General features: G+C 48.7%; 80 protein-coding genes, 1 tRNA gene and 12 pseudogenes (1 of these 93 cut by a window edge). 32 read left to right on the top strand and 61 right to left on the bottom strand.

Annotation, left to right across the window (positions count from 1 at the left end; translation table 11 throughout):
• The 5 genes in view from fliJ to fliF are tightly spaced (at most 14 nt apart) and all read right to left on the bottom strand, a layout consistent with a single transcriptional unit that may run on beyond the window.
• Positions 1 to 71: the 5' portion of a flagellar export protein FliJ gene (gene fliJ / locus ACVKSX_RS14130; RefSeq protein ID WP_132499834.1), read on the bottom strand. 379 nt of this gene lie to the left of the window's left edge; the window shows 71 of its 450 coding nt (coding positions 1-71); its start codon is at positions 69 to 71; its stop codon lies beyond the left edge, outside the window.
• Between the two features lie 14 nt (positions 72 to 85).
• Positions 86 to 1,450 carry a flagellar protein export ATPase FliI gene (gene fliI, locus ACVKSX_RS14125; protein WP_163762631.1) on the bottom strand — a complete coding sequence of 455 codons (1,365 nt, stop codon included), beginning with the start codon at positions 1,448 to 1,450 and terminating at the stop codon, positions 86 to 88.
• Entirely contained in the window at positions 1,447 to 2,160 is a 714-nt protein-coding gene (locus ACVKSX_RS14120) for a flagellar assembly protein FliH (RefSeq protein WP_242459357.1), read from the bottom strand. Before ACVKSX_RS14120 ends, fliI begins: the two co-directional genes overlap by 4 nt.
• Positions 2,144 to 3,130, bottom strand: a complete 987-nt coding sequence (gene fliG / locus ACVKSX_RS14115) for a flagellar motor switch protein FliG (protein ID WP_132499832.1) — start codon at positions 3,128 to 3,130, stop codon at positions 2,144 to 2,146. Before fliG ends, ACVKSX_RS14120 begins: the two co-directional genes overlap by 17 nt.
• Positions 3,127 to 4,833 (bottom strand): flagellar basal-body MS-ring/collar protein FliF, encoded by a 1,707-nt coding sequence (gene fliF, locus ACVKSX_RS14110; protein WP_132499831.1) that lies wholly within the window; start codon positions 4,831 to 4,833, stop codon positions 3,127 to 3,129. The genes fliG and fliF overlap by 4 nt, the downstream gene beginning before the upstream one ends.
• Positions 4,834 to 5,088: 255 nt before the next feature.
• On the opposite strand from fliF, the gene fliE reads away from it, so the two are divergent.
• From fliE to ACVKSX_RS14050, 12 genes and pseudogenes are all read left to right on the top strand, one after another.
• Positions 5,089 to 5,412, top strand: coding sequence for a flagellar hook-basal body complex protein FliE (gene fliE / locus ACVKSX_RS14105; RefSeq protein ID WP_132499830.1), 324 nt, complete (start codon positions 5,089 to 5,091; stop codon positions 5,410 to 5,412).
• A 15-nt stretch (positions 5,413 to 5,427) separates the two neighbouring features.
• On the top strand, positions 5,428 to 6,282 hold the full coding sequence (locus ACVKSX_RS14100; protein WP_163762629.1) for a CheR family methyltransferase: 855 nt from the start codon (positions 5,428 to 5,430) through the stop codon (positions 6,280 to 6,282).
• On the top strand, positions 6,279 to 7,340 hold the full coding sequence (locus ACVKSX_RS14095) for a protein-glutamate methylesterase/protein-glutamine glutaminase (protein ID WP_163762628.1): 1,062 nt from the start codon (positions 6,279 to 6,281) through the stop codon (positions 7,338 to 7,340). Before ACVKSX_RS14100 ends, ACVKSX_RS14095 begins: the two co-directional genes overlap by 4 nt.
• Before the next feature lie 5 nt (positions 7,341 to 7,345).
• Positions 7,346 to 7,741, top strand: coding sequence for a chemotaxis response regulator CheY (cheY, locus tag ACVKSX_RS14090; RefSeq protein WP_132499827.1), 396 nt, complete (start codon positions 7,346 to 7,348; stop codon positions 7,739 to 7,741).
• Positions 7,738 to 8,373 (top strand): protein phosphatase CheZ, encoded by a 636-nt coding sequence (cheZ, locus tag ACVKSX_RS14085; RefSeq protein WP_132499826.1) that lies wholly within the window; start codon positions 7,738 to 7,740, stop codon positions 8,371 to 8,373. Before cheY ends, cheZ begins: the two co-directional genes overlap by 4 nt.
• A gap of 17 nt (positions 8,374 to 8,390) precedes the next feature.
• The gene (gene flhB, locus ACVKSX_RS14080) at positions 8,391 to 9,536 is read left to right on the top strand and encodes a flagellar biosynthesis protein FlhB (RefSeq protein WP_354439150.1); all 1,146 of its coding nucleotides are present in this window, start codon (positions 8,391 to 8,393) and stop codon (positions 9,534 to 9,536) included.
• Positions 9,536 to 11,638 (top strand): flagellar biosynthesis protein FlhA, encoded by a 2,103-nt coding sequence (gene flhA / locus ACVKSX_RS14075; RefSeq protein WP_163762627.1) that lies wholly within the window; start codon positions 9,536 to 9,538, stop codon positions 11,636 to 11,638. Before flhB ends, flhA begins: the two co-directional genes overlap by 1 nt.
• Positions 11,635 to 12,045, top strand: a complete 411-nt coding sequence (locus ACVKSX_RS14070; RefSeq protein WP_132499823.1) for a flagellar protein FlhE — start codon at positions 11,635 to 11,637, stop codon at positions 12,043 to 12,045. Before flhA ends, ACVKSX_RS14070 begins: the two co-directional genes overlap by 4 nt.
• Before the next feature lie 229 nt (positions 12,046 to 12,274).
• On the top strand, positions 12,275 to 13,918 hold the full coding sequence (locus ACVKSX_RS14065) for a methyl-accepting chemotaxis protein (protein WP_163762626.1): 1,644 nt from the start codon (positions 12,275 to 12,277) through the stop codon (positions 13,916 to 13,918).
• Positions 13,919 to 14,109: 191 nt separating this feature from the next.
• Positions 14,110 to 14,984: pseudogene (gene tnpC / locus ACVKSX_RS14060) on the top strand (IS66 family transposase); the annotation flags it as partial.
• 713 nt (positions 14,985 to 15,697) lie between these two features.
• Positions 15,698 to 17,416 carry an ABC transporter permease gene (locus ACVKSX_RS14055; RefSeq protein WP_307378508.1) on the top strand — a complete coding sequence of 573 codons (1,719 nt, stop codon included), beginning with the start codon at positions 15,698 to 15,700 and terminating at the stop codon, positions 17,414 to 17,416.
• A 33-nt stretch (positions 17,417 to 17,449) separates the two neighbouring features.
• A complete protein-coding gene (locus tag ACVKSX_RS14050; RefSeq protein WP_307378511.1) occupies positions 17,450 to 18,232 on the top strand; it encodes an ABC transporter ATP-binding protein in 783 nt (260 codons plus the stop codon).
• 34 nt (positions 18,233 to 18,266) lie between these two features.
• Here ACVKSX_RS14050 and ACVKSX_RS14045 read toward each other — a convergent pair.
• The 3 genes and pseudogenes from ACVKSX_RS14045 to ACVKSX_RS14035 all read right to left on the bottom strand — a co-directional run bounded on the left by ACVKSX_RS14045 (position 18,267) and on the right by ACVKSX_RS14035 (position 20,323).
• Positions 18,267 to 18,762, bottom strand: a pseudogene (locus ACVKSX_RS14045) (recombinase family protein).
• Positions 18,763 to 18,788: 26 nt separating this feature from the next.
• Positions 18,789 to 19,307: pseudogene (locus tag ACVKSX_RS14040) on the bottom strand (transposase); the annotation flags it as partial.
• Positions 19,308 to 19,378: 71 nt separating this feature from the next.
• Positions 19,379 to 20,323: a pectate lyase family protein gene (locus ACVKSX_RS14035; protein ID WP_163762623.1), complete on the bottom strand. Its 945-nt coding sequence runs from the start codon at positions 20,321 to 20,323 to the stop codon at positions 19,379 to 19,381.
• Between the two features lie 76 nt (positions 20,324 to 20,399).
• Between ACVKSX_RS14035 and ACVKSX_RS14030 the strand changes: the two genes are divergently transcribed.
• Positions 20,400 to 20,780 carry a hypothetical protein gene (locus ACVKSX_RS14030; protein WP_163762622.1) on the top strand — a complete coding sequence of 127 codons (381 nt, stop codon included), beginning with the start codon at positions 20,400 to 20,402 and terminating at the stop codon, positions 20,778 to 20,780.
• Between the two features lie 803 nt (positions 20,781 to 21,583).
• On the opposite strand, the gene ACVKSX_RS14025 is transcribed toward ACVKSX_RS14030, so the two are convergent.
• The 5 genes from ACVKSX_RS14025 to ACVKSX_RS14005 form a co-directional block, all read right to left on the bottom strand.
• Complete coding sequence (locus ACVKSX_RS14025) at positions 21,584 to 22,624, bottom strand: CAP-Gly protein (RefSeq protein WP_163762621.1); 1,041 nt, start codon at positions 22,622 to 22,624, stop codon at positions 21,584 to 21,586.
• Positions 22,625 to 23,103: 479 nt separating this feature from the next.
• The gene (locus tag ACVKSX_RS14020; RefSeq protein ID WP_307378516.1) at positions 23,104 to 23,445 is read right to left on the bottom strand and encodes a helix-turn-helix domain-containing protein; all 342 of its coding nucleotides are present in this window, start codon (positions 23,443 to 23,445) and stop codon (positions 23,104 to 23,106) included.
• 1,734 nt (positions 23,446 to 25,179) lie between these two features.
• Positions 25,180 to 25,254, bottom strand: a tRNA-Gln gene (locus tag ACVKSX_RS14015).
• 2,461 nt (positions 25,255 to 27,715) lie between these two features.
• Positions 27,716 to 27,919, bottom strand: a complete 204-nt coding sequence (locus tag ACVKSX_RS14010; protein WP_132499809.1) for an Hha/YmoA family nucleoid-associated regulatory protein — start codon at positions 27,917 to 27,919, stop codon at positions 27,716 to 27,718.
• Between the two features lie 3,614 nt (positions 27,920 to 31,533).
• Positions 31,534 to 32,340 (bottom strand): hypothetical protein, encoded by an 807-nt coding sequence (locus ACVKSX_RS14005; RefSeq protein WP_163762620.1) that lies wholly within the window; start codon positions 32,338 to 32,340, stop codon positions 31,534 to 31,536.
• An 812-nt stretch (positions 32,341 to 33,152) separates the two neighbouring features.
• Here ACVKSX_RS14005 and ACVKSX_RS14000 point away from each other — a divergent pair.
• Positions 33,153 to 33,791, top strand: a complete 639-nt coding sequence (locus ACVKSX_RS14000; RefSeq protein ID WP_307378521.1) for a winged helix-turn-helix domain-containing protein — start codon at positions 33,153 to 33,155, stop codon at positions 33,789 to 33,791.
• A 1,548-nt stretch (positions 33,792 to 35,339) separates the two neighbouring features.
• Here ACVKSX_RS14000 and ACVKSX_RS13995 read toward each other — a convergent pair.
• The 11 genes from ACVKSX_RS13995 to trbB form a co-directional block, all read right to left on the bottom strand.
• Positions 35,340 to 35,981 (bottom strand): HAD family hydrolase, encoded by a 642-nt coding sequence (locus ACVKSX_RS13995; protein ID WP_307378525.1) that lies wholly within the window; start codon positions 35,979 to 35,981, stop codon positions 35,340 to 35,342.
• On the bottom strand, positions 35,978 to 37,054 hold the full coding sequence (locus ACVKSX_RS13990) for a zinc-dependent alcohol dehydrogenase (protein ID WP_307378528.1): 1,077 nt from the start codon (positions 37,052 to 37,054) through the stop codon (positions 35,978 to 35,980). The genes ACVKSX_RS13995 and ACVKSX_RS13990 overlap by 4 nt, the downstream gene beginning before the upstream one ends.
• On the bottom strand, positions 37,051 to 38,313 hold the full coding sequence (locus tag ACVKSX_RS13985) for a class-III pyridoxal-phosphate-dependent aminotransferase (RefSeq protein WP_307378530.1): 1,263 nt from the start codon (positions 38,311 to 38,313) through the stop codon (positions 37,051 to 37,053). The genes ACVKSX_RS13990 and ACVKSX_RS13985 overlap by 4 nt, the downstream gene beginning before the upstream one ends.
• Positions 38,314 to 40,607: 2,294 nt before the next feature.
• Complete coding sequence (gene traI / locus ACVKSX_RS13980) at positions 40,608 to 45,830, bottom strand: conjugative transfer relaxase/helicase TraI (protein WP_354439143.1); 5,223 nt, start codon at positions 45,828 to 45,830, stop codon at positions 40,608 to 40,610.
• Complete coding sequence (gene traD, locus ACVKSX_RS13975; RefSeq protein ID WP_163762615.1) at positions 45,830 to 47,968, bottom strand: type IV conjugative transfer system coupling protein TraD; 2,139 nt, start codon at positions 47,966 to 47,968, stop codon at positions 45,830 to 45,832. Before traD ends, traI begins: the two co-directional genes overlap by 1 nt.
• Positions 47,969 to 47,990: 22 nt before the next feature.
• A complete protein-coding gene (locus ACVKSX_RS13970; protein ID WP_163762614.1) occupies positions 47,991 to 48,458 on the bottom strand; it encodes a lytic transglycosylase domain-containing protein in 468 nt (155 codons plus the stop codon).
• 128 nt (positions 48,459 to 48,586) lie between these two features.
• Positions 48,587 to 49,273, bottom strand: a complete 687-nt coding sequence (locus ACVKSX_RS13965; RefSeq protein WP_163762613.1) for a tetratricopeptide repeat protein — start codon at positions 49,271 to 49,273, stop codon at positions 48,587 to 48,589.
• Positions 49,274 to 49,411: 138 nt separating this feature from the next.
• The gene (locus ACVKSX_RS13960) at positions 49,412 to 49,936 is read right to left on the bottom strand and encodes a hypothetical protein (RefSeq protein WP_163762612.1); all 525 of its coding nucleotides are present in this window, start codon (positions 49,934 to 49,936) and stop codon (positions 49,412 to 49,414) included.
• Positions 49,937 to 50,120: 184 nt separating this feature from the next.
• The gene (gene traG / locus ACVKSX_RS13955; protein WP_163762611.1) at positions 50,121 to 52,961 is read right to left on the bottom strand and encodes a conjugal transfer mating-pair stabilization protein TraG; all 2,841 of its coding nucleotides are present in this window, start codon (positions 52,959 to 52,961) and stop codon (positions 50,121 to 50,123) included.
• Between the two features lie 2 nt (positions 52,962 to 52,963).
• On the bottom strand, positions 52,964 to 54,328 hold the full coding sequence (gene traH / locus ACVKSX_RS13950; protein WP_163762610.1) for a conjugal transfer pilus assembly protein TraH: 1,365 nt from the start codon (positions 54,326 to 54,328) through the stop codon (positions 52,964 to 52,966).
• A complete protein-coding gene (gene trbB / locus ACVKSX_RS13945) occupies positions 54,325 to 54,861 on the bottom strand; it encodes a type-F conjugative transfer system pilin assembly thiol-disulfide isomerase TrbB (protein WP_163762609.1) in 537 nt (178 codons plus the stop codon). The genes traH and trbB overlap by 4 nt, the downstream gene beginning before the upstream one ends.
• A 274-nt stretch (positions 54,862 to 55,135) precedes the next feature.
• Between trbB and ACVKSX_RS13940 the strand changes: the two genes are divergently transcribed.
• Both ACVKSX_RS13940 and ACVKSX_RS13935 read left to right on the top strand, forming a co-directional pair.
• Positions 55,136 to 55,387, top strand: a complete 252-nt coding sequence (locus ACVKSX_RS13940) for a type II toxin-antitoxin system Phd/YefM family antitoxin (protein ID WP_163762608.1) — start codon at positions 55,136 to 55,138, stop codon at positions 55,385 to 55,387.
• The gene (locus ACVKSX_RS13935) at positions 55,377 to 55,658 is read left to right on the top strand and encodes a type II toxin-antitoxin system RelE family toxin (protein WP_163762607.1); all 282 of its coding nucleotides are present in this window, start codon (positions 55,377 to 55,379) and stop codon (positions 55,656 to 55,658) included. The genes ACVKSX_RS13940 and ACVKSX_RS13935 overlap by 11 nt, the downstream gene beginning before the upstream one ends.
• Before the next feature lie 5 nt (positions 55,659 to 55,663).
• Here ACVKSX_RS13935 and traF read toward each other — a convergent pair whose 3' ends face one another.
• The 15 genes from traF to ACVKSX_RS13860 form a co-directional block, all read right to left on the bottom strand.
• Positions 55,664 to 56,449, bottom strand: coding sequence for a type-F conjugative transfer system pilin assembly protein TraF (gene traF / locus ACVKSX_RS13930; protein ID WP_163762606.1), 786 nt, complete (start codon positions 56,447 to 56,449; stop codon positions 55,664 to 55,666).
• A gap of 6 nt (positions 56,450 to 56,455) precedes the next feature.
• Entirely contained in the window at positions 56,456 to 58,285 is a 1,830-nt protein-coding gene (traN, locus tag ACVKSX_RS13925) for a type-F conjugative transfer system mating-pair stabilization protein TraN (protein WP_163762605.1), read from the bottom strand.
• Complete coding sequence (trbC, locus tag ACVKSX_RS13920) at positions 58,282 to 58,890, bottom strand: type-F conjugative transfer system pilin assembly protein TrbC (RefSeq protein ID WP_163762604.1); 609 nt, start codon at positions 58,888 to 58,890, stop codon at positions 58,282 to 58,284. The genes traN and trbC overlap by 4 nt, the downstream gene beginning before the upstream one ends.
• Positions 58,891 to 58,905: 15 nt before the next feature.
• Positions 58,906 to 59,871, bottom strand: a complete 966-nt coding sequence (gene traU, locus ACVKSX_RS13915) for a conjugal transfer pilus assembly protein TraU (protein WP_163762675.1) — start codon at positions 59,869 to 59,871, stop codon at positions 58,906 to 58,908.
• A 17-nt stretch (positions 59,872 to 59,888) separates the two neighbouring features.
• Complete coding sequence (traW, locus tag ACVKSX_RS13910) at positions 59,889 to 60,518, bottom strand: type-F conjugative transfer system protein TraW (RefSeq protein ID WP_435530757.1); 630 nt, start codon at positions 60,516 to 60,518, stop codon at positions 59,889 to 59,891.
• Positions 60,518 to 60,919 (bottom strand): type-F conjugative transfer system protein TrbI, encoded by a 402-nt coding sequence (gene trbI, locus ACVKSX_RS13905; RefSeq protein ID WP_163762602.1) that lies wholly within the window; start codon positions 60,917 to 60,919, stop codon positions 60,518 to 60,520. The genes traW and trbI overlap by 1 nt, the downstream gene beginning before the upstream one ends.
• Positions 60,907 to 63,510 (bottom strand): type IV secretion system protein TraC, encoded by a 2,604-nt coding sequence (gene traC / locus ACVKSX_RS13900; RefSeq protein WP_163762601.1) that lies wholly within the window; start codon positions 63,508 to 63,510, stop codon positions 60,907 to 60,909. Before traC ends, trbI begins: the two co-directional genes overlap by 13 nt.
• Complete coding sequence (locus ACVKSX_RS13895) at positions 63,498 to 63,878, bottom strand: TraV family lipoprotein (RefSeq protein ID WP_163762600.1); 381 nt, start codon at positions 63,876 to 63,878, stop codon at positions 63,498 to 63,500. Before ACVKSX_RS13895 ends, traC begins: the two co-directional genes overlap by 13 nt.
• A gap of 10 nt (positions 63,879 to 63,888) precedes the next feature.
• Positions 63,889 to 65,220 (bottom strand): TrbI/VirB10 family protein, encoded by a 1,332-nt coding sequence (locus ACVKSX_RS13890; protein ID WP_163762599.1) that lies wholly within the window; start codon positions 65,218 to 65,220, stop codon positions 63,889 to 63,891.
• Complete coding sequence (gene traK, locus ACVKSX_RS13885) at positions 65,217 to 65,948, bottom strand: type-F conjugative transfer system secretin TraK (RefSeq protein WP_307378544.1); 732 nt, start codon at positions 65,946 to 65,948, stop codon at positions 65,217 to 65,219. Before traK ends, ACVKSX_RS13890 begins: the two co-directional genes overlap by 4 nt.
• Complete coding sequence (gene traE, locus ACVKSX_RS13880; protein ID WP_163762597.1) at positions 65,932 to 66,501, bottom strand: type IV conjugative transfer system protein TraE; 570 nt, start codon at positions 66,499 to 66,501, stop codon at positions 65,932 to 65,934. The genes traK and traE overlap by 17 nt, the downstream gene beginning before the upstream one ends.
• 12 nt (positions 66,502 to 66,513) lie before the next feature.
• Positions 66,514 to 66,822 (bottom strand): type IV conjugative transfer system protein TraL, encoded by a 309-nt coding sequence (traL, locus tag ACVKSX_RS13875; protein ID WP_163762596.1) that lies wholly within the window; start codon positions 66,820 to 66,822, stop codon positions 66,514 to 66,516.
• A 9-nt stretch (positions 66,823 to 66,831) separates the two neighbouring features.
• Positions 66,832 to 67,167, bottom strand: a complete 336-nt coding sequence (gene traA, locus ACVKSX_RS13870) for a type IV conjugative transfer system pilin TraA (RefSeq protein ID WP_132499782.1) — start codon at positions 67,165 to 67,167, stop codon at positions 66,832 to 66,834.
• 215 nt (positions 67,168 to 67,382) lie between these two features.
• On the bottom strand, positions 67,383 to 67,850 hold the full coding sequence (locus ACVKSX_RS13865; protein WP_163762595.1) for a transcription termination/antitermination NusG family protein: 468 nt from the start codon (positions 67,848 to 67,850) through the stop codon (positions 67,383 to 67,385).
• A gap of 287 nt (positions 67,851 to 68,137) precedes the next feature.
• Positions 68,138 to 68,542, bottom strand: a complete 405-nt coding sequence (locus ACVKSX_RS13860) for a relaxosome protein TraM (RefSeq protein WP_163762594.1) — start codon at positions 68,540 to 68,542, stop codon at positions 68,138 to 68,140.
• Between the two features lie 1,347 nt (positions 68,543 to 69,889).
• Between ACVKSX_RS13860 and ACVKSX_RS13855 the strand changes: the two are divergent.
• Positions 69,890 to 71,059, top strand: a pseudogene (locus ACVKSX_RS13855) (IS3 family transposase); the annotation flags it as partial.
• A 145-nt stretch (positions 71,060 to 71,204) separates the two neighbouring features.
• On the opposite strand, the gene ACVKSX_RS13850 reads toward ACVKSX_RS13855, so the two are convergent.
• The 8 genes and pseudogenes from ACVKSX_RS13850 to ACVKSX_RS13815 form a co-directional block, all read right to left on the bottom strand.
• Positions 71,205 to 71,537 (bottom strand): helix-turn-helix domain-containing protein, encoded by a 333-nt coding sequence (locus tag ACVKSX_RS13850; RefSeq protein WP_163762674.1) that lies wholly within the window; start codon positions 71,535 to 71,537, stop codon positions 71,205 to 71,207.
• A gap of 311 nt (positions 71,538 to 71,848) precedes the next feature.
• A pseudogene (locus tag ACVKSX_RS13845) lies at positions 71,849 to 72,959 on the bottom strand (IS3 family transposase).
• A 715-nt stretch (positions 72,960 to 73,674) separates the two neighbouring features.
• On the bottom strand, positions 73,675 to 74,628 hold the full coding sequence (locus ACVKSX_RS13840; protein WP_163762593.1) for an Rpn family recombination-promoting nuclease/putative transposase: 954 nt from the start codon (positions 74,626 to 74,628) through the stop codon (positions 73,675 to 73,677).
• 321 nt (positions 74,629 to 74,949) lie between these two features.
• Positions 74,950 to 75,337 (bottom strand): annotated as a pseudogene (locus ACVKSX_RS13835) (recombinase family protein); the annotation flags it as partial.
• Positions 75,338 to 75,520: 183 nt separating this feature from the next.
• Positions 75,521 to 78,376, bottom strand: coding sequence for an RHS repeat domain-containing protein (locus ACVKSX_RS13830; protein WP_163762592.1), 2,856 nt, complete (start codon positions 78,374 to 78,376; stop codon positions 75,521 to 75,523).
• 723 nt (positions 78,377 to 79,099) lie between these two features.
• Positions 79,100 to 79,402, bottom strand: a complete 303-nt coding sequence (locus ACVKSX_RS13825) for a phage holin family protein (RefSeq protein ID WP_132499777.1) — start codon at positions 79,400 to 79,402, stop codon at positions 79,100 to 79,102.
• Complete coding sequence (locus ACVKSX_RS13820; RefSeq protein WP_132499776.1) at positions 79,399 to 79,797, bottom strand: putative holin; 399 nt, start codon at positions 79,795 to 79,797, stop codon at positions 79,399 to 79,401. The genes ACVKSX_RS13825 and ACVKSX_RS13820 overlap by 4 nt, the downstream gene beginning before the upstream one ends.
• Before the next feature lie 1,350 nt (positions 79,798 to 81,147).
• Positions 81,148 to 82,194, bottom strand: a pseudogene (locus ACVKSX_RS13815) (integrase core domain-containing protein).
• Positions 82,195 to 83,020: 826 nt separating this feature from the next.
• On the opposite strand from ACVKSX_RS13815, the gene ACVKSX_RS13810 reads away from it, so the two are divergent.
• Positions 83,021 to 84,046 carry a RepB family plasmid replication initiator protein gene (locus tag ACVKSX_RS13810; protein ID WP_132499775.1) on the top strand — a complete coding sequence of 342 codons (1,026 nt, stop codon included), beginning with the start codon at positions 83,021 to 83,023 and terminating at the stop codon, positions 84,044 to 84,046.
• A 1,515-nt stretch (positions 84,047 to 85,561) separates the two neighbouring features.
• On the opposite strand, the pseudogene ACVKSX_RS13805 reads toward ACVKSX_RS13810, so the two are convergent.
• Positions 85,562 to 85,642, bottom strand: a pseudogene (locus tag ACVKSX_RS13805) (integrase core domain-containing protein); the annotation flags it as partial.
• Between the two features lie 372 nt (positions 85,643 to 86,014).
• Positions 86,015 to 86,860, bottom strand: a pseudogene (istB, locus tag ACVKSX_RS13800) (IS21-like element helper ATPase IstB).
• Between the two features lie 223 nt (positions 86,861 to 87,083).
• Here istB and ACVKSX_RS13795 point away from each other — a divergent pair.
• The 6 genes and pseudogenes from ACVKSX_RS13795 to ACVKSX_RS13770 all read left to right on the top strand — a co-directional run bounded on the left by ACVKSX_RS13795 (position 87,084) and on the right by ACVKSX_RS13770 (position 91,641).
• The gene (locus tag ACVKSX_RS13795; RefSeq protein ID WP_163762591.1) at positions 87,084 to 87,596 is read left to right on the top strand and encodes a hypothetical protein; all 513 of its coding nucleotides are present in this window, start codon (positions 87,084 to 87,086) and stop codon (positions 87,594 to 87,596) included.
• A gap of 773 nt (positions 87,597 to 88,369) precedes the next feature.
• Positions 88,370 to 89,275: an autotransporter outer membrane beta-barrel domain-containing protein gene (locus ACVKSX_RS13790; protein WP_163762590.1), complete on the top strand. Its 906-nt coding sequence runs from the start codon at positions 88,370 to 88,372 to the stop codon at positions 89,273 to 89,275.
• 87 nt (positions 89,276 to 89,362) lie between these two features.
• Positions 89,363 to 90,001: an autotransporter outer membrane beta-barrel domain-containing protein gene (locus ACVKSX_RS13785; RefSeq protein ID WP_242459355.1), complete on the top strand. Its 639-nt coding sequence runs from the start codon at positions 89,363 to 89,365 to the stop codon at positions 89,999 to 90,001.
• A 134-nt stretch (positions 90,002 to 90,135) separates the two neighbouring features.
• Positions 90,136 to 90,315 (top strand): hypothetical protein, encoded by a 180-nt coding sequence (locus ACVKSX_RS13780; RefSeq protein ID WP_163762589.1) that lies wholly within the window; start codon positions 90,136 to 90,138, stop codon positions 90,313 to 90,315.
• Positions 90,242 to 90,391: pseudogene (locus ACVKSX_RS13775) on the top strand (replication initiation protein); the annotation flags it as partial. The gene ACVKSX_RS13780 and the pseudogene ACVKSX_RS13775, both read left to right, overlap by 74 nt.
• Before the next feature lie 75 nt (positions 90,392 to 90,466).
• Positions 90,467 to 91,641 (top strand): annotated as a pseudogene (locus ACVKSX_RS13770) (IS3 family transposase).
• Between the two features lie 463 nt (positions 91,642 to 92,104).
• Here ACVKSX_RS13770 and ACVKSX_RS13765 read toward each other — a convergent pair.
• From ACVKSX_RS13765 to ACVKSX_RS13755, 3 genes are all read right to left on the bottom strand, one after another.
• Complete coding sequence (locus ACVKSX_RS13765) at positions 92,105 to 97,177, bottom strand: RHS repeat domain-containing protein (RefSeq protein ID WP_354469015.1); 5,073 nt, start codon at positions 97,175 to 97,177, stop codon at positions 92,105 to 92,107.
• A 77-nt stretch (positions 97,178 to 97,254) separates the two neighbouring features.
• Complete coding sequence (locus ACVKSX_RS13760; protein WP_163762731.1) at positions 97,255 to 97,755, bottom strand: hypothetical protein; 501 nt, start codon at positions 97,753 to 97,755, stop codon at positions 97,255 to 97,257.
• Between the two features lie 114 nt (positions 97,756 to 97,869).
• Positions 97,870 to 98,085 (bottom strand): hypothetical protein, encoded by a 216-nt coding sequence (locus tag ACVKSX_RS13755; protein ID WP_163762732.1) that lies wholly within the window; start codon positions 98,083 to 98,085, stop codon positions 97,870 to 97,872.
• A gap of 1,851 nt (positions 98,086 to 99,936) precedes the next feature.
• Between ACVKSX_RS13755 and ACVKSX_RS13750 the strand changes: the two genes are divergently transcribed.
• Together ACVKSX_RS13750 and ACVKSX_RS13745 are read left to right on the top strand one after the other, a co-directional pair.
• A complete protein-coding gene (locus tag ACVKSX_RS13750; RefSeq protein ID WP_132500319.1) occupies positions 99,937 to 101,145 on the top strand; it encodes an AAA family ATPase in 1,209 nt (402 codons plus the stop codon).
• Positions 101,146 to 101,153: 8 nt separating this feature from the next.
• Positions 101,154 to 102,113, top strand: a complete 960-nt coding sequence (locus ACVKSX_RS13745) for a ParB/RepB/Spo0J family partition protein (protein ID WP_174819616.1) — start codon at positions 101,154 to 101,156, stop codon at positions 102,111 to 102,113.
• 222 nt (positions 102,114 to 102,335) lie between these two features.
• On the opposite strand, the gene ACVKSX_RS13740 is transcribed toward ACVKSX_RS13745, so the two are convergent.
• On the bottom strand, positions 102,336 to 102,479 hold the full coding sequence (locus tag ACVKSX_RS13740) for a hypothetical protein (protein ID WP_163762733.1): 144 nt from the start codon (positions 102,477 to 102,479) through the stop codon (positions 102,336 to 102,338).
• Between the two features lie 335 nt (positions 102,480 to 102,814).
• On the opposite strand from ACVKSX_RS13740, the gene ACVKSX_RS13735 reads away from it, so the two are divergent.
• Complete coding sequence (locus ACVKSX_RS13735) at positions 102,815 to 102,907, top strand: Hha/YmoA family nucleoid-associated regulatory protein (protein ID WP_242459393.1); 93 nt, start codon at positions 102,815 to 102,817, stop codon at positions 102,905 to 102,907.
• Positions 102,908 to 104,232: 1,325 nt separating this feature from the next.
• On the opposite strand, the gene ACVKSX_RS13730 is transcribed toward ACVKSX_RS13735, so the two are convergent.
• The 3 genes from ACVKSX_RS13730 to ACVKSX_RS13720 form a co-directional block, all read right to left on the bottom strand.
• Entirely contained in the window at positions 104,233 to 104,451 is a 219-nt protein-coding gene (locus ACVKSX_RS13730; protein ID WP_163762734.1) for a hypothetical protein, read from the bottom strand.
• 428 nt (positions 104,452 to 104,879) lie between these two features.
• The gene (locus tag ACVKSX_RS13725; protein ID WP_163762735.1) at positions 104,880 to 105,107 is read right to left on the bottom strand and encodes a con-10 family general stress protein; all 228 of its coding nucleotides are present in this window, start codon (positions 105,105 to 105,107) and stop codon (positions 104,880 to 104,882) included.
• Between the two features lie 355 nt (positions 105,108 to 105,462).
• Positions 105,463 to 106,413: an enoyl-CoA hydratase/isomerase family protein gene (locus ACVKSX_RS13720; protein WP_163762736.1), complete on the bottom strand. Its 951-nt coding sequence runs from the start codon at positions 106,411 to 106,413 to the stop codon at positions 105,463 to 105,465.
• A 399-nt stretch (positions 106,414 to 106,812) separates the two neighbouring features.
• Here ACVKSX_RS13720 and ACVKSX_RS13715 point away from each other — a divergent pair, with 399 nt between their 5' ends.
• Both ACVKSX_RS13715 and ACVKSX_RS13710 read left to right on the top strand, forming a co-directional pair.
• On the top strand, positions 106,813 to 106,965 hold the full coding sequence (locus ACVKSX_RS13715; protein WP_159227346.1) for a hypothetical protein: 153 nt from the start codon (positions 106,813 to 106,815) through the stop codon (positions 106,963 to 106,965).
• Positions 106,966 to 107,739: 774 nt separating this feature from the next.
• Positions 107,740 to 108,273, top strand: coding sequence for a hypothetical protein (locus ACVKSX_RS13710; RefSeq protein ID WP_159227347.1), 534 nt, complete (start codon positions 107,740 to 107,742; stop codon positions 108,271 to 108,273).
• A gap of 439 nt (positions 108,274 to 108,712) precedes the next feature.
• Here ACVKSX_RS13710 and ACVKSX_RS13705 read toward each other — a convergent pair whose 3' ends face one another.
• Together ACVKSX_RS13705 and ACVKSX_RS13700 are read right to left on the bottom strand one after the other, a co-directional pair.
• Positions 108,713 to 109,276 carry a hypothetical protein gene (locus ACVKSX_RS13705; protein WP_159227348.1) on the bottom strand — a complete coding sequence of 188 codons (564 nt, stop codon included), beginning with the start codon at positions 109,274 to 109,276 and terminating at the stop codon, positions 108,713 to 108,715.
• A 367-nt stretch (positions 109,277 to 109,643) separates the two neighbouring features.
• Positions 109,644 to 110,174, bottom strand: a complete 531-nt coding sequence (locus tag ACVKSX_RS13700) for a hypothetical protein (protein WP_163762737.1) — start codon at positions 110,172 to 110,174, stop codon at positions 109,644 to 109,646.
• Between the two features lie 205 nt (positions 110,175 to 110,379).
• Between ACVKSX_RS13700 and ACVKSX_RS13695 the strand changes: the two are divergent.
• Positions 110,380 to 110,516 (top strand): annotated as a pseudogene (locus ACVKSX_RS13695) (STM2901 family protein); the annotation flags it as partial.
• 151 nt (positions 110,517 to 110,667) lie between these two features.
• Here ACVKSX_RS13695 and ACVKSX_RS13690 read toward each other — a convergent pair.
• The 3 genes from ACVKSX_RS13690 to ACVKSX_RS13680 form a co-directional block, all read right to left on the bottom strand.
• On the bottom strand, positions 110,668 to 111,411 hold the full coding sequence (locus ACVKSX_RS13690; RefSeq protein ID WP_132500185.1) for a hypothetical protein: 744 nt from the start codon (positions 111,409 to 111,411) through the stop codon (positions 110,668 to 110,670).
• The gene (locus ACVKSX_RS13685; RefSeq protein ID WP_132500184.1) at positions 111,396 to 111,791 is read right to left on the bottom strand and encodes a hypothetical protein; all 396 of its coding nucleotides are present in this window, start codon (positions 111,789 to 111,791) and stop codon (positions 111,396 to 111,398) included. The genes ACVKSX_RS13690 and ACVKSX_RS13685 overlap by 16 nt, the downstream gene beginning before the upstream one ends.
• Positions 111,792 to 112,241: 450 nt before the next feature.
• Positions 112,242 to 112,382: a hypothetical protein gene (locus ACVKSX_RS13680; protein WP_163762738.1), complete on the bottom strand. Its 141-nt coding sequence runs from the start codon at positions 112,380 to 112,382 to the stop codon at positions 112,242 to 112,244.
• A 523-nt stretch (positions 112,383 to 112,905) separates the two neighbouring features.
• On the opposite strand from ACVKSX_RS13680, the gene ACVKSX_RS13675 reads away from it, so the two are divergent.
• Both ACVKSX_RS13675 and ACVKSX_RS13670 read left to right on the top strand, forming a co-directional pair.
• Positions 112,906 to 114,033, top strand: a complete 1,128-nt coding sequence (locus tag ACVKSX_RS13675; RefSeq protein WP_163762739.1) for a DNA cytosine methyltransferase — start codon at positions 112,906 to 112,908, stop codon at positions 114,031 to 114,033.
• 3 nt (positions 114,034 to 114,036) lie between these two features.
• Positions 114,037 to 115,032 (top strand): DUF4928 family protein, encoded by a 996-nt coding sequence (locus ACVKSX_RS13670; RefSeq protein WP_132500181.1) that lies wholly within the window; start codon positions 114,037 to 114,039, stop codon positions 115,030 to 115,032.
• Positions 115,033 to 115,343 lie beyond the last annotated feature (311 nt).

Below are 115,343 nucleotides of genomic sequence, written 5' to 3'. Positions count from 1 at the left end.
CGGCGCATAGTTTCTGACAGGGTTTCCTCTGCCCGGCGACGCAGCAACTGCATAGGATTGATTGATTTCATTGCTTTTTTCCGCGTCAGCGGCTCTCTGCGTCTATCAGACTGGTCAGGGCAGTAACTGCATCGTCATAACCGCAGCTTTCATGTACAGGCTGATGAAGAAAGGCTTCCAGCGCAGGGTACAGACGGATTGCCTGATCAAGTAACGGATCGCTGCCCGGAACGTATGCACCCACGCTGACCAGATCCCGGTTTCGCTGATAAGCTGACAGCATCTGTTTGAAGCGCTGTACGCGCCGGTATTGTTCGTGAGAAATAAGCTCTGTCATGGCGCGACTGATTGAAGCTTCTATATCAATAGCCGGATAGTGGCCGGCTTCCGCCAGCCGGCGCGACAATACGATGTGCCCGTCAAGAATTGCACGAGCCGAGTCCGCTACCGGATCCTGCTGGTCATCACCTTCAGTCAGCACCGTATAAAAAGCGGTAATTGAGCCACCACCTGGCAGGCCGTTTCCGGTGCGCTCAACCAGCGCAGGCAGGCGGGCAAAAACAGAAGGCGGATAGCCTTTTGTGGCAGGGGGCTCACCGATAGCCAGTGACACCTCACGCTGTGCCATAGCAAAGCGGGTTAATGAGTCCATTATCAGAAGGACATTGAGGCCCCGGTCCCGGAAATCCTCTGCGATACGGGTGGCATATACGGCCCCCTGCATACGCAGAACCGGGGAAACATCAGCTGGTGCGGCAACCACCACAGCGCGTTTGCCCCCATTCTCACCAAGAATATTCTCAATAAAATCTTTGACCTCTCGCCCGCGCTCACCAATCAGCCCTACAACAATCACATCTGCGCTGGTATAACGGGCCATCATGCCAAGCAGCACACTTTTACCAACGCCGGAACCAGCAAAAAGGCCCATACGCTGACCGCGACCTACCGTTAGCAGGCCATTGATGGCCCTAACGCCGACATCAAGTACGTTTCTGATAGGATCACGGTGCAGGGGATTAAGCACAGGCGTAAAAAGCCCTGTCTTTTCTGCCGGAGGCAGCGGAAAACCGTCCAGCGGTCGTCCCTGTGCGTCGAGCACGCGACCAAGCAACTGAGGTCCTACCGGAAGTGCTTTCTCTGCCCCATGGTCAGCACTGAAGGCGTAAATGCGCGCACCGGGCTGGATACCATCGACATGCTCAAGCGGCATAAGAAAAAGAGTTTGTCCCTGAAAGCCGACAACCTCGCTTTCAACCGGCACAATGCCCTGAGTGGTCTCACGCTCAATAATACAGAGTGCCCCGATCGGCAGTTTCAGGCCGACCGCTTCCATAACAAGACCTGTCGCACGGGTAAGCTTTCCGTACTGACGGAATGCGGGTAACTGCTGGATCTTGGAATCAACGATGTCGAGCTTTGACAGCCACTTTCTGAGTTGCACACTCATGAACCGAGCTCCTCCTGCGCGCACTGACACAGTGCCTTCCAGCGGGTTTCAAAGCTTGCATCATATTCTGCGTCATCGGAAATGACGCGGCATCCCCCGGGGGCCATATTTTCATCCGTATGCAGTATCCAGCCAGCTTTACTGAGTACATTTCCCAGTGCTTCACTGACGCTTTCGTGCATCAGGGGGCTGACAAAAAGTTTTACACTGCCGTGCAGGAGGCCGTCCTGCTTAATAAGCAGGCGTATCTGATCCATCAGGGCAGCATTGTCGGCAATATTCTGTGTGCCATAGAGCTGCTTCACTGCGCTCAGCGCAAGCTGAACCAGCCGAGAGGGGATCAGACTTTCAAGACTTTCCATACCGGACCTGAACTCCTGAATAACCTGTTCAGCCTGCTGCAGAACAGCGAGCTGAGCCTGATGTGCTTCGGCCTGGGCCTGCGCTCTTCCTGTCTCGCGTCCTTCGGCAAGTCCTGCTTCATACCCAAGGCTTCGTCCAGTCTCTTCACCCTTTGCGCGCCCTTCACTGAAACCTTTCTCTTCAGCCTGTTTTCGCAGGCGGGCAAGTTCCGCTCTGAACTGCTCATCAGAGTGCTCACTGATGGACGGCAGTGGCGTCTTAGTTTCGGCTGGCTCATCACTGAGCAGATTAACCGGCTGCCAGGGCTGCCACTGAGCTGCGTGGATATCATCAAATGTAGGCATCATCGCTGCTCCCGATCAGGATCTCACCCGTTTCTGCAAGCCTGCGCACAATGTTAAGAATGGTTTTCTGTTCAGCCTCAACCTGCGAAAGTCTTACCGGCCCGCGCGATGCAAGATCTTCTGCCATGAGCGCCGCCTGACGCCTTGACATGTTGAAGAAGAATTTTTCACGCAGCGCCTCGTTGGCACCCTTCAGAGCGATGAGAAGGGTTTCAGACTCCACTTCCTGAAGCAGGCGCTGGATACTGCGGTCTTCCACATCCACCAGATTTTCAAACAGGAACATTTCGTCGATGATTTTCTGAGCAAGCTCCTGATCAAACTCCCGAACGGTGTTAATGACCTGTTCTTCCTGATGGGACTTCATCAGGTTAAGGATTTCTGCCGCCGGCCGTACCCCGCCCATCTTGCTGCGCTTGAGATTCTGGCCATGCAGGAGGTTATTGAGTACTTCTGTCAGTTCCTGCAGCGCAGCAGGCTGTACACCGCCAAATGTAGCGATTCGAAGCATAATGTCATTGCGCTCACGGTCCTCAAATTTGCCCAGCACATCAGCCGCAAGATTACGCTTCAGGTGAACCAGTATCGTGGCAATGATCTGTGGATGTTCTTCACGTATCAGGTCAAACACTGACTGTGGATCCATGAAATTAAGCGTTTCGATACCGTTTGTGCCCTGATGGCTGTCCAGCAGGTCTTCAAGCAGTGAAGAAGCGCGATCTTCACCCAGCGCTTTAACCAGCACAGTACGCAGATAGTCATTTGTATTGAGGCTGAGTGCAGCGTATTCACTCGAATCTTTCTGAAAGTCCTGCAATACCACCGCCATCTGATCGTGTGTAAAGCCGGCTGTGTTTACCATGGCCGCACTTATCTGCTTGACCTCATGTGCATTGAGGTGCCTGAACACTTCAGCTGCGAGCTCATCCCCCAGCGTCAGCATGACAATTGCGCTTTTCTCAGAGGCATTCATGATTTGTGTTCCTTATTCATCCACTGACGGATAACCAGCGCAATGACGCGGGGCTCTTTTTCAGCAAGCTCGCGCAGCTGCTGACTGTTGATAGCAGTATCTTCGCGTTTCTGTGCACGGGCGCGATTTTCGGCGTCAGCGGCCCGCTTTTTGGCTGCCAGTTCTTCATCACGCGCCTCTTTTTCCATTTCCATTTTACGAAGGCTGGTTTCCTGATATCCGACCCATGCAGGCTGGACCAGCTTGCGCCACATTACCCATGTGATAATCGCGATAGCCAGATATCGGGCAAAGGACACCAGCAGGCTGAGGAAATTCTCGTTTTCCCACAGCGGGATTTCTGGTTCCTCAGTTACACCGTTAAAGGGCGAGTTCAGGACATTTACGCTGTCACCACGTGCAGCCTCAAAACCCACTGCTTCTTTAACAAGGTCCCTGATTTTTTCCAGCTCTGCATCTGCTATGGGCTCTGCCTTGGCTGCTCCTTCTTTTGGCAGGTGATTGATTACCACGGCCACTGACAGACGCTCGATACGACCTGCCGCCGCACGGGTGTGAGTCAGCGTTCTGTCGACCTCAAAGTTTGTAGTTTCATCGCTTCGATTGTTATAAGGCCGTACAGGCTGTGCACTGGTGATCGCGGCATCGTCCGCTGACGACTGTGCCGTGTCGCTTTTTGCACGCGTACCCCCTCCCGTCTTTGTTGCCGGCCGGACTACCTGGGTAGCTGATGGCTGAGGAGGCTGGTTGCTCAGCGCGCCGGGCACACCTGAGGCACGGGCACCATTACCCTGCTCGGTCATGCTCGCCTGCCGGCTGCGGATCGCCATTTTTTGTGGATCGGCATTGGGCTGATACTGCTCCAGCGTCTGTTCAAGCTGAGTAAAATCAAGCTTTGCGGTAACCTGTGCACGAATATTGCGCTCGCCCACAAGTGGAGCAAGAATGCGCTGGATACGTTCCTGATAATCCTGCTCGATTTCACTGGTGTACTTAAGCTGTGATGTCTGCAGGCCTGCCTGCCCCTGCTGTGTCAGGAGCGTCCCCCGCTGGTCCACAAGTGTGACATTCTCAGCTGACAATCCGGTTACTGCACTGGAGATGAGATGAGTAATGGCTGTCACCTGTGCATCCTCCAGCGAGCGCCCGTTAATCAGCGTAACGTTAACTGACGCTGTGGGTTCTTTCTGCTCACGTACAAACATGCTGGGTTTCGGGACTGCCAGATGCACGCGGGCCCGTCGTACAGGTCCCAGGTTTTCTATGGTGCGTGCAAGTTCACCTTCCAGCGCACGCTGATAGTTCACCTGTTCACCGAACTGGCTGATGCCGAATTTTTCCTGATCGAGTAGTTCAAAGCCGACTTCTCCTCCCTTTGGCAACCCCTGCTGTGCCAGTTTCATTCGTACTTCGTGCACCTGCGTCTGCGGTACCATGATGACCCCGCCCTGAGCATCAACACGGTAAGGCACGTTAAGCTGAGTCAGCTGTTCAACAATTGCTCCGCCATCCTCATCGGATATATTGCTGAAAAGTACGCGATAGTCCGGTTCTCTGGACCAAAATACTAATGCAATAACAACCGACAACGCGGCAGAGAAGCAGATAATCAGTAACAGTCCCGGGCTGGCACGTAACTGTGCCAGCAAGGATTTAATACGCTCTGATGGATGATTCTTTAATTCATTCAATGTGGCACTCATGCCGTGATCCTGTAAGAAATATCACGCACCACAGTGCGTGTCAGAAAGCGCATTTGCGCCAGCCGATATCGAGGAATTCGAATTCAATTGGGATTTTTCAGGGGCTTATTATTATCCGGCCTGGCGTATTTTTAAGGATAAATAAGCTCGAACTTGTGTCAGCTTATTGGATTTCTGAGGTATTTGAGCACGTGATAAGCTGTCGGTGTTTAAAAGATGGACAGGTATTTTTTTTATTCATTCAGGAAGTTGAACATGTCAGCAACTATTATGCGCGGTGTACTTGATCAGATGCAGAGTCAGGTACAGCAAGTATCGGGCTACACCCAGAAGAAAGAAACAAATCCCGTCCAGGGCATTTCATTTTCTGATTCTTTACTCAACAGTATCAGTGAGATAAACAAGCTGCAGGTCGATGCAAAAAATCTTAGCCAGCAATGGATGTCTGGTGAAAGCGACATTGGTCTCAATGATGTCATGCTTGCCATGCAGAAATCATCCGTATCTTTCAGCTTTGGCATGCAGGTAAGAAATAAGATGATTAGCGCTTATCAGGAAATTATGAATACGCCGGTTTAAGGTCGCCTTCTTTTTATGAATGAAATTAACGCCAAAGCTGCGCGCTTATCAAGACATAAACTTACGCTGAGTGATGCTGAGTTACAGCGATTTGCAAAACTCATTTATCAGCGGGCAGGCATTGTCATTAATGCCCAAAAACGCGAGATGATTTTTAATCGTCTCGCCCGGCGTGTTCAGGAGCTTTCTCTGAATTCGTTTGGAGAGTATGCCGCGCTACTGGAGTCTCAGCCTGAACAGCCGGAATGGCAGGTTTTCATAAATGCACTGACTACGAATCTGACGTCTTTTTTTCGCGAAGCGTATCATTTTCCCGTGCTTGCCGATCACGCCCGACAGCGCGCTTCGGGTTACCGGGTCTGGTGTACAGCGGCCTCGACCGGTGAAGAGCCGTGCTCTATTGCCATAACGCTTAACGAGGCAATCGGGTCTTCTGTGGCAGGTCCCCGGATCTGGGCTTCTGATATTGATACCAGCGTACTTACAAAGGCACAGCAGGGCATCTACCGGCTTGCCGATCTCAGGACATTAACGGATGAGCAAAAGCGCCGGTATTTTTTGCGTGGTTCCGGTGAAAACCGGGATTTCGCCAGGGCAAAACCTGAGTTGCTGAACAGCATTCATTATCAGCAGGTCAACCTGCTGGATGCAACCTGGTCTGTCCCGGATCCTTTTGACGCCATTTTCTGTCGTAACGTCATGATTTATTTTGACGCTGCTACCCAGCTGACATTGCTCAGGCGCTTTGCACGTCTGCTGAAGCCTGGCGGATTGCTGTTTGTGGGGCATTCGGAGCATTTTCTTCATCCTGATATTCCTTTCAGGTTGCTGGGGCAGTCAGTTTATAAAGTGGCGGAGAAAAAACGGTGAAAAGGATCCGCGTTATTTCAGTCGACGATTCCGCATTAATACGTAATCTGCTGAGCGCCATTGTAAACCGCCAGCCTGATATGGAGATGGTTGCAACCGCTTCCGATCCACTTATTGCACGGGAGCTCATCAAGAAATTTAATCCGGATGTTCTGACGCTGGATATTGATATGCCACGCATGGACGGCATTGAGTTCCTTGCACGTCTGATGCGTCTGCGGCCTATGCCGGTGGTAATGATTTCGTCTGTGACCACACAGGGGTCTGAGGCAACGCTGACGGCGCTTGAACGGGGTGCTGTGGATTTTCTGCCTAAACCCGATCTGCTTGCTTCGGGTGAGCTGGATGACTGGGCGCTGCAGGTCTCAGAGAAAATCCGCACGGCCTCAAAAGCCCGCCTTTCAGGGCAGCGTCCCCGGACATCAGCACGAACGGCCCGGTCACCTTTGTGCTCATCGCAGAGAAATATCATTGCTATTGGTGCTTCAACGGGGGGGACCGAAGCACTACGCGAAGTATTAATGCCGATGCCTGTAACCTGCCCCGGGATTGTGATCGCACAGCATATGCCGCCTGGCTTTACGCGCTCGTTTTCCCAGCGTCTGGATACGTTATGCCGTATTCATGTGAAAGAAGCAGAAGATGGTGAGGAAGTGATCCCCGGGCAGGCACTGATTGCGCCAGGTGACCGGCATCTGGAAGTTGAACGACACAGGAGCGGTTACATCGTCAGGCTCACAGACGCACCACACGTGAACCGGCATCGTCCTTCCGTGGACGTATTATTTGAGTCTGTTGCGCGCCATGCCGGTAAGCAGGCCAGCGCTGCCCTGCTTACCGGCATGGGCAGCGATGGTGCCCGTGGCTTGTTATCGCTTCGCCAGGCAGGAGCCTGGACGTTAGCCCAGAGTCAGGAGAGCTGCGTGGTGTTTGGCATGCCGCGGGAAGCCCTGGCGCTGGATGCCGCACAGGAGTCCGTACACCTGAGAAACATCTGTCAGCGTCTGCTTGACAGTTTCGATTTTCGTAAAGACCGATCACAGGACTTAAAAGAGTAAATATCATGGCAAATAAAAATCTGCGTTTTCTGGTGGTGGACGACTTTGCCACTATGCGACGCATTGTCCGTAACCTTTTGCAGGAAATTGGCTACTGTCATTTTGAAGAAGCCGAAGACGGGCTGGAGGCCCTGAATAAATTGCAGGCTGGTCAGTTTGATTTTGTCATTACCGACTGGAACATGCCTAATCTGGATGGCCTTGCTCTGCTTCAGACCATCCGCCGTGATCCCAATATGAAAGCGATGCCGGTGCTGATGGTCACTGCTGAAGCAAAACGTGAAAACATTATTGCCGCCGCTCAGGCCGGTGCAAGTGGTTATATCGTCAAGCCGTTTACTGCCGCCACGCTGGAGGAAAAACTCGGCAAAATTTTTGAGAAAATGGGAATCGAGCCATGAGTACACAGCAGAGCCCGGGCACCAACACTCGCGATCTGTTTCTGCGCATCGGCCAGCTAACACGGCTGCTGAGAAACAGCATGGCTAACCTTGGACTTGAGCAGGCCATCATGGAAGTGGCTGATGCGATCCCAAACACACGCGATCGCCTCAACTATGTGGTGGGCAAAACCTCACAGGCTGCTGACCGTGCACTGACCAGTGTTGAGGCGGCACGTCCCCTGCAGGAAAAGCTGAGTACTTCAGCCAAAGAATTGACGGTCAGATGGGACGCCTGGTTTGACTCACCTGTGGAGCTTAAAGAAGCCCGGGAACTGGTCAGGGATACTCGCAGTTACCTGCAGCATGTTCCTGATATAGCCCGTCAGACCAACGCGCAGCTTACAGAGATCATGATGGCTCAGGACTTTCAGGACCTCACCGGACAGGTTCTGCAGAACCTTATGCAGGTCATTGAGACAGTAGAAAGAGAGCTTATCAGTGTGCTGGTCGAAAGCATGGGAGAGACAGAGACTCATCAGGTGCCCGAGGACAATGGACTAAAAAATGGTCCGCAGATTGATGCTACCGCAGAAGGCATTGCCGCATCGCAGGAACAGGTTGACGATTTACTGGAGTCGCTGGGCTTCTGATGCCCTGAATAGCCGTTATGTCTCAGGAAAGCGATAACGAAAAAACAGAAGACCCCACCCCCCACCGAAAACAGAAAGCCCGGGAAGAAGGTCAGGTTCCCCGATCACGTGAGCTGACCACACTTATTATGCTGCTGGCAGGCTGGGGGTTAATCATGATTGCCGGAGGGCATCTGATGAGAGAGATGCTGGAAATACTGCGCAATGGCCTGGTTTTTGACCGCCTTCAGGTGCAGGACCCGCATTACATGTTGCGACAGGCGGCGTCTCTGGCGGGTAGCGCTTTTCTGGCGATAGTGCCCTTTGCAGGAGGACTTTTTATTACGGCCATTTTTGCCCCTACAGCTATCGGGGGGCTCAATCTCGCCACAAAGGCGATTAAACCCAATCTAAAAAAGCTCAACCCACTGAGCGGTCTGAAGCGCCTGTTCTCAGCCCAGGTTGTTTCTGAAATGGTAAAAGCCATATTCAAAGTCGTGCTGGCCTCAACAGGATGCATTCTCTTTTTACTGCATCACCGGACAGCGTTTACGGGGCTGATATTTGAGCCTCTTGGGGTGGCACTCGCAGATATGAGCGAACTGCTTACAGGCTGCATGATTGTTGTGATTTTGTCGCTGGTGCCGATGGTGGGGTATGACGTGTTCTATCAAATCTGGAGCAACCTGAAAAAGATGCGGATGAGTCTTCAGGAAGTAAAAAATGAGTTTAAAAATCAGGAAGGCGATCCGCAGCTCAAGGGACGTGTGCGTCAGATCCAGCGCCAGATGGCACAGCAACGCATGATGGCAGACGTACCCGATGCGGATGTGGTGGTAAATAACCCGACCCATTTTTCTGTGGCACTGAAGTACCGGGAAGGCAGTATGGGAGCCCCTGTGGTGGTGGCCAGCGGTAGCGGACATCTGGCCTTTCGCATTCGTGAGCTGGCCGGAGAACACCGGGTGCCAATGCTTGACGCCCCGCCGCTTGCGCGGGCTCTGTATCGCCACTGTAAACCAGGCGAACAGGTGCCGACCGAACTTTACAGTGCTGTTGCTGAGGTTCTTGCATGGGTCTATGGACTGCGCCGCTGGCGCAAAGGACTGGGTCAGCGTCCTCCTGTTCCCAAGAAGCTGCCTGTTCCGGCAGCGCTGGATTTTTTACATGAGAGTATAAAGTAATGACGAGTCTCGCTAAGAAACTGCGATTACCCGGCCTAAGGCAGACACAGTGGCAGGTCATGGCCGGGCCCGTTCTTATAATGACCATCCTTGCAATGATGATCCTGCCTCTGCCTGCGTTTGTGCTGGATCTGTTATTTACATTCAATATCGTGATGTCGATCATGATATTGCTTGTATCAATGTTTACTAAAAACACCCTTGAGTTTTCAGCCTTCCCGACAGTGTTACTGTTTTCGACCCTGCTGAGGCTGGCCCTGAACGTCGCTTCGACGCGCGTGATCCTTATGCATGGTCATACAGGAGCCGATGCAGCAGGTCATGTTGTTGAAGCTTTTGGCCATTTCCTTGTAGGCGGCAATTTTGCAATTGGTATTATTGTTTTCATCATTCTGATCATCATTAACTTCATGGTGATAACCAAAGGCGCCGGCCGTATTGCTGAGGTGGGCGCACGGTTTACGCTGGATGGTATGCCGGGCAAGCAGATGGCTATTGATGCCGATCTTAATGCTGGTCTGATTGGCGAAGATGAGGCCAAACGCCGCCGCAAAGAAGTAACACAGGAAGCTGACTTTTACGGTTCGATGGACGGCGCCAGTAAATTTGTCCGTGGCGATGCCATTGCCGGCCTGCTTATTATGGCTATAAACGTTATCGGCGGTCTGGTTATCGGTGTCGTGCAGCATGACATGTCTGCCGCTATGGCAGGAGAAACCTATACGCTTCTGACTATCGGTGACGGACTTGTTGCACAGATCCCGGGTCTTGTGATTTCAACCGCAGCGGGTGTGGTGGTGACGCGCGTGGTGAATGAGCAGAATGTGGGTGACCAGATGGTTGACCAGCTGTTCTCTTCCCCTCAGGTTCTGGTGCTTGCAGCCGGGGTGATTGGCCTGCTGGGGCTTATCCCTGGCATGCCTAACTTTGTTTTTCTGCTTTTTACAGCGCTGCTGCTTGGTCTGGCCTGGTGGCAACGCGGGCGCGATACGATGGGCAGAACGTCAGGCGCAACACGTCCGGGCGCACAGGATGAGAATGTGATGGACAACAGTATACCTGCCGCCAGTGATGCCACATGGTCTGATGTTCAGATTGAGGATGAGCTGGGTCTGGAGGTGGGATACCGTCTTATTCCGCTGGTTGATCAGGCACAGCAGGGGCAACTTCTGACTCGCGTCCGGGGTATTCGCAAAAAATTTGCACAGACAATGGGCTTTCTGCCGCCGGCAGTACATATCCGTGACAATCTGGATTTGCCACCCACACGCTACCGTATTCTGCTGAAAGGCGTTGAAATTGGTCAGGGTGATATTCAGCCAGATCGGCTTATGGCGATAGATCCCGGCTGTGCCGAGGGCGACCTGCCGGGTGTGGCCTGTACCGAACCTACATTCGGACTGCCGGCCCTCTGGATCGATGAAGTCCAGCGTGAAACAGCACAGAATCTGGGCTATACGGTGGTTGATCCGAGCTCAGTTGTTGCCACTCACCTTAACCATATGATTGCAACCCATACGGAAGAGCTTTTTGGCCGGCATGAAGCGCAACAGCTGCTGGATCAGCTTACAAAACATTCTCCTAAGCTTGTTGAAGATTTGATCCCTGAGATTATCAGTCTGACGCTTTTACACAAGGTGCTTCAGAACCTGCTTGCAGAGCGCGTGTCTATCCGTGATATGCGTACCATTATTGATACGCTGGCAGAATTTGCCTCATCCACCAGCGATCCGGATGAACTCACGAGCCGCGTCAGGATACGTCTGTCACGTGCGATTACTCAGCAGTGGTTTCCGGGTGAAGGCGACATTCAGGTTATCGGGCTTGACCTTGCGCTTGAGCAGCTTCTGGTACAGGCGACGCAGAGTGGCAGCGCCATTGAACCCGGCATTGCAGAAAACCTGATGAAACAGACAGAGCAGGCTCTTTTACATCAGGAATCGCTTGGTGCTCCGCCGGTGTTGCTGGTCAATCCTTCGCTCCGTCTGATGCTGTCGCGTTACCTGCGTCGCCAGTTCCCGCAGCTGGGTGTGATTTCCAGTCAGGAACTCAATACCCAGCGTAACGTTCGAATGACCTGGATCATTGGCAGCAAATCATGATGAGGGCCGGGCTGTTCCTTATACTGATGTATTCTGCTCTGGCGTCAGCGGGTAGTGGTTCGTGGAGTAGCGAAAGCGCTGGCGGCACGCTTACACTCGGAAAAATGGTGGTAACAGGTAAGCCAGTCAGTCCGGCTTCATCTATCCCTGCCCGGGCAAAACCGGCATGGATTTCATGGAAAGTCGTCACCAGCCGGCCTGCTCCGGTCGGGTTCATCGCCCGGATCTGCTGTAAAGGCCGGTGCTTATCTCTGCCATCCATGGCCGGACAGCGTCCGCTGCCGGCCGGTTTCAGTGCACACGGGCCCTATTTTTTCGAATATTACGTATCAACCCGCGGCGTTATTTATCCGCCACTTACCATACTGAGTAATCAACTTAGCCTGGGCTATGTGACCCCACCCTGAACACTGAAGAGCAGCCTGCTTTTACTCATGAAGCCGCCCGAATGCCCTGAGCAGCATTTCTGACGCCATCTATTAACCGTTAAAGGCTTGGGGCTCAGCCTCAAGACTGGGGCCGAAGTCTGGTACGGATCAGGAGGTACAGAGTTATGTAACGGATAAAAGCACACTCAGGTTGCAGATTTTAATCCTTTTATCCGATGAGATAAGAATGACCTCAAGGAGTTTAAACATGTTAAAAAATACCCGACTGTCCACGGTTCTGGTTGTATCGGGACTGTTTTTGTTTACTGTTTTCCTGGCCTCTTCCGTACTAAGTGCACGGTATCTTTACCAGAGTTCATTATCGTTAAAGCGGCTTAATTATCAGGTATCAGCAACACTTGGCGTGGCTGATACCACAAACTGGATGCGGTACGCCCGCACCTCTCTGCTTGCTGCGGTGCAGCATGCAGAAAATCAGGATCCTCAGGCTCTGAAAGCTGCCCTGAAGACTGCCCGCCAGAAATATGATAAAGCGCTGCATTTTATGGAGGAATACCTGGCTGCACCCAAGGCGGCCGATGAGCAGATACTGGCTTCAGAACTCAGACAGCGATACACCAGTTATTCGGGTAGCGTAGAGAGCATGTTCAGGGCACTTGAGCGAAACGATGTACGTACTTTCCTTGCGCTCGCAGGTAACGAGGTTATTAAGGCTGATGAGGCTTATAATGAGCCACTTGACCGTATTCTTGCCTATGACAAGGCGCAGTCTGATGCCATTACCTCGCAGGCACAACGAGATACGTACCTGGCCTATGGTATTGTTGCACTTTCTGCCCTGCTGTTTACAGTTTCGTGCCTGGCAGTGATGTTTGTACTTCGCCGCGTTCTCATCAATCCGCTTAAGCGGGCGGGGCAGATTACCGCAGCAATCGGCGCGGGTGATCTGACTTCAACTTTTCCTCCTGAACGAAATGATGAGGTGGGACGTGTGCTGCAGGATCTTGAACAGATGCAGCGCAACCTGATTGTTCTGGTCAGTGAAATAATGTCAGGCGTGAGCGAGGTTGAACGCGTCACGCTACAGATAAGTGACGGCAATCACAGCCTTTCAAGCCGAACCGAGCAGCAGGCTGCGGCGCTTGAACAGACTGCGGCCAGTATGGAGGAACTATCATCTACCGTGATGCTTAATGCTGAAAATGCTTCTGTCGCAAGTAATGCTGCCTCTGCCGCTTCACTGACTGCATCGGAATGCGGCACGGCGATGGAGGACGTGGTAAGAAACATGGCGGATATCCGCTCGAGTACATCGGCTATAAGTGAGATCACCTCGGTCATCAATGGCATTTCTTTTCAGACCAATATTCTGGCCCTGAATGCAGCCGTCGAAGCCGCCCGCGCAGGCGAACTGGGCCGGGGATTTGCCGTTGTCGCTGACGAGGTACGTACTCTTGCACAGCGGACAACACAGTCAGCCCGCGAGATTGAACGACTGATAGCGGAATCGGACGCCAATGTCAGGCTGGGGCAGGAGAAGGTGCAACAGGTTTCTCTGACAACCGGAAAAATTGTCAGTGATGTTGCAGGCGTCACCACCTTAATGGGGGAAATTGCTACAGCGTCTGCTGAACAGAGCAAAGGCATCAGCCAGATTGGTATGGCAGTAACAGAAATTGACAGCATGACACAGAAGAATGCCACGCTGGTTCAGGCTTCTCACTCTGCCACGACCGTGCTGGAAGAACAGGTACGCACTCTGGTTTCAACTGTAGCTAAGTTCAGAACGGGGGCTTGCGGGGTGGAAGCAGGAAAAAGCGCACCGGCTCTGCTTTCTGCAAACGCTGCACCTTCAGCCAGTAAACCTGTTGCAGACTGGAGCACATTCTGACAGATATCTAAATATACATGCCTGTTAACCCTGCAAAGCGGCTACCAGGCTGATTTACGACAAAGAACTTAAATGGCTCCATTCTGTCACTATTGTTGTCTGTTTTAAATAAACGTTCTCAGACGCAGCTCCTGGCCTGATATCAGGCCAGGAAACCAGACGCATTCCAGGTCTTTATGCTTATAACTCTCACGGTAAAGATGAAAAAGTCCTGCACCCGATGCGACTTTACGCCTGAAGCGTCTGCTCCATTACGCCCACCGATCGGGATATTGCCGGGCCGGGTCTGCTGGCCCGCGTGTTAACGGCTAAATCCTGCGAACGCCTGCCGCTATATCGCCAGTGCGAAATCTTTGCTCGTCAGGGCGTGGTTCTGAATGGGGCCAATAACCGGCAACCGGGTAGATGCCTGTTGCCGGTTAATGGCCCCGCTGGATGAGGTCCTTTATCACTACGTGATGGACTCCTGTAAAGTGCATACGGATGATACTCCGGTGCCGATACTGGCACCGGGCAGAAAAAGACGAAACCGCGCATATCTGGACATATGTCCGTGATGACAGAAGCGCCGATTTATCAGATCCGCCAGCGGCATGGTTCACCTTCTCGCCAGACTGGCAGTTAAAACCTCCTCATTAACATTTCCGGCACGATAATCGTGTTCTTCAGGCGGACCCCTTCGCGGGCTGCGATGGGTTGTTGAGCGCAGAACGTGAAGGAGGTCCGTTAACCGAAGCGGATTGCTGAGACCACGCGCGCAGAAAAAACACGATGTCAATATAAGTACTCAAACGGCCGCAGCAGCGTAAGTCCTGAAACGTGCAGGTGAGCTGTGCGCAATCGAAAAATCCATACGAGGCCCCCTGCTACTGAGCGGCTGGCAGCAAGTCAGTCCCGGAATAAGCCGCTACTGATATCCCTGCATGACTGGCTGGTGGAGTAAAGCGCCACTCTGTTAAAAGAATTCCGGTTAGGCGAGGCGTTCGCTTATGCCCTTAACCAGTGGGAAGCCCTGTTCTACTACTGCGATGACGGTATTGCAGAAGCGGATAACAATGCCGCAGAACACGTGCCTGGGAACTGACACCCGGAGGGATGAAAACTCACGTTAAGGAGCTTTCCTGTAAAGGGCTTTTCAATAATTAATAGCACTGCAGCTTTATGGGAAAGTAAGCGGTATATGTGTTGTTTAATCTTTATCTGATACTTTGAAAATGGTTATTACTTAATTAATTTGAGGATATTTATGTTTAACGATGAACCTCCGTCGGGAGTTACTGCTCAAAACTGATTATCTCCTCCGCACGTTCGATAGAGATAATCAGCTCACCATGCCCATCCTTAGGGTGTGATTATCTTTATATCGATACATTGATGTGTCGGGGTGAATTATGCTTTTCAAACTGTTATACCTGCCTTCTGCATTGAACATGACTTATTACTCATCTGCCTGCGATTCAGCTTTACATGAACCAACAGGCGATGACGCCATGATAAAATCACATGAGCCGCACCTGTTTTCAGTGCTGATTAAAAAGCTTATAAAGAACCGTCAGAATGCCATAAAAACGCAAATTGACACCATCCTCCCATGAATGACTGAAACCTGCAGCACAAATGTCTGATCCCACCTGCGCGGGGTCAGGCTATAAGAATAACTTTGTCTGGAAGACGTTATAGCACATCATGTTTTTTCAAAAAGTGCGGTATGCATTTATATGTTACCGGATGCTTTTTGTGAACTGTCAGCAGAATAATTTTTATCTGAGAATTTAATTTATGCAAATGACGAAAAATAAATTTATCTGGAATAAAATTTCAGTTAATGATGCGATTGTTATCTTAATTTTTGGCATACTATCCGTTGCATTTATTTATGGCTGGCAAGGGATGCATGCATACTTTAACGGTGAGTCTCTCCCCATTCTTTCTACTGATTACAGACAGCTACCTTATTATACGTTGCGGACGACCATGAGGTTAAGCATTGGTTTAGTTTTCTCAATGCTTTTTGCACTTGTTTTTGGCGTGCTGGCCGCAAAATTTGCTGCAATGCGCAGAGTGATTCTGCCATTCGTTAATTTTATGGAATCTGTTCCATTACTCGGATTTTTAACTTTTACTACGGCTTTCTTTCTCGGTCTCTACCCGCACAGCGTTATGGGTCTGGAAGGGCTGGCGATTTTTGCGGTATTTACAGGCCAGGCATGGAATATGATGCTGACACTTTATCAGTCGTTATGTGTCCTGCCTGATGAGCTGACAGAGGCCAGTGCTGCATTTCGCTGTAACCCCTGGCAGCGCTTCTGGCGATTAGGTTTTCTCTATTCTTTCCCGGGATTGCTGTGGAATACCATGGTTTCCCAGTCTGCGGCCTGGTTTGCATTGATCGCTTCGGAAATGCTGACTATCGGAACCCGCAGCTTTAATTTACCGGGCGTCGGGGCATGGATTGGATGTGCCATTGACAGCGGGAACGTCCATGCTGTGTTGTGGGGCGTGCTCGCACTGGTAATTAACATCGTGTTATTTGATCAACTGCTGTTCCGCCCGCTGGTACGCTATGCAGCCAGATTCAAATATGAAGATACCAGCGGTAGTGAAAAGCCAGGCTCCTGGTTTTACTCCTGCCTGGCGCATTCGGCAACTGGTTATTTTCTCGGTAAAATTTGTTCACTTTTCAGTCAGCTCTGGCTTTTTGAACTGCCAAAGGTCTGGTATCACCTTAAACTTGATCGCCTGTTTGCAGCTCTTTCGACACTAAACTGGCTGTGGTCAGGTCTGTGGTATCTTTGTGTCGTGGTGAGCTGCCTGTATTTCGGTCATCGGCTATGGTTTTACCTGCCGTTACAGTACTTACCGCATCTGCCTGCGTGGATGGGGCTGACTGCAGCCCGCGTTTTTGCCGCGTTGTTACTGAGCATCGTTATTTTTACGCCTCTCGGCGTCTGGATCGGACTGAGGCCAAATCTGGTCCGCTTTTTCCAGCCCATTATTCAGGTTATGGCTGCAATACCGGCCAATGTCTTTTATCCGGTTATTGCGGTGATTTTACTGACCTGGCATCAGGATCTGAATGCCTGGACCATCCCTTTGATCATGCTGGGCACGCAGTGGTATGTGCTGTTTAACGTGATTGCGGGAGCATCGGTTATTCCAGGGCAGATGACTGATGTCAGCCGGATATTCCGCGCCGGAGGGGCAATGTGGTGGACAAAATATATCCTTCCGGCCATTTTTCCCTATCTTGTCACCGGTATTATTTCTGCCGCAGGAGGGGCGTGGAATGCTGCTATTGCTGCTGAAATGCTTAACTGGGGAAGTATGACCCTGAAGACTGAAGGACTGGGCGCGTTTATCTCTGCCACTACGGATGCAGGCCAGAATCCTGAAGCGGCGCTGGGCTGTATCGCCATGTGCTTCATGGTTGCTTTGTGCATTATTTTTATCTGGCAGCCGCTATATCGCTATGCCGAAACCCGGTTCAGATTCGACTGAAAAATTTAAAAATACGTTCAGAGAGAATTTATAATGGAAAATCTACACACCATTTTAGAAATCAAAAATGTCACCAAATCCTTTCGTAAGGAGCAGCGAACACTTCAGGTTCTGGAAAATATCAATCTTGATGTTCACGAAACTGAGGTCGTTGCGCTGCTGGGAAAATCCGGCTCGGGGAAATCCACCCTGTTGCGCATTATTGCTGGTCTGGAAGAACCGACATCCGGATCAGTGGTGTGTAACGATTTGCCTGTAACAGGTCCGTGCCCTGACGTCAGTATGGTATTCCAGTCATTTGCCCTTTTTCCCTGGCTTACGGTGTCTGGCAATATTGCTTTTGGCCTACAGGCGCTGGGACTGCCTGTCAATGAGGTTAAGCGCCGTACGGTTGATATGATGGACCTTATCGGTCTTTCTGGTTACGCCGATGCGTGGCCAAAAGAGTTATCGGGCGGCATGCGGCAACGCATCGGTTTTGCCCGTGCGCTGGCGGTTGAACCGGAATTGTTGCTACTTGACGAACCCTTCTCTGCGCTGGATATTTATACGGCGCATAAATTGCAGCAGGAGTTAATGAGTCTATGGGAACAGCGAAGATTCAAAACAAAAGCGATGATACTGGTCACACATAATGTTGAAGAGGCGGTGATGCTCTGCGATCGTGTTCTGCTGGTGACAGGGACGCCGGGCACAATCACTGATGACTTCCGCATAAATGTTGCACGAAGAAATCGTAACGATGAAAGTATTAAGCCCTTTGTGGATACCATCAGTGAAACGCTGAATCTTAAGATTGCCGCCACATCAGCCTGATGCTGTTAATGGCGTATTCCCTGAGATGGCAGAATCATGTCTTTCCGGCACTATGCTGCCATCTCTTCTTCCAGAATTTTATACGGGCGATATCTGTTGCACCAGTCTCTTTATGGTGAAGCTTGATAACTCTGCTTCTGTCGATGGATCGCCTGCGACCTAAACGGATGCCTTTAAGCTTTGCTTCTTACCGCCCCCCCTCATTGGTGCGTTCCTGTATTCTTCGCCGCTCGGCCTGAGCTACAGCCGGCAGAATAGTGACCACCATTTTCCCATATCACCATCTGTACTCATCCCGTCATCGATGGATCGGACGGCCACGCCCTGAGTATCAAACTCTTTGATCAGTTGAATCATATCGGCGGTGTCGCGACCAAGCCGGTCAAGTTTTTCCACCAGAATGACGTCGCCTTACTCCAGCTTCATACGTACCAGATCAAGACCTGTTCGCTCAGCAGAGCTGCCTGATGCCATATCAGTAAAGATTCGGTTTGCTTTCACGCCTGATCTTTGAGCGCTCTGATTTGAATATCGAGAGACTACTGGCTGGTATTCTGCCGTTCTGGCACTGAATACCAATACAGTCCATCAGGCGTAACGCGAACTGACTTTGGTGGGCATATCCAGCACTCAGTACAATGTTTCACGGGAGGCGGCTTCCGTCGTCAGGCATGCCAAAACCACCGTCAGAGCGACCCGGGCTGTTATCTCCGGCGATATCGGGATTTTTTGGTACCGGCAGAATATATCAGCGCCCGAATATTACTGCTATCCAGTGCCCTGGCAGACCAGTCAACGAGACTACTTGCATCAAGTGCAGAAAGTACCCTGATGAAAATAATGTTAATCACTCCCGGCTTCAGCCACCGGCTGAAGCGGCTACAAACCGTTTTACATGGCCCATATCGCTCCGGTAAATCCGCGCCATGGGGCACCAGAACACAGCCTCCAGAACATGCCATGTAAGTTTTAAGATGGTCTGCTCATGGACGTCGGGCACGTGGTGTTGCTGGTTCACAGTCAGTAAGGGCTGGATGAGCGTCCTTGCTTCATCGGGAAGGTCATCGCGAGCCATAGTTCAATATGTTCTGGAAAAAGGGGGTTACTATAGCTCAGTCGATTAATGGACACAGCCCGGTCCTTATTTTATACCGGGAAAATAAATTCATTTTCCGTATATTTAGCACCGGCATTGGCTGAGGTCCACCGCCTTGCTTCATCGGCACTCATCAGGTTATAGGAATAATTTGAACCCGGAGTCCAATTTGAAGGAGCGGATAAAACAGGCTTTATGTCGGGGATGCTGCCAAAATCGCTGAACGTAGCCCCCTCACCTTTATCATCTAACCCTGCGTTTGGGCTATCACCAATAAAGTAATTGGCTTCTGAAACGACCTTAGCATACGAGATAATTGTAAAGCTAAGGTTAAAGTTTTCGACGCAGTTATTAAATGCGTGATAGTAGCCATAGCGCATTAATCCGGGAGATCGAACATGGATATTATGATAATAATTATGACATACAGTCAGATGAGGATAGCCATCGTATTCTTGATGGCTTTCAGCCGGATAACCAAAAATGCAACCATATTTATGGTCTTTAAAATAACAGTTACTGATTGTTGCGTAATCAGCTTTTTCACCAATGTAAATCAGCTTATCCAGGCTGGAATCGTTTTTGCTCCATGAATGGCCGATCCATAAGCAGTGATCTATCCAGTAACCTTTCCCGGTAGTGAGGTAAAGCTGAATATCATCATTGCCATTAATCGACTCGTCATGCTGAAATACGATATTCTGGAATATAATATTCCCAGAGTTAAGCCGGGATCTGAAGTGAATATTTTTCAGAACATTATTCCCTTCGAATGAGCCTATAATGCTTTTATTACTTCCCAGTTGTAATTTAGTAAGCTGAGACACACTAATAGATTGGGCGATGACAACAATCCTGCTATCTGAACCTGCTACTGCACTTTTTAGCTGCTCCGCTGTTGACACATAAACAACGGGGCCGCCCTGACCACCAGTCACGTTTGCTGCTTTTGCAAAGCCAATTAAGCCATGAAGATTTGTATTTGGGTATGACATAATTATTCCGTTGATTTATCCGTTGCGATAACGTTGCTAACTCTTAGTGTGATACTGGCTCTCCAGAACCACAGATTTGTGGTTACGCCGTAAAATGATGATGCTCTTCAGTCACTGGCAGGCGGCGATTATTGTTAAACAGGCAGGTCAACTCACCCTTCCGATTATCGTCATCCTGGTCCATCGTGATGAATACATTGTCAGCGCGTTACAGCTCGATAATTGTCCTGATTTGATCCGCGGTCAGGTAATCGCGAATGGCACCGGCCTTTCCACTGCCATTTCTTTCCTGAACTTAGCAGAGGCGCTACAAAGTACGATAACAGCCTGTGAAGGACCTGATGTTGTGAAATCTGAGAAGCTGTTTATGAATTATCAGTTTTATACTGAAGATCTCGTCCATATCGTTTTCTGCTATGGGAAAATCTACGAATCAAGAGCTTATTGTGCCCGCTAACAGGTCATATCTGAGAAAACGCAGCCTGCCTCAGCCGAAGAGCTTCCGGTTTAACGACATACCTGCCGTGCTGTGACACGGGCAGCTTAGTGTTTGTTTATACGCCAGGCTCTGGGTGCCCGGGCGATCGCGGGCCTGAACGGCCAGAGGAAGAGCTTCAGTTTTTCAGTATGAAACAAACGGGTCGGTTAAAAGCTGCAGAAGATGCTTCCCCCTTCAGAACCGGTAGCTCCCCTTTCCTGATGGCGGGTGCTTCAGGCCTCCCCGGCCACAGCGGGTTTACACGTTCATATCCTTGCCTTATACCTCCGGACCGGCCTGCAGTTCAGTCTTCGGAGGAGCTGGCTGCTGCAGGATGGACAGGATAGCCCGGAAAACACTCGTCGTTATTTGAGCAGACAATTCAGGGCGTGACAGTAATGCGTATATCTTCCACACAGTTGTCAGGGGGTGCTCAGGGATAAATGCGCCTGCTTTATGCGGCCACGTATGCAGGCCATCAGCGCAATTAACAAGCATGTTAACGCAGGGTCTGCGTCAGAGTTGTGTTATCTCACTGGCGGTGAATCTCCCGCAAAATTACTCCTGACAGAGGTTCAGGCACTGACCCGCCAGCGGGTCAGGTTCTGTCTTTTCTGACCTGTCAGCATGCCCAAGCACGTCCGGAACAATTGAATTTTCTGCGAATAAAGAGGCCTGCGGATAATTCCGCAGGCCTCTTTATTCGCAGATGCCTGATTCAATCCACACTCAGGACATACTTACCAGGCTTCCCGGATGTTTTTCAGCACATCCGGTTTCTTTCAGGCCCTGATTTTTCGGTATGCAGGATGAGTGTTAACCCCCAACAAACCTGCCAGCGCACTGATAACTGCCCCGGCAAGGAGAGCGATAAACGACCATAATGCAATTTTTGCCGCTGCACTGGCGGCTTCGTCTGCTTTCTCTTTGGCCTGCTTTTTAAATTCAGCGTACTGCGCCTTTGCTTCGTTCAGGTTACTCTGGAGCTGAGCCATGCGGTCGCTTACCTCACGAACAGTTTTATCACGCGCCTGAATAAAGTTATCAACGGCTCTGCCCGCCTCTTCCGGTGACATGCTGGTATTATCTGTCAACGCCTTTTTCACTTCATCCCGGTCCACGCCTTTACTGACCGTTTCTGCCCGCGATTTGAGTTTACCACTCAGTGCATCAATAATGGCGTCGCTATTGCCCGGATTAACGGCCAGGTCTTTAACGGAAGCTGCAATATCGCTTCCCGCAGCCTCAAGCTGGGACTGCAGAAATTCCGGCTGGAGTTCTTTGATATTGCTCTTTTGCAGAGCCTCCAGCACCTGCCTGTCTGTCTGAGGTGCCGTTAGCTGAGTGTTGAGTCCGAGCCTGTCAGCCATACTTTGAGTGATATCTGCCGTTGCGCCTGAAGCCTTGCCTGCTGCACTGCCGAGCCCACTCAGGGTCGAGCCCGTGACAGATGCCGCTGCGCCAACCGCGTTACCCGCCATGTGCAGAATACCCCCAGCGGCAGCGAAGCCCAGTACGGAAGCAACCAGTAAAGATGTGGCCCATGAGAGAAAGCCGTGGATGGTTCCATCTGCACCCGCCAGCCTGCCGGCGACAAAACCGCCGGCGGCAAGACTCAGCACTATGGAGATAACTGACCATATCATCACGGCCTTGCCGGCACCGTTAATCACATCGTCAGACTGAGGTGAAAGCAGTGAAAAACCCAGGCTGCTTCCGAGCGTAGTCAGGAGCAGAGATACTGCCATTACCGTTACCACGCCCGCAATGATGCTGCCCCACGAGACGCGTCTGTTCAGTTCCATTTCTTTTACAAGTTCCATTGTTTTCTCCATTGAAAATCTGATGAAAAGGGGGGGTTATCCACACCCAGATTAATCTTAGTAAAATTATGGGAGTCCGGTAGCTGCTTAGCTTAATCCGGCATCATCTTTTCTGTGAACAGGAGGGGTGCAGATTCTACCGGATGACACAAAGCGGCATTTATTTTTTATAAAGGAGTCAGTGCATTCTGTGTGCGGGCCGGAGAAAAGCCTGAGGTTTTATCGGCCTTTCAGAGTACGGCTTTCTTCATGCAGAAATTATTCTCCTGCTTCCATTGAGTAGTACCTGTCACACCTGAATCAGGCCAGAGGATATGCTCTCTTTCAGAGCTGCCACCCTCAATTTTCAACCGGTACTACTGGTGCCAGAGAAGATGTTCAGATGCAGCAGACGTATCATGAGCCGGTGGCAAAGCCGGGCCTGATACAGGCCCGTAACAGATATTTATAGATACTTATTCAGGAATTGCGTGCGGGGGTTATGGACCGGATGAGGTAACATTCTGAAGGTGCTTACGTGCCACGCGTGGACGCCGTCGCCGGTAGCGCTCGGGCCAGATCTGACAGGCAGGGATACCGATAAAACGGGCAATTATCCGCTCGCCCCTGGGCCAGGGCGCGATAAAAACGTTGGAAAGGGTGCCGGGCGCAAGACCCGCTTCCGTTGAGAGCTGCACTATGGTTCCGCCTTTCTTTTTTACCGCGGCAAGAATGTCTGCGCGGTGCCAGTCGGAAAGCGGTGGTGCTTCTGCGTACAGATGCTGTACGTCATGTGTCTCTCGTCCGGCAGCTAACCCTTGTTCAATACACATTTCACACATAGCGTTGCTCCATGGTGGCGAATCGAACAGGGTTAGCAGACCAGATAAAGGCATTCTGGCGAACGCGCCCGGAAGACAGCAAGACATCCGGACAGCGCTCCCCTGCCCGACCCGCCATTGAAAATGGCGCAGCCGTGCAGCCCGCCGATAAAAGCGGGAACCTTTATTAAGGGCTGCTAATCCCTGCTGCCGGAACACCCGGCAGCAGCTGAAGAATAGCGTAACGCGAGGCGTGTGACAATCCGCCGTTGCCGGGCTTTTTTTGCATTTTTGTAAAAGCCGGCAGAGTTACTTTCAGGCTCTCCTCAGTGTGGACGGGCCCTTTACCCAGTTCAGGCAGGTCATGCTGAGCACATCACAGAAAAACGGCCACGTTTTTATAAGGCAGGAGCAGGCCTGCTTACAGGCTTAGCGATAACCTGCGGCACTCACAGGGAAACACGGAAATCGTTCTCGTATAGCCGGTTAACACCGGTAATGTACATGCCAGGCAATCCAGTAATGCAGTACGTATTCTTACTATCAGGGGGGGTAAGCAATATCTTTGATGGGAAGGTTATTGCACAGGGCTGCGTTCATACCGATCAGGTTGTTTAATTGGCTTCCTTACGAATTAAGCGCGAGGGCAAACGCCCGAAAAAACCCTTTTCAGGTTCATACCGTTTGTGATCGACTTTGTCGCGAAAAGGTCCAGCATTCCTCCATCCGAGGGTACCGTATATGCGGTGCTCAAGGCCGGCTGCAACGTTCACGGACATGCTGCGTCCGTGGCGACGGCTTCCCCGGCACCGCGGAGCTGGTTGTAATGCATGGGCTCCAGCTATCCCTGCGGTTACAGGGATATTCACGAACATCGCATACAGGTTCTGCCCGTACGCCAACACGCTGACAACCACCGGCACGACCACCGCGGTAAGTGTCGTCGGCAGTATCAGGCCAGCCTCTCGTGTCTCGCTCCCGGTCCCTATATCGCACCGTTATGTTCTTGTCCTCCCCGGGACTCTGCGACAACCACACCGCGGTCTCCCGCACGAGTAATAATCTTTCCTGCTCTTCCCTGCTCCCCCCTGTTCCCGCCACTAGCACGCGGTTTGCGAATACGACGAGCCCGGTGACGCGCGCCTGCTCCCGCATCGTGCTGCTGCGGGCAGGCGCTCCGGCTGAGGTCGCCGCGAGCAATATGACTGCACAGAGACAGGTTGATATGTTCCCCAACAGGGATTCATATGCCGGGGACGGCCCTGGATTGTTGCGCATCCAGCTCATGGTTTTGCAAGGGTGCCCATGATTTCATCAGCAGGATCTTTAACTGATCTTTTACGTAGAACCTGATGTATCCGGGGTGTGCTGGCCAGAATGATAGGTACATCCCGCCCCGTATAGTTTGCTCAAAAGCATTTTTCGTTTCTGCTGCGCACCGTATTATCAGACATGTACCAGAGATCAGGCTCTGCACGGATACTCACAGCCGGCAATCTGAGAGCAGATCTCATGACGGACAGGTTCTCTGGAGCACCTGGTTAAGAAAAACCAACCTGAACTGAAGATTATGAGCAGACTCTCCAGCAGATGCATTAATGTTGCGCCAGAAGTCCGCAAACTTATGTGGATACTTATTACTGTTGCCAGCATGAAACGATGCGCTGCAGAAATCTCATATCAGAGTAAGTCCGTACTGATCAGCAAAGAATAAAAACGAGAAGTTCTGCCAAAGCAAACTGAAGTTATAATGAATGGACCGCCGTCAAGGATTTTAACCTCGTCCTCTGGTCTCAGGAACCAGCACTCTGTCCATTAAGCTAACGGCGGATAACACTATCTAATCGAGTCGGGGTGCCTAATGCCGCACACCTGTTCCAGCTTTTGCGCAAATCCACATCACCAGCTCCTGCATCTTATCAGCGACCTGTCTGCCACCTTTGCTGACAAAGCCCCGAATGAATGTCCTACCTTACGTATCGGACCTCCGTTGCTTTGTCATCACAGTCAAACATACATATTCAGCCATTCAGTTGCTGATGGCAGGCAGGTATTCGTTCCGCCCCGCCTGTCATAAAAAGAATAGTAATGAACCGTAAGTTCATATTCTTATCATAAAAAGTCCCGCCGAAGCGGGACCGCGAATCTGGTGCGCCTGTTTATCGTCAATGATTGCAGTACCGTCCCTTCCTAGATAAGGCGCATTAGGATGTGACAATTGAATGATAGTCACTGTTTGAAGAATTTCAATAAACGTTCCAAAAATAAATCCATATACTTTACAGTGTCCGCTTAACGCATTTTTGCAGCTGTTTTTCCCCGCTTAACAACAGAGCTCATTGAGTAGCATATAATTATGTTTTAACATTATCCGGGCCTCTGCAGTTAAGTCAGGTCATGAATTCCAGATTGTCTTTGAAGCAATGCTAAGTATATGCGACATATCTGCAGCATGCGCAGAGTTGTCACAGACATACGGTCAGCGAATTCTTTGACATACGGCATGCCTCGCTTTTTGTACTATAGCTAGGCGGTGCTTGTTAAGCGAAAGGCGGGCATGACACAAAACCACGTCAGGGATTACTTCAGATGATCAGCAGCCGAAAGGGAACGTATACTGCACAGGCTTTCGTGTCGCGCGGGGACATTACAGCCGGTTCTGATCAGGCCAGATCTCACAGGTCAGAATACCCCGATGCCGGTCATTTCCAGTGAAATCCATCCAGTCTGAGAGAGTCTGATCGAATGCGCTATGAAACCGGTTTAAATGACACAAAGAACGCTGAGGCGCTGTACAACAGCATTGGATAAACTAAGTTGATGCGTGCTCCGTTCTGATACAGATCTTAAGAGACTGGCTATCCATGAGCAGACATCTCAGCTGTGAGCAACGATAGAAACCATAAAGTGTTATCGGAGTTTAACCCACCAAAGCGCACTTGCGGAGCTCAGATACAATGGGCAATAGGTTATTAAAATTCTCAGGAGCCAGTGGACAGCCACTACCTGATTAGAAAAAACGAATCAGAGAATACGCATTTTACTGCAACTTGTACATTCTGGCAGGTCAATCTCAATCCTCTCCTGAATAGCGTTCAGCAAAGGCCTAGTGTTATCTGATTCGAGAGCGCCGAATGCTTGAAAAAATTATAAAAAGCTTTGCCGCTCAGTTTTATACTTTCACAGTAGCAACATTCTCTGACCCTTTGCATCGCCTGCTAATCCCACACTATTCCATCTGCAGCACAGACCTTTAAGATGTAGCGGGTTCCAGGCATCTTCATTACAAGATCACCTGTCATCGTATCCACTGTAGTGAGAAGATTACCAGAGAATATATGCATTCATGTGTAAAACTTACAGTGAAAGCCGAAAGATTACCTGTATGACCATAGCAACCGCACCTGTGCAAATCGTATACTGTGCAGGTCAGTCCCACTTACTCTCTACAGTGGTCTGCTGACAGATCCTAAAGCTGAGCGTAAGCATTGCTCAGGAAAAATGACAGACTCTGCATCTGAAACACATAAAACACCGACTACTATACCGACGTAATAATGCAGAATAGTATTTAAGGCAGTCACAAATATATAGCTATCAGTAAGAGATAGTAATGCTGCAACTGTAGATTTCTTCAAAACACGCTTTCAGGGCCGGTCCATGAGAAATAGAATTTTTGTACAAGTCGCTTGCTGAAAAATACTGGGCGCGACTTTACGGTTTTGATAAAAAGATGCTTGTACCTTTTCCGGCCCCTCCACAGCAGTTCGCAGCTTTTTCAACGGTATCGAACAAGATTCAGTAGCTTATCAGGAAGACGATTATCGAGAGATAACTTAGTGCAAATAAATGCCAGGGCAGTTTGATATGTAAAATCTTATGTTCAGGTTGAAATTCATGGACACTATCCGGTTGATAGAAAAGCAAAAATTATACAGGCGGTTTATGTAAAAAATCGTCCTGAATTAATGAGAAATTAATCATATGATATTCAGCCTTATTTAACACCCGGACAGGTACCTTATCGGGAGAAAAGTAATAGTCGTATGGCAACGGCCTAAACCAGCTGACATATAAACAAGAAAGTAATATGCATTACTGACCTGAAGGCATTACGTGTGACAGGTATTTTCCGAACCAGCTTCACAGGATTATAAGTGATTTACAAAGTGAATATGAGATCCATCGCGCTCCGGCATAAAAGCTGACTTAAAGTTAAGAAATTACTGAATCTGCCGGTGATTTACCGGCAGCTGCAGAATCATGTCGATACATAACTATTGAAGTACTGCTATTCGACATAATGCCATACATACTTAGGTACGCGGTCAAAAAGTTTTCCAGCAGAAAGCTCTGCCTTTCTGTGATCATAAGCTCCCGTCATCGCGAAATCTTCGGATGGTTCACCAGTATAACTCAAATGCTCATAGAGCTTATCAAGCGAAGCCAGTGTATGGATGCGGCGGAATTTATACAGCCATTCAGTACGTGTCATTGGAACCTCTTATACTTAAATCAATTCAAGAAAATTTGCAACAAATAGGTGTTTTAGAAAAAGTAAAGCATCACAATAGTGGCCTTATATTGCTAAAGAAAAAGCAGGCAATGGCAACATTCGAGCAATGATTTTCATTTCAATAGTTTATAAAAATTAGTGTTTAAAATTAAATGCCTTTTCCTAAGGCTGGCATAAATACTGATACTGTTTTCAACTCAAATCCCTCTCAGATGCTGAAATAGCGATCATATCGTTTTTTTAAAAATCATGTCCATCGTTCATGACCGATCCTAATTAATAGCACAACCAACAGCAAAGTCGTCATTCAGTATAGCAAATGAATAATATCCTCAACCAGACTACAGATGCTAAAACGACATTAATTTGACATAAATATAATTGATTCTGCATAATTTTTACGAAATATTATATTTTACACAGAAATTGCAACATGTCAGATGCTATGTCAGTAAACTCCCTTTAAATTAGCAAACTGACCCAAAGCCTATACATCAGAGATTTTTCTGAATAATTTGTTATTGCAAAGCTTATCATTAACGAGGTTCTGTCTGAACACAAACAGGCAGATCATCATGTTAAAAATATGGGAATGTGAAGATAACAGATAGTAATTAAATTACTAATGAGATAAATATTTGAATAGAATAGCACCTCATTAAAAACCACTCTCAAAAAAAGAAGAACCTAGACTCTTTAAAGTAATAAATGAGTGCTAACCCTAACTCCTGAAAATCATAACACTACAGATTAGTATTGAAGACAACAGGTACGGAAAACCAGTTACAAGGAAAGTGTAAAACTAACCATTGTTTTTAAATAACTCAATAAAAAATAATAAGTATAATTCATCTCACCAAAAATAAGCTTCATAAATATTTCGGAATCTTTTAAGAGTGACTTCCCCAGAAATAAAAATCAAGAATAGAAAAATTATTTAACGTGCAGTTAAGAATTTAAGGGTTTTAATATATAAAATAAGATCACTTGGAAGCTCATGTAATTCATTAAGGAAAAAGGCACGCTCAACTACAACGATGCCACTACCTTCAGCGAGCAACCTTACAGTACAATGAGATACTCGATCGATAATGGCTGAATTTAAACGGAAATTGAACTTTAATGATAATGTTTACTGACCTGAACATTTCGTGTAGATCAAATCAAATTAGGATGACCCGAGTACAACTGAATTGTACGACCTTTAATATCGCAAAATTAACAACTACCATCTCAGGAGAAAGCCAATAAAAATAATTAAACCAAATGATGACCTGGCAGGAGTAAATGCACTCATATTGTTGATTAATAAGGCATTTATTGCTTAAGCTGGAAATAATTAAAAACAATAATAACCTTTACAAGCAGATTAATGAACATTTAATTTTAATTTCAACCCCTACAGACTTATAATAAGCTGCATTAGATTAATATATAAATCATAATTTTTTAAAGGATATGACATGACAATTTATTCAAAAATCTCAGCAAATTTTTCAGATATTATTACCACACTTATCAATGATGACTCCCGAATTTCAGAGCCAGCTCTTCAGGAAGAACTTATGGAAATGTATCTGATAATCGGATCTTTGCTGAAAAGGAATTTCAATAGCGCTGACTCCAATCATTCTGAGTAGTTTTACATTTTTACTAATGGCGAACCCTGAATAGCGTATATGATTCTATGAAAAACGATGTAAATGGATTGCTGACCAAACAGATTTTTATACGTCTAACATGATGTGTAAGTACGCTATCTTAAGCTACCGAGGCAGCGCTGACAGCTGAGTTCTTAACAAAAAAAGGCAATGATGAGACTTAAGAGTTACTGGAATAATACGTCCATTGCCATCATCTTTATCAAGACAGTAATAATTACTTTCAGCAGGAACGAAAGCAGAGCTAGTAGTTCTTAAGTAAAAATAAACCTGATATGTTATTTCATACACAAAATATAATGAGAAATAAATACAAAGTAAAAGAAAACAGAAACAGCAGGATTGACAACAATGTATCTGATAAACGCCAATGGATAGACAAACCTTAAATGCAGTGCCGGTTCAGCTTTCTTTAAATTATTCCACTCATAAGTATAAATTTTCAGAAATTTTAGTTTATTCCTGTTTGTCGTCTTAACCTGTAAAAAGAACCACCAGTCCAGCCCAGGTAAGAATACAAAATAAAAATAAGGATATCCAGACCGTTCTTCTGCTTAAATTCATACATTCCTCTTGGTACAATTACGTTAAATATTGTCTGATCAGATATTTGCATATAGTTCCAGATCCGGATTGATAATGTACTACTTGATCTGCATTTCATCAACCTTCTCAATTAAGCAAATATCAAACAAAAGTTTAATCAATTAGACCTTTTGACCTTGCATTATAAAATTAATTGAATGACTTTACTCAGCCAATCATCAGCAACCTATTTTCTGATGTCATCTGTAAATTAACCGATGCTTTTAAGAGATTTGAGGAGTGGCTTAATTTTTTTAAGTATGTACATAGTCTCGCGCCAAGTGTAAAGCATTCTTCTCCATTTATACTAAATCTAATGAGAATATCTGCGTTTTTAGTTGTAACAATATTGACGCTGAAATTGTTCGATGTATCAATCAAGCACTTTTATTGGTTTGAGAAAATGAGGGTGCATGCTATTAATTCAGGCAGTAATACGCAGTAAATTTCCGACATTCACCCCCTGTACTAACAAATTATAGGTATTTTATAGTTAACTCCTTACAGTTCAATGGAAGCATGTTGTAACAGCATAATAAATGGATACTGAAGTTCATGTAAATACGCAGCTTTAGCGAACTCTCTTTTTTTTGACAATCATGTCCGTCATGCCTACCGTTCACTGAAATGTACTTCTGAAATCGGAGGTCGAAGAGAATCATATGACTTGTAAATTTTTAGACACGTTCAACGCATAAATTATATTAAATTTTTATTTTATTATTGCGCGTTGCTGGCTCAGTGTGCAAAGCTTATCCTTAAAAGTGCATTTATTGGAAACAGGCTACTATAGCTATGACTGGAATTATCAAAAAGCTGTTCAGCCTACAGATAACACTACGTTTAACTGCAACAATCAGAGGGAGCTCACTTTATGAGAAAATAGTTTGTAAGGGCTTTCGCGAGAGACATACCTTAAATTTATTTTTTACCTTCGAGCGTTTACAGGATAATAATTTATTTCTGCAGTAAAGCTTTTCTAAAAAAACAACTTCATTCTGGCATGCGAACAGAAGCATTACTTAGATAGTGATTCTCATTATTAAACGCTTATCAACCTGATATGTGTAAATTATATAAAGCTTTTTATAAAAAAACTAATAACTTACTTTTTCATTCTCACAGTATTTCTGGCCCATTAGAAAGAAAGTATGCTAAATCATGCAAGGGTTCGACATTCATCAGATCACCGATTGTAATGGATACGACTTTGCGACTCCGTATTATTATAGTACCTATGCTGATAGATTCATTAAGCCTTGCCACGACTTAGTAAGGTTCATACCCATAAAAAGAAATTTCAGTATCTTTAGGTAAAGATATTCATTCTTATAAAATATCTGTAATTTACACATCGTTATCACTTCCATCGTCTGTAGCGCCACACTTGCCTGAACAATAGAAGAACTTACTAACACAATCAGCTATGTTGGGTTCATTGTCCTGTTTTTGTTCTTTAATAAAGATATTAGCACTACTGATATCCTCATTATGAAATAAAAACATGATATATAACGATTTTTCGGTCTGAGGAACGGACTGAAAAATTTTTCCAGCAGGCAAAAACATATAGTCGTTTTCATCAAGCATAATGCCGCTTGCAGGAAATCCGTTCACAGGATCACATGCTGGCATTGGTTTGCCTGCATCGTGCGAAAATTGGTGCATTGAAAACCATGCTGTCTTTCCAGTGACCTGGATAACGAAACGGTCATGTGAATTATCAATCGTTTCAATGTCTACTTTATCTTGAGTAAAACACAGAATTACGCGCACTTGCTCAGTTCTGGACCCATTCAGGCATTCTGAGATCATACGAACCGTATCAGAAACTTCGCTGCCTATGTCAGTGACTAAAAACGCCTTTCCCCTGCTTCTTAATGTGATTGCCTCGCATGGATAGTTGTGTTGCCTGAGCACAAATCGTAATACGCAGGGTAGAACTTTTGGCGCGCACGTGCTTATTAAATGGCAATAACTTGTAATCTCTTTCCTGCTACAAAATATTCTAGAAAATGCTTCTGGTGGAATTATGGAAGTAGCATGGGAATCTATATGCCCAGTGGAATATTTTCCTGTGTGCATATGGCCAATAAGAGTTGTGAAGTTTGACTTTCCTGTTAGTTCTTCCAGGGTTTTAGGCTTAAACGACATAGTAGCTTCCTCCACACAAAGTCAGTGCTCAGCACTCAGATTTTTATTTTTCTAAGCAAAACTCTTGCAGTTTTGGCCTATAGTTTTGCCCTTTAAGCCAGGATCTTTTTTACTACTTGTAACAGTGGGTTATACAGGATTAATGCCATTCTCAAGGTATTTAAGAAATTTGAGGTAAAATCAGTCTAGGTACAGACCTGCCCTGCAGCAGATCTACTGAATAACCAACAGTCAACCTCATGCGAGATCATAATATACATGGGATAAGAATTATAATAAACGTCGAGAGAATAAATAACAAAAAATGTATATTTTGTGACGGTTATTGCCAATGCTCTAGACATTAAAAAACATTCAAACTTATTGTGTTCCATAAGCAAGATAATTCTTTCTAACTCTGAAGGATTCATATATTTTTAAAATTAATGATTTGGACTTTAAATTGGTTCAACATCATCCCAGAAACCCTAATTACGAGAAACCTTTTTTTTCTGAATTTGCATCATTTTAATACTTAATCAATATGTTTTTCTTGATTATTGATAAAGTTACAAGTTCTGAAAAGCTTCAATTCTGGGTTTTTTCATCAAAATCATTACAAAATGATAAAATTTTCGCATTTAGAAAAGTTAACCTCTAGTCGCTCTAACCTTCTGTTTACTAAGAATTTTAAATGTGATAGCATGTTTGACAAGCATTAATTATTAAAGAATAATTAATAAAAGGTTATTATTTTACTTATTGCCTGACAACCTATTGAGTTTATCCTGCTACAGACTATATTTCCTAGCTATATATAATAGGGGGGCAACATGTATCTCATAGACAACCAAGTCTACTTCAACTATGCGTCAGGTAAATTATTTGATCTCCATAATGAATGCTATTTGGGAGAACATGCTAAAGAGTGTCTGACGTTGTTATTAGAAAAGAGTGATATCATCGTGACAAAAGAAGAGATCATGCAAAGAGTATGGCGTTCAAAAGGGATCGTTGTTTCCGATAATGCTGTCAGACAAACTATGCATATCATACGTAAAACTTTTAGCAGATTTCCTTTAAACCGTCAGATAATTATCACTATCCCCAGAAATGGGTATATGATAATCAATGCGATTGAAGTATCTGATAACGATGACTCTCTCATAAAAAATCAAAGTCGCAGTGCTGAAACCAGTTGGACTACTCTCAACCTGAAATTGCTTAGTTTGTTAAAAGCTTTATGGCCCGGATATAAAGGTCTCGCTTTTTCGTTGGTTTTATCTGCCGTTGCATGCATTAGCTATACTCATTTTGTTGGGCAAACATCCGAGCAACCTAAAAACATTGACATTAACTATAAGTTTACAGACCGAAATGAACAAATGGATCCATCGGATAATAACCGTGAACAGCTTGTAAAAGAAGCGGATAATATTACCACACTTTATAATCCCACTTCAGGAAAATAAAAATTTCGTTATCGGCACTTAAAGTTTCAAACACCAGGGAAGCAAAAAAATATAACAACAAACACTGTGAATCTGATTCGCATCTGACAACCCTCTAATTTTATTAAACTGGCTTATCCGACTCTCACATTAAGACTTAAAATATTTAATATCGTACAGAAGCTATGACCCGTAACGAAACATGGTAAAAGTCTTAGTCCACACTATTATAAATTGAATTATATTGATTGCTGCCAGGACAGAAAATTTATCAGAACTAGACTCACTACCAATTATGTGCTATAGGTTGTTCAAAAAAATTATATTTATAGTGCCTCGTGTTACTCACCTAATCTTTTCCACCGATCAGGCTACTGATTCATATGCATCAGTATATTCCACTCGTGCTGGATTTTATAATACGTCTTTCCGGGTACATCTCTTACCTATTCCAGTTTTTTATACAACTGTTAGTAATAATGATCTTTTTTATACTTTTCGCTTCGCCATCTTGTTTCTAACTCTGATGGCGTCTGCTGATTCGGTGCTGAATGTGGACGAAATTCGCTATAATATTTCTGCCAGTCATTAGTGACTTAACTGATGTGATATATATCGCCGGACTTAAGCTCGTTCAGATATTTATCACGTAAGCATCTATTAAAGCCATCGATTAATTCAATCTATGTTGGCTCGCCATGCTGGATAAGCCGTATGCTCGCTGACTCTGCACAATGTTGTCCATATTTTGCGATTCCAGAGCCTCTGAATTCTGAAAGCGACGCTGATCATCAGGTGCTCATCCGTTCAATCATCTAAGCAGATCAGACCATCAATCCGGCTTACACTGGCGCAGAAGCGGAAGCCGCTCAGTAGTTAGTTTCTTACGACGACGTCTGCGCCCAGGCTTAGCGGAATAAGATGATAAATGCGCATCAGCAGCAAGATGCTGTGCCTCCCGGCGCCAAGTAAGCAGTGTCAAATCTGTGAGCATGCAGGAGCGACGTTTCGACATACCGATCGTAACACGCATCGACGCCACGGCTTCACACATTTGATTTCAGTAATTATGCTCAAGATCTACCTTAAAAATCTTCTAATCCAGCATAGCTTTAGCAAGAAAAATCCTGATTCTGTCGTTCCCTTGTTAAAATGACATCAGGCGCTTAATCCCAGGCATCTCCATGACGCTATACTTCTTGCGCCAGGCCTTAAACGTGGGCTCGCAATTGGTTACTCAGCATAGCTTGCGCTCGAAAAGCCCAGCTTCTGCTTCGTAGAAAGTACTGGTGATCTGTTCGCCGGAAAAACGCTGCTTTATGGCAATGTTCTCACGTAACTGATGAAGCTATTACTGACATTGGATGTATTATCCAATGAATTGTAGATCAGATTATCTACTATCATTCTTAACTTTGCACATGGATTTAATAGCACCCTGGTTCTCAGAATAAAATCAGCTATAAAAAAAGTCCGCACGAGGTAATAGCGTGCGGAAATGAATACGGCATGCAGTTGTCTCAACCCTATGTATCCAAGCTTTTAAAAGAGGCCAAAGGACTTTTGCGTTTAATTCAGATTCGAATTCAATATTGCATTGAGTGCATATATCTCATCTAATGAATGAATTACTTTAAAGGCGCTGGCATAGCTTTCTTTGTCCGAAAGGGCATGTGGCCAACCATAGACATGTTTGATACCAGCTCCGGTAGCTGCTTCAATACCAAGATCTGTATCCTCGATAACTATTGTCTCATCTGGATGAGAACCAAGACATTGCAACATCGCAAAATAGGGATCAGGGTAAGGTTTTGTCCTCTCGGTATCATCACCACTGATAAGTAGTTGCTTAAACGGCAATTCCAGTGTAGCTAGATTTGCAAGGCAAATCTCTCGCGGAGCAGTAGAAACGAAACCAAATGGGACATGATTTTCAATCAGCCCCTGGATAAACTTACGTATTCCCGGGCGCAAATACTGAGGTCCGAGCATAGCCTTATAAGCACTGACAATTTTGAATTCAATTTCTTCATGTCGTTCAACATCAATTCCAAGGCATAATAACGTTTCTTCCAGACTAAGACCTATAAGATCCCGAACTGAAACCTCGTCAGTATGCTGGGGAAGGAGATCTTTTAGCACGTCAAAATGCAACTGCTCGCTGTCGACAACCACACCATCTATGTCAAAAATCACGGTTAAAGTATTCATATAATATTCTCCCGCTCATTGGATGGTATTCGCAGTAGCACTTTACAATTTGGCTCGGTGATTGGTAGCTGCTTTTTCGCTGCTATGTCACAACCCACCATGGCAAAAGCCTGTATGTAATTATCATAATTAAAGGTATGGCTGATCAGCTTGCCGGCCGGGATCTTGCCATCCCGAATCATCGCATAGGCGCGCTCAAAACTGTTGTTAAGCGAATCTATAGAACCTATCACTGACAAACTTTTATCCGCGATATTCAATATATCCAGCTTTGCTGTAAAATTTTTCAACGCCACATTGAGCAGCTTTCCACCTGCCGCTAAACGGTTAAAAAGAATTTCAGAAAGATTACCTGTAGTATCAACACACAGATCCAGCTTTTCATTGTCACAACCGTACTCTTCACGCATAGCTTTATTGAAGTCTGTATAGATACGTCCTCCTTCAGGCAGAACATCTTTTGCAAAACGGTAACGATGCTCATTTTTCTCAACCAAAAATGCTCTGACACCGCGTAGATGTAAACTCCATAGATAAAGCATTCCCATTGGACCAGCACCGATCACACAAGCACGAATGTTAGTATGCGTAATGTTAAGCTTATCTACACCTGTGATGGTACAACTCAGAGGCTCGGTAAGGGCACCCTCCTCAAAACTGACATGATCATCGAGATGGAGTAAGGAGTCTTCCTTTGCGCGATACTGATCTGCAAAGGTGCCATTATAGGAAACACCAGCCTCAGTTCCCTGCTTGCGTTCGCAGTGGTTAGAATTGCCTGTCTCACACATGCGGCATTTTCTGCAGGAGTAAGTAGGATTAATAACTACACGATCTCCCTGTTTGAATCGGGATACTGCTGAACCTACATCCATTACTCTGCCTGTTGATTCATGACCTAAAGTTGTACCAGCGATAGCCACAGGATAATCACCAGTAATGATACCAATATCTGTGCCGCATAGACCGCAGACCTCAATAGCAACAATAACTTCGTCGGAATCAATACAATGCAAAGGAGGCACGTCAACAGAAGATACGTCCCATACACCGTTAAATCTTAGTGCTTTCATCCGATGGCCCTCTGAATAGAGTTAATATTTTGTGCAAGTTTATTGAATGTGCGATCCAGCTTGTCAGCGATCTCGTCGATGTGACTTGCTCCACAGATGAGTGGAGGGCGTACTTTAATAGCGCGTCCTTTGCCGTAACGTGAACCCCGAATAATAAGTCCAAATTCAGCTGCCAACTCAATAGCCATCGCAGCTATTTCCGGACTTGGTGTATCGAAACCGAACATGTAGCCCAACCCACGTACATTTGTAATCAACTCGTGTTTATTCTGTAATTCAAGTAAGGCATTACAAAGGTAAGATTCATTAAGCTTCACATTTTCAAGCAATTTTTCATCTTCGATGATAGCGATAGTCTCGTGAAGAGCGGTTAAAGACAAAGGATTTGCACCTGATGTATTGGAATGTTCATAAGCTTCGAGCACATCGAGTTTACGATTCATCAGAATGCCGCCAGTAGGAATCCCGATACCGCCTGCACCTTTGGCAAAAACGATGATGTCTGGCTTAAGCTCACTGGCATAGCCTGTTGTAGCGAAAAAGGTGCCAGTACGTCCAAAACCGGTTTGTACTTCATCTGCAATCAATATTATGTTGTATTTATTGCAGATTTCTCGTAGTTGACGGTAAAACGTAACAGGAAGAACGATATTGCCGCCATTACCAAGAATTGGCTCAACAATAAAACAAGCGATATTGCCACTTGAACCAAAATGAATAAAATCCTCTAACTGAGAAAAATGGTCCAACTGAAATGATTTAGCGTTTTGCTTTCCTGCGAGTTCGCTGTCAGGTAAAGGGATCTTGAATGAGCCATCAATATTTGATGTAAAGTGATGAAGGCGAAATGCATTACCGGATATCCTCGCGGTGGCCAAAGACTGACCATGATGTGACTTAAACAAAGAGATTACACCAGATCGGCCGGTATACTTTTGCGCCATCCGAATCGCTCCCTCAACAGCACCGGAGCCTGAAACATCTCTTAGCCAAAGAGAATCAATTCCTTCGGGCAAATATGGTTTGAGTCGAATTAGAATTTGCTCAGAAATTGGCTTCGTAAAAGCAGAGCTCAGATGAGTACAGCGATCAATTTGCTGTTTAATCTTATTTGCAAGCCGTGTATGAGTATAACCAAAGGGGAGGTTAAAAGTCCCGGATGCAGCATCAAGCATCACCCGCTCCCCATCATGCAGATATGGCCCATCGCCTTTGAACTTGCCAATCAGGCGCTCAAAATCATCAAATTCACTATTCATTTATTTTCTACCTGTCAATTATATTAATGATAATTCAGTGACTTTGTATGCACGTCATATATCTAGCACGGCTTATTTTATAGACTCATGGTAAATCCATAACCATTTAGGTTACTCAGTGAGATGTAATAGACACGCTCATAACGCCATTCTTAAATTAGGTCTTCATTTTTCCACTCCGCTCATGTTCATTCAGTGACTTTTCCTAAGAACTTAAAAATTAAGATTCCTGTGCAATATAATGCTACACCCAATGATAAAACCACTGCATTAAGCATTTTTAACTCATTAAAAAAAGTGATTAACGGTTGAGATGCAATTTAAATAAACATTAAGACAATAGCTTACAAAAATAACAACAATACAGCGCACCAATCAACCTCTCAGAACAAACTCAAACGCGTCAATTAAAAAAGGCTCAGGGTTGCAGATTAAATTTAATAAGGCTTAATATATTTGACATCCAAATGCTGGTGATAACAAATATCACGAAAACACTCTTTATCCCATAAACTCATACCCTGCTGCCTATGAAACTGATTATTTATAGCGCAGGTTTTATCTGCAACCTTGTGCTATTGCACCCAGTGGCTTAGTGAAAATAATTGCATTGATGTAATTTACAATTCGTAAATGAATACATAATGTAAGACATTATTAATACAATGGGATTTGTCGATGTTTTTTTCATACTATGATAGGCGAACAATATAGAGGTGAGGTTCGCAATTTTAAATAAATTAGAGTCAGTGTTACTGTTTTTTCTGAGCTTTCAAAAGAAAAGCTGATGCGGATTTTATTGCAGAGCGTAAATACTTTGTAAGTGATGAGTAAATATTTTTTCTCATAACAAAACCTGTATGTTTGACTCTGCAACCTGTTCACTTGTAATGTACGAGATAGTCATATTCCTGGTGTTCAGAAAATACGGACCTAATTCAGGAAAGATTGATCTTGACTTTAAAAAATTTACAACGTTTTTGAATCCTTAGCTTAAGACTTATATTGCCGTCCGCGCATTTCTTTCCCAGATCCCTCAGATAAAAAATTACTCTTACATCGTGGATATAATCACCACACCGAGTTAACTAATTTAATGCATGTCATACTTACTCTTCTTTTAAAAGCCTTGTCAAGTCATGGGCAAAATTTGTATCGGTCTGCATTTTTCAGGTACCCTGCGATCTGATATAGATTCTTATGTTTTGGGTAGGCGTTCGACCCAGCCAGTAGCAATACTGGCCGCGATCAAGAAGCGTTTTTCCATTATATTGCGCTGTAAATAGCTGGAGCATTGCCGTTGAATCGTCTCTTAATCTCAACTTGTAACAGGACCGATGACTTTAATCCTTTCCTTAAGGAAAATGCCTGATTTGCCAGTCTGGAAATCGGGTAAACTTTAGCACAGAAGATTTTTGTATATCGTAGATGCGGGGGGGATAACACTTATTGGTATCGCTGTTGCTTACAGTGTCTTTTCTGGCTAGGATTTCCGTCAGAGACTATTTGTCTGGATCCTAGTTTCAATAGTCTGTGTTACCGGCTATAAGGTATTTATTCTTACTGACATAAATCAGGCCTGCTTTGTGCAATTGTACAGACCCTCAGAATCAGGTTATTAATAAAGTTTATCGGGCTGTGTAAGAATAATTAGACTGAATGCCATTGTCTTTCAGGAGCAGAGCCCACGCTTACGTCGGGAGCAGCGCGGGCATACACTGCAGGCAGGCCGTTCAGCAACAGCGGCACATTTTTATTCTCACTCGGGTCTCGGAGGTCGTGAGCGGGCAGGATTTTCAATCCTGGACGAGAGGAACCGGTCAACCAATGAGCGGCAGGCTGGCTTGTCAAGCGGATTCGCGGGTACCCAGCAGGTTCAGACCAGAATATGTTTTCCTGAACAACTACATGTTAAGAAACGATAACAGCCTCAGCATATGCTGCGCGACACTTGCCATGGGCAGCAGCAATAGCTTGATATTCTGCTTCACTTAATTGTTGAAACGCTGAAAAATGGGCTGACTGGCCTTTATCCTTTCACTGCAGAAATATCGTAGTTATTACAGGAAGCCCAGGGAGTCAGCGATGACCGGCGTAGTGATAAACACAAAAGCAGAATTGAATTGCGCGTTTAGTGATAGTGACGAGGCGATCAAACCGTGGAGATACGCTCACCCGTGATATTTAAGGCGTGCTCCCGTTACCCGAGCATTATCATCCTCGCGCAAAGCAGCATCCTGATGAGGAAGTGCTTTGTGTTACAAGCTACTGACTGAAAAGGCATACAACCGGCGTCAATTCTCGAAAGATTTTTCTTTCACGATGTCTCGCTCGATCTGCTTCAGAGTCAACACCTGAGCGGGCTTATCCTCTGCTTCCGGCTCTTTCCCTGGTGTATTGTCTCCCGGCACCTCAGCAATATCCCGTACGGTAAGCGGGTATTCCTCCTCTTTGAGCTTACCGGCCAGCAGTCCTCCCTGGATATCATCTGACTCGCTGATGGCGGCGAGTGCCTCTTCCGGGCGAATATCCTTCTCACCTTTACCCTGTTTTTCCAGGGCTTCGCGGGCAAGCCGTTCAGCCTCCTCATCAGCGCTCTCCTTCGGCTCAGGAATGAAGGGCAGGGGGTCTTCCGGTTTCTCGGCCACATTGCGGGCAAACTGCGCGGTCAGGCTGTCATCGACTACCTGCTCAGCGCCATTGATGCGGCTGATATTGAGCGGTAATCCGTCGCCATCTATTCTGACGATCACGCCGCTGTCGGGATACTGTTGCGCAAGCTGCAACCCTTCAGGCAGGCTCTCCGCTATGCGGTTTTCCCCGTTCCTGCTGTGTTGAATCCCCGCAAACTTAGCATCGCTGCTGCCAATAACCCGAAAATCTCCGGGTAAGGACACGCCGTTACGCTCATCCGCATTTATCGTCAGAATCAACACGCCTGAACGGTTGCCGTTGCTGTCCCACAGCGCGAACGCCAGCCCCGGCTGCGGATGCCGCCTGACGCCCGGCACAAACAGGCCCTGAGACTCACCTTCAGCCAGCCCGTAGTTCTTCAGCAATGCCCGGCCTGCGGCAACATCGGCAAGGGGGGAGGCACAGGACAGAATCCCCTCTGCCGTCCTGCCCGCCCGATCCTCGCCCGCCATCAGATAATCATGCGCGGTACGATCCCCCTTATTTTTACTCAGTTCAGCCAGCCATCCGGCTCTGTCATCGGTGTAAACCTGAACATGCTCTTTTGTACGGGACAACGTAACGTAACCACTTTCCTTTGTTGCCATTCGTTTTCGCCCTCCTTCAGTCCCTTCAAGCGTAATGACAAAGCGGGCACTGGCCCCCTGTGCACCGTAGGCTGTGACGGCATACCCCAGATCAGTATGCCTGTCTGCCGGGTCATTCAGGTCAAGGCGGCGGGTAAGCTGACCATCCTGGCTGCGAAGCGTCATGCTCTGTCCATCGATCTGCTCCACGTTCCAGAAGCTGTTTCCGGTATAACCGCGCTCGGCATCAGAACGGGTAAACCGCATTCTGTCGCCCTCACTGACGCTGATAACCCTGGGCTGATAAATCTGTGCATCCTCGGTACTGTTCTCGAACGGTGACAGGATTTTCTCCCACCCGTCATGCCCGGTAAGCGTCACCAGCCCGCTTTGCCGGTCAGTGCTGCCGACCGTCCAGTATTCCCGGTTAATCAGTGCAACTTTTCCCGTCAGAGCAGCCCATCCCGTCAGACTACGAAGCTCATTGTGACGGACGCGAACCGGGTCAAGAATGGTAATCTCATGCTCGTTTCTGGTTACTCCCGCTCCGTTCAGATTATCGTGAATCAGGCTGTTTATTTTCTGCCTGTCTGCATTGAGATGCGCCACCGTCAGCGTGTTATCACGAGCCTCAGATGTCCGCCCTGCAAAGTCAGCTGCTATCGCCTCCGTCACGCTGGCGGGCATCCCGGCTTCACGTAACGCTTTCGCCTGTTCTTTATCCGGGCTGACCTGCTCAACAGAAGACGCTGGCATAAATGCCCCGCCTTCCCTCGGCACCACATCCGGCGATACGCCTTCAGCCTTCTCCAGTGCGAGTGCATGTTGTCCTTCAATCATGGCATACACCACTTCCCGAAGTTCCGGCGTCTGGCGCACAATCTCCTTCATAATGGCGGTATCAACGGCGCTGCGCTGCTGCATCAGCCGGAACGGCTGCCCCGGCTCAATGGCCCGCAACTGAGCATCATCCCCGCTGGTAATAGCCCGCCCGCTGCCGGTGGTGATGGCCTGGTAAGCCTCACTCATCGCCCGGTTGCCAATCATTGACGCCTCATCAATCAGGAACAGGGTATTGCTGTAGTCCGGTTTCTCACCGTTCATCCGGGCCTGTCTGTCTTCCCAGATAAAGGATTCCAGCGTCTGCGCCCGGACGCCTACGCTTTTCATTTCCTCTACGGCACGGTGAGTCGGAGCCAGCCCCACCACCTCCGGTCGCAGGTCTTCCGGCAAGGTATCCATTGCCGCCAGCATGGCTTTAAACTGCGTGGTTTTACCCACACCGGCATAGCCCTGCACTGCCGTAAAGCGGTCGCCGCTTTCGAGCACCATGCGCGTGGCGGCCTGCTGCCCTGCCGTCAGCCCCGTAAGATGCTGTTCAGGCACCGACGCCATCAGCGGCGTGATGCTGCCTTTCCCTTCAGCGATATGGCGCAGAATGGCCTTTTCCATTTCAAAGGTGGATTTTGGCAGCATCAGTCCGGCCTCCAGCCGGATAAGCTCACCGTCCTTTACCTGGCGGTTAATCTCAGACTGGATAGCCGGAATGCTGACCGCTGAATTAATACTGAGCGCGGCACTGAGCAGTTCCGGGGCCAGGAACGCTGTTTTTTTATGCTGCACCTGATTGAGAGCCAGATACACGACCTGAGCCGCCGGAGTTCGTGGCAGATCTCTTGCGGCATCGAGTGCGGCATCAACCCCTTTCGCGCCGGTGGCCGCTTCCACCTGAGCGCTTATCACCCGCACAGCAGGGCTGCGGGCAAGTTTTGCCTCGCCCCGTTCAGCATCCATAGCGGTAAATATCCTGATGTCACTGCCGCTGCGGGTCAGGGCATTGAACATATCATCGCGCATCTCACGCCCGCTGAGCGCGGCCAGCACCTTTCCTTCAGGCGCGATCGATTTACCCGGAGATTCAACATAACGGTGTTCGAGCTTAAGGGCGCGCGTGGTATCGGTCTGGATCACTTTCCCGTCTTTTTCCAGAACAAGCACGCCATCACCTGCGCTGACTACGCTGACCACATCCTGCGCCTTCAGCTGTCCCTTTGCCTCACGTCCGATAACCCGCAGCTGATCGCCGGGGGCCATCTCCAGCGTCCGGGGCTTAAAGAGGCTCCATGAGGCATCAATCTGGCTGATTTTCTGATGCTGCTGCTCCCCGGTCTCATTCACAAGGCGGAGAACGTTAGTTTCAGCACCGACACGATCAATACGCCAGCGCTCCATGTTCTTTTCGTCCGCATTCCAGCGCTCCATCACCATCCCTTCGCGGTAGGTATTGCGGCTTTTCCGGTTCTTACCGTAGAGCCAGACCGGTGACAATGTTTCAATCCGGATATCATCGCCGGTGATACGCCCCTGCTCACGTAGTGCATCACGAATGTACCCCGTCAGTACCTGTTGCTCACGCTCACCGGCAACCTGCGCAACGACGCTATGTCCGGCGGTAATATCACGGGCATACTCTGCGGCAAGATGGCTGTAGCGAACTTTTTTAGCCGCTTCAGACGTAAGCTGTGCCACCGGCACGGGCGCGTCATTGAAACGATAGTGGGCGGCACCTTCCTCCTGAAGAACCGATAGGACACTGCCTGTCCCCTGCCGTTTACCGCTATCCATAAGCAGGATCTGTGCACCGCTTTCCCGCGCTTTTTCCATCAGGAATACACTTTCCTTCAGCCCCAGCGTTTCGGCCTCCACGACAATCACGGTGGTATGGGCGGTCAGCGGCAGGTCTGCTTTGAGTGCGCCACGTCCGGCAATCAGACCGGACAACGCTTCACTGTCACCCAGAAAGGTTTCACTTTTCTGGTCGGCGGCCAGCACCGTAACCTGTCGTCCCTGTGATACCGCCAGTCCGGCAAGCCGTTCTGTTCGTTCGCGCTGTACCGCTGCGCCCCCACGGCCATAGACAATAGCAAGTGGATCGCGGCTGTCAGCCAGTACAGCACATACCCCGGTAGCGGCGGCAAGCGTCCCGTTCAGCAGGGCATCACCGGAGACAATCGCGCGACCGGAATCCATATGATCCCGCGCAAACTGGCGAACCGTCAGTTCATCAAGCAAATGAATATCTGACGTAAAAATTCCTTTATCCTTATCGAGCGCAACGAGACGGCCCTGGCTAATAGCGGAATCTATCCCTGCCCTGGCCCGCTGCACCATATCCTTTTCCGCTGGCAGCAGTGACACAATGGTGGTCAGGACTTCACTGTAAGCAAACTGCGCTTTTTTATCACTGAGAGACGACAGCGCCTGCGTAATGGCCTCTTTCAGTGCAGGTTCAGCCTTGAGTGTCACGCTGGCCGGATAACCCGCTTCCGTTTCGCTGCGTTCTGCTGGCTGCGACTGGCTGCGTTCACGGGCAGCCAGGATCGTCTTATCCGGATCAAAGTCGTAGTACGACAACACCTTATCCCACTGTTCACGCCTCGCTTCCCCCTCGACGAACTCCTTGTTTTTACGGGTATCCAGCGCAGCAATCGAGCGGGAAAGAGGACTTGCATCCCGCCCTACAGCATCATCAATCTGCGCGGTTCGCTGAGAAAAGGCATTGATAACCTCCCGTGGCACTTCGGCCAGTTCGTACATGCCATGCGGCCCGCTTCTGACAGTCGTGTAACCACAGTCTTCCAACATCGGGCGCAAATACTCGCGGTAAAACTGCCCGTAAGCGAGTTTCAGATCGTAAACGTGCTCACGAATGCCGCTGCGCTGGCGGGTATCACTTCCCAGTGCGTGCCATTTATCATCATCAGCGTGGGTAACATTGAACAGCAGGCCGTGCGAGTGGAGGTGCATTTCACCTTCACGGTTCGTATCATGCGTATAGACAGCCGCAACCATATTGCCGGTTGTCACCGTAGTGGTGATGCCGTCCCGGGTAAGGCGGGTATTGACACTTTTCTCCACTTCGAGCATTGCCAGTCTGACCGCCTCATTATGCGCATCAATAAGCCGGGAATCCCCACCCAGCAGGGCGAGAATGGAAAGACTCTTGGGCGCACCAAAGGTCAGATCTATGCCAGGACGGTTTGTTTCATTACCCGCAATCTGACGGGAAATCACCGTGCCATCAGGCAGATGGCCCCGCATCATTTCATCGAAAACCTGGGGGTTCACTTTTCCCTCAAGCTCCAACATCGCGGCCCCTTTTCCCAGCCAGTGACCATCGGCATTTTCCAGCGTCTCAAAGCTGGCTTCGCCGCCGTAATAGCTGGCGTCGCCCTGAATCGGTGCAACTGAAAGCATCACAACTCCATATCAATTTCATGTGACGGGTGGTGGCTGATATTCACTTCCTCACGGCGCACCCCGTCGCATGTGCCGTGCTGTGTCTCCTGCTGCCAGGATTCATACGCTTCCATATCGACGACCTCGCCCTCCGTACTGACGCCATGAGGTATTTCGTTCTCACGGCCACCGCCACGGGCGGGTTTATTCGTCACGGCGAGCTTTTCACCAGACGGGCCGGTTGAAGATGGATTTGACCCGGTGACAGCCGGTGCAGGCGGCACGCTTACGGGGTTGCCCGCCGGTGCCGGATCGGTTTTCACCTGAGTGTCGGAAGGGATGAACAACTTTCTCGCAGCCTGACGTTCGCTGCTTTCCTGCTGACTGATTTCCTGCTCAATTTCAGGGTCGAGAGACGTTTTCACGTCGCGCTCCAGAATGCCTTCCGCGACTTTAGGCAGTGGCTGGTATTTCAGGGTGAGGCGAACAACGGGATATTTGCCGGGAAGCGTGACGAAGCACTGAAGGTCTTCCAGTCCCTGAACGTCTGAATAGCTGACTATCGATACCCGTTCTTCGTCTTTGCCGTAGCTGATACCGTCGCGCACTTCATCCGTACCAAAGCTGGTCTGTTCAGAGAAACGCTTGCGGACGGTCTGACCGATATCTTCTTCAACAAATTTCGCGATGGCCGCGCTGGGTGAGCGGAAGAAAAATTTGGTATTCAGCAAGTCATAGATGGCGGCGGCAAATTTGGGGCCATAAGTTTCTTCAAGCTGCGCATAGGACTGGAAACCCAGCACGAAGCAGCCGCCATATTTGCGGGCCTCCGCAATGATGTAGGGCAGATTAGGCAGCTTATGTAGGGAAGGCAGTTCGTCGTAGAAGAACCAGACACGCCGGTAGCGGTTCTCATGCAGTGACAGAAGGTTGCCGGACGCAATCCCCAGCCACATAGAGATCAGCGGCTTCAGCGATTCATGGTGACGCTGGCTGGACGTGATAAACAGCCACCCGCTACGCTTTTTATCGCCGTTACCCTGCATCCATTCACGAATAGTGAACGGTTTTTTACCTTCGCGATCGATACCCTGCAAATAGCGCAGCGACTTCACATAGTTGGTGAGAACGCTTCGAATCGAGATAGCCGTTTTCTCAATGCTGCCATCTACCAGCGTGGAAGCAGGCGTTCCGGCCAGAAAGTCACGCAGTTTATCGAGCTTGATTGCCAGCAGAGTGCGCAGGAAGCTGTTATATGTCCGCTTCTTATCACTGCGCATCTGCTCCGCACCTTCAGCAAAAATCGTCCTGGCCGAACCCTGCCAGAAGGGATCGCCACTGTTTCCCATAGGAATAAGCGTTTCGGTGACAGCTTCCAGATCGGGCAAGGTCGGGCATTCAGCCCACATATCCCAGTTGGCGCAGCGCCTGTCCATCGGGTTAAGAAGGGTGTCGATGGATTCGTCGAAAAATTCCTCTACAAAGGTATTCCCTTTGTCATAAATAATGACGGGAACACCGGCTTCACGTAGCCGAAGTAATTTCTTACGCATCAGCGTGGATTTACCCGTACCGACCGTACCGTGCATGGCGAAATTCTGTATTTCTGAGTCTTTAACTATCGGCAGGCCGTCAATCACGATATGTGAAGCTGTTCCCCGCCTGCGCATAAGGCGGGCAACAACTTTGGGGTTGTCTTCCAGGATACGGCCACCGGTGATTTCATTATCGCTGGCCTTTTTACCAACCCGCCCGATGTACCAGAAAATACCGATAACCACGATAAACGTAATTATCGACGCAAAAAGTCCGGAAAGAATGAGTTCATTCCGCAGTGTGATGCCACACCAGACGGTGTACTTATCGGTAAGGATTTTGTCGTACGTATAATAAAGAGTATTCCCGTAATACCTCACGGGGTAAACGGGCGGCTTTCTTATAATTGAACCAAACGGTATTAATGTATGACTCCACCAGTAGACCAGACCATTAAGAAAGGTTTGAGTGTTGAGGCGAATATAAATAATAAAACCTGAAAGCCCCAGCCAGCCCAGAAAGACATAATAGAAAAGTATGTTATTAACCTGCAGGAACATCCGGAAACGCATAAACGTGACCTGGCCGCCCTGCGTAATATCACGGCCTTTAAGACTCATCTTTTTTCTCCGGCGAGAGGAATTACCTTTTTATTTTTTGCAAGCGATTAACGCGGACGTAGAGGTTATAAATAAGGTTGGCGTAATGTTCCCGCTTACCGGCATTCTTATCGGAGAAACCGGCGTTGTATGAACCCAGACAGTGCCAGTTAACACCACACGTCCGTAAATGCTTTGCCAGTATCCATGCACCTATCTGTACATTCAGGCACGGATCATTCAGTAAACCCTGCGGGGAGCGGATAACCCCCATTCTGACCAGTTCAGGAATGTGCCTGCTGTTGATTTGCATCAGCCCATAGTCTTTGCCTAGTCGCGGGCCGTTATCATTGGTGATTCGCGGATTGAGGCTACTTTCCTGCATGGCAATCGCTTCAAGCAGCATCGGGTCAAGGTGGTAGCGTTCTCCTGCCTGCACGAAACAGAACGCGCTGGCATTCATTGAGCACAGGCAGACCGCCACCAGTATCAGTGATTTAATGAGTCGCATAGATTTATTCCACAGAAGAAGACAGCCTGAAAGGCTGCATGATTAACTGGAGAAGGTTAGAATACCTCTCCAGTCATCATGTATAGATAATAATAGGGGTGGGGAATAGTCGTATAGACGACATTATATTAATTAGCGTACTGGCAAGAATCAGCGTATCCATTCTTACAGGACTTATAAAAATATCCTCTTGCCTTGCTTTCGTTTTTCTCCACGCCATCTCCTAATAAATAAAGCATCCCTAGATTGTATTGCGCCTGAGAATTAGATTTCTCAGATGCTTTATCATACCAATATGCAGCTTTAGTCGTATTTTTCTCTGAGCACTTACCGGTCATATATGAATTCCCTTTATTCAAATATGCCAAAACATAATGACTTTCAAGAGACTTAGATAACCAATAATTGGCTTTTTCACAACTTTGTACAACACCCTCCCCATCCAAATAAAATGCTGATATATCATTCTGTGCAATTGTGTAACCACCTCTGGCAGCTTTTTCCATCCAATAAGCAGACTTCCTCATATCCATATGAACTCCACGACCAGATTTATAAAACATTCCAATGAAGTATTGAGCTTCTGGGCTTCCCTTTTCAGCCGCTTTCATCAACCAATGATAAGATGAATCATAATTGCCAAGATTCATTTGCATTTTACCAAAATCCAGTTGAGCATTTAAATTCCCTGCTTTAGCCTTTCCCTCCAGGGTTGTGTAGTAATTACCATTGGCACTTACATTTTCCATAGTAAAAAACATCATTAACAAAGCGATAAAGATATTAGCGAAAAGCTCTTTGATTATTTTGTTCATTATCTTCTCCTTGCTGCCCTCTCATCATACTTCAGAAATTATTATCGAATCCATTATTGAATTAACCACTATGATTTATTGAATTACTATCAAAGCCACTAGATATACTATTATCGCCTGAAAAGTTACTATCATTATTTAAAGAACTACCGTAAACATCCCCCCGGCATCAAAATAATCACTGGTCATAGCCAAACCTGTTGCCGGGTTGAAGTCATTAGCGCGGGAACCAGTCATGGAATGATCTCCTGATTCAAAGTTAACCAAATGACTATCAGCAATGCTCATTGCAGCAGGAATCAGGTTATCAGAGAATAAGTCTGCCCGACCCGATGATAAGGTTTCAGTGAGAACTCCGGTAGCAATGCCCCCCGCAACCTTAGATAAAGCATTTGGATGAACCTTACCTTTGATGCGTCTTTCAACTTCCCGAAAAAGAATATTTTTATAAACTTTCTCAATAACTGAGCTTGGATAGCCCTTTAACTTCATTTCTTCAGCTTGATCTTTACCGTAATAGAAAAAGATTATTGAATTAACGACACCTCCGTCCAATTGAAATAAAACCATGAACACATAAAATGAAATTAAACCCTCACTCCATGCGCCACTACCGCGATTCGATAAGTAAAAACCCAGAGAAGATATAATTGATATTAACATGTAACACTTCACATAAAATGGCAAAATTCTTCTAATAGTGAAGATACTAACAAAAGAATAAACGACTGCTGCTAGTAGAAAAACAAGCATGAGCATTTAATAATCAGCGTTACGATGAGAGAAAAAACTAACTGCTATAACCATGAGCATAGTTATATTTAATATGGGAAATAGCAAACCAACCTTATTCATCACTCCCCCTCAATTTTTTAGCCACCTTACTAATATCACCGGGATTATGTCCTTTGATATCCAAATGCCCATCTTTATTTTCTAAATCTACCAGCTTCTGGTGCTTTACTGCATTGTTGTAGTTCTCCGCAAATTGACCTTTTGACTCATCATTCTCCCTGTCGAGTTTATCGCTTTCTCGCTGAACATCACCGTGACCTTGCTCAATATTTGCTCCGGCCTGTTTAATAGCTCCCTGATTTCTTGCCAGAGAATCATCAACGCTCTTTGTTGTGTTTCCTTTAATGCCTGCTGATTGCGCCCTGCGTTCGATCTCATGCTGGCCTGAATTAATCACCCCTGCTGCATCCCCGCTTGATGGATCAACGCTCTGCATACCACTCGCCAGAGAGGCACGGTTAGTATTGAAGTCTCCCTCAATACGTGACCGCAGTTTTTCTTCCACAAAGCTATCTGCCAGTGCTTCGCGTTCGTGACGCACATTTTCATCAGCGGTATTAGTAAGAATACGGCTGGAATCTCCGGGCATTTTTTGCTGAACATAACTCACAAACTCCTGAGAAAGATTACTGGTCTGTTGTGCCGTTTCGCTTTCCGTCATGGATGCAACCTTGCTGTACTCATGGCTACGAGCTGTACTGGTCGTATATTGCTGGTAATGGCTGTCAGCTTCGCTGAGCGTTGTGCCAATCTGATTTAGCAACGAGGCAGAACTGTTGTCGGTATGCGTGGCTGTATGCGTCATAGCGTAGTTTTTAAGTACCTGTGAACCTTCCCGGAACTCCTGCATATCTCTGGCATCCGCACTGTGGGTATGATCAGTATTCGCAGTCTGACGCTGATCAGCAGAACTCTGGCTCCCCGATTTGGCCGACACTTTTCCTGATACGCCAGCATCAAAACCCATTGCCGTAGCTGCCTTACCTACTGCCGATTTGGATAATGACCAGCCTCCATGTCCCTCAACTTCAGCATCCTTTGATTTAGTTTCAATTTCAGCCCAAGCCTGCTGGTCTGTTACACCGTGTCGAACCGCACGATCGTGCGCAATCGACTGCAGGCGGCTCAGTGCCTGTTGTGCCTGAACTGTCTGCGAATCATTCGCGCTGTTGCTTTGCGTATCGCTATTACCAGACTGCTGAGAAAACTGTTTCGCCTGGTTAAAAGCGCTGTTAACAGCATGATTGTAACCCTGCAGCGATGTTTCGGCCTGCACCTGGTTTTCTCTTGCCAGCCGCTGCGCGGAAGAACTCATTGCGCGGCCAAAATTTAAATCCATCGGTAGTTTAGATGTGCCTGTCGTGCTGTTAACTATCGTCGTTCCGTCAGCCGTCATTCCCTGCATAGCGCCGTTCGCCAGTTGCTGATCGGTACGCCCGGATGCATAGCTACTGTTCGTATCCCATTTAAAACCCTGCACGTTATCCGTCTGCATATTGTTAAACGCATAAGTGCCATCTACAGCCTGAGAGGACGACTGAGAGGCAACCCCCTGAGTCATGCTGCTGAGATAGCTGCCCGCCTGGGAAACCACGCCACCCAATCCCTTCACCATGCCATAAGCGATAAAGGGAATAGAGAGCGAAAGCCAGCCCGCCGTTGACGCGATCATCGAATGCTGCTGCTGAATCTGAGAAAGATTGGACAGCGTAACGTCATAAGCACCACCGGCTTTCAGATAAAACGTCATGGCATTATTCAGTATCGCAAAGAGCAACGGCCATGCCTGAAGGTAGGCCAGAGTAAAAATATACCCCCTGAGAACAGTCCAGGTGAGCGTATTAATAATAGCCAGCACGATCATCACAGGGAAAAGTCCGATCATCATACCGAGCAGGACAGTCTGCATGATTGGCAGGTACTTCATCGCGATATTGGCGCTGACAGACTGCTGCATGATTTGCTTCTCAGTAGCCGTTTCCGTCGCAATATTCATCATACTGGCGGTATCGCCATTCCGTGCGGCATAAGCGCTGATCCCTTTGCGAAGTCCATTCATCACAACATTCTGTTTAATAATGCCGCTCGCGCTGCTGCCGGCATTATAAAAATAGCCGTAGCTGTCGCCCAGAAGGGAGGCAAACAACTGCTCCCGGTTGGCCCTGGAACCAAACAGCTTCTGCGCCCAGAACGAGAACGTCTTTCCACCACCGGAAGAATCCGTACCTATCTGCTGTTGCAGGGTTACTGCGGCCTGCTGGCAGGTCTGAAAACTCCCCGCTTTGTCGAATATCCCTCTGAGCGGGCTGGGTTTTTCAAATATCATCGAATACGGATCGGTACTGTTCATCAAATCTTCCATTGAATACTTGTGATTCATGAAGATGTCGCCTATCACACAGTTCTGAACATAATCAGAAAAAAGTCCAGCAATCGTACCGTCAGCGAAGGTAAAACCGGTACTGGCCTTTACCAGTTCGGAGCCAAACAACATCCCGGTTTTGTTGTACGACACCGCATCAGGGCGATGGAAAACCTCCTCATAACTCTGCGTCAGCGCATACCCTATCGATGTGATAAATGACGCCGGAACAGCCAGCCCGCCAGGCACATTGTCCACCTGATGAACGGCTGTCGGATCGGTAATATCGATAACCTGCACCGAATGTTTATTGGCGATGAGCACCCCCGGCACAATAACCATCACCGCCACCCATTTGATGAAGGTCAGTACATCTTTCTTCTGTAACCAGCTCCACACCACGGCGAGCACAGAAAAGATGGAAGCCCATTTAATCAGGGTTCCCCAGGTGGCCGAGGCGGTTAATACCGCCACGGCATTCAACGAGTCAGCCAGCCAGTCACCGCCCGTAATGGTATAAATCACCTGCATAATTACATACCTCCGGAAAAGCGATAGTTATTCTGATAGCGGTCGAGTAACCGTCCGGACAGTTGCTGACGCATGTAACCCATCTGACGTTCAACAACCATTAATGCATCCTGCTGTACCTGAACCCTGGACTGCATGATCGCCAGTTGATGGTTCGCGTTCGCCATACTTTTCTGCAACGGCTTAAGCGCACTGTCCGGATAACTTTTACTCGCCAGCATAACGCGGGCCTGCTGCATCACTTCCTGCATGTACTGGATGAGAATGTCGAAGCTGATGTAATCAGAAAGCTGATAGATGACCGAATCGGAGACGCCCAGAGAAAGGGGGTCAACGAGGTAACGCAATACCGGAACAGAAGTGGACGTAATAAAGCCTTTTTCCTTTTCCGTCAGTGCCTCATCGGCATAGGCTTTACTGCCGATACTCTGCAACATCTTATTGACCTGACCGCTGAGGGAGTTCTCCGCGCTGATCGTCACTTCGCCAATCGTTGCCTTCAGGCATTCTCCGTCATTGCAGGTATAGACTTTAGCCGTACCGCCATGCAACAACGCATGGATCAGGTCTTCATTTGTCGTCATGGCCGTAAGGGGCTGCGGCTTACCATCATCATCAAAAATGAGGGTGCCGGTAATACTCATGGCGAACTCTTTTAACTCCTTGTTTCCGCTGAATACCTGATTTTTTTCAAGTGAATCCCATATCAGGTTTTTGTTACGCAGCACCTGGTCTTTCATATCAGCCCCGGCTTTATTACTCATATTTTTGTACTGCCCCCCGGTGCCGCAGCCCTGTCGCGCCGCCGCCCAGTCCGAGAAGAAATTGGAATCGCTGCCGATAGTCTGACAAACCGCGCTGGCGTTCTCCTGCGTTTCAGGCCACAGACCGCCGACGATAGCCCTTCCTGCCTGGCAACTGCTCATATTGGAACTGTTGACATCTGACGCCAGTTTTTGAAGAAAATCCTTTGCCGACGCCAGTTGCGGGGTCACTGTCTTCAGGGCCAGGTCGAAGAACAGCCCCGGCGCATTACTGAGAATAGATTTGGCAAACTGAATGAATTCATCTTTGCTGATAAAGGAAAAGGAACCCAGAAACATATCGATACCGCCACAACCGGCGTTCAGGCTGGGTAACTGAAGTGAAACCAGTTGCACATCTTTCGCGGACGTCCTCGCATACAGCGCCCCGCCCGTGGCATAGCCTGCCGCCTGCCCCTGCCAGACCTTTGGGGTCGTGGTGTTCTGCTCATAGCCCAGCTTGCCAAAGAACTTGTTCATGTCATCGTTAAGGCTTGCTCCGGCCATCAGCGTGTAAAAGAACAGCGACCCGGCCAGCACGCTTTTTTTCAGAATGCTGCTCATCGGGTTTCTCCATTATCCATCGCAAAGCGCAGCACTTCGTCTAGCCGCGCCATAAAGGCTTCACGCTCACTTTCCCCCTGCTGAAGGGGGTAGGTTTTCATGTTGTTAACGTTCACCAGAAACAGCGTGGGCGTGGCAATAGGCAGGCCCTGCGCGAAGAATTCAGTGATCACCATCGGCGGAGCCGAAACTGCCTGCGGCCATGACGCATCGCCCCGGCCATCCAGGGTGTAAGGGAAAACGGAAAAGCCGGTGTCCTTAGCAATAGCTTTCAGAACGGGATCGAAAGCATGGCAATGTGGACAGGAAGACGACATAAAGAGGACGATTTTCCAGTCCCGAAGATTTACCTGTCGCCCGTCGCTGAGTCGGTGTAACACCACTGCGGATTGAGTGGCAACCGGTACGCCGGTGCTCTGCTGCGTGTGTTTATGAGCTTCGAGCCTGGCGATATCATCCCAGGTTGTGGCATTAACGGACGCGCTGGCCGTGAACGCCAGCAGAAGGAAGGGAAGAGCAGGAATGCATCGCATAAATTCACCTGTATTGACGAGTCGTTAAATCAGTCTGTCGTGACGCCGGTATCCTCCGGGCAGAACACGGCAGCGCCGGTGCACCTATAAAGCACCAGTCCGATAGTTGAAGTGTTTTTTTCGGCTCCGGGCCGGGAAGTCAGAATTTATTCTGGCTCAACAGGCCGGATGGCAAGCGAAGCGCGGCAGCAAGAGACTGGTGCACCATTAAAAGACTTTTAAAAGCACCACTGAAGATCTATCCTTGATTTAAATTCACGCAACAGGAGCTACCATGACTTATCAAATCCTGACAAGTATCGCAGCCAGCATCACCGATCTGAAACGCAATCCGATGGGCACCGTCGCGGAGGGTGAAGGTAATGCCGTCGCTATCCTTAACCGTAATGAACCGGCATTTTATTGTGTTCCCCCGGAACTTTATGCTTACTACCGCGAACTTGCCGAGGATGCGCAGCTTAACGCGGTTGCAGACGAACGCATGAAAAATCCGGATATCGTGAGCGTAAACCTCGATGACCTATAAACTCGCATTCGACAGACGCGCCCTGAAGGAGTGGGAAAAGCTGGGTCATCCCATTCGTGAGCAGTTCAAAAAAAAACTGGCCGAACGGCTGCATGACCCGCATATCACCTCGGCCAGGCTGAGCGGAAGAACTAACCGGTATAAAATTAAACTGCGTTCCTCCGGCTACAGGCTGGTTTATGAGGTTATCGACGATCAAATACTTCTGCTGGTTGTCGCCGTCGGCAAGCGAAACGACAGCGAGGTTTATCACCAGGTCGATATGCGCTGACCCGTTTAAAAACCCGGGGCAAAATCCGTTGCCACAAGTAGGAATTGTGAGGCTAAGTTTTCCTGTGAATGGAAGCCATACGCCAGAGGCTGGTAAGCCTCCGTGCGAGGGTTCATAAGGAAAAGCGCCGGATAATGCGTGATATGCATGGCTTCAGTCTGCCCGACGTCCGGGCGCGACCCCGGCAGTTCCGGCGCAAGTCTGCCATCAACCGACACATTGATAAGGTTGATGCCATACTCTTTAACGAAAGAACGCACTACAACGCCCATCAGCACATCCACCGGCTCTTTTCCCCGGTAGAAATAAAACAGCCCGTTATCCGCAGACAATTTAACAATGGCCTCTTTTTCGCGCTGGCGTTGCATCGCCTGACGGGTACTGGCCGTTCCGTTGTAATGGCTGTAATGCAGGTTGTAATCCAGTTCGGGAAACTTCAACAGCGCCTCTTTTGAGGACTGGGCAAACTGCGACGATTTTTCCGCCCAGAAATCCTGTAGCAGTTTGTATCGTCTGAAATTTTCAGCAGAAGGGAACATAACCGCTTTATCGAGCGCGGCCTTCGTCGCTGCCTGCAATTTCTCTTTCAGTTCGGTGGCATTTTCCGGTGATATTGCTGAGGGTGGCGGTGCTGACGGCGGCTCGTCCTCATCAGGAGATACAGGCTCGTTGTACCAAATCCAGCCCTGCGCCTCACTGTCGGAAAATCCACCGAGCCGGGTATTGCTTGCCTGGGCGTGCCCCCCGATAAAACCAGCAGCAGCGAGCATCAGATAACAGGCTTTTCGCATCAGTGGCTACTCCCCCTGGTCAAACATGGCTTTCATCCGCTCTTTCATTTTCTCCATCTGATTATTGTCAGCGGGAATATCACTGCCACTGTTCAGATCGTCATAAAACGCGTAGAAATCGATTTTTGAAAAATCTATCTTCTGGAGTTCTTCCGGCGTAATCCCCCGGCAGTCAGGTGACTTACCTGAACCAAACCCGATCCCGAGCTGCCATGAACGACCCTGTTGCTGGACGATTTGTGCCAGTTTGGAATCAAACTCACAGTAACCCCGCTTTTTCTCGATACAGATACCCAGCACTTTTTTACTGCAATATTCCCCGACATAAACGGTCAGGCGCTTTTCTTTAGCCTTACCCAGGTCCTTTTCGTCACTGCTACAACTGGCAAGCCCCAGGTCCTGCCCCCAGCCTGAATCTTTACAGCAGTTGCTGAACCCGGCGGCAAACTTCTTGCAGGACACGCCCTTGCCCGTGAAGATTTTCACATCATTGCTGTTCAGTTCGGCCACGTCCTTGCCCGCCGCCGCAACAGCCGCCAGTTCCGATGCCGCTTTGGCAAACATGTCGTTTTTGCCGTTGTTATCCAGCACGCAGCTTCCGTCAGTACAGAAAAGTTCATCACCGCAGACCTGACCTTCTCCTTTCATCTTCGTTTCACATGAATACGTGATGTTGGCGTGGAGACAGGCACCGTCCCCCTGATCCACACACTGCTGATTGACGACATTACAGGCCGCATTATGGATATAGGCCCCGCAGGTTCCCTCGCTTTCGCTCTGGGTCAGATAGCTGTCACGGTAAGCCCAGCAGTCCTGATGAACAACATACGGCTTGCCGTCAACCGTCACAGTTTTATCTCCGCCCGGCTCTGTACATTCCGTTCCGGTCAGACTGCCTTCGGCTTTATCAAACGGACAATTCTCTGACCAGACCACTTCCGGCACCCAGACCTGCGTATCAGTCAGCATCAGCACATCCAGCGTCAGTATTTCTTTGCCATTGCGAAGGTTATTGATCATCGTGTTAATAGCTTCATTGAGGTGACCGGATGTCTGAATAGCAATGTACATCACGAAACCCTGCCCTGCCGTTACGCCACTGTTTAACACTGGCAGGCTGGCCGGTAACTGCGCGGCTTTTATTACTGCTGATCCACCAAAAACAGTAATTGTCAGAGGCATCCCTTCATAAGAGGGGAGCGCCGGATAGACTATTTTCACTGAAGCACTGGTGATCGTGCCTGTCTCTGGCAGGGAAAAGTCCAGCCTTACCTGATTTCCCTCCCGGCTGGCTGCAGTCAGCGTCAGAGGATAATCTTTATTCACACGGTTAGTATTGTAGTGACCTGATATTGCCGCCGTTCTGGTGCAATATTGCTGAACCTGCAAATCCCGGTCACAGACATAATTAGTCAATACGCTCTTCTCGAATTCTCTGGACTCACACAGTTTGGGATCGAATACCGTTTCAGCGTTATTCTCGGCATTGCGGCCATTATCCAGAAACGGGGAATCAGCCGTTACCATATCTTCAGGCTGCTTACTGATAGAATCGATGACAGCCTTTCCCCACTCGGTGTTGTTCAGCGTATTGCTGCCCGGCGATGTTAAATCAGTACCGGAACTCTGCACACCACCGTAATACTTCGTTGCATCCGGGCTGCTGCTGTAGTCAGGCAGGTTATCTGCTGGTTTAAATGACTTAAAGGTATTAAGATCCTCTCCCTTCAGACCGTTAACATAATTCATACCACTGTTAAAATCGTCGTTCGCCGTGACCGGAAGGTTAACGATAAATCCCGCCATCAGCGCTATCACTGACCATAATGATTTCATTGCGCGGCCTCATTCAGTGCAGCCCTGGCCTCATCAGCACAGTCCCCACCTTCAGCAACCTTATGGAGCAGGCCATCAATGCGGATATCGCCGGATACGCGATCAAACTTATTTCCGCATGTCACAACCAGTGCCGGAACGGCGGTTACCCCGTACTGCCGGAAGGCTTTGGGGTTTATCTGAACGCCTCCTTTATTACTGCCATTTGTCATTTCAAAAATAGTGTTCGCCGTCTGCCGGAAGTCATTATTAATCATCCCGCGAATATTTACCGGAACAGCAAACTGAGCGGCATTATTCAGCATAATGGCAAGGCCACTTCGGGCAATAGAAAAAGAGACGAAATACTGAATGGCGGGCTGCGGTTTTTGTGCTGCCTCCTGATATTGCATTTGCTGCCTTTGCTGAAGGTTATTGATGAAATCTGAATTATTCCTGGAGACTCCCTTATTCTGTAACTGTTTTATGGAGTCAGGAGCTTCCACCTTTAGCGCCTGAGATTCAGCCGATTGCATCCTGTCAATAAAATCCCGGTCTTCAGATATTGTTCCTGCATGAGACAGGCAGGGGAAAACCGCCATAAATAATACAGGCAGGCATTTCATAATTAACACTCCTGTTCAGAGAAAAACGCAGTTACGCTTACGCCACATTAAATAACCGTAATTCTTCCTGTCATTAGGGGTGAGGTGTCCTGTCTGCCAGGTCAGCGTGCTCTGCCCGAAAGGATGGCAGGCCAGCGGATCGGGTAGCGTATTCACCATTTGATATCGCCAGCGGCTTTTGGGGATAATGGGTGAAGGGTACTCAAAACATACCGCCGTATCCGCACCCACGCTCTCCATCACCAGTCCTTCACGATGCAGCTTGAAGGCCATTCGCTCGGAAAGCAGCACCGACGACTGCGCAGGGCTGTATTCATTGGTGACTGTGCCGGTAAAAGGATACAGCGAGCCGTGACTCCCGGCACACCAGAACAGCGCATCGACGGGCTTCACCAGGCTGGCGGCGGCATCTGCGGCACAGGCTCCCTGTGCAATAACGTTGCCAAATAGTGCAGCTTCAGGGTTAATAATGAGCGACAGCTGATCGTCATTCCACATCGGGTCAAGCTCAGTCAGATACCCGATATCCATGTCCCCGCCCTGCAAACAGCCCACAGAAGTAATAATGTTCAGCCAGGCCACCAGCGGGTATTTGTACCAGTGGACGTGATAGAACACGTTTGGCACTTCATTATTTTCCTGCTCGCCCACCCCCATACCGACTTTACCGATATCCAGCTTTATGCCCCCCATATTGACCAGACAAAAAGGGGAACGGGTGACATCGGTGATCGCCATTGGCTCCCAGAAACCTATCGCCAGCCCGACCCGGTAAAACACGCCCATCGGGCATAACTGGATGGGACTGGCCGGGTTTTCGGTATCAGCAACATTGCCCGGCGCAACCGGTATGCTCCCGATGGTTATCGGAAACAGGCACTCCCAGCAGATATCGGTGATCGGATTAACAAAATGGCCGTCGCAGGCGACGGCTGAGGCGCTGGCCCTTCCGGGCAGAAAAAGCACCGCACAGATAACCATCAGGGCTGTCGGTAGTCTCACTTCTCGCCCTCCATTGCAAACGTATCTATCCGCAGACGTTTACCGTCAGCGGCTACGGTGACTCTGGCCGGAACGGCGGTAAGCTGAAACTTACGGCTTAACGTGCCGTTCTGATCAAAGTAAACCTGAGCGTCAAGGCCTTCACCGCTGGTTTCAATGTTGCCGTTCACCAGGACAATTTTACTGATCACCGTGTCCGGCTTCTGCTGCTTCATCCAGTCGATCTGACGTTTATCGTCGCCGTCGATGAAGTAAAGGGTTTCCCTGAATGGCACATGCTCCAATGGATTGATTTTGTTGCCTTTATAAGCGAAAACAATGCCCTTACCATCAGCAATATCTTTATCGACAATAAATGTCGGGTCGATATAATGAGTTTCGTTGTTATCCGTCAGTCGCAGCCCCGTAACCGGTGGCGGCCTGAAAATACGCGCTTTGACACGTTCCTGGGCGGCTTTCTGTTCACGGGCAAGTGAACCATCTGCCTCCATAGATTTAAGCCGCTGCTGAATGAACATCAGCATATCCTGTTCCTGAATGGGATAGAGATCGCCCCATATTCCCAGGTCTTTAGCACCGCCGCTGCACGCTATCGTCAGTATCAGAAGAAGTGACTTTTTCATCATTAGCCTGTCTGCATTTTGCGGGCCACGTCCTGCTGAATATCGCGGGTGATATCTCTGGCGCCACTGACCACAGCAGGCGTTAACAGAATCAGTGCGCGGTGTGATGCCTGCCAGTCTTCAATGCTGCGGTGAAGGTTGGTTGTAAAGCGTTCTGTAAGCGCACGGCTCGTCGCTTCATCAAGATTCTTACGGGAAGACTGATCCACAAATCTGTCGATCGTCCCCTTCATATCGAACGTCACAGTTTCAGCCGTTCGCCACTCAACCATCAGCACCGAAATACCTGCATTCACTGCAATCAGTAACATCGCCAGCAAAAGAATATAGTGCCGGTGGCGTAACCGGCGTCTGGCCAGGACCACAATACCGCGGCGGATATCTTTACTGCTCAGAGTTCCCATGCTTCAAGCTCCTCCATTTCGTCCGGATAGTTGAGTTTTGCCAGTTCATATACCGCATCGTGGATATCCCATCCCAGCGCCCGTTTCTGCTGGATAAACTCAAAATCGCCGCCACGGGAAGAAAACATGGCACGGCTCAGAGGATCAACGAACAGACGATGGAAGGAACTGACAGCCCCGATACGCAGCATAAATGACGAAAACCACTGCTCTTTCGCATCCCCGAAACGTTCAATTATCTGGCGTTCATAGTCGCTGAACTGGCTGGGATTGCGTTCACAGTAAGTCTTGAATTCAGCGGTATCCTGTTTAGCAACCACCTTGAAAGCAGAGTTACCCCAGGCAGCTTTTGCGGCTGAAGATGCATCAGGTGAATCAAAATCTTTGATGTTCTGTGTGATGGTGATGAAAGAACCATTATGGCGACGAACGGTGCGATAGCCTGTTTCAATAAATGAGCCAACCTTATGATTTTTGAAATTAAGAAGTTTCCAGCCTTCGTCAATAGCGCAACACTTTTTCAGGTTACGCGGCGAACGATACATTTTGTCTTCGATATAAATGATGAGCGAAAACATCACCGCAACGAGTAGTGCGGGCCTTTCCTGCAAGCTCCCCATCTCAAGGACAATCATCCGGGCATCTTCCTGAAGCGAGGGCTTATCGCTGTTGAAGTAATCAGCATAAATACCGCCCTCACAGTATTTAACCAGCAACTTGATAATTTCATCAAAGCGGCGTGCGATACTGTCTGCCCCATCTTTTCTTGCCTGAAGCACAGCCCCTTTCAGGAATGTCACCACATCATCAATATGCGCCGCATTCCCCTTTGCCTCCCAGGCGTACATCACGCCTTCAAGTAGCAAATCTTCGTGGATTTCATCAAGGTTTCCGTCCGGACTCGCCAGCACAGAGAGCTGATCGCGGATACGCTCACCGGAGCGAGTAATATCCGTGACGTTGGCGAAGGGGTTAAACGACAGTGAAGAGGCATCAATGTAAGTCCCGCCCATGTTCTCGCAGAACGACTTATAGCCGTCGCCCATATCGAAAACCCAGACCAGTCCGCCGCTGTCCAGTACACTGCGTAAAATCGGCTGCACCAGACCGGTCTTACCCGCTCCCGATGTGCCGGTAACACCCATGTTGTAGTTGGTATTCCCCATGCCTTCACCAAAAATATCCACAAAGGCAAGCTGATTGCGGTAGCTCGGTGCCAGAAGCCCCTTCTGACACAGGCGATTGTCAGCAATCACCGGCATAAGGTTAACGGCCTGAATACTTTCACATCGGTTCGTGGCTCCGGATGTCTTCAGATCACTCCATAGTCCCTCGTGAGCCATAAATGGCAACATAGACATCCAGTTACGGTGCTGCATATATTGCGGGGCGTAAAGCTCGAGTCCGTTTTTCTTAAAGGTGTTAATCACCTTTTGCTCGCAGGTCAGCTCTTCACTGTCATCATCGCGGCAAAAAACCGTAATATTGAAGTAATGTCTGACCAGACAGCTTTCATTTGAAAGAAGACGGCTGCGGACAGACTCCCATTCGTTGCGCTGATTGATCAGATTTGGCAGAAGTTTTGCCAACGAACTTTTAGATTTGCTGTCAAGATCGAGAAATTTACGGTTAGCCTCCCGCTGTGCCTCAACCTGTTCTTCCGCTTCAACGGTGAATGTGAGTACAAAAGGAAAAGGTATGCTCAAGTCCGGATTCAGCAGATTGCTGATATTGTCCCCCCCCTGCCACAGCAGAAACATGTCAGGGTTGCCATCAAGCATAAAATTCATAGCTCGGGACGTTTTTGCGCTGCCCGCTTTTTCAGACAATCTGACGACCAGCTTTTCAGGATAGACATCAAAATCAATACCATTCTCAACGCACTGGAAATGGAGGTCGTCATAAACATTCACTTTTACATCCGGCCGGAAAAGCTGATCGCAGCGAAAGTTCACAAGACTACTGACAAGACTGACCAGCCCTTCCCGGTTAACAATTTCGGTATACAGTTTCGCGGAATCGAGCGTCGCCCGGACAATTTTCATCAGGTGAGAAAGACTGGTCATGGTTGATGCCCGGTTATTTTTCTTTTTTACCGCACAGGCAATATAAAGAGAGTAATTACGCAGGGTCAGTGGCAGCCCGGTTGGGGTGCGAAAACTGTTACGGGTGGCCTGCTGATAATAGGCACGTGTAACAGCGTTAAATTTATCAGCCTTTTTTCCCTGCCAGGCAAAATCCGACAGACCATAATCCAGTTCTTCACCGATCACCTGGCTGGAGACAAGGTGAAAACTGACAGGCGTTTTACGGGGTATTTTACTTTTTACCAGGTCGTTCAGCACATCCACAATATGCTTATTGGCTCCAATAAGCGGTACAGCCTTCAGTAAAAATCCTGCCGTACTTTTATTAATAAACAGTCCTGTTTCATCATCAAATTCCCGGTAGGGAAGCAGGTTTGATAGCTGAGGGTAGGTCAGGTTTCCCAGAGAACGGTTGGCATCGGAAACGCCACCAGGCGACTTAATCGCATTCTGAATCCGGGAAATAGTCTGAGTGAAAATATCTAAATTACTCACTTGTGCCATTCTCCTGGTTTAACGACAAATGAAAGCAGCCCCGGCTCATGGAAATTATCCTGACCATCAACCCAGGGCGCGACCCATACGTTTGCTGTCGCTTCTGGTGTTCTCACTGGAGTGCGAAGAAACGATGCCCCCTGCGCCGAACGGGTAAGTGGAATGCCCGCACCGGCAGGTTTAGCCAGAGCGGGCAACGATGCCGCACCCGGCTTTACTGCTGCCGCCTTAGTCTTCTGACGGGCCATATTGTTCGCAGCATCAATGGTTCTACAACTGTCACTGGAGGTGGCATTACATTCAAAATCCGATTTAGCACCGGCACACCCCGTGAGCAGGACAAAGCCTGCCAGTAAAGGCATAATTAATTTATTCATTATTTACTCGCTATTTTCCGGGAACAGATAATGGGCCGTTGAGGGCATCAGCAGAAACAATATCGCCAAGCTTGAACTTTTTAATATCGTTGATTGTATTTTGCGTTTCATGTCCTGCCGCACTGACTTTTTTTTCCAGTGCTAATTCTGACTTCTTCTGTTTCGCTTTTAATGCCTCCGTAATAGTCTGTATCTGTAATCCATCATTAAATACCAGTATGACATCATTACCCGCTCCAATCGGAATAACCGGATGATATTGTTCAGCCCGTTTAATATAATATTCAGAAAGCGTTTTGGCCGCCTCACCGGTGCCTCCACCTATACCGCTGCTCATGATTTCCCCGGCTCCCGGAGAGGCCGTAGCTCCCACACCTACTGTAGTTGACCCGGCACTTTCAATACCTTTGCCTATCCCGTTAAGGAAACCAGCCCCCCAGGCAAAGCCAAGCACCTTACCGTTACGCATGACCACTTCACCCTTAATACCGTTTTTCCCCATAAAGGAAACATGCCCTTTAATTTCCTGGTCAATAACGTCTTTCCCGATATTACAACTCAGTTTTCGCGTCCTGATCTCCGCACGTTCACTGGATACATCCCCGTAAGCTTCCAGTGTGACGAAACAGCCGGTTAGATCGAACTCGCGGTCATTAGGCATCTGTACTTTACCTGTTAACCGTAACTGCATCGGAGACGTATTCTGTGAACCGGTAACGGCTGCATTGGCATCAGCTCCTTCTATCACGACTGATTCGGCATAACTTCCGGAAGGAATATAGGGGAAGTGAAAAGAAGGCTCCTGAACTGTCTGACTGAACGTCAGCCTGCGAAGACCATTCTCATGCGGCTTGACCACTATCTGTCCTGAAGGGGCGTAGCCCATACCATCATACCGGTAATTATTTTGCCCCTCCTGTGCAGAAGGGAAAGCATTGTCATCAGCTTTAACTGCATTGCCCTGAGTGCTCTCACCTTTATTGCTGGTCATTGCCTGTACAAAAACTGAATTGGTTTGTTGCAGGTCAGTAACCTGTTTTTGCATGCTGGCGTTGTTATCAGACAACGCCTTGATTTCACGCTCCATTGATCTAAATTTTTCGTTTACCTCTTTGCCGACACGCTGCGCTTCCGTTATGGCATTCTGCTGAACCTTATCATCGAAAGTGGCATTAACTACCCCCGTCATATCCGGGGCAGGTTCACCCGGAGGCGGAGATGAAACCTGTCTTTTGGCCGCAGTGATATACCACGCAGTCCCCCCGCCGCAAAGCCCCAGCACAACTACGGCCACCACTATCGCTATCTGCTTCTTTTTGGCCTGAATGTTTACGTTTTTCACTGACTCACCTCCAGGTCACGTATCAGATAAAGCGAAACGGTTGCTCCGGCAGGTAATACAGCAGAACGGGGCCAGAACATGACTGACCGGACACCACTTTCAACATAGTCATGTTCATTAAGCGTGAGTCCCCTGGTATCAGGATTAGTCAGGCGGTATTTCTCAATCCGAAGATTACCGCCATCCCATACCTGAAGGCGTTTTGCCCTGACCGGTGCTGCCAGACGAGTATCCCGCTCCTGATTATCAACCAGTGAATAACCATCAGGCATGGCCCCGGTAAATACGCCTTTGTTGAGAGCAAGCAGAAGAGATTCATATGGAGTCTCTTTTTCCCATGCTTTTGTTGACGGATGAACAACCGGGCTGAGTGGTGAAATACGGTATACTCTGCCCTGTCCTTTAACGGGCGTGGCCCTGACAGAAAATACCTGGCCGGATTCCGTCTCGACGACGAAGGTAAAAGGTTTATCAGTTACAACGCTGAACATCACCGCACCGTTTCCGGTTTTCTCCGGATCTGGCACATCGCTTTCCTTACTGGTTAACGCAGTGATCCTGTCCCCCTGAACCATCAATACGTTGGCACTGTCCCTGCTGACAGATACAGTGAAAGTGCTGCCGTTCTCACCGCGAAGCTTTGCCGGGCCAGTGCTGGCAAATACAGTATTGACAGCCATCAGGCATAACAGGCCGGGCACCAGGAAAACGCTATTTCGCTTTCGCATCGTCCACCTCCACAAATTTCTCAATGCTGGTAACACCGGCCCGATACATGAGTTGCAGCCTATAATGTTTAATCTCCTCTAGCGGTTTACTGTTACCTATCCATGTTTTCAGAACACCACGAATATCAACAATGCTGGCCGATGGGTGAACTTTAATAGCGGTCTGATAAAATGCAGAGGTGACCGCATTTTCCTTAATCCGTTTAGCTTCAGCGGCCAGCACTGGCGCAAATTTTTCACGGGATTCGACACGAACATAGAACAAAAGGAAGTCGTGGTTCATATCAACTGTTTCAGGAGAAACATTCAGTCGCAGTGAGAGAAATGAAAGAGCCATCATCTGAAGATAAGTCGCACTGGCCTCACTCTCCGACACGACAAACGGCGCATCAAATGCCATCGGCACGACAATTTTCTCACGCTTGTTAACCAGCATCCGGTTTGTTACCTCCAGATAGATGTTGCTGATAAGTGAAAGTGCAAGGAAAAACAACAATCCGACAAGAATGTAGCCAACGACCTTATTAGCGGAAACCTGAGCCTTAACGGACATAATTACCGCCTGTTATTTTATCCATTTTTGAAAACTCGAGTCAGGAATGGCCTTGTAAACGATACGAAATATCTCAGTTGGTAAATACCAGTAAAGCATATTATAAAGCCACATACTCCCTCGTCCCTTTTTCAGCCAGCGAATAAAAAGCCATATGGTTATGCCATAGATCAGACCGCCTAATGCATGTTTAAAGAAGATTGAAATGAGAAACGGGGGAACAGCGGGAATAAACTCATCCAGTGGCATACCAATTATTCGCATCTGATCTCCTAGATTTTTTGGAAAGCGATACTTTTTCAGTTCATCTCCCGATTCCATGTCCTCCCCTTATATGCCAATAACAGCGGCAGCTATAGTGATGAATACAGACAACACAATGACACCAAAGAGAACTTTGATATTTTTGGTTGCCACATAAGCAACAATCGCAGTAATAACCTCACCAATCAGCAGCCAGGTCATGATTGAGGAATCTTTACCGAAAGTATCCTTCACCGTTTGATCACCAGGCTTCAGCAGATCATCAGCCCGACAACCATGCACAAAAGCCAGCAACAAAGTCAGAGTAAGAGCAGAAATGAACATGCAACGATGATTCGCTGGATAAACTGAAAAAAAACCAAAGAAACTAACCAATTTTTTTTGGCGGTAAACAATATTCATTTTTTATTCCTCTGTTATCAAATGAAACAAATTCACTTACTTTAATGCATATTGAACAAGAACCGGATAAAACAGGAAATGAAAGCTTTATAATAAAGAACAGGTATCCCATAGAATGAAAGATGAAAGGTGCACTGCATGCATGTGGCAATTCGGGCCTGTCCGAAAATTTAATAACTTTCCATCAACAACAGCACAGGTCAGGAAGCTATCATTTAATGTCTGACTAAAAAATCATCGCTCTGAAGGAGTTTCAACAATTCTACCTGTCTCTCCAGCGGTCCGGAAATAGTGTAAATCCGCTGAATGGATGATATTAATGCAGCCGAAAAGTTTGTGCACTGGACACAGTTACCGGAAGGTTCGAAACGTAAATTATGAACACACTTAAGTGCATTTACAATGTCATCATTAATTACACACAATTTTTCACCAGTAGTCAGAAAGTAATAAATGCCGTTAATATCAGTAAATTTTCCCGGATGGATTACTTCCAGGTCAAAACGAATAAACAGGTAGCCGGGAAATAATGGCTTCTGAGAAAACCGTGTGCCACCGCAATCTTTTCTGCGAGTAATGCGTGTTTCAACTGGTAAATAGCACTCACTACTCAGCATCGTGGCCTGCTTTAAAATTCTCATCAAATTTTTACTCTGGCAATGCGTAATGTACCATCTTTCCATAGTTGTATTCCTTTCAGACAAGCCCCCCCATTTCCTCGCCGCGGAGAAAGACTTTTTACTTGATTTCAATGGCCAATGTTAAAAGTAAAACCCTTCAGTGTCAGACATCCTTTTTACACACAAAACACTCCATTTTTTATTTAATGAATTCAGCTTAAGCGTAGAACACAAAACATCAACATCTTTCCAAAAATTAGTTTTTTACTTTCAAAAAAGAACAAGCACAGATAAATCAGTTATTTAATTAAAATAAAACTAAGTATTGACACCACTCAGCAGCTAATGCTTTATTCTTCATCAAATATCTCACTGAGCTTATTTTCTGTTTTTCTTCGTATCATTGATTTTAGATCATGAAAACCGTAGGAATTTTTGTTTTTTAATTCATCCAGTTCCCCAACCATCTGAAGGATAGCAGCTGAGGCGTAGGAAGTCTTAAGTACGTTTTCCATTAGAATTCTGTTGAACATAGCAACTTTTTTTGCATCATCATTTTCAGGCTGATCATTCTCACCATTCTGCTTCTTTCTCTGCTGAAATTCATAAACCTGCAATCCCAGATTCAGCAGCATTGCTGCAACTGAAGAAAGGTTAGCTTCATTTTCGTCAACACCATGATTTCTTTCAAGATTGACTATAGACCTGATTTTTTCGAGATTAGCCTTAGTAATATAAATCTGTGCCCTTGGCATTCTTAACTCCTGTTGCGCATTAGAAAATATATATTCTTTTTATAGACCATCTATCATCAATATTGTTGCCATTACATCTTCTTCCCCCACAATTTTAAACTTCAAGTCCAGCATCAGAGTCCTGACAGACTCTTTAAATCATAAGATCAACATAATCTAATGAATTATAATAAAAAGACAAGCCACTCCAGGGAGTCTTTTAAGATTCGAAAAACAAAGAATAGGGTATACCTTTGTTCACGTTAAAAAAACGTAAGCACTTGTTGGATGGGAGATTTGCAGGAGTTTAAAATCCTGCGTCAGGTGTGGTGATTTCAGGAAAATAAGCAGGCGTCATCTTTTATTGGGATTAATCCGGTTCACTATCTGCCCGAAAATAAATCTTATGTCATTTGACGAGGGAACTAAATCAACAGGAAATCTGGAAATAAAAAACCTACATTTATTTATATCATGCTTTTAAATAACTCTTCGATTAACGCAACCCATTCCATCCCCCGCCTTTAACACCGGCATCTTTACTCTCTATCTGTTTACAAGAGCGTTAGCAATAGCTACTTTGTGCTGAACTGAAATTTGAATGCTCTCAAAACTTTTTAGTGACATAGCTCTCAGTCTATTCAAGCAACCTAATAAATCTCAAATCACCTCCCCCGGTTAGTTCTTCAATTATTTCACTTTGGCAGCTCTTGCTCTGCCGGGAAAAAGAAAACCTGACCATTTCCTCTACTTATAATCTGCTTGTTATTCCATTCACAAAATTCAAATCAGGGCTTTATATTCCGATTCGGGAAAGCCACAGCGTCAAATTTATTCCACCCCCCCCCTTTCTCTCAGATAAATGGACGAGCATACTCTCTTTAAAGTCTCAATAATAAAAATCCAGGCGGAGCTTCTCTCCCGGTGATTTAATAAAGATTATTAAAAGATAATTTCTTATGGTTACAGAATATAAATCAGTATATCCCTGACAGTAGGTAACGTTATTTTCTTCCTAACACCATTACGGTTCGAATAAATAGCCAACAGAAACGCTGTAATTTTCGAAAGCCAATACGGTAACCTAACCCTTCTACCGATTTTAGTTAATAGAAAAGGAGGGAAGCCATTCCAGGCCAATAAACTAATAACATCATCACTGACGGTACATCTATCAATAACCCCCCCTGCGCTTAACTATAATACTATGTAACTACATTATGAAAATAAATTAGATGATTTACTGGCAAACCCGATTTTAAATCTGTTCTTAACCGTCCCTCAGGCTGCATTATCATTACATGGGGTAAATAGGATGCTTATTGCGATAAAGCTTTCAATCGCTGGCATTGTAGTGGTTTACTTAATATGGTCACCAGAGCAGAGGTGTACGGAGCACCTCATAACAACACAGGTGAACCAGATAAAAGAAGACCTTCCAGTCCTGAATTCAGATTTGAACCCGCTCATCTGGTTGTCGACCAACATTACACTGTCTCTGACGCTGCTGATGCTATGGATGAGGGTCTTTCTACAATGTCGAAATGGGTAAAAAACTGCGTGATGTGGGTCAGGATAAAACGCCAAAAGTCTCCCCGGTAACTCCGGGACAAACCGAAATATGTGAGCTCAGGAAAATTACAACGCACTTGAGTTGAGAACGAAATATTAGAAAGGCTACTGCGCGCCTGATGTCAGACTCCCTGTACAGTTCCCGATAATCGGGAAACTCCGTGCGCGTTATCCGGTGACGACACTCAGTCATGCGTCGGGGATTCATCACAGCAGCTACAAATACCGGAAAAACCGTACTGAAAAGCCAGACGGCAGACACGCTATATGACGAAGCCACACAACATCAGTCATGGCTTCGCTGGGGAAAGGAGCATTGCCACAATGGTACCCCGGAGAGACTATCTGGATGGGATACTGGCTGGCTCATTAAAGTACCGGGGCTGGTCAGTTGCCAGCAGTCAGCTTATTGATATAAACGTAACGACCATGAAGACGTCGATATACCGAATCATCCTGAACGGCAGTTCGCGGTGACAGCGCCGAATCGGTGAGGTGCGGCGACGTGACGTATGTCCGGACAGGTAAGCCCCCGGCATACTATGCAGTTGTTCCCGAGCTGTTCGCGAGGAAACCTCTTGGCAGGGCAATGTCGTTTTCTCGGGATAGCAAACTGACGGTCAGAGCGTCAGAAAAGGCACGGGAGGGTGGAGGAAAGCCAGTCGTAGTAATGTTCCACAGCGATGAGGGTAACCACCATACAGGCATTTCCGGCAATTACTGTGGCGTTACCGGATCACACAGAGAGTGAGCCGACGTGGAAACTGCTAGTATGACAGTCCGATGGAGCAGTTCTCCAGAAGCCTGAAGAATGAACGGGTACCAGTGACAGGCTATGTAAGCTTCAGCGAAAATGCCAATGAAATAGCAGACCCTGGTTCTGGTTATTAAAGCGCACTCATGCCGCACGGATATAATGGCGGGTTATCACCTGACGAATCGGAAAATCGATACCGGAAAACGCTAAAGCTGTGGCCAGTTTTTGTTGACCACTTCGCTTATCTAAGGGCAGTTAAATCTGGCCAGAATGCTTTAATCCTGCAGGTTAAGACCTGAAGCCGGGCCTGATACAGGCCCGTATAAAAATATTCCTGCGCAGGCGCTCAGCCGATTACGGACCAGATGATATCTCATACGGACTGGCTTTACGCGATATACGGGGACGCCGTCGCCGATAGCGTTCAGGCCAGATCTGGCAGGCAGGGATTCCGATAAAACGGGCAATTATCCGCTCCCCTTTGGGCCAGGGGGTGGTAAAGACGTTAGAAAGGGTACCAGGTGCAAGACCTGCTTCCGTTGAGAGCCGCACTATGGTTCCGCCTTTCTTTTTTACCGCGGCAAGAATGTCTGCGCGGTGCCAGTCGGAAAGCGGTGGTGCTTCTGCGTACAGGGGCTGTACGTCACATGTCTCTCGTCCGGCGGTCAACCCTTGTTCAATGCACATTTCACACATAGCGTTGCTCCATGGTGGCGAATCGAACAGGGTTGACAGACCAGATAAGCACATTCTGGCGAACGCGCCCGGAAGACAACAAGACATCCGGACAGCGTTCCCCTGCCCGACCCGCCATTGAAAATGGCGCAGCCGTGCAGCCCGCCGGTAAAGGCGGATTATGCTTATTAAGGGCTGTCAATCCCTGCAGCCGGAACACCCGGCGGCAGCTGAAGGATAGCGTAACGTGACGCGTGTGACAATCCGGGTATTCCGGATCAATTCATATAAAATGACCTGCCCCCCAGGATTAAATACAACCTTCAGTTAGTAACGTCGGTTGGTTTTTCTTCATATTTCCTGTTTCGCCAGTCCGTTGCGAATTCAGCTGGTGTCTGGTAATCCAGCGATGAATGGGGAAGGCACTCGTTATAATCCTGCCTCCTGTCATTAATCGTTTTCCGGGCATGAAGAATATCGCTGAACCAGTGTTCATTCAGACACTCATCGCGAAAGCGTCCGTTAAAACTCTCAATAAATCCGTTCTGCTTTGGCTTACCTGGCTGGATAAGCCGTCGTTCCACACCATGCTCAAAGACCTATTGATCGAGCGCGCGGCAGGTAAATTCCGGGCCCTGGTCGGTTCTTATTGTCGTGGTATAGCCCCGAAACAGCGCGATGCTGTCCAGAATACGCGTGACCTGAACGCCTGAAATACCGAAAGCAGCGGTGTACGTCAGACACTTCTTCGTGAAATCATCCACACAGACCAGGCACTTGATCCTGCGACCATTGGCCAGTGCGTCCATAACGAAATCCATCGACCATGTAAGGTTCGGCGCATCCGGGCGCAGAAGCGAAAACCGTTCGGTCGCCAGCCCTTTACGGCGTCGTCTGCGTTTTACGCTCAGTCTATTAAGGTGGTAAATACGGTATGATTGACGTGAAGGCCCTCCCTGCGCAGCAACTGCCAGATGCGGCGATAACCAAAACGTCTGCGTTCAAGCGCCAGCTCAGTAATACGCCCTGATAAATGTGCATCAGCACCCGTACGCTGAGCATCATAACGGCAGGTCGACAGGGACAAGCCTGTAAGCCTGCAGGCACGACGTTGCGACAGACCGGTCGCATCACACATCAACACCACGGCTTCCCGCTTATGGCCTGTCGTCAGTACTTTCGCCCCAGAGCTACCTGAAGCGCCTCCTTATCCAGCATAGCTCCGGCAGGCAGCTTCCTGAGTCTGGCTTTCTCTTCTTCAGGCGACTTCAGGCGCTTAACCACGGGCACCTCCATACCGCCATACTTCTTACGTGAGATGTAAAAGGTAGCGTCGGAAATGGCGTGCTTACGGCAGAGCTCACGGGCAGAAACTCCGGCTTCAGCCTCGCGGAGGATACTGATGATCTGTTCGCCGGAAAAACGCTTCTTTATGGGCATGTCCTCATGTGGCTTATGAAGACATTACTAACATCGCGGCGTATTAATCAACGGGAACGAATAAAGTATGCAGGCATGAATGATATGAAGCGCTCGAACGCTTTAATTATCAGCCTATCTATAATGCTCACAAGTAGCAGGCCGGCTATTGCAACAACGGAATTTAACTGTCCGGAGCAGTCTGGACGCGGCATTTTACAATGCTGGCCGGCAGGTCATACCGGTGATGGCATGACTGAACGGGCGCGTGCAGGAGCTTGAGATGCTTCTTAACCTCGGTGGATGGCAGATGACCGTTGATGGACTTTCCGGGCTTTATGAGCTGAGTGCAGAAAAACCTGAAGAAACTATTACAAAGGGACAATGAGCGCAGCAAATACTCTCTTTAACTGACTTTAAAAACAACGTTCACTGACATCCAGTGGATGTCTGTCGGAAGCAAAAGCAAAATACGAAGCATGAAGCAATGCTGCCGGTGCTCAAAATATATCGGAGCCTTTCACTGTGTGTGCAGGACTATTCAATGTGCTCTGGGAAGACTGCTGATAAAGGCATTATGGCGGCCTCATTCCCGATTAAACGTGGCTGAGGCCCAGGATATTACTAAAGGTGCAGAATGACCTGGGTGTCACCGAATGTCGCTGCTGGGCGACGACAGGGTGGTGAGCATGACGGCTCAGCAGCACGGCCAGAAAAACTATGGCATCAGTTAGTGGCGGATTTGTGTCAGATCGTTTTCCGTCAGGCCGGTCATTTTCATGATGGTACTGCGATCGATACCGTTCTGCAGCATGGTACGCGCAACTTCGAGTTTGCCTTCATTTCTGCCTTTTTCAATGCCGCGCTGTTCACCCAGCTGAATACCTTGCTCGATACCTTTCTCAATACCCTTCTCAATGCCCTTTTGCTCAAGCTGCTGTGCGATGGTCATGAGTGCGTCTCCGTATTGCGGCACACGCTGTGCCAGTTCGCGAACAAAGGCTTTGGCGTCTGACGTTTCGCCTGCCTGTAAAATATAGTGTACCAGCGATATCACTTGTGATGAAGAAAGATATCCGGCCAGCAGAATGGGGGCGAGCCTGTCCACCAGTTCAGCCAGGTCCCGCTGACGAATATGCTTCTGCAACAGGGTCAGAGCGGCCATGCTGCGATGGTCCGCGATTTCATCATCCGGAATGACCGTGACATCCACCAGGGGAAAGGCACTGCAATAGAGGTTTTCAGCCAGCGCCGGGTCATCGAACTCATCGAGCCAACGCGTTGAGCAGGGATAGGGACTGCGCCTGCCGGTATAGAACAACATCGGTATCACCAGTGGCAGCTGTTTATGGCCAGCTTCAAGGTGCCGCTGCATAGCCGCAACAGCGTACCGCATGAGCCTGAACGCCATATGACTGTCAGGGGTGGACAGATGTTCGACCAGAACATGTATGTATCCATCACCTGCTGTGGTCTTCAGGCTGTAGAGTACGTCGCTGAAATATTGCCGGAGGTCATCCTCAACGAACGAACCGGATTCCAGCTTCAGCGTACTGAGGTCACATATAGCACGCAGTTCTGCGGGCAGATGGAGTTCCATGAAATCACGGGCGACGTCCGGATGTGTCAGAAACTGCCGGAAAGTAGCATCGTGAGAAGTTGGTGTGCGGTTTTTCTTCTTCATCGGTTCCGGCTCTGGAAATTAACCGTCGCATGTTATCACAGGCAAAAAAGCGTCTGTATTGATGGTGAAAGCACCAGCCACTCCCGCAGGTAGGAGTACGGGTTATTTTTAGTATTTAAGGACATGCAACGTCATCGCATAACCGTTAATAACTGAAGCACAACCACTGTCCGTCGCGGGTCTCAGGTCGTAAAGCCAGAGGGGTGATGGAATTATAAAAACCCTGCTGTGCTGCAGAAAATTGTTATAGCTATTAACAAAACAGGTAGCAGAACATGGCGATGAAGGCAGTGTCGATGGTAAGCACCTCGCCGTCGTGGGAATCCCTTCCATCTGGCGCTCCCGGCGAAGGTTGGTTTCAAATTCAGCGAAAACGCCCGGCATATCGAGGAAGGTTTTACCTGCCGCCGGGCGCGTGTCCACAGACTGTTCTGTTACCCTGAGCATTACACCCTGCTGATTCAGGGTATACACGATATCCTGCAGGTCCTTAATGCTGCGGGCCAGGGCGATCCACGCGGGTCACCATCAACGTATCACCGGCGCGCATGAAATCCAGCAACAACTGCAACTCGCTCCTTCCGGTCCGGCTGCTTCCGCTGGCTTTTTCTGCACGAATGATTTCACACACGGCAGCGCGGAGAATTTGTGTCTGCAGGGTAAGACCCTGGTCACTGGTTGAAACGCGCGTATAACCGTAAAGTGCCATAATGATAAAAACTGTTTCGTTTAACTCCTGATAATGAAAACGTAACACCATGATGAGACAAAAAAACCAAATGAGACAGAAAAACTGTCTCACCGGATTGATTGTTTTGGGACTACTTTAAGTAGACATTATTATCTAATTACTCATACCCCATGAGAGCAATGAAAAATGATGGTGCCTGAATCAACTCGTATATACCAAAGACGCCTTGTTTTTATTGAAAACTCTCTTAGCTCTTTCATAAGTTACTTTTTTTAGCAGAGGATATTCATCCGCGTACATGTCGCGGGCAAAATCGTTCCATTCACTTTCACTTTCAAATTGACCAGCCATATAATATATAAACTGTACCGCCTCCTCTTGATCCTCAGGAGGCCGTGACGTAGGATTTTTTGTGAACTCTGCTCGAGTAATTTCCGGGTCTGCAGCGTTATTCATCCTCATAAGTAACTCTGCTGATTTTCCTGTCGGAAGACGCTTCTGTTGTTTATCGATAATATGTTCAGTCCATTTATGTAAGTCTGAAGTTACATTTTGGAGGCAAAAATTTTCAGAATCTAAATCTCTGGTAAGGTAAGGAGTCAAAAAATCATATAAATTCCCTCTCTCATTTTTCTGATTAACTAAATCTTTAGGTGGTCGCCTGAAACCTTTTGATTTATGCATGATATTGTTTCCACCGGAAAGAGCGCCTTCAGGCTGTAAGTCAATATAAAAAGAAGCTAATTTAGTCATCGTTTCGTTAAACTGTTCTCCTTGTAACGTGCGCATTCCACCTCTCCCTGTTTCAACAATTCCCACCAGACGATCAATAATGTTAATAATTAGTTCGTTTTTAGAATCAGGAACTTTCAACCGGGACTGACTGTCTGATTCAGATGCGCCAACAGCACCATTAACAGTGGATATATCGTTTGGGGAATTGCGCTCTCTTCTGCCGACTCTAATTGAATTTAATCTTTTGAACATCAAGCCATTATCATCAATATAAGATCCCGGATTCCCTTTCACCATCTGAAATAGATTAAGTCCATCTACCGTCCCCGCCGGGTCCGCACTCAGCCAGCGTCCCACCCACGGTTGGTAGTACCGGTAGCCGTAGTAGTACAGTCCCGTCGCATCACGCTCCTTGCCCGAGTAACGGATGATTTTGTAGTTCGCCTCCACCGCGCTGCGGGCTGTCCACACCGCCGTGCCCCCGTACGGATAGTATTCCTCTGTGCTGATGATATTTCCCTCACCGTCCACCTCCAGCCCGCTGCTACCGGTCAGGTTGTCGTAGCTGTAACGTAGCTGGTCATTGCTGATGCCGTCCGGCCTGCCTGATGTCCAGTGCAGCACCCGCACTTGAGCCTGTCCTGCCTCCCCAATACTAATGGACTGCAGGCTCTCCGTTTGCGTATCGCCGTTTGTTGTGTTCCGCAGCTCCAGACCCGGCAGGTACAGCACCTGCTGCGCTTGCACGCTGTTGTTTGTCTTCTGCATGCTCATCTTCAGTACGCGCTGGCTGCTGCTGTCATACCGGTGGCTTTCATGGTCGGACACATCGCCATCACGCACAACCGGGGTCACCTGCAGCAGCTCATTACGCGGCGTCCAGACCAGGTTCTGCCCTCGCTGCAACTGCGTCTGCTGCCCGCCTGCCGTGAACAGTGCGTCCACCTCTGCCGGATTTTCCGTCAGGGTGCTCAGCACACCCCTGTTGCTGCAGTTGCTGACAGTGATTCTGATTGTGTATCCGCTGCCAGTGGCCGGGGTATGGCGGACCTGCATCAGATTGCCAGCGGTATCATAGGTATAAGTGCGGGTGTAGTTCGTGTACGCGGTGCTGTCAGTGGGAAGGGGTGCTGTGGTTTTTGGTAAATGGCTGCCCTGCTGACCGATATTCGCCATCTCGCGCCCGGTGGCAATAACCAGCTGATACAGGCTGTCGTATATGTACGTGTTCTCCGGTACCACTTTCTGCTTGTGCCAGAAGCGGGTCTCTTCAGAGTCGTTGCTGACTTTCGAGACGTTGCCCACCGGGTCATACTTATAGCGCAGGTCCTGCAGCACCTTTGCACCTGTGGCATGCCCGGCCAGGCGCTCCGTTTTAATGCTGCTCAGACGTTGTGTTTCAGGCTCGTATATGTAAGTCGTCACTACGCCGTTACCGTGCTCCTCGCGAAGCTTTTGCCCGGCGGTGGACCAAGTCAGCGACTTCACGATAACTCGCTCCGTGCCGCCCTTCATGGTCAGCCAACTGCCCGACAGCAGGCCCGCCACGTCGTACGCCACGCGCTGCTGGTTGCCTTTCGCATCCGTGGTGGTCACTACCGCCCCGGTGGCGTCAGCGGTGGTCAAGGTGGTAAATGTCTCAGCGCCCAGCAGGTCATTCCATAGCGATACATCTTCTTCCTGCCAGTCGGCTACGGCGTCAGGATTATCCGCATCCTTCAGCAGGCGACGGGTGACCGAGAGCAGTGCGCCGGCAAGAGCAATACTGTCGGTCTGCATCAGGCCTGCCGTGTCGTAATGACTGACGCACACACCGGACAGATTCAGGCCTTTCTCCACATCACCGTTGCCTGCGTATACGAAACGCTCTGTGATGCGAGCGGTTTCACCGACGATCTGCTCCGTAATGCTCACCGGACGTTCCGGCAGTTCTGCATCCTCATACTGCCAGGCGCGGGTTACCGCCTGGCTTCTGTCTTCCGTACCGTCATCAGCGGTGCAAATATTATTGCTGACCGCGATAAATGGTCGTTCTGCGGCATCGTTCAGAGTGACGGTGGTCCCGTTATCGACTCCCTGCGTGCGCAGAACCCTGCCAGGCAGGTCGTTGAGGTACATGAAGTTCACCAGCCCGGCATCATGCAGGCGTGGGTCGGTGCTCTGAGTCAGAAAACCGCGGGGGTCGAACTGGTGGTAGGTGATGCGCTCAACAGTGATGTCCGGTGTATCCGGATGGCGGTGGTACTGCAGGGTGCGAACGGTAAGGCCGCGGTTGTCGAGGACCGTGATCGTCGGGGTCATTGTGAACAACGATATGTTCATAGCGTTCTCCTGTTTTTGTGATGCAGCCAGTCAGGCTGCAAAGAAAATCATACAACAATCAGGATGGTTTCGCGTGGCTGGGTACTTTCAATGCGGGATAGAGAAAGACCGTATGCATATAAATTTCATTTGCAGTTATTGTGAGCCCGGCGGAATGGATTGCGGGCCGGGCAGGATAGATGCGAGCCTTTGTCACTTAATTTGAGCCGGTGCATTTTTTATTAGCAAGTAATGTGAGCAGAAATTTGTGCTGACTGTGAGTCGGAGGGATTTCGATTGCAAGCCGTTACAGCTAATGGAGGTTGGGAAGTCTGATCTGAATTAACGCAAATGGACGGCTACCATTCATGATGGATAACAAAGAAATTTGGTTAAAACGTATAGGAAGTCAGCCTTGATAACTTCCGGAAACTGGTGACACACCCACAAAAAGCAATAAAAATGAGATCAACAATGACTACTATATAAGCCTGATGCACATCATAATGAAATTAATAAAAAAGATAAAATGTAAGCCTGATGACAGGAATGTTTCGCAGGAAATATATATATATGGATGGATAGTACAAGAAATTGAAATTGGCCGGATGCCTGCAACGCTAACCATACAGCTACGTATCAGTGATGCCGTATTAATTTCAAAATTAATTATATACAACTGGCACTTATTACCAGAACGCTTCCGGCCATTTTTCTCAAAGCTGAATTAAGACACCCGTGAAATTAATTTTTTTTCCAGGTACAAGTCCGGTGATATCTTTTTTGAGCAACTTTTGCCAGGTTCCCTCTTGCTTTCAGTATTGAAAAGCAGACAAACAGGTTAAGTGCTATTTCTGCTGGATCAACATTCAGATAACGTCCCCATAGCAATCTGAATGCGGTCCAACCCGATGCAAGGATAAGACAATATGCCAAAAATGATATTCTAAAACTGTAGCGTCCGGTTTTCTGAAAAAACATAAGCCGCCAGCATATCAAAAGACATATAGTCGCGTTCAGATAAATTGAGATATTCTCTAGGCTCATTTCCAATCATTCTCCTGAAAATATGAAGGTTTATTTTTTACGTGAGACATTACTTTAAGAAGTGTACTGACACAGATTGCCGATGCAAATAGTGCTCCGAGTGCCGGTGGAACAGCGATGCTAATACCTGGATCTATTTTTTGCAATACTGAATTAATAACCCCAGTCAAGATTTCTGATGATATCCCCGCGCTATACACTCCTCCTAAAAAAGATATGATGGCAAATAAGCTCTGTTTCCAAAAAATATAGTTGTTTTTGGATAATACGTAAAGTGCAGCACCAGCAAGTGAACATACCAGCACTGGGGGGGTCACTTGCGGGAAAAAAGTATTAAACATCTCCTGCGAATTCAAGGCAATAAAATTTTTTGCATATATGTATTTATCACTCATGGCTCTCCCCTTATTAGTTTCATTGCAGTAGCATAAATCAGGAAAGATTTTAACGGATTGCAAAACCTGATAGTATCACCGCTTTTTTTAGATGTCGCATATCATGTATTTCTTAAAATAATCAGATTCATAATTCGGAAAAATGATTAGTTTTAGGCCTATATTTTATCAATGATAATTTAAATGAAAGATATAGGGTTTCAGTCAAAATATTTTCCTAAATTGGTGCATTTAAACCCCTCACCGCTCTCAGGCTAAATATTTTTAAATCATGCGCGACAGTATCCTTTTTAAACTAAAAATGGTTATGTAACGGTTTCACAATGTTGTTGACAGGAATGCCAGGTTATAATCACTTCAACTGAAAAATTCAAACTTCACGCTTCACGTTTTTTAGCGTCTTTGAATTTCTGAAATTTAATTAAGATACCCCCCCAGACATAATGGTCGGTTTCTCTGGCACTATGCAAGATTAACCCGGAAAACCAACGATTTATGATAATTAATCTATTGATGAATAATAATTTTTGTGCAATTTTTATAAATAGAAATCATGACCGTAAATGAACATATAAATCTTGTCATCGAGTGTTTTTAACTTAGTTAAATAATTAATTATTAACTTTTTTCCTTTTTTTCTGACGAAGACATACTAAGCTTATTTTGAAGCAGATTGACCCTGTAACTTAAATGCTTTGCATTGCCTCAGAAATCATAAAGCCCCCTTTATGCTTTCTGAGGTTTTTTTTCTGAATTATCTCTGATGGATAGGTGAACTCATTCTTATCATCCAGACCATTATGTATCTATTACCTACCTGAGTGATAATGATCCTAATTTAAAAATAACATGCATTGTCGATGGCACGGATTATGCCAGCTTCACAGCTTTATTATTTTTATCTGTCTGCCATACTTTTTATATAAATCAGTAATGAAAGTTACCTTTTCAATTAACCGCCTGATCTAATCTCTGGCACGGTCTGCATACTTTTCAGAAGTTTACCCGGCTCTTTTTAGTAATTTCAGGCTGACCAGTTTGTATAGGCACTTAGCGCTGATTACTTCTGCTGCTACAACAATTGTGCAGTTGTCATCTTATCTCATGCATTCATCTTTTTCATATGACATTTTTAGCTGCCTGCATCCTCTATAGTAACTACAAGCATAACAGAGTGTTTACAATCAAGCCGCAGCTTAGTATTACACATCCGGAGTATTAACTGTTCCGGAGGATAAAGTGTTTACAAATCTGCACAACGGGTTTGCTTTTCAGCTGCCCTGCCCCGCGGTATCAGATACCAGACCACTCAGTCATGTCGGCTTGTTGATCTTTTGATTTTCTGTTTCTTCAGCCCGCTGCACATTCAGATGGTGTACTGTGGTTCAGCGACGAATGTGGACTGCACTGGCTACAGTCCTACCGACTGTCATGAATAATTTTCCTGATGTCGACAATATTAATGGACCAGTGCTCATTCAGGTATTTATCAAGAAAGCGGCCATTAAAGCTCTCAGTAAATCCGTTCTGCGCTGGCTTCGCCGGCTTGATTAAGCCTGGCCTGACATCATGCTTAAATGCTCACTCACTCAGCGCGCTGCAGGTAAATTCCGGTCCCTTATCGGCTACCATCGCCGCATGCATGATAGTACTCAGACAGCCAGGGCAGTCCGGAATGCGTGTCACCTGAACGCCTGCAATAACCGGATGCAGTGGCGAACTTCACTAACTCCTTCATGAAATTATCACCACAGATAAGGTACTTATTCCGCGACCGCTGCCGTGTTCATAAACGACAAAATTTACCGGCCGGGTCAGATTTGGTGCATCCTGACGCAGAAGCGGAAGCCGCTCGGTTTAGCCCTTAGCGACGTGGCCTGCGCTTATGCTCAGACTGCTAAGGTGACAGATGCCTTAAAACCTTTTGTGAAGAACGTATAGGCTCTTACGCCGCATAAGCTGCCAGATACGCCGATAATCAAAGCGGCGGCTTTCAGGAACCTGCTGAGTGATGCGCAGAGACAGGTGCGCATGAGCAGCAGGACGTGGCATGCTGAGAGGGGCAGCTCTGCCTGCATGCAGGCCCGTCGTACGACAGGCCAATTGACTCATACACGACTTCCACGATGCGGTTTGTGACCAGTTGTCAGATCTTCAGGCCCGGAGACACCTGAACCGTCTTTTAATTAAGTATGGTTTCAGCAGGCGGCTTCTGAGACGGGCGTTCTCCGCTTCAGGTGACCTTGGCTGCTTCACTTTGGGGATTTCCATGAATTCAGACGTCCTGTGATATGTATAAAAGGCAGGGGTTTAATTAGCATGCCTGCGTCAGAGCTCCCGTGCCGTGATGACGGCACGGATCTTGCGTAAGATGCTGATGATCTGTTGTCGTAAAATCCTTTTTTCATGAGAACGTACTTATGCGACTTATGAAGACATGACTCATATTGCGGCGTGTTAATCGATTTGGAGCATGTCAAGCGCGTAACACGGAGTGACGTCTACGGATCTGGTTTCAATCGACAGGTAAATCCGGTTTCAAAGACCTGAAACCTACTAAGCAAGCAGGTCCTTCGTGCCCGCATGCTGGTGTCTACCTTTTATTACCGCAGGCCAGATAAATGTTGTGTCTGAGTGCTGTTCTATACATATATGAGTTTCGTCAGATCATTCGATAAGCAGAGTCAGCAGTCTATCAATCAGAATTATCACTTTTCAAAACTAAAACGCATATTACAGGCTTGGAAAATGCTTTGAAAACCACCAATAGAATACATCTAATGATGTGCACCTCGCCACATCGCTAGTGTTTTATCTGACGCGTTGGATGTACTTGTGATTTTGGTCTCAAACCATACTTATCCACAGCTTAGATCCCAATAAATAGATCCTTATAAGATCCATTTAAGATCCAAAAGAGATCCCCGATCTCTTCAGGCTGCGCCAGCTCTGGGCTCAGAGGGTGATCACATAAGCTATAATTAGTAGAACATAAACTATAGTTAGATCACAATAAGCTATACAACGTCAAATATAAGCTGTAAAGAGCGATAAATATAAGCTATAGTCAGTGCGGCATAATCTTAAACGAGGCTTCTGTGGATAACTATTCTCCTGTTGCATCATGGCATTACCGTCAGGTGCAAAAATTCATGTTTGAGTAATTCACAGCAACGATCTTGTGATCGGTTTTCGATCTTTACCAATCACCCTGGGAGTCTAGATGGAAAGCGAATCCATTGATTTTAGTAAGTTATTTCAGGAAAAAGACAATACGTCTGGTGAGCTGGTTACACTTACTCCCAACGCCAATAATACGGTTCAGCCAGTGGCTCTGATGAGGCTGGGGGTTTTTGTTCCAACTCTTAAGTCACTGAAAAATAGCAAGAAAAATACATTTTCTACTACTGACGCTACAGAAGAACTTACCCGTTTATCTCTAGCAAAAGCCGAAGGTTATAACAAAGTAGAAATTATAGGTCCCCGACTCGATATGGATAACGATTTTAAGACCTGGGTAGGCATTATCCACTCATTTGCGAAACACAAAGAGCAGATTGTAGGTGATAAGGTACAGCTATCATTCGTGGAGTTTGCAAAGCTTTGCGGCATACCCTCAAGCCGTTCTTCCAAGCAACTCAGGGAACGTATCAGTCCCTCTCTCAGACGAATTGCAGCTACAACCATATCGTTTACATCAAATATGGGTGACGAGGCTAAAGAGTACACTACCCACCTTGTGCAATCTGCGTTCTATGATACTAAAAAGGATATTGTCATTCTGCAGGCGGATCCTAAGCTTTTTGAGCTTTATGAGTTTGATCATAAAGTACTTTTGCAGCTTAAAGCGATAAATGCTCTTAAGCGTCGTGAGTCCGCACAGGCGCTTTATACTTATATTGAAAGTTTACCCAAAAATCCGGCACCCATTTCTCTGGCCCGCTTGCGTAACAGGCTTAACCTGCGCTCTCCCGTTTTTTCACAGAATCAAACTGTCAGAAGGGCTTTGGAGCAGCTTAAGGAGATTGGATACCTGGATTACAGTGAGGTTCAGAAAGGGCGAAATGTGTCGTTCATTGTGCATAATCGCAACCCAAAGTTGAAAATAATCAAAAACGTGGAAGAAAGCCCGGAAACGGCTAAACCCATCAAAGGCGGACTCAAACCAGAACTTAGTGAAAAGCTAAAAATCCTTGAAAAACTTGGGGTTACGCTTGAGGATCTGGAGACCCTTTTCAAAAACAAGTAATCATATAAGCTGTAATGAGTAAACCGTAGGTATCAACTTGTGATATAGATTTGCTTACTACTGTTTATGTGATTAACGTAACTTGCTGTTTTAAAAGATTTTTATTTAAATTCTTCACAAGATAAACACGAGAATTACTCTTCATAGTTTATGTTTTACTCTTCATAGCTTATGTTTTACTCTCTGCAGTTTATGCTTTTAAGTGAAAATATGCTGATCGCTCACTATAGCTTATGTGGTGCTCACTATAGCTTATGTTTAAGATAGTTACTGGTAGGCTGTGACAGCCTGAACCTTGTAATTAATTCGTTGCATGATAACTGGTGCTCCGCTATAACAAATACATTCCCTCATTACAGCTTATATCTATTGACAGTGTTAAATCTGAAACATGGTAGCCATGTTAAAAATTATTAAATTTGTTAAGGCAGTAACCGTATGTTAAATATGAGTTTTTATAAATTTATAACGATGCCCGTGACATAGGAGTGCATCACATAGTTGCCAGATTTTATCAGTAACCACCACTGGCATGCTCTCTCCTCATCATAGCTTATGTATAAGCTATGATGAGGAGAGAGCATGCCAGGATGTATATCTGTTTGTTTTTAAAGCAAGTAAGGACCATCCCGATAACAAGCTATGTGGCTACTGCAACCTGTTTAAGCATGGCCCAGTAACAACGGTTATTTTTAAGCAATTGATTTTTAAATGTTATTATTAACATAACGTTAAAATAGATTATCCTTATCACTGTGCGATGCTTAACGCATCCGGGCGACAGAATCTATGTTTTCATGTCAGTAGTTATATTGCCGCCTGAGTATACCTCCATGTTGCGGCGGCCGTTTCTGACCACTTGTTGCGTCCTATAGGAGGTTGTAAGTATTTAAGTCGCGTCCTTCTCAATTCCAGTACTTCACTGCAAATGAGCAAAGCCCGCTATTCTGAGCTCTCTTAAGTAGCAATAATACTCATGATAAATACGCTCTTCTTTCGTTAAGGGAAACTGACAGATTTATCTTCGCTATTGGGTATTTGTAATTTTATGAGGAACTTAAAAACTGCTATTTCTCCTGATAACTGAAGCAGTCTCTAATCTGCCTCTTTTCGCTGCATATCTATGATTTCATTCGTCTGCTGTTTGTCATCATAAGCGCATCTTAATACAGGCACCTTACTGAATGAACCTGACAATTGTCTTCTGAAAAGCCAGGGCCGGGGTTCCTGCAAGCGAAGCCTGCCTCAGTTATGCTCATTCAGATGACATAATATTCTGCAGCATACTGGCTGAAGTTTTTATTCAGGCAGAGGGATAGTTACACAGGTAAATATTTTTAACTTCATGATTATTATGACCTGATAATTTTTAATAATTAAAACCTGAGCAATCAATGAACGCAAAATACGAAGAGCTTCAATATTATTTGTCAACTGTAACTGACCTACCCCCAGTCTTCGATACAACGATCATTGAGTCATTTCGGTTTTATCACCTTCTGATTTTCTGTTTCTTCAGCCCGCTGAAAATTCAGATGGTGTCTGGTAATTCAACGAGGAATGTCGACGGCACTCGTTATAATCCAGCCGCCAATTGATTTTGCCGCCGTCGACGGTCATGAGGGTCGATGGGGTTCCTGCCAGTGCCGCGAAGGAGCTGGTGACCAGCAAACCTGCAACAGATGCCACTGTTAATTTATTCGATGTATTTCTCCTGAGTTTCCTTTTTGATGCATATCTTCTGCGAACTTCATGATGTACCACCTTCTTATTTAACTGCTGTATGCAATAAAGCGGAATCTTTATCTTAAATATGATTACTTATAGTTTTTTACTCCGTCTTGGTCGCAAAAAAAAAGATGTGAAGGGTAAAGTTCTGGTGGGAGGCGATTGCGAAGGAATGAAATGCCAATCAATCACGCCGCATCGATCGGTGAAATAGATCGGAATGGCACATGCGTATTACCATTAAGGAGATCTATGAGTAACATTGATGGAGATCGGTTCTATCTTGACGCTCCCGTGAACCAGTCGATCCAGGATGGCATCGGCATGTGTTGAGTCCCTGATCATCTTGTACCAACTTTCCACCGGAAACTGGCTTACGACGATGATTGAGACTCGCTGGTACATGAGATCCACTATTTCCAGTAGATCGCTGCATTGTTCTGACGACAGAGGCTCCAGTCCCCAGTCATCCAGAAGCAGCAGATCGCTGTGATTCAGTTTTGTCGGCAGTTTGCTGTATCGTCAGTCTGCATGTCCCTGGTAGCACAGATCCATCAGTGCTTTAAGACGGTATTAGTAGGCCTTGTATCCCTGTCGGCAGGCATTATGACCGAGCGCACAGGCCAGGTACGTTTTGCCGCTGCCCGTTGCGCCAGTCAGCAGCAGGTTTTGTTTAAGAGTCAGCCAGTTTCCCTGACCGAGCGAACGGATGAGGGCCTTATCCGGGCCCCTGCTGCTGCGATAGTCCAGTTTTGTTAACTTGGCGCTGAGTCTGAACTTCGCCTGTTTCACCAGACGCTCTGACTTTCGGTTTTCGCGACAGGTCAGTTCTTCTGATGCCAGTAACGACAGACGCTCTTCGAACCCCAGTTCCTGGTATTCACTTGGTTGAGCGATCTGGTTTTTGAGCGCATCGCGGAAGCCGGTGAGTTTCAGTTCACCGCCCCGTTGGGGCTCTAAGGGACCGGCCAGCCGGTCTTTATGGTGTCTCCCTCTATTGCGGTGTTCACTGCGGGGCTTCTTTCTCCGTGGCAGACACTTGAACGGGGCACTGACCTCACAAGGATAAAGGTTAAAGCCCGCCATTTCCCCCGTTCGCAGTCGCTTGTTCCTCACTCCTTTGCGCTGCGGCCTCGAAGTCGCCCCTGTTCGTTCTCCCGCTGTCGCCAGAGCCAGTAGCAGGCCTGCTACCAGCCGGCCTCAGCCTTAGTCACGGACGGAAACGGCGCTCATTTACGCACACATCCGGAAAGCACCGCTGGCCAGCGTGATAAACAACCGGGTCGCTGACCCGGTGTGCCGGGACCTGATGGCGCAGTACGCGCACTACATCGTGGAGAATGGCGTTCAGATACATACGCCGGTGACCGGCATATCGCGCGTCTGCGCCCTGCGCCCCCTCATCGGGGCTGCACTGCTGCACCACATCGACGGCGACTTCGCCAGCCTGAACCAGGAGGACAATTTTTATGCACGCTACATGGGCGACTTTGTGCTGCTCACGCGGACGCGGTGGCAGCTGCGTCGGGGCATTGTCCGGCTGGCGGACTATTTCGACGCCGGAGGCTTTGAGCGCCACCCGGACAAAACGCAGACCGGACGGAATGGAACGGCTTCGGCTGGCTGGGTATCGGGTTCGGGCCGAGGGGCCGCCATCGCGCCCCGGGCACTGAACAACCATCGCGAACGGCGCGCGCGGCTTTATGAGCAGGCCCGGCGCAAGGGCATGACCGCTAAAGCGGCCTCTGAGCGGGTGCGGGCGTACGATGCGCGGTGGACAACGTGGGCGGAAGGAATGCTGGCAGCGTGCCAGGGTGACTGACGCCCGGACTAATAATAGTGACTGACTGGGAATCAATATGGACCTGCCACATTATAACGTAGCGTATACCACGTATTATGAACTTTCGATGGCTCTCGACGCGATGGACCTTCCCGAGGGGACAACGGTGACGGACGCCATGGGACTGTACCTTGATTACACCCCCCCAATACAGAACCCAATGGTTGGCCTCGTATGACTACTCCCCTACTCCTATAACCCGGAGAATCTAACAGACGTCTAGGACCCGGCAAAACACATAAACATCATGGTCGTACAAGGCAACGGTATAAACACCGCGCCCGTCGATGGCAAAGGATACAACGTCACCATCGGCTTATCAGGGAAGTGGACGTTCAATAAAAGCTATAACCACGAAGAACATGCGTCGAACGTGACCGGCTTATGGGATTATGGCTTGGTAATGCTGGGTGATTACGCCGCATCCGTGGAGACGACCCTCTCAAACATTGCCACTGCAAAAATCGGCGCCACCTTACTCGACGGGGCGTACATGAACGTTCTGACACTGGCTCCCGGCGACGGCACAGGGGTGGCAGGTCGGACTGTACGTCGACGAGGGCGCCACCATCGACAGGCTCAACAACACCGGGGACCTGTCGGGCGGGGTCGCGGAGGGGATAAACCACGGCACCATTGGCACGCTGCGTAACATCGGCACGATAACCAACGGCTTCGTCAACTACGGCACCATCACCGGTAACGCGGCCCTGGGAGATAATACGCAGTACATCGCCGCCGGCGATGGCTCCGTGGTGGACGGCGTCCTTTCCTGGAACGGGGTGAAGGACGGCAAGGCCGGACACGGCGCCTCGCTGGCCATCGGCGACGCGGACAACGTCGGCGACCTCACCACCGCCTCCGTGGCGTCCGCGTATGTGGATAACCTCAGCATCGCACAGGGCTCCCGCCTCGTCTGGCGGAAGGACGCCGACTGGCACGTGCTCACTACCGGCGCCGACGCCATCAGCAACGCCGGCACCCTGACCCTGAGCGACGTGAATAACGCCGCCGCCACCCTGACGGGGAACCTTGTTAACAGCGGCAGCCTGGTCCTTAATCCCACCGCCCACACCGCCGGCAACACCCTGACCGTCGACGGTAACTACACCGGCGTCGCCGGGAGCGTTGTCTCCCTGGACGGCATTCAGGTGGTGAAGGTGGGCGGCCGCGTGGTCGCCGGGGCCTACGACTATACGCTGCAGAAGGGCAATGCCACAGAAACTGACGATAAGGACTGGTACCTGACCAGCTACCTGACGCCGGTTGACCCGGTAGACCCTGTGAATCCGGTTAATCCGGTCCGCATGGTGCGCCCGGAAACCGGGGCCTACGCGGCCAACCTGCAGGCGTCGCGCTCGCTCTTTAACCTTTCCCTGCACGACCGCGGCGGCGAAACCCGCTACGCCGACCCCGTCACCGGGGAAACCGGCACCACCATCCTGTGGATGCGCAACGAAGGCGGACGCAACACGGCCCGCCTCGCCGGCGGCCAGAATAAAACCAGCGCGAACCGCTACGTGCTTCAGCTCGGCGGGGACGTGGCCGCCCGGGAGTCGGACGCGGCCGGCCGCCTGTCGCTGGGCGTCATGGGCGGCTACGCGAACCAGCACAGCACCACCCGCAACGGCCTGGGCGCCTCGGCGGAGACCGGCTAAAACTGGCGGCTTATCAGCTGGCTGAGCCGGAGCGGTACGGACAACAGCTTCTGGCTGCAGCCGCACGCCCAGGTCATCTGGAGCGGCGTGAAGGCGGACGACCACACCGAGGCCAACGGCACCCGCGTGCAGGGAACCTGCAGCGACGGCGTGCAGACGAAGCTGGGCCTGCGGGCGTACATGAACGGAAAGGGCGCGCAGGACAAGTGCACGGCGCGGGAGTTTGAGCCGTTCGTGGAGGCGAACTGGCTGCACATCACGGAGAACGACGGCATGCGGATGAACGGCACGGAGTCACACGTGACGGGCACGCGCAACGCGGGCGAGCTGAAGGCCGGGGCTGACGGAGGCGCTGAGCGTAAACCTGTCGGTGGCGCAGCAGATGGGCGGAAAGGGCTACAGCGACACGGAAGGCATGCTGGGCATGAAGGTCAGCTTCTGACGGAGGCGGCCTCGACGGGGCGCTGCGGCACCCTTTTTACGGGAGACATAATCATGAGGCATGAAAACCGGCAGCGGCTGATGGGGTTCTGTCGCATTAAGACGGCGTCAAGTAACATGCTGTTTTTTTTACAATGTTACCTGACGCCGTCTCTCATCCGAAAAGCCTTCTTTCGGCTGCATTACCCCACTGATATTATCGCTCGGTGTGTTCTTACCCGTAAGAAGGGGTTATGCACACGGTCCACAGGACTAATTTTTATAGAATTTTTTAGTATTTTATGAATTTTAGGCTTTTTAGCGCGCTGCCAGACCATGGTGTGCGTGGCCTGGCCCGGATCCTTAATGGGGTCCTGCACAACTCCGTATGGGGGGCGCAGCTTTCCGTGGGATCGGAAGCATCTACAGATGGGAAATGCATGAACAAGCTGTGGGAAAGACATCAAGTTAAAAATTTGTTTATTCACATGTTAATAAGTGCGGTATCGGGAGTTGCAATTTTCTCTACTAATCAGAATATGGGTAATTATTTTTTACCCGCAAGGGCTTTGGATGAGCACTATCTCGCTGAAAAGTTTTTAAAAAAAGGTAAGCATTAAGCAATCCAATGAGCTTACGGAAGCAGCATATTACCTCCCTCTTCAGGCAAAGCGCGTACTGTGGCTGTGCCTTATGCTGTAGTGGCATAGTGAATCTGGCCACCTGAATAGAGGCGGCATCATCGCTTAATAGTCAAAAACAGGTGGCATTATGACCCGACGTAACAGACGCAATTATAGGCCCGAGTTTAGCCCCGAAGCCGCACAGCCTGTACTTGATTAGCAATAAACCGCTGCCGCCACTGCTACGGCAATGAATATCGGTAAATCCACTAAGGATAAGTGGGTCCGGCAGTTGAAAGAAGAGCTCGGGGAAAAATAACCTATCGCATCACCCATTACACCTGAGCAGATTGAAATACGTAAGTTGAAGAAAATAATTTAACGCTTTGAAATATAAGTATATATATTAAAAAAGCTACCACGATTTTGATGTCAGACTCCCTGAACAGTTCTCATTAGTTGATAAACCAAGAGCGTGGTCTCCCATTGCCGTTCTGTACAATGTGTATGGGGTTCATCGCAGCAGCTATAAATACTGGCGGCAGCCAAAGAAGCCTGATGTCACACGCGTGACATTATTCAGTTTTATTCGTGGAAGCTTTTGCGAAATTAACGGCTCCGCAGGTGCACGTAATATTGCCGCGATGGTCACCACTGAAGGCGTAAAACTGAGCCGCTGGCAGGCAACAATTTTAATGAAAGAACTTAATCTCATCAGCTTTTAGCAGCCTGGTCATCAATATAAGAAGGCGTCTAAGGAATACGTTGTGATCCCCCAATTATCTGGAGCGATAGTCGGCACTAACAGAGCCGAATCAGGTCTGGTGCGGCGATGTTACTTATATGTGGATGCGTAAACGCTGGGCTTATTTAGCAGCGGTGATTGACCTGTTTTCCCGTAAACCGGCTGGTTGGGCGATGTCATTTTTCCCGGATTCTGCACTGACAGGTAAAGCGCTGCCCATGGTCTGGGAAGCAAGAGGTATACCCGCTAATTTGCTGTATCACTCGGATCAAGGCAGCCACTATACCAGCAGGAATTTCAGACACTTACTGTGAAGATATCAGATAAAGCAAAGCCTGAGTCGCAGGGGTAATTGCTGGGATAACAGTCCAATGGAACGGTTATTCAGAAGCCTGAAAACAGAGCAGATACAGGATAATGGATACGCTAATTTTAGCAAAGCCAGCATAGCGATAATAAATTACATCACTGGATATTACAGCCAGCTCAGACCTCATCAATATAACGGTCGTTTAACGCCAAATGAATCAGAATGCTGGTTCCTGAAGAACTCTAAAACCGTGGCCGGTTTTTGTTAACAACTTCAATATTGAAAATTTTTTCAAACCATACGGAACTTTGTTTCAGATTTACCCGACTACTGTTACTGACGCTGCTGGCGTTCGCCTGCAATTCGTCTGGGCTGAAAGCTGATAATGCTTCCAGGCAGTATAAAGCGCGGCCATGTATACCGGTGCTTACATATAAAGTTAAATGCATGCGAGGGAGTAATGTGCATTCCGCAAATAACAGTATAAATGGTGCTTGCGAACTGACCTTGCAACGCATCGGGTCAGCAGAATGATTGTGATCAGTAAACCGTGGGGCATCAGGGCTGGCTAAGGATCTGTTATCAGAAACAGCTCAAATTTAGCATGCATAAAGCGCTCTCCCTGAAATCAGATTAAATTTTTCAGGAAGAGCGCGCTGATTGCAGGCTCTTTTTCTTGATTAATGTGCCAGACAGCCGTTAATTACAGTCAGGTTGTATGTTGTCCAAAATTACTGCTGACTTCGTGGACTCTCCTTGATTACAGTAATACGGGTTCTGTATAGGTTGTCCTGCCTTACTGCCCAACGTTCATATTCCTTCTTCAGGGACGCCGCACGCATACTGGCTTCATGTGCCTGATCAGCATAGGCGTCGCTTTTATTATAATCCCGCTTATATCTGGACGATTCCTTCATAGCCCACCGTTGCTCATACTTCGCGGCTGAAATTTTGCTTTGTATCTCTATACCCTGATGGAGCTCCTGATCATTGTATGCGTAAATCTGCGGGGTATCTCTGTTGGCCGCACGATAATCCCAGACTGTTGATCGCGGTGTCCTTTTTGTCATCGGGTTACGCGGAACCATTGTTGTTGTGTCCGATGTCAGACGTCGCGTCGACGATGCAACAGCTGATACGTTTTCGTACAATGGCGAGCTGTCAGAGAGCCTTCCTCCCGGATTACGGATGGTTGTTTCAGCGACATTAGCTGCTCCCTGTCTGGACGTGTAGGAAAATTCAAAAGTCGCAAGGTCGGTTGCAGATGCACTTTTTGTGATGCCTCTACCCAGCGTACTGATGCCTCCGGCAACAAACCCTCCGGCCACACCCACGACCAGTGAGGTGATATTAAGTGCACTGCTGACAGTGGAATCCTTGTTTTTTGCCAGTTCAGCCCCTCCTGCCAGACCTGCCGCAATTACCTCCGTGGCCAGACCCGCAGCGATAGCGGCGGCACCTCCACCTGTAGCAATTGTCAGGGCCGCACCAACAGCAAGGCCTATACCAATTCCGGCCCAGCCGAGCCAGGACGGAATGTTCCCTGATGGGTCGTGTATATTGACGGGGTCGCCGAGGGCGTAGGCGTAGCGGTTGAGGCCGCCCTGACCCAGCGGGCTCTCGCTGTCCGGGCTGTGGAAGCGCATCAGCACCGGATTGTACACGCGGTATCCGTTGCCCAGCAGGTACCAGCCCGGTCCGCGCTCGCGCACCTCGCCGTTGAACCCCAGCGCGGTCTCAGGCCCGCCCTCCCCGCGGGTGCCGTACGCCCCGTAGGCGGCGTGCCGCACGCATGCGGCCTCCTGCTCGCCGGTAACGCTGCCCGCAGCATCGGTGATGAACAGGCGGCGGCGCGTGGTCAGGCCCGCCTCGCGGTGCTCCTCGCCCACCGGCTCCCGGCCGTGAAGGTAGTGCACCGACGCGTCGCCGCGGCGGCTTACCGCCAGGCGCCAGCCGTCCCACTCGCGGCGCTCCTCGTCCGCGTCGCCGCGGGTCAGGACGCCGGCCAGGTGTCCGCTGGCGTCGTAGCGGAAGCGCATCAGCTCACCGTGCCCGTCGGTGACGGTGAGCAGCCGGCCCTGTGCGTCGTAGGCCAGCGTACGGCCGCACTCGTCCCGGGTCATGTTGCCGTCCGCGTCGTAGGTGAACGTCATCTTTCCGCCGGCCGCCGGCAGCGCCCACAGCGGGTGGCTGTGCGTCAGGCTCACCAGGCGGTCGGGGTCTGCCGCATCATAGCCGAAGCGCGCGTCGTTGACCTGCTCCTCCGCGCCCGTCAGGAAGGTGGTGCGGCACAGCCGGACGTTGTCCAGCGCGTCGTAGCTTATCAGCTGCTTCACCATGGGCTGGCCGTAGGGCGTGCGCGGCAGCCGGCCGCTGTCGGTCGCCGCGCACACCCAGAGCTGCAGCCGGCCGCGGTCGTCGTAGCTGAACGACTCGGTGAGCACCGGCGCGCCGTTTTCGCGCCGCTCGCGCGTGGCCAGGCGGCCGTCGTCGTGGTAGGTCAGGCTGAAGGTGACCTCGCCCTGCGCGGTGTCCACGGTCCGGGACGCTTCGCGGCCCTGGTCGTCCCACGTGTGGCGCACCGTTACGGTCCCGTCGCCGGCGCGGCGGACGCTCTGCGCCAGGCTGCCCGCGGCGTCCCAGGTGTAGTGTTCGCTGATGCCGCCGGCGGTGATGCTGACCGGACGGCCATGCTGCCAGGTGTGCACCTCCTCCGGGCCATTACCGGCGCGGCGCGTCAGCAGGTTGCCCTCGCGCGAGTAGCGCATCCCGGTTACGGTCTGCGCGTCGCCGTCCTGGCGGACGACGCGGCAGAGGTTGCCGCGCCCGTCGCGCTCGTAGCCGCGCTGCGTCACCACCCCGCCGCGGGTGGCGGTGCCGGTCATCAGGCCGGTTTCTTTATGGTAGGTGAAGTCCGCCCCGCCGCCGCCGCTTTCGGTGACGCCCGCCGGCGCGTCGGTAAGCGCCGGCAGGTAGCTGTAGGTCAGCGCCCGCCCGGAGGGGCGCGTCAGGGTTTTCACGCGCGATGAGGCCCCTTCATAGGTCAGCGTCCCGGTGAGGGAGCCCGCGGTGACGGTGACCGGGCGCTCAAGCCCGTCGAAGGTCTGGCGGGCCAGGCACAGGGTGCCGGTCCGGGCGTTCTCCTCAAGGGTCAGCGACGCCACCAGAGGCGAGGTGCTGTGCGGCGCGTAGCCGGTCACCACCCGGGACTCATCCGGCAGCGTGGTTACGGTGGGGCGGCCCAGCGCGTCGTAGGCGTTGCGCGTCTCTTTGCCGCGCTCGCTGACGGTCAGCGTCACCTGACCGTGGCCGTCGTAGCGCCAGGCGCGGCCGGGCCGCGGCGCGGAGCCATCCGCGCTCAGCGGCGTGACGGATACCGGGTTGCCCTCCTCGTCGGTGACCGTGCGCACGCGTCCGCGCTTCAGGCTGCCGTCCGCGCTCTCCGTCCAGGCCTCCTGTGTCAGGGTGACGGGGCAGGCCGCGGTCACGCTCACCGTACCGTCCGGCGCGGTCAGCCGGTGCCGTGCGCCCCACGCGTCGTAGCTGATGCGGGTCGTCAGGACCACGTCCCGGTCCCCCTCCCAGTCCGTGAGGGTGGTTGCGGTCTCGCGGCCCAGCGCGTCCCGGCTGACCGACGCCACGTCGCGCCAGCGCCGGCCCGGCGCGTCGGCGTCCTGCCGCTCATCGCGCACGACGCGGCCGAGGCCGTCATACCAGGTGCGCGAGGCGGCCCCGTCTCCGGCGCGCCGGCGTTCGGTCCAGGTCAGGCCCCGCTCCGCGTCCACACCGTAGGCGTAGCGGCGGGTGGCCGCGCAGGGGCCGCCGGGGTCGACCGTTTCCTCCGTCAGGCGGCCCAGCGCGTCGTAGGCGTACGTTACCGCCACCTCACCGTCCGGCCAGGTGCGCGCCGGCTCGCCGTGGGAGAGAAGGTTGTCGGTGATGCTGACCGCTACCGCGTCCGGCTCCGGCTCCGGCCGCTGCGCCGTGCGGCTGAAGCGGCGGGTGGTGGTCCGGAGGGCCGGCAGCGAGCCCTGCGTCACGCGCTCATAGCTGTACGCGGTGACGAAGCCGGTGCCCGCCGGCTGACCGGCTGCGGTCTCGGTGACCTCCAGCGGCAGGCCGTGGCGGGTGAGGTCGCCGGGGTCGTTTACCCAGTGGCGCAGGGTGGTTTTGAGCAGCGTGCGGTCGCGCGCGCCGCGCGCGTCCGCCGGGCCCAGGGCGGAGAGGGTGACCGACGACTCGGCCAGCCAGTCGCTGTCGCCGCCGCCGGCCGGGGGCAGCTTCACGTAGGTGAAGCGGGTTTCCAGCGCGGGGGCGGCGTCGCGCGCCGGCAGTGCGGGGTCACGCTCCTCCGCGGGCAGCAGGCGGCGCACGGCCAGGGCGCGGGTGAAGCCCTGCGGGTCGGCGGGGCACAGCAGGGTGCCGTTTTCGCCGACGGTGTCGCGGTCGCCCGGGTACCACTCCTGCTCGGTCACCGTGCCGCTGGCGTCGCGGCGGCGGGTGAGGTTGCCGTTCTCGTCGTAGCGTGTCTCCTGCGTGGTCTGCCGTATCCGGCCCGCGTCGCCGGCCAGGTACCACTGCTGCGTGACGCACTTCGGCATCTGGTAGAAGTGCGGCTGCTGTGCGAAGGAGAGCTGCTCGTCCGCGTGATATGCGGTGAGGGTGCGGGACACCGTGACGACGGGCACGCCGCCGGCCGGGGTCAGGGTGCGGGTGACCGTTTCACCGGTCTGCAGGTGGAAGCGGTTGTAGGTGCGCGCCACCCCGACGCGGGTGTCGCCGGCCGTGCGCGTTTCGGTGACGGCGTACTCGTAGGGACCGGTGGCGCGGTAGAGGTTGTCCAGGCCGTCGTCGCTCCAGCTGACGCCGTCGGCACCGAGGCCGAGGAAGTTGCCGTGGGGGTAGGCGTATTCGGTGAGTATTCCGGGCTGGCCGCCGCCGGGGTTCACGAGGTGGCGGGTGACGCGCGGCAGGTTTTTACGTCCGCCGCCGGGGAAGGGGTGGCCGTCGTCGCCGCAGATTATGGTCTCGGTGGCGCCGGTGGGGCTCTCCACGGCGGTGATGCAGCGGACGCCGCGCAGCGTTTCGTAGGTAAAGCGCCACTGGCCGGCGCCTTCGGGCATGACCACGGCGTCGAGCTGCCGGGCGCCGCCGGAGCCGGAGAGTTGGAGGGTCCAGGCGGACGGGCCGGCGGCGGGCAGGATGCCGTGGCGCTGGCCGCCGGGGTGGAGGGTCAGGGTCATCACGTCGCCTGAGCCACCGGCGGTCATAAGCACGCGCCCCTCCCCGTCGGTGACGCGCTGCAGGAACGGTGCACCGCTGAACTGGCCCCACTCAAGGGAGACGGCGCGGCCCTCCTGAGAGGTGACGCGCACGGGCAGGAATACGCCGCTGCCGGAGACGTCGCGCAGGTGCTCGGTGACGCCGCTGCGGTGGACGATGCGCCAGCCGGGGATACCCTCATGCGACTCGCGCATGAAGCGGAAGGTTCTGAGGCGTCGCTCGGGTATGGCGGGTTCGTCGCCGGAGCCGGAGACGCGGAAGCTCTCGCCGGTGTGCAGGGAGAGGCGGCTGCCGCTGAAGCGGGAGAGGGCGAGAGCCCATCCGGAGCCGAAGCCGGAGTCGGCGGAGTTGAGGGGGCTGTAGCTGATGGCGAGGGGGAGGTCGGGGCCGCTGAGGGCGCCGGCGCAGAGGGGCGGGAGGGTCAGGGTTGCGGTATAGAGTCCGGTGCGCGGGTCGGTGCCGGAGGAGAGGAAGCTGGCGAAGCTGAAGGCGCCGGAGTGCAGGTCGGTGGAAGCAATCATGGTGTAACCTCGGACGGGTGGCGCGCGGGACGCCGGCGCACCACAGGGTTGAATAAAGGAAGGTTAAAAAAGAGTGTTTATGGAAGGTCTGAGCGCTTTATCACAACGCAGGAAAGCTTGCCCGTCAGTGAGTCATCATTGCGACGATAGGCGTCAATCAGCCTTATGCCAGGCACAATAACGTCCCCATTGTTTTTTTCGAAAAACTGGCTTATGAGCAACTGTTTGACATTCGTTGGCTGTTTGATGGTTTTAAATTCAACCCAGTAATTCTGGTTGCTCTTTTTATTACAATCATCTGTGTCGGTCAGTAAAACGGTCGTAGCCGATGGCACGTCGTTTAGCTCTATCATGGATTTATCGTCATTCTCACAACCGAAACCTGCCCCTTCATCTTTAAAGTTGTAGGTTCCCGTTTTGAAAGGAATGGTACAGCTGTCCGTCCCGTCTTTTTGCATAAATAATATGGTGCCATCCTTTATCTCAGCAGCGATGGCTTCATATATCATTGCGTTGAAGCAAAAAGCGGCAAAGAAAACAACATACGATGTTCTGAGTCTTTTAATGAATGAAAGCATAATCCAGCTCCGGAGCTTTTTATGAAAATGCCAATATAGGGATGTTCATCGTCCGGTAGCTGTCATTTTTTAGTCAGTGAGCATTCAAAATAAATTGCAGGCAGTATGTGTTTCTTACCAGAGGGTAAAAAGAGTCATAAAGAAAGACGTTACGAAGCCTGTAAGTGCAGCGCTGTAAAAACCTGACACAGTAATGAGAAATGCTGAAATCACAGGGTTTGCAGCGAAGGCAGGACATACGGGTGCATGCTGGCTGATGAGGTTATAAGAACGCTGCTCTGTGACAATTTTTGCCCCTGATCCAAAAAGCGGAGCCGGAAATAACATCATTACACCGTTAATCCTGAAGCATGCTATCTGAATCTGATACGTATTCAGAATGACTTAAATTGTTTTTTTATACTGACTTGCTAAAAAATAATGGGAATTTCAGGTTGAAATATCCTTTAATAATCCTTGAAAATCATGGTATTGCGTCAATTTTTGTGCGGGAAAAATGAATGTGTTTCCTGCCAAAAATTGTCTGCTTATAAGGTGTCAGCTTCAGCCACTTTTCAGAAATGCTAGTCTGGCAGGCAGTTTACCTGTGTTGCAGATAGCAACTCACCGTACCGTTATGATGCCAGCAAGGCCTGAGATCCGCGAACATAACCAGAAAACATGTCCGGATAGGGCTTCAATCTCAATGAGCAATAGTCTCATTATTACTAATATTTGACCGATGACATCATGGGTCTGGCCTTTCTGGCAGACTTACAATCGTATAGTTGCAGATTCGCACCGGCATTCAATAAAAGTGTTGAGTAAGTTAAGTCAGGGAAGGCATCACCACAGGCTGCCGCAGCATTAAATGTATCGGTATCAGCCACCCTCGATATCCCAGAGCTGCGCCACAAACTGTCTTTAGGCTTCGCAACAATTCAGCTTTGAATGTGCTGTAGGTTATCAGTGTAACTGCAATTAATCACAGGTGTAATGCAAGCAGATACTCCCTCCCGGTATGGGTAAAGTGCCGCAATATTATAATTTCATCATCATGGTTTGCATTATATAAGCACATACTGTTCCTCTGAGCTTACCTTATGTGCGTACATCGCTCGCAGGGCTGTAAAAACACAATAATCAAGGATAGAAGACGCTTTAATTCATTAAGTTTATGAAAAGATAGAAGATATAGCTTCTAATGCCAACAGAGATTAGTGGCGCGTTGAGTGATTTTCATCCGGAGATGGCCTGCAACCGAGCAGGCGCTTCTGCGTGAATTCTGCGGCTGGCTCAGGCCTGATACCCGCCAGAATTTACGTAGCGTTGTCAGGGCAAGTGCCGGCGCATGTCACACCGGAACCCTGATATATGGCGAACCTTACATAAACGTCCTCTCAGAGGTGAATCTCTGTTTTTTAGCAGAGCACATATGATGATAACGGGTACAGGTAACGGGTGAATTTCTGGTCCCTGAGATTACAAAATAACAAGCGGGCATGCCGCTAAGACACTGTGCGGTTCAACTTGTGTCTGGGATAATTGAGGAGCATACGGAAACAGGATTTGTTGATGAGCGGGCGCATTATCTGACGGTCCTGACACTCAGTTTTTTTTAACAACCATGGATGCAGTTTATTATACAAGCTGCATAAATGATATAAGCCCGGCCAGCCTGATTTCTCAGCTTTCTGCCTGCCTGCTTATGACGTACCTTAATTTTGGTGTGCCGGACGCATAGGACTCAGGGCGCGTTAAAACTGATTGCCGCGGAGGTCATTCAGATAACTGTGGGCCTCGCAGAAGATCAGTCTGACCGTAAAGAACGCCGTCAGACACGTAAAATGGCCAGAAATTACCGCGCAAGCCACCTGATATTTGCTGAGGGGTGTTCAGTAAGCATTGCTGCTTGCTGTCCAGAAACCGGTTATTTAAATTACACCTTTGCAGCTTATCGTTTTGCAAATTACCACAGAAATGACTGATGCATGCCCTGATAACAATCCTTAGCCGCTATAGTCCGTGGCTATCACCTGATCTGATTTAAGGCCTTTTCAGCCAGAGTATAAACTGAAAAATACTCAGCATCGTCTATGTTGTTGACTCTCTTAACTTGTACAAGTTTTTTGTATAAAAACAAAAAAAATTGCACGAGCATATTTAAGGTGTACACTTTCCAAAACTTGTTGGGAGAGATGGATGAAAAGTAACTATGGCGGAGTCGATGAGACTGCACGCAGAGCCAACGCCATGCTGCGCAGCATGAGCGATGATATTATTGACAAACGTCATGAGTTCGGACTCGATCGATATTATCAGACCTATACACGTAACTCTGTGGCAAATCTACCCCGCCTCAGCCGCAGAGCGGTTGAACAGGCAATCGAAGAAATGGAATTGAAAGGTCATGAATTTGGCAAAAAGGATGCCGGTAATTCCAGGCATTATGCGCTGACTGTACAGGACATAATAGATATATATGCGCATCGCAAAGTCCCCAAATACCGTCAGTTGCACGAGGGCGAAGGTCCTTTTGTAATCTTCGTGGTCAATCTCAAAGGAGGGGTATCCAAAACTGTAAGTACGGTTACCCTGGCACATGGTCTTCGTGTTCATCCTGATCTACTGCAGTATGATTTGCGTAACCTTGTTATCGATCTCGATCCCCAAGCCTCCAGTACCATGTTTCTGAATCATACTAACAGCATAGGTTCAATCATGGAGACTGCAGCGCAGGCGATGCTAAACAATCTCGAAGCTAAACAGCTTCATGAAGATATCATTCAGCCAACGATTATTCCGGGCGTAGATATTATTCCGGCCTCTATTGATGATGGCTTTGTAGCAAGCCAGTGGAACGATTTAGTTCGCGAGCATCTGCCTGGAATGCTGCCCTCAGAGGTGCTTCGCCGCAATATCATTGATCGAGTGGGCAGTGACTACGACTTTATTTTTATAGATACAGGTCCCCACCTTGATGCTTTTATGCTTAATGCTATAGCAGCAAGCGATCTGCTGCTGACACCTACTCCGCCTGCACAGGTTGATTTTCACTCTACTCTGAAATATCTCACGCGTTTACCGGAGATGCTGGAACAGCTTGAAGAAGAAGGAATTAACCCCCGAATTAAAGGGAATATCGGGTTTATGTCCAAAATGACCTCAAAACGCGATCATGAAATGACTCATGGTCTTGCAAGGGATGTGTTTACGTCATACATACTTGATGCAGTTTTGCCACGTCTGGATGGTTTTGAACGTTGCGGTGAGACCTTTGATACCATCGTCAGCGCAGATCCTCAGTCTTACCCCGGCAGCACTGAAGCACTGAAAAATGCTAAACGCGAGGCTGAGCGTTTTACGCAGGCGGTTTTCAAAAGAATTGAATTTGTGAGGGGAGTGCGGTGAGTAAAGTAATGAAAAAGATGGGACGTACACTTGGCAACTCCAACTTTTCAAAAATGTTGAGTGAGTCAGAAGGTGCAAGGATATTTGTGCTGCACTCAGGCGCTGAAGCAAGATTCGTTCTGACTAAAATCCTACATGCTGACATAGAAGAAAAAACATATGTCGATCCAACGGTTAATGGCAGAGATCAGTCACTACTTACGCCTGACGCAGTAAGCGATATCGCACGTACTATTAAACTGCAGCAGTTTTTTCCTGCCATCGGACGAGAAATCGGAGGGCGTATTGAGGTACTGGATGGCTCACGCCGTCGCGCTGCATGCCTATACAATGGTATGCCCTTTGAGATTTTAGTTACAAGAGACAATCTTGAGCTGGCTGATGCCCGTCAGCTGGCTATCGATATACAGACAGCAAGGGAGCACACCCTTCGCGAACTGGGAAAACGCCTTGAGGTTATGTACCCCGGAGACATGACTCAGTCAGATATTGCCCGTGCTGAGGGCCTTTCAACAGCCAAAATTACACGTGCGTTTCAGGCAGCGGCAGTGCCTGATGAGATGATCAGTCTTTTTCCGGCTCTCAGCGAACTTGCGATCCGTGATTACCAGTTATTGCTTGAGATTAATGAGAAAATCACGGCGCAGGGCGGTTCTTTAAATGATGTTGTCTCTGCCGTAAAGAAACGTATTGAGAAAAGCGAAATACTGCACGAGGGATCAGTCGTTGATAAAGCCAGGATTATGGGATTTTTTCGGGCTGAATGTAACAGTCTTAAAGTGCGAGAAATAACAAAAAAAATATCAACTGAAAGATTGTGTGATTTTACGGATAAAAAACAGTTTGCACGTAAAAAGACTGATCCTGATAAGCGTCTGGTTACCTATGAATTTTCACGATTACCCGCGCCTCTTCAGGCAGAGCTTGATGCTGCAATCAGGGAGGTTATGCGAAAAGCTGCTAATTAGCTGATCCTTTTTATGCGACATTAAATGTCCTGCTAGTTTTCCAGCTCAGGAAAAGGCTTTCTCCCTGAGCTGGAACGATAGTGCGCCAGCCTGTAGTCTATTGAAACTCTGTATCCTGTCAAATATCTCCTGTTTTTGCAGTGCCCGCCCTTCATTATTTTATGATTAATGACACTTTTAACCCAACAGCAAAGTCACTTAACATGCTATTTTTAAAGCTATTTATTTGATAATTTCATGTTGAAATTCCCAAGGGCAATCTGTTTTTGCTAAATTCTGAGGGGGATGATGATATTGTTGCGGAAAGCTCATGCTTTTTACCGGGAGGCACCCGGCACCGCCTTTTTTCTCTGTCTGCTCTGACATTTGATATCCTGTTTCCCGCCTGCCAGAAAATCATTCGCCCTGATTAAGAAAGCCATTACGGCTGCGTTCAGAAAGTAAAATTTCGACTCTCGTACGCTGAGCCGGCACCTTTCAGCTATATATGCAAACCTCATTACCTGCGGGGTTACTGGTGATTTATTGAGAATCTTTATATTACTTTATCTGTAATCGCCTTTTGGCCCTTTATCACGGATGAGAGCTTTAGGATCCGACAACAATGGCTGCTGAAATTTCGTCGCGGCACCACTCCGGAAATGCCTGAAAAGATTTATGAGCACCTGTGATACACCGGTGATCCTGCCCACAAGTTTGCGATGACGGAGCTTTATGATCACCGTAAAGCAGAGCTGGTAACGGGTAAGCTGTATGATCGCGTACCGGAATACGTATGGCCGTTTGTAAAGTAAGCCTGTGCAGTTCAGAATATGCAGGTGCAGGTCCGAATCTTGACCATGTCACGCATCTGCACACGGACCCCTTAAGGAACGTGCAGTCTGAGCATCACACTCCGCCTTTATTCAGGCTACTCCTTTATTTCCAGGTGAATAACCGTGAGCAGCTCACCCCAGTCTCCTGTCGTAAAATAGCGCTCTGCAGACTGTATGAGAGGATCGCGCTCTTCGATCATGTCCGCAAGCTCGCGGAGCTTGTCTGCCAGGCTGGGAAGGGAGACGGATATGTACGACGGCGGAAGGCATCTGGCCATATTATTTCTGCCTGTGAAATGCATAGTCTGTTCTCACAAAATGCAGGAGTAAAGCAGTTTCCCCGGGCCTGTGACTGAAAAGTTATTTCTGCATGAAATTTATTTTACTATAGGTTCACTCGGTTCTGCAGGTGACATCGCCGGTATGTTCATGCTGGTCAGCCTGCGTCATCATAAGCAGGTGCGTTTCTCCGGGTCATCTGCTTTCAGTCTGCTCTGTTACGGCATTTATTCACTCTGTACCGCGGGCTGGCGCGACCGGCCTCTGCTATCGCCATGCCCATAAATTTGTCGGCGGACTGTCCGGCTGACATCTGTTTCTGCTCATGGCTTAAGACTGCGGTGCTTTATCCTGCCCGGCTCACAGTTAGGGATAAGGAGCAGTACATTGCACCTGCCAGGGAGTCTCAGAGTGGAATTTTCTCTTAGCGCAGACGGCGCGCTACATTCCACCGGTGAACAGTCATTTCCGATGCTGCGCTGAATGGCCGGACAGCATTCCGGCAACGCAGAGAAATATATCGGCCCTGATCTTACACCCGGAGGAGTACAGTACTGCCTGAATCCGGATGCAGGCTGACAGGCCCGGGGCCGCCGGCAGAGATGATGGAACGCAGAAGCAGGTCTTCCGGTGCTAGTCCGGAACAACATCACTGACGGCATGTTATCCACAGAAACGGGGGATAAGTATTGTATAAAACAGGGACAGGACAGATGGCTGGCAGACACGTTCAGCCGTATGCAGGCCCTGAGAGCCTGCTGCAGGCAGCACTTCGCGTGAGGAGCATCGGGATGCCGGAACTTTTCCTCAAGGCCTATACAGCCCCGTGAGAGGCGGTCCTTTCATGACTTACCTGAAATGAAAAAAAGTTCAGCCGCGGTTAAATCCGGCACTTTTTTTTCAGCTTCAGATGAAAGCTTTAATGTTCATAGCGAGGGTTATAAGCTAAGGAAATTTGCTGCAAGCAGTCAGTCTGTCAATTCTGCTGGTCCTCTGCAGCGGTTACAACTATTGTGACGGTTCCGTCAGGCTGGCGGAAGCTGTGGGTACTCAGAGACATATTTAGCCCTGCTGCAACGTGTACCCGCAAGTCCGTCGAGCTCTCTGTCATAAGAGGCACGCTCTGCTGCACTGAGGAAACCCTGCTGGTTAATAAACTGCGCTGTATCACTGCGCACTTTTCCGGCACGACGCCACAATACGGCAGCCTGCGCCTGCGTCAGTCTGCGGGATTTACGTGCCATACTGACATCAGCCTGCAGTATGTTAACCCTTACGGATATATGCGCCTCAGGCGGGGCTGTAATACTACCACCCGTTTCGCCTTTAACACTGCGCTGTACCTGCACGTCGCACGATGGGCAGGCCTTATCATGCGTTGCGTCAGCCTCTGACTGAACTTAAGCCAGCATAACGAGTCCCATAATGAAATAGTTCATGTATCTGTACAGGCTCCTGCACTGGTTTATGTCCTGTGGGTGCAGATGTATTAATCCGGCATACCCACTATCAGAGTACCCCGTCAGATTTTACCGGAAAGACAGTTTCAGTTAATCCCTCAAGGGGTTACAGTAAATGAAACAGACTGGTCATTGTTCACTTCTGCTGTATTTACGCGCTTTTCACTCAATACGTTAAAATATGCAGGGTGCACTGAAGCATTCTGACAGCCTCACATTCCGGTTACGAACGCTGTCATAACCGGGTGAGAATAATACGATGACACACTGTCTGTTTTTCCTCTCCTGCTGACTTTCCCGCCTTTACGGCCCGCTGCGGCCGCACGCTCATGATCGTTCCTGAAATTGCCACCGCTTACCTGACCGCCTTTTCTGCCAGCATTCACAGCGCGTTCAGGATTTGCCGCAAAATTGCCGGCACCACCTCTGTGCTTTGTCATTACGCCTCCGGTCTGAGTTAAATGAAGCCTGATAAAGCATAGCCGTGCCTGGCCTCCGCCATGAGAAATCAGGCATACATAGCGTCCGGTTTGCTGTACTGCTCACGCTTTGCCGTTTTTAACGTGAAAACAGGTGAAACGCATGGCAACTGATGCCTCTGACTTCACAGCTGAATCAGGTCTGTCAGCGCGAAGCACTTTGAGTGAGTCCCGCAGCACCTGTGCTTTAGCCCGCTTCACAACTTTTCTTTAAAATCCTGAGAAAAACGGCTCCTGAGAAGCAGGATTAATGTGTTGCGTTCAGGGAAGGCGAAGTTAACCCATTTTTTATCGAGACAGGGAAGGGTAGCCGCGCTTACCCACATTGAAGCAGGCAGGAATTAAAAAATCGCGTGTCGGCATAAGGCCGTCTGGTGAGTCGATGGTGAACCGTGAGTGAAGACCGTGAGCATGAAATAACGTTTACTGTCAGGAGGGTATCGGTGCTGAGATTGCCAAGGTGATAACCCATGCGTGCCTCGAAGTCTGAACCCACTTCGTCGCGCTTTTGCGCTATCCGGGCTCCCCGCTCAGGGACTGTTGGCCATGAGAATGCGTTAAGGAAGACGCCCTGTGTCTCCATCAGGTCATCAGCAGACGGCAGAATTGTGTGGTTGATTAGCCGCTTAGCCTCGGCAAGCGCAGGCCTGTCGAACGAAGTGATGCGCCGGGCGAGGTTGTCGACATAGGCGTCGAGCTGGTCATCCTGGAGTGCGCGGTTCACCCACCTATAGCTGGCTGCAGTTGTAGCGTCAAAATCATCACTTCCGAGAACGATTTCGAGAGCCCGGGCACGTCCGACAAGCAGTGGCAGGCGCTCAGTTCCGCCGCCGCCCGGTAACACACCTGCCCCGACTTCGAACTGGGCAAAGATCGCTCGCTTAAGGCTGGTAAAGCGCATGTCACATGCGAGAGCAATTTCAGAACCGCCACCGCGTGTCCGTTCCCGAATTAACGCAATGGTCATTACCGGGGAGGCGGACAATCGAGTGGTGGTATCGATGAATGTGGGTAGTCCTGTCGGCCCGGGCGTCAGTGGAAAATCGGCGAGTCGGCTGACATCGTAGTGGTTGACGAAGAAGTCCGGATCAGCACTATCAAACACAACTACACGCAACGTCTCTTCGGACTCGATGAGACTGACGATGTGCTGCAACTCGATAAGAGTTTCTGGATCGCAAAAGTTCAGTGCCGGATTATTGAAGGTAATACGCCAGTAACCAGGTACCGCCTCGTTAACAGTAAACTGGAACAGTGGAGCGCTCATACGGAAGATTCCTGTGTGCGGAAACATTCAGTACCAGAGGTATTGAGTGCGCAGACCATCCGGTCGAAAAAATTCTGGATGACGAACATCATCTTCAATGAGGATGGCGGACATCATTCTCATTGTTAATAATGTGCTTTGATTGGGACTATCTATTAAATAGCCATCGTAAGCTGGCAACTAATCAGATGCTCTTTCCAGTCTTATAAGACAGTAATCTCCATTTTCGCTCATAGCGGACTTTCAACCCGATAAGCATGTCCGCTTTGTGCCAGAAGCGGACTGTCATGTTAAAAGAGAGCGTCCGGGCCAATGTGCCCAAAATCTAAAGGAAGGATAAATCACTACTGGGAAGAATGAGTTCGCTGAAGGAAAGCCATCTGCAATGAGATTGGCGGCATGATACTCGAGGTTCTAGTTCAGGAACGTGAATTTGCCGTTCAGTCGCTAATTGATATGCTGCATGAAACAAAGCATGACGGGCACAGCTACGACAAAGAGCGCGATAAAGGCATGGAGCGGGCGATCAAGATACTTCAGAAGTTTGCGTGAGAACTGCCGGGCGGCCAGTTCGCCGCCGGAGCATTATGTTAAGTACATTCCGGAATTGCCCGATTTGCGGAGCGATAGAGTAACTTTTCCCGAGGGCTGGGGCAGTCCTTCAGACCGTGGTGTTTGGGAGCTAACGATATTTGCCAACCTTTCTATACAGTGGCACTCCGCATCACGTTTTTTGCTCTGGGGCGGCGGTAGGCGGCGTGACAAGAATATCACTGGCAAATTGAATGCCAGAAATCAGCCAGATTGGATAAAAGACGATCAACCATCTATAGCTTTCACATAATTCGAGCGATTTCGGGTAACAAGTTTATACCTGTTAATTTAACCCCTGTTTTTTTAGACAGGCCACCATGCGGCTTTAAACGCGATTTAAAGGGTTGTAATTTTTAGGCTGGCAATGCATCAAAAGTTAGGGAAACCCCCCGGAGAATCGATCTGGAGGTCTTATGGCTCGTAAATTAAACGTATTGGGCACAATTTAGATGTACCGATAAGTGGAACATGGTAGAATCGTGATTCTGGTGATCATAGATTCCAGAAACGAAAAAGCAGCTATCAGGCAAAAAGGTTTCTCAGGCCCGCCCGATAGCTGCTCATACTCCAGTTCAAAGACTGAAGCGGCTTAACCAGATTGCAAAGATGTGGCTAAGCCGTGGCGGAAGACTACGGCTAAATGACGTGGATTTCCAGAAGATTTTGCATTTATGCAAATTTTGCTTACATCTTTGATCTGGGTTAGTCCGTACCTTATTGGAGTAACTTGTTATGACAGATAAAGATTTTAATCAGCGCAAAGTAACTGACGACTACGCACCCGAACAAGCCCGCATTAAGTTAGCTTCTTTCTTTAATGGCCATCCATCGGCTTTGGAAGCTGTTCAATGTCTAAACCGCACTCAAGCGTGTGTACTTGCTGCTCTTTTAGACAGTAAATCCATTACGACATCGGGCTATACCATTCCTGCCGATTACGGTGTAAAGCGAGCTTCTGCGGTAATCCACGCATTAGAGAAGGAATATTCCTTTCCTATCTCAAGTCGCCGTGTAGAGACAGAGTCAGATGTAGGTAACCGGACGAAACAGTCTCTCTTTTTCATTACCCCAGAGGATCAAGAAAGGCTGAAAGCTGAGCCGGAAGTGGTCTTCCAGGAACGTCATGATAGTGCTTGTCGTAAGAAGGAAAGCCAAGCACAGAAAGAGATTAGACGTTTAGTGAGGGAGTATGGTGAGGATGGTGTTCAGGAACTCCTGAAAAGAGCGGCTAACGACGATGCCGGCCCAGACACTAACGCCAGTTAATATAGTGTTTAAATCAAAGGCCGGGATAATCCTCCCGGCCTTTCTGTGTAGTATCTTTGATTACCTGCTTACCCACTTGATCCTCAGATAGCCTTCTTCCTACTCTAACAACTATGCAGTTGTATTTTGTGGTTGCACTTCTAATAGAACACTATTAATATTACTTGCAAGAAATACTGTTAATCGCAGTACTTCTTCGGATGGTTACAGGGATTTCGGCAACGAGATCGCATCCCACTTCCTGGCAACAGGTTCGTCCATGACGGTAAAGTGTCCTGACCCGCCGAAAGGCGGCTGAGACCCCCCGTAAAACGGGGGTCGCCACTTTAAAAGCCTGCGAAATTCTTCCCTGTATCAAATCTTATCCGCATCCAGGACATCAAAACCAGTTTTTAAATTTTCTTAATTTCCTGATTTTTTGCGTCCATTTTTCGCTTAGCTACTTCTTCTGGTTGTTCGCTTCTTTCGGTCCTCGTGTGTTTCGAGGAATTCGCGAAGTATCCAACGCCACCTTAAACAAACTGACAGGTTTATTTGGGATCGGCACTGCTGGTGCTCCTGGCCCTGTTCGAGCGAAGAACGCCGAAAGGATGTGCATTCGTAGCAAGCGCTTCTCTTTATAGAAGGCAACGCAAACTTTGTACGGCTCCATCTGCCCTGTCGCGCTGTTCATCATATGCAGGGTGAAATACTTCTCAGCAGCTGTGTGATACAGAGGAACGTCAGGCAAATTCGCTAGAATGCTACGGATCTGCTTTGATGCCTCGTAACGTTCCATGCAGATGGTTAACTGCTCGCGGCCATCTTCATACATCAGAGGGATGTTGTGAAACGTGCCGTCTTTCGCGAAGCAGTGAAGACCATAAGTCACTACAAATTTGTAGTCCTGCTTCTGTCCTTTGTACGTGATCTCGTGCGCATCGAGATGTGAAAGCGAATAAGTTTCGCCGTCATGCTCGAAGGGTTCCCAATTTTGAATTGAGTCGATATGAAACTTTGCCACTATGCATTACCCGTTATCTATTCCATGAGAGCGCTACCCATCATCGAACGGTAACGATTGAGCAGATGTTACTTCGTTACGCACAAACTCCGCAATATTATTTTTCTTTCAAAACAGCGAGTTAATTACTATATAATTGCTATTTTTGCCGAAAAAACCTGTGCAAATATAGACTTCCGTTTTTCTTCCATTTAGGTACTTTTTTCTCACTTCTACTGCGAAGCTGATGAAATTGAGCATTACCACATGTTTGAAATCGTTGATTTAATGTTATCAATGGCAGGGTGTGAAGGATTGATGTTGTTGATGCTTATAAACAAGTTCCAAATGGAAAAAGCCCTCTTTAGAGGGCTTCGCCGGACTTGAGTTATTCCTCCTCTTCCTCGTAAGGGAAATCGTCATCAGCAGGCGCTATGTACACCTGCTCGACAAAACTCACGGGGTGTTCTGGAAGGGTATCAACAGCGCTGTCGTTACCATTTAATGGGCCAGCAGTTACGGAAACACCGTTCCAACCGTCAGAACCAATACCAAAAATTACTGTACCTTGATTCGGAAGCTCCATATGCAAGTCTACACCGATTGGGTCGTCACCTTCTTCATAGTGCTCGCCATATGCCGGTACTAAATCAGAGGAAGAAATTTCGACTTCTTCTCCTTCAAATATCATAGTATCTGGCACCGTATAGACCATCCCACCTGCTTTAATCTCTGGCATCGTAAACCTCTTTATGCTGTGATCTAAAAGCCCTTTTTTGAACTGGGCAACCCAATTGGATAGTAGTTTTATGACTTTAACTGCTATGGAAGCACTCATTCTAAGGCGTATTGAGTTCAGGGCAAGAGTGGAATTTATCGGGAATGCTCCAGGATCGGGTTGTTGTGTTTGATGTGGCATAAAATCCCTATCGCCATGAGTTTGACGTCCGCTTCTCGCTCATAGCGGACATTGGCCTGCTCAACGTCCGCTTTGTGCCAGGAGCGGACATTGCTAACACAGGAATGTACTAATCTGTGTGGGCAGGCCAGGAAGCCTCTGATGGAAATTTGTTAAATTTTCGACCATGCTTTTGTCCAAAGAAAACTTCAGTAGGATGAAGATGATGGACACGGTAGAAGAGCTTAACGGAACATACTTCTATAAAGGAGTAGCTAATATTTCGGCAGGCGAACTTTTTTCTGGATTTTTTTAGATGAAGTGAATGAATACTTTAACGGCATTGCAGATATTGTAACTATGCGAAATAATAATTACTTGAAAACAAGTTGTTTTCTTATGTGCCTATTAGCCTAATGCGGGTCGGCCACGGTGTAAAGGCCAGATTGTAGGCGGTGATATGAATTTTGAGGAATAAAAAACCCGCAGAAGCGGGTTAGTAGATGCTCATGGCTCAGGGGATAAAGCCAATTCTGAGGCAGGTTCCTCGGGATATAATCAGCACGATAAATTTTTGAACTGTAGTTTGGAGCTGATTAGGGTCCCATTGGGAGGTGTTAAATAAGCGACCTCGGTTCCAGGGCAGGAAGCCGTTATGCCTACCAATACCTTTCTCGCCAAGCACATCTTCGAATGAACCGCCATTCTCATTATAGATTCGCACTTCACCAGCACGAATCATCGGGCCAGCCCAAATGCGCGCACCAGGTATCGTCTGCATATCATCACAAACTAAATGCTCATACCAGTTCAGCATGAAAACATATGTCCTGCTCATGATGCCTTTACGATGGCTCGTAGGCTGGATATAAGCTCCAGCGACCTGGAAACAATCTATGTCTTGGCCATCTTCAACGAAGCTATAGTTACGAAGCCCAACCCGTCCAGCGGTGACGTTATTAGCCTCATCAACGACGGCAGATCGGAGAAGTTCCTGAATAATGTCCTGCTCGTTTAGCCCGTCATCTTCATAGTCTAAAATCATGTTGCTCAGTTCAACATCGGGGATGTTCGCACCTACACGCTCAATGAGAACGTAGCGAACGACATCATCCTCTGGTTCGATGATTTCGTGTTCTGAGATTTTGAAAAGTGACCTGGAGGCAAGGAGGAAGCCGAAACGAACAGAACGAGTGTCCCCTGTGTGAGGCCACTCGCTCAGATCTTTTCTGTAGGATTCTATTAGTGTAGGAGCCATTTCTCAGCAGAACCATTAGCTTTAATATTGCTCATGATTCTACCATTAGTATCAAAGAAACGACGAATAGAATGCTCAATAATCTCAACGAGATCGGCCATTGATCGAGCCATCTCAGGGTACTGTTTCGCAGGTTTAACAATGAAACGAACGCGATCACCAAGCAGGACTACTTCTGCCAACGGCTTAACCGTAGCATCAGCATTGTCCACATCATCTTTGAAGGTGACAATGAAGTGAAAATCTTCAGGCGCAGTCATCCCTTCATTGTCAAGTGTGCGCACCTGAAGCATATGCTGCTTAAAAGTGTGCGTTGCAATGATGCTGGTATGATCACGAATTGTCTGAATAGAACGTTTTTCGTTCATTACGTCGTGCATGTATCCACCTTAGCTGTGTGCCGCATTGGCCTCTCCAGCGAAAACCGCGAAAGCATTACTTATGCGGTCAACTAGGCCGTGGGCCACATTGGCCTCTCCGGCGTTCTCCATCAAGGGAGAAAAGGCTACGAGTATGCGTAGGTCTACATTAACTACTGACGCATTCGTCAGCAGTTGACTAAATCTACGTCATTACTCAAAAATGATCAAGCCGCTGGTTGTCAGTTACCCAGCAAACAAAGGGGGGGTGCTGGGTTGTCATTGCTTTTTTGAAGCTAATCAGACATCCAAAATCATCACTTGTTGCGATGATTTGACCAATGGCACAACGTAGCACCGTGAACGTTGTGGGAAAGGATCTCACGTTTCGTTTCCTGCTTTAGCTGATCGCTATGGCTAACATAAATCGGGTTTGCAGCATCGCAAAACAACACCCCATGAGCCGGCGGCTTAATCACGCATCCAATCAGCGGCAAGCTGAGCGCCAACGGTAGTATCATGCGAACTTCGGACTGCATTGATAACTTCATTTTTCACATCCAATGTGTGCCGCAGGCGCTTTCTGTCTTCACGCTCTGCTTTGATTTCCATTGACCGGCGAGCAGCCTGGCCACCGAGATAGCAGCCGTCATCATGGTGCTTGCTGGACTTAATGGTAAAGGCCAAGAAGCATTACGCGATTCCCTTCTGGTATTTGCGAACCTGAGACCAGGCAATGAACACGGCAATTGCAACTGTGGCCACACCGAACACAATCACTAATAGTGTCACCGCTGGAAATGTTGTCCTGAGCCTTATCCATTGCATGAGTGATCTGCGGATGTAAGCATCCCGGTAAACCGGACCATTCGCTTTTAGAGAATATCCAAAAAAAAGGTTTAGTTATCCTCTGTGGGGCCAATGTCCGCTTCTCGCTCACAGCGGACATTCGCCTAATGTCAGTCCGCTTTGTGCCAAAAGCGCACATTGGAAACACCAGGCTGTTTTAATCAACGGGGAACAGGTTACCATTACAGCTCAATTCTTCGAACAAAAGCACTCAATACTATTTGTTTACCAATGCCTGATAGAGCAGTTTATGGGATGATGAGGGGATGAATATGGGAGAAAATGCGTGAACATAATACCAATTCGTCGCGAGTCCAAATGGACTGCTTTGGAATTCTTTGCTGGTATAGGTCTGGCCAGAGCCGGTATGGAACAGGCAGGTATAAAAACTGTTTGGGCAAATGATTATGACGTAAACAAAAAAGCTATGTATGAAGGCCACTGGCAATCCGGAGATTTCCTACTTGCTGACATTCATTCTTTGAAGAGTAAGGAATTACCTACCGCCGATATCGCCTGGGCATCTTCCCCCTGCACAGATCTGAGCCTAGCGGGTAAACGTGTCGGTCTTCGTGGTGGACGTGAGTCGTCGGCCTTTTTCGGATTTACAGATTTAATCGCAGGAATGCATGATCGCCAACCTGAGGTAATCGTGTTAGAGAACGTTATCGGACTTGCCTCCTCCCACGAAAGAGAAGACTTAAGAGCCGCGGTAAAAGAATTTAACTCTCTGGGCTATTCAGTCGATGCAATCACACTAGATGCCCGTCGATTCGTTCCTCAGTCACGCCCCCGACTTTTCATTATTGGGGTAAAGAATCCTGTTAATGGTGGCGAACAGGATACGTGCTTGAGGCCTGACTGGCTTTCTTGGCTTCACAAAGATCCAGAACTAAACACTTTCATGATGCCATTGCCGAAAGCTCCTGATCTGCTGAGTAATGGTTTTACTAATGAAATTGAAACCATTCCAGACAATGATGCCCGCTGGTGGAGTGCGGATAAGGTAGCTTTCTTTCGGGAATCTATGGCGACTGTACAACGCGAACGTCTGGATCAATTTGTTAGCATGAGCGGCACTACAGCTCGTACTGCATATCGCCGTACGCGTAATGGCATCCCGGTATGGGAAATGAGGCCTGAGGATATTTCCGGTTGTCTCCGTACACCTCGTGGCGGCTCTTCTAAACAGGCTGTTGTTATGATGGGTAATGGATTACTGAAAATTCGCTGGATGACCGGGCTCGAGTATGCACGTCTGATGGGGGCCGGCTGGTTCACGCTTGATAATTTGCGTGACTCGAATATTCAGTACGGCTTCGGAGATGCTGTTGTTGTGCCAGTGGTCAGCTGGGTAGCAAAAAATATGATAACCCCTCATCTTGAGGCCTCAGTAGCTCACATGGAAATTTAGTGAATGAACAAACTCAACCCTACTGAAGCATACCTGGAAGCGGCAAAAAATTGGTACGAGAATCAGCGTGCTCAAAATGGCTCAATGAATACCAATGTCATGAATGCAGGTTTGATTGTCTCTCGAATGGCGGCCGACGGTATGCCTATCACTGATGAACGACTTTACAGTGACGGTAAGAGTCAGGTACGCGGTTTGAGTGGACCTGCTATCGCAAAGATCCTCGAGCAACATGGTGAAACGCGTATTTTCACGCGAGAAGGCGGCCGCACCTCAAGAGGAACCGTCTTTCTTGCTGCAGCTATCAGGGACGTGCTAAACGATGCTAAAATTTTAGTAAGTGATCCTGTTAATGCAGCTTACATTTCATCCCAACTTGAAATATTTTTTACGAAGTGTGTGCGGCTTGATTACTTCGACAAGCAGAGAATAACTGTCGATATTGATCATACCAAACCCCTCTCTTCTGTCATCAGCGATATTCTCAGAGCAGCTGCAGAACGCTCTGATAAGCCGACAGGTGCCGTACTTCAACATCTCGTAGGTGCCAAACTACAGTTACGTTTTCCGGAAGAGAAGATTGGTTCAGACAGGGCTAACGCTGCTGATATGCACACTGACCGAGAAGGCGATTTTCAGGTAGGTACCACGGCATTTCACGTCACCACGGCCCCTATGGAAAAACTGATTTCGCGTTGTGTCGAAAACAAAAGTGCCGGATACAGACCGGTTATCTTAACTCTTGAAAGTAAAGTTCAGGCAGCGAGACAAATGGCTGATAACGTAGGCATGTCCGAACAAATATCTGTGCAGTCCGCTGAGATTTTTATCGGTACAAATATTGAGGAGATTTCCACTTATGATGGTGATCGCATTCGCGAAGGTTTAGCCAAATTGATTCGAATATATAACTCTCGTATTGAGCAGATTGAGATTGATAAATCCTTGATGATTGATGAGCCTCGATGGGTTATTAACATATTAGATCGGGGCAGCTAATTTTAAGCTATTTATGTTGGTTATAATAAAAACTTACTCTCTATCTGACCACTATTCACCATTACAGATTAGGAATGCCATTCATTGTTGTAGAGAATCATCATCCGCAGTCTCTCCGCCCGTAGCAACCAATGCTGCTTTAATGTCCTTAGCCATATTTGTGATCTGCTCCCTGTTAATTCTCACAGAGCGCTTCCCCGCATGGGTCCAGATGACAGCCATCGCCTGCAGCATGGCGAGCGGATAATGTATTTCAGTGAGTAGATCTTCCCGACGCGATTCAGGCTGGCCCAGATGAGCTTCAGCCAGAC

The organism is Pantoea sp. PvP021, assembly GCF_054056055.1.
Note: the sequence above shows the minus strand (reverse complement) of the source record. Positions and strands in the feature narration are given on the sequence as shown.

Excerpts from the sequence above, each read along its gene's own strand:
- ACVKSX_RS14000 (WP_307378521.1), top strand. The coding sequence starts at position 33,153 with ATGTATCTCATAGACAACCAAGTCTACTTCAACTATGCGTCAGGTAAA.
- traI (WP_354439143.1), bottom strand. The coding sequence starts at position 45,830 with ATGCTTTCAGTTGCACCGATTCAGGGCGACGCCAGCTATTACGGCGGC.
- ACVKSX_RS13985 (WP_307378530.1), bottom strand. The coding sequence starts at position 38,313 with ATGAATAGTGAATTTGATGATTTTGAGCGCCTGATTGGCAAGTTCAAA.
- traN (WP_163762605.1), bottom strand. The coding sequence starts at position 58,285 with ATGAAATCATTATGGTCAGTGATAGCGCTGATGGCGGGATTTATCGTT.
- ACVKSX_RS13840 (WP_163762593.1), bottom strand. The coding sequence starts at position 74,628 with ATGAAGAAGAAAAACCGCACACCAACTTCTCACGATGCTACTTTCCGG.
- traW (WP_435530757.1), bottom strand. The coding sequence starts at position 60,518 with ATGATGAAAAAGTCACTTCTTCTGATACTGACGATAGCGTGCAGCGGC.
- ACVKSX_RS13940 (WP_163762608.1), top strand. The coding sequence starts at position 55,136 with ATGACTTATCAAATCCTGACAAGTATCGCAGCCAGCATCACCGATCTG.
- ACVKSX_RS13830 (WP_163762592.1), bottom strand. The coding sequence starts at position 78,376 with ATGAACATATCGTTGTTCACAATGACCCCGACGATCACGGTCCTCGAC.
- ACVKSX_RS14100 (WP_163762629.1), top strand. The coding sequence starts at position 5,428 with ATGAATGAAATTAACGCCAAAGCTGCGCGCTTATCAAGACATAAACTT.
- traU (WP_163762675.1), bottom strand. The coding sequence starts at position 59,871 with ATGGTTATCTGTGCGGTGCTTTTTCTGCCCGGAAGGGCCAGCGCCTCA.
- ACVKSX_RS13865 (WP_163762595.1), bottom strand. The coding sequence starts at position 67,850 with ATGGAAAGATGGTACATTACGCATTGCCAGAGTAAAAATTTGATGAGA.
- traG (WP_163762611.1), bottom strand. The coding sequence starts at position 52,961 with ATGCAGGTGATTTATACCATTACGGGCGGTGACTGGCTGGCTGACTCG.
- ACVKSX_RS13895 (WP_163762600.1), bottom strand. The coding sequence starts at position 63,878 with ATGAATAAATTAATTATGCCTTTACTGGCAGGCTTTGTCCTGCTCACG.
- ACVKSX_RS13850 (WP_163762674.1), bottom strand. The coding sequence starts at position 71,537 with ATGTGCATTGAACAAGGGTTGACCGCCGGACGAGAGACATGTGACGTA.
- flhB (WP_354439150.1), top strand. The coding sequence starts at position 8,391 with ATGTCTCAGGAAAGCGATAACGAAAAAACAGAAGACCCCACCCCCCAC.
- traK (WP_307378544.1), bottom strand. The coding sequence starts at position 65,948 with ATGCGAAAGCGAAATAGCGTTTTCCTGGTGCCCGGCCTGTTATGCCTG.
- ACVKSX_RS13740 (WP_163762733.1), bottom strand. The coding sequence starts at position 102,479 with ATGTCAGAGCAGACAGAGAAAAAAGGCGGTGCCGGGTGCCTCCCGGTA.
- ACVKSX_RS13965 (WP_163762613.1), bottom strand. The coding sequence starts at position 49,273 with ATGAACAAAATAATCAAAGAGCTTTTCGCTAATATCTTTATCGCTTTG.
- ACVKSX_RS13690 (WP_132500185.1), bottom strand. The coding sequence starts at position 111,411 with ATGGCTCCTACACTAATAGAATCCTACAGAAAAGATCTGAGCGAGTGG.
- ACVKSX_RS13960 (WP_163762612.1), bottom strand. The coding sequence starts at position 49,936 with ATGTTAATATCAATTATATCTTCTCTGGGTTTTTACTTATCGAATCGC.
- ACVKSX_RS13700 (WP_163762737.1), bottom strand. The coding sequence starts at position 110,174 with ATGCCACATCAAACACAACAACCCGATCCTGGAGCATTCCCGATAAAT.
- ACVKSX_RS13715 (WP_159227346.1), top strand. The coding sequence starts at position 106,813 with ATGATACTCGAGGTTCTAGTTCAGGAACGTGAATTTGCCGTTCAGTCG.
- ACVKSX_RS13685 (WP_132500184.1), bottom strand. The coding sequence starts at position 111,791 with ATGCACGACGTAATGAACGAAAAACGTTCTATTCAGACAATTCGTGAT.
- ACVKSX_RS14050 (WP_307378511.1), top strand. The coding sequence starts at position 17,450 with ATGGAAAATCTACACACCATTTTAGAAATCAAAAATGTCACCAAATCC.
- ACVKSX_RS13860 (WP_163762594.1), bottom strand. The coding sequence starts at position 68,542 with ATGCCAAGGGCACAGATTTATATTACTAAGGCTAATCTCGAAAAAATC.
- ACVKSX_RS13725 (WP_163762735.1), bottom strand. The coding sequence starts at position 105,107 with ATGACAAAGCACAGAGGTGGTGCCGGCAATTTTGCGGCAAATCCTGAA.
- ACVKSX_RS14025 (WP_163762621.1), bottom strand. The coding sequence starts at position 22,624 with ATGGAACTTGTAAAAGAAATGGAACTGAACAGACGCGTCTCGTGGGGC.
- trbC (WP_163762604.1), bottom strand. The coding sequence starts at position 58,890 with ATGAAATGCCTGCCTGTATTATTTATGGCGGTTTTCCCCTGCCTGTCT.
- ACVKSX_RS14055 (WP_307378508.1), top strand. The coding sequence starts at position 15,698 with ATGCAAATGACGAAAAATAAATTTATCTGGAATAAAATTTCAGTTAAT.
- traD (WP_163762615.1), bottom strand. The coding sequence starts at position 47,968 with ATGAGTCTTAAAGGCCGTGATATTACGCAGGGCGGCCAGGTCACGTTT.
- ACVKSX_RS13970 (WP_163762614.1), bottom strand. The coding sequence starts at position 48,458 with ATGCGACTCATTAAATCACTGATACTGGTGGCGGTCTGCCTGTGCTCA.
- ACVKSX_RS13745 (WP_174819616.1), top strand. The coding sequence starts at position 101,154 with ATGAAAAAGATGGGACGTACACTTGGCAACTCCAACTTTTCAAAAATG.
- fliF (WP_132499831.1), bottom strand. The coding sequence starts at position 4,833 with ATGAGTGCCACATTGAATGAATTAAAGAATCATCCATCAGAGCGTATT.
- ACVKSX_RS14035 (WP_163762623.1), bottom strand. The coding sequence starts at position 20,323 with ATGTCATACCCAAATACAAATCTTCATGGCTTAATTGGCTTTGCAAAA.
- ACVKSX_RS13710 (WP_159227347.1), top strand. The coding sequence starts at position 107,740 with ATGACAGATAAAGATTTTAATCAGCGCAAAGTAACTGACGACTACGCA.
- ACVKSX_RS13735 (WP_242459393.1), top strand. The coding sequence starts at position 102,815 with ATGACGGAGCTTTATGATCACCGTAAAGCAGAGCTGGTAACGGGTAAG.
- ACVKSX_RS13795 (WP_163762591.1), top strand. The coding sequence starts at position 87,084 with ATGGCGCAGTACGCGCACTACATCGTGGAGAATGGCGTTCAGATACAT.
- ACVKSX_RS13825 (WP_132499777.1), bottom strand. The coding sequence starts at position 79,402 with ATGAGCCTAGAGAATATCTCAATTTATCTGAACGCGACTATATGTCTT.
- traE (WP_163762597.1), bottom strand. The coding sequence starts at position 66,501 with ATGTCCGTTAAGGCTCAGGTTTCCGCTAATAAGGTCGTTGGCTACATT.
- ACVKSX_RS13780 (WP_163762589.1), top strand. The coding sequence starts at position 90,136 with ATGAACAAGCTGTGGGAAAGACATCAAGTTAAAAATTTGTTTATTCAC.
- fliE (WP_132499830.1), top strand. The coding sequence starts at position 5,089 with ATGTCAGCAACTATTATGCGCGGTGTACTTGATCAGATGCAGAGTCAG.
- traC (WP_163762601.1), bottom strand. The coding sequence starts at position 63,510 with ATGGCACAAGTGAGTAATTTAGATATTTTCACTCAGACTATTTCCCGG.
- ACVKSX_RS14020 (WP_307378516.1), bottom strand. The coding sequence starts at position 23,445 with ATGTGTGAAATGTGTATTGAACAAGGGTTAGCTGCCGGACGAGAGACA.
- ACVKSX_RS13720 (WP_163762736.1), bottom strand. The coding sequence starts at position 106,413 with ATGAGCGCTCCACTGTTCCAGTTTACTGTTAACGAGGCGGTACCTGGT.
- fliG (WP_132499832.1), bottom strand. The coding sequence starts at position 3,130 with ATGAATGCCTCTGAGAAAAGCGCAATTGTCATGCTGACGCTGGGGGAT.
- ACVKSX_RS13935 (WP_163762607.1), top strand. The coding sequence starts at position 55,377 with ATGACCTATAAACTCGCATTCGACAGACGCGCCCTGAAGGAGTGGGAA.
- cheY (WP_132499827.1), top strand. The coding sequence starts at position 7,346 with ATGGCAAATAAAAATCTGCGTTTTCTGGTGGTGGACGACTTTGCCACT.
- ACVKSX_RS14120 (WP_242459357.1), bottom strand. The coding sequence starts at position 2,160 with ATGATGCCTACATTTGATGATATCCACGCAGCTCAGTGGCAGCCCTGG.
- ACVKSX_RS13820 (WP_132499776.1), bottom strand. The coding sequence starts at position 79,797 with ATGAGTGATAAATACATATATGCAAAAAATTTTATTGCCTTGAATTCG.
- trbB (WP_163762609.1), bottom strand. The coding sequence starts at position 54,861 with ATGCGATGCATTCCTGCTCTTCCCTTCCTTCTGCTGGCGTTCACGGCC.
- cheZ (WP_132499826.1), top strand. The coding sequence starts at position 7,738 with ATGAGTACACAGCAGAGCCCGGGCACCAACACTCGCGATCTGTTTCTG.
- traL (WP_163762596.1), bottom strand. The coding sequence starts at position 66,822 with ATGGAATCGGGAGATGAACTGAAAAAGTATCGCTTTCCAAAAAATCTA.
- ACVKSX_RS14005 (WP_163762620.1), bottom strand. The coding sequence starts at position 32,340 with ATGTCGTTTAAGCCTAAAACCCTGGAAGAACTAACAGGAAAGTCAAAC.
- ACVKSX_RS13680 (WP_163762738.1), bottom strand. The coding sequence starts at position 112,382 with ATGGAAATCAAAGCAGAGCGTGAAGACAGAAAGCGCCTGCGGCACACA.
- ACVKSX_RS14065 (WP_163762626.1), top strand. The coding sequence starts at position 12,275 with ATGTTAAAAAATACCCGACTGTCCACGGTTCTGGTTGTATCGGGACTG.
- traA (WP_132499782.1), bottom strand. The coding sequence starts at position 67,167 with ATGAATATTGTTTACCGCCAAAAAAAATTGGTTAGTTTCTTTGGTTTT.
- flhA (WP_163762627.1), top strand. The coding sequence starts at position 9,536 with ATGACGAGTCTCGCTAAGAAACTGCGATTACCCGGCCTAAGGCAGACA.
- trbI (WP_163762602.1), bottom strand. The coding sequence starts at position 60,919 with ATGGGAACTCTGAGCAGTAAAGATATCCGCCGCGGTATTGTGGTCCTG.
- traH (WP_163762610.1), bottom strand. The coding sequence starts at position 54,328 with ATGAGCAGCATTCTGAAAAAAAGCGTGCTGGCCGGGTCGCTGTTCTTT.
- ACVKSX_RS13995 (WP_307378525.1), bottom strand. The coding sequence starts at position 35,981 with ATGAATACTTTAACCGTGATTTTTGACATAGATGGTGTGGTTGTCGAC.
- ACVKSX_RS13730 (WP_163762734.1), bottom strand. The coding sequence starts at position 104,451 with ATGGCACGTAAATCCCGCAGACTGACGCAGGCGCAGGCTGCCGTATTG.
- ACVKSX_RS13765 (WP_354469015.1), bottom strand. The coding sequence starts at position 97,177 with ATGATTGCTTCCACCGACCTGCACTCCGGCGCCTTCAGCTTCGCCAGC.
- fliI (WP_163762631.1), bottom strand. The coding sequence starts at position 1,450 with ATGAGTGTGCAACTCAGAAAGTGGCTGTCAAAGCTCGACATCGTTGAT.
- ACVKSX_RS14010 (WP_132499809.1), bottom strand. The coding sequence starts at position 27,919 with ATGACACGTACTGAATGGCTGTATAAATTCCGCCGCATCCATACACTG.
- traF (WP_163762606.1), bottom strand. The coding sequence starts at position 56,449 with ATGCGAAAAGCCTGTTATCTGATGCTCGCTGCTGCTGGTTTTATCGGG.
- ACVKSX_RS13990 (WP_307378528.1), bottom strand. The coding sequence starts at position 37,054 with ATGAAAGCACTAAGATTTAACGGTGTATGGGACGTATCTTCTGTTGAC.
- ACVKSX_RS14070 (WP_132499823.1), top strand. The coding sequence starts at position 11,635 with ATGATGAGGGCCGGGCTGTTCCTTATACTGATGTATTCTGCTCTGGCG.
- ACVKSX_RS13670 (WP_132500181.1), top strand. The coding sequence starts at position 114,037 with ATGAACAAACTCAACCCTACTGAAGCATACCTGGAAGCGGCAAAAAAT.
- ACVKSX_RS13755 (WP_163762732.1), bottom strand. The coding sequence starts at position 98,085 with ATGATGTTATTTCCGGCTCCGCTTTTTGGATCAGGGGCAAAAATTGTC.
- ACVKSX_RS13810 (WP_132499775.1), top strand. The coding sequence starts at position 83,021 with ATGGAAAGCGAATCCATTGATTTTAGTAAGTTATTTCAGGAAAAAGAC.
- ACVKSX_RS13750 (WP_132500319.1), top strand. The coding sequence starts at position 99,937 with ATGAAAAGTAACTATGGCGGAGTCGATGAGACTGCACGCAGAGCCAAC.
- ACVKSX_RS13760 (WP_163762731.1), bottom strand. The coding sequence starts at position 97,755 with ATGCTTTCATTCATTAAAAGACTCAGAACATCGTATGTTGTTTTCTTT.